The organism is Streptantibioticus rubrisoli, assembly GCF_024436055.1.
In the GTDB taxonomy this organism is placed as follows: domain Bacteria; phylum Actinomycetota; class Actinomycetes; order Streptomycetales; family Streptomycetaceae; genus Streptantibioticus_A; species Streptantibioticus_A rubrisoli.
The window spans coordinates 55,999-170,105 of the sequence record NZ_JANFNH010000005.1 but is presented as its reverse complement, the minus strand read 5'-3'; the positions used below and the strand labels follow the sequence as shown (position 1 = coordinate 170,105).

General features: G+C 70.6%; 104 protein-coding genes and 1 pseudogene (2 of these 105 only partly in view). 53 read left to right on the top strand and 52 right to left on the bottom strand.

Features of this window, described 5'->3' with window-relative positions; translation table 11 throughout:
- The 3 genes from NON19_RS08825 to NON19_RS08815 all read right to left on the bottom strand — a co-directional run.
- Positions 1-938 carry the 5' portion of an alanine racemase gene (locus NON19_RS08825; protein ID WP_255926122.1) on the bottom strand. Its footprint begins 97 nt before the window's first position, so only the first 938 of its 1,035 coding nucleotides appear in the window; the start codon lies at positions 936-938; its stop codon lies beyond the left edge, outside the window.
- 41 nt (positions 939-979) lie between these two features.
- Complete coding sequence (locus tag NON19_RS08820) at positions 980-2,098, bottom strand: lipid II:glycine glycyltransferase FemX (RefSeq protein WP_255926121.1); 1,119 nt, start codon at positions 2,096-2,098, stop codon at positions 980-982.
- Between the two features lie 98 nt (positions 2,099-2,196).
- Positions 2,197-2,505 carry a hypothetical protein gene (locus NON19_RS08815; RefSeq protein WP_255926120.1) on the bottom strand — a complete coding sequence of 103 codons (309 nt, stop codon included), beginning with the start codon at positions 2,503-2,505 and terminating at the stop codon, positions 2,197-2,199.
- Positions 2,506-2,763: 258 nt separating this feature from the next.
- Here NON19_RS08815 and rpsF point away from each other — a divergent pair, with 258 nt between their 5' ends.
- From rpsF to rplI, 4 genes are all read left to right on the top strand, one after another.
- Entirely contained in the window at positions 2,764-3,054 is a 291-nt protein-coding gene (gene rpsF / locus NON19_RS08810; RefSeq protein WP_255926119.1) for a 30S ribosomal protein S6, read from the top strand.
- A gap of 75 nt (positions 3,055-3,129) precedes the next feature.
- Positions 3,130-3,690: a single-stranded DNA-binding protein gene (locus NON19_RS08805; RefSeq protein ID WP_255926118.1), complete on the top strand. Its 561-nt coding sequence runs from the start codon at positions 3,130-3,132 to the stop codon at positions 3,688-3,690.
- A gap of 58 nt (positions 3,691-3,748) precedes the next feature.
- A complete protein-coding gene (gene rpsR, locus NON19_RS08800) occupies positions 3,749-3,985 on the top strand; it encodes a 30S ribosomal protein S18 (protein WP_165240785.1) in 237 nt (78 codons plus the stop codon).
- Positions 3,986-4,002: 17 nt separating this feature from the next.
- The gene (gene rplI / locus NON19_RS08795; protein ID WP_255926117.1) at positions 4,003-4,449 is read left to right on the top strand and encodes a 50S ribosomal protein L9; all 447 of its coding nucleotides are present in this window, start codon (positions 4,003-4,005) and stop codon (positions 4,447-4,449) included.
- Between the two features lie 136 nt (positions 4,450-4,585).
- On the opposite strand, the gene NON19_RS08790 is transcribed toward rplI, so the two are convergent.
- Positions 4,586-5,983, bottom strand: coding sequence for an MATE family efflux transporter (locus NON19_RS08790; protein WP_372514044.1), 1,398 nt, complete (start codon positions 5,981-5,983; stop codon positions 4,586-4,588).
- Between the two features lie 445 nt (positions 5,984-6,428).
- Between NON19_RS08790 and dnaB the strand changes: the two genes are divergently transcribed.
- The 4 genes from dnaB (at position 6,429) to NON19_RS33350 (ending at position 11,513) form a co-directional block, all read left to right on the top strand.
- Positions 6,429-7,955, top strand: coding sequence for a replicative DNA helicase (gene dnaB / locus NON19_RS08785; RefSeq protein WP_255926116.1), 1,527 nt, complete (start codon positions 6,429-6,431; stop codon positions 7,953-7,955).
- 339 nt (positions 7,956-8,294) lie between these two features.
- Positions 8,295-9,755: an amidase gene (locus tag NON19_RS08780; protein ID WP_255926115.1), complete on the top strand. Its 1,461-nt coding sequence runs from the start codon at positions 8,295-8,297 to the stop codon at positions 9,753-9,755.
- Positions 9,756-9,899: 144 nt separating this feature from the next.
- Positions 9,900-10,247 carry a cyclic-phosphate processing receiver domain-containing protein gene (locus tag NON19_RS08775; protein ID WP_255926114.1) on the top strand — a complete coding sequence of 116 codons (348 nt, stop codon included), beginning with the start codon at positions 9,900-9,902 and terminating at the stop codon, positions 10,245-10,247.
- Between the two features lie 63 nt (positions 10,248-10,310).
- Positions 10,311-11,513 carry an alpha/beta fold hydrolase gene (locus tag NON19_RS33350; RefSeq protein WP_308213665.1) on the top strand — a complete coding sequence of 401 codons (1,203 nt, stop codon included), beginning with the start codon at positions 10,311-10,313 and terminating at the stop codon, positions 11,511-11,513.
- Here the strand turns inward: NON19_RS33350 and NON19_RS08760 are convergent.
- The 4 genes from NON19_RS08760 to NON19_RS08745 form a co-directional block, all read right to left on the bottom strand.
- Positions 11,500-12,600, bottom strand: coding sequence for an alpha/beta hydrolase family protein (locus tag NON19_RS08760; protein ID WP_255926113.1), 1,101 nt, complete (start codon positions 12,598-12,600; stop codon positions 11,500-11,502). The genes NON19_RS33350 and NON19_RS08760 overlap by 14 nt on opposite strands.
- Positions 12,601-12,664: 64 nt before the next feature.
- On the bottom strand, positions 12,665-13,756 hold the full coding sequence (locus NON19_RS08755) for a DUF1648 domain-containing protein (protein WP_255926112.1): 1,092 nt from the start codon (positions 13,754-13,756) through the stop codon (positions 12,665-12,667).
- Complete coding sequence (locus NON19_RS08750; RefSeq protein ID WP_255926111.1) at positions 13,753-14,193, bottom strand: GntR family transcriptional regulator; 441 nt, start codon at positions 14,191-14,193, stop codon at positions 13,753-13,755. The genes NON19_RS08755 and NON19_RS08750 overlap by 4 nt, the downstream gene beginning before the upstream one ends.
- A 73-nt stretch (positions 14,194-14,266) precedes the next feature.
- Complete coding sequence (locus NON19_RS08745) at positions 14,267-14,767, bottom strand: DUF2269 domain-containing protein (protein ID WP_255926110.1); 501 nt, start codon at positions 14,765-14,767, stop codon at positions 14,267-14,269.
- Between the two features lie 127 nt (positions 14,768-14,894).
- On the opposite strand from NON19_RS08745, the gene NON19_RS08740 reads away from it, so the two are divergent.
- From NON19_RS08740 to NON19_RS08730, 3 genes are all read left to right on the top strand, one after another.
- Entirely contained in the window at positions 14,895-15,527 is a 633-nt protein-coding gene (locus NON19_RS08740; RefSeq protein ID WP_255926109.1) for an HAD family hydrolase, read from the top strand.
- A gap of 1,690 nt (positions 15,528-17,217) precedes the next feature.
- On the top strand, positions 17,218-18,315 hold the full coding sequence (locus NON19_RS08735; protein WP_372514043.1) for a globin domain-containing protein: 1,098 nt from the start codon (positions 17,218-17,220) through the stop codon (positions 18,313-18,315).
- A 62-nt stretch (positions 18,316-18,377) separates the two neighbouring features.
- Complete coding sequence (locus NON19_RS08730; RefSeq protein WP_255926108.1) at positions 18,378-19,097, top strand: pyridoxamine 5'-phosphate oxidase family protein; 720 nt, start codon at positions 18,378-18,380, stop codon at positions 19,095-19,097.
- A gap of 7 nt (positions 19,098-19,104) precedes the next feature.
- On the opposite strand, the gene NON19_RS08725 is transcribed toward NON19_RS08730, so the two are convergent.
- Together NON19_RS08725 and NON19_RS08720 are read right to left on the bottom strand one after the other, a co-directional pair.
- Positions 19,105-19,605, bottom strand: coding sequence for an NUDIX hydrolase (locus NON19_RS08725; protein ID WP_255926107.1), 501 nt, complete (start codon positions 19,603-19,605; stop codon positions 19,105-19,107).
- Between the two features lie 144 nt (positions 19,606-19,749).
- On the bottom strand, positions 19,750-20,685 hold the full coding sequence (locus NON19_RS08720) for a LysR family transcriptional regulator (RefSeq protein ID WP_255926106.1): 936 nt from the start codon (positions 20,683-20,685) through the stop codon (positions 19,750-19,752).
- Between the two features lie 349 nt (positions 20,686-21,034).
- On the opposite strand from NON19_RS08720, the gene NON19_RS08715 reads away from it, so the two are divergent.
- On the top strand, positions 21,035-21,436 hold the full coding sequence (locus NON19_RS08715; RefSeq protein WP_255926105.1) for an SSI family serine proteinase inhibitor: 402 nt from the start codon (positions 21,035-21,037) through the stop codon (positions 21,434-21,436).
- 18 nt (positions 21,437-21,454) lie between these two features.
- Here NON19_RS08715 and NON19_RS08710 read toward each other — a convergent pair whose 3' ends face one another.
- On the bottom strand, positions 21,455-22,588 hold the full coding sequence (locus NON19_RS08710; protein WP_255926104.1) for a cystathionine gamma-lyase: 1,134 nt from the start codon (positions 22,586-22,588) through the stop codon (positions 21,455-21,457).
- An 80-nt stretch (positions 22,589-22,668) separates the two neighbouring features.
- Here NON19_RS08710 and NON19_RS08705 point away from each other — a divergent pair, with 80 nt between their 5' ends.
- Genes NON19_RS08705 through NON19_RS08685 form a run of 5 tightly spaced genes read left to right on the top strand, consistent with a single transcriptional unit; the run spans position 22,669 to position 25,895 of the window.
- Positions 22,669-23,073, top strand: coding sequence for a DoxX-like family protein (locus NON19_RS08705; RefSeq protein ID WP_255926103.1), 405 nt, complete (start codon positions 22,669-22,671; stop codon positions 23,071-23,073).
- Positions 23,070-23,951, top strand: coding sequence for a DUF3419 family protein (locus NON19_RS08700; RefSeq protein ID WP_255926102.1), 882 nt, complete (start codon positions 23,070-23,072; stop codon positions 23,949-23,951). The genes NON19_RS08705 and NON19_RS08700 overlap by 4 nt, the downstream gene beginning before the upstream one ends.
- A complete protein-coding gene (locus NON19_RS08695) occupies positions 23,948-24,721 on the top strand; it encodes a DUF2071 domain-containing protein (protein WP_255926101.1) in 774 nt (257 codons plus the stop codon). The genes NON19_RS08700 and NON19_RS08695 overlap by 4 nt, the downstream gene beginning before the upstream one ends.
- Entirely contained in the window at positions 24,718-25,476 is a 759-nt protein-coding gene (locus NON19_RS08690) for a class I SAM-dependent methyltransferase (protein ID WP_255926100.1), read from the top strand. Before NON19_RS08695 ends, NON19_RS08690 begins: the two co-directional genes overlap by 4 nt.
- Positions 25,473-25,895: a hypothetical protein gene (locus tag NON19_RS08685; protein WP_255926099.1), complete on the top strand. Its 423-nt coding sequence runs from the start codon at positions 25,473-25,475 to the stop codon at positions 25,893-25,895. The genes NON19_RS08690 and NON19_RS08685 overlap by 4 nt, the downstream gene beginning before the upstream one ends.
- A 37-nt stretch (positions 25,896-25,932) precedes the next feature.
- On the opposite strand, the gene NON19_RS08680 is transcribed toward NON19_RS08685, so the two are convergent.
- Positions 25,933-26,319 carry a phage holin family protein gene (locus tag NON19_RS08680; protein WP_255926098.1) on the bottom strand — a complete coding sequence of 129 codons (387 nt, stop codon included), beginning with the start codon at positions 26,317-26,319 and terminating at the stop codon, positions 25,933-25,935.
- Between the two features lie 72 nt (positions 26,320-26,391).
- On the opposite strand from NON19_RS08680, the gene NON19_RS08675 reads away from it, so the two are divergent.
- Positions 26,392-26,709 (top strand): cupin domain-containing protein, encoded by a 318-nt coding sequence (locus tag NON19_RS08675; RefSeq protein WP_255926097.1) that lies wholly within the window; start codon positions 26,392-26,394, stop codon positions 26,707-26,709.
- A 124-nt stretch (positions 26,710-26,833) separates the two neighbouring features.
- Positions 26,834-27,052 carry a DUF5326 family protein gene (locus NON19_RS08670; protein WP_255926096.1) on the top strand — a complete coding sequence of 73 codons (219 nt, stop codon included), beginning with the start codon at positions 26,834-26,836 and terminating at the stop codon, positions 27,050-27,052.
- A gap of 102 nt (positions 27,053-27,154) precedes the next feature.
- Here NON19_RS08670 and NON19_RS08665 read toward each other — a convergent pair whose 3' ends face one another.
- The 3 genes from NON19_RS08665 to NON19_RS08655 all read right to left on the bottom strand — a co-directional run bounded on the left by NON19_RS08665 (position 27,155) and on the right by NON19_RS08655 (position 30,310).
- Positions 27,155-28,639, bottom strand: coding sequence for a flotillin family protein (locus NON19_RS08665; protein WP_255926095.1), 1,485 nt, complete (start codon positions 28,637-28,639; stop codon positions 27,155-27,157).
- A 169-nt stretch (positions 28,640-28,808) separates the two neighbouring features.
- The gene (locus NON19_RS08660; protein ID WP_255926094.1) at positions 28,809-29,006 is read right to left on the bottom strand and encodes an NfeD C-terminal domain-containing protein; all 198 of its coding nucleotides are present in this window, start codon (positions 29,004-29,006) and stop codon (positions 28,809-28,811) included.
- A gap of 14 nt (positions 29,007-29,020) precedes the next feature.
- A complete protein-coding gene (locus NON19_RS08655) occupies positions 29,021-30,310 on the bottom strand; it encodes a YibE/F family protein (protein WP_372514042.1) in 1,290 nt (429 codons plus the stop codon).
- A 192-nt stretch (positions 30,311-30,502) separates the two neighbouring features.
- On the opposite strand from NON19_RS08655, the gene thiC reads away from it, so the two are divergent.
- Complete coding sequence (gene thiC / locus NON19_RS08650; protein ID WP_255926093.1) at positions 30,503-32,260, top strand: phosphomethylpyrimidine synthase ThiC; 1,758 nt, start codon at positions 30,503-30,505, stop codon at positions 32,258-32,260.
- A 471-nt stretch (positions 32,261-32,731) separates the two neighbouring features.
- On the opposite strand, the gene NON19_RS08645 is transcribed toward thiC, so the two are convergent.
- The 6 genes from NON19_RS08645 to NON19_RS08620 form a co-directional block, all read right to left on the bottom strand.
- Positions 32,732-33,493 carry an SDR family oxidoreductase gene (locus NON19_RS08645; protein WP_255926092.1) on the bottom strand — a complete coding sequence of 254 codons (762 nt, stop codon included), beginning with the start codon at positions 33,491-33,493 and terminating at the stop codon, positions 32,732-32,734.
- Between the two features lie 37 nt (positions 33,494-33,530).
- Positions 33,531-34,382 (bottom strand): LLM class flavin-dependent oxidoreductase, encoded by an 852-nt coding sequence (locus NON19_RS08640; RefSeq protein ID WP_255926218.1) that lies wholly within the window; start codon positions 34,380-34,382, stop codon positions 33,531-33,533.
- A gap of 220 nt (positions 34,383-34,602) precedes the next feature.
- Positions 34,603-35,232 (bottom strand): hypothetical protein, encoded by a 630-nt coding sequence (locus tag NON19_RS08635; RefSeq protein WP_255926091.1) that lies wholly within the window; start codon positions 35,230-35,232, stop codon positions 34,603-34,605.
- A gap of 252 nt (positions 35,233-35,484) precedes the next feature.
- Positions 35,485-36,351 (bottom strand): hypothetical protein, encoded by an 867-nt coding sequence (locus tag NON19_RS08630; RefSeq protein ID WP_255926090.1) that lies wholly within the window; start codon positions 36,349-36,351, stop codon positions 35,485-35,487.
- Between the two features lie 247 nt (positions 36,352-36,598).
- Positions 36,599-37,840 (bottom strand): metallophosphoesterase, encoded by a 1,242-nt coding sequence (locus NON19_RS08625; protein ID WP_255926217.1) that lies wholly within the window; start codon positions 37,838-37,840, stop codon positions 36,599-36,601.
- Between the two features lie 219 nt (positions 37,841-38,059).
- Positions 38,060-39,157: a LacI family DNA-binding transcriptional regulator gene (locus NON19_RS08620; RefSeq protein ID WP_255926089.1), complete on the bottom strand. Its 1,098-nt coding sequence runs from the start codon at positions 39,155-39,157 to the stop codon at positions 38,060-38,062.
- A gap of 386 nt (positions 39,158-39,543) precedes the next feature.
- Here NON19_RS08620 and hisC point away from each other — a divergent pair, with 386 nt between their 5' ends.
- From hisC to NON19_RS08595, 5 genes are all read left to right on the top strand, one after another.
- Positions 39,544-40,626: a histidinol-phosphate transaminase gene (hisC, locus tag NON19_RS08615; protein WP_255926088.1), complete on the top strand. Its 1,083-nt coding sequence runs from the start codon at positions 39,544-39,546 to the stop codon at positions 40,624-40,626.
- A gap of 214 nt (positions 40,627-40,840) precedes the next feature.
- A complete protein-coding gene (locus tag NON19_RS08610; protein WP_255926087.1) occupies positions 40,841-42,433 on the top strand; it encodes a cytochrome ubiquinol oxidase subunit I in 1,593 nt (530 codons plus the stop codon).
- A gap of 33 nt (positions 42,434-42,466) precedes the next feature.
- Positions 42,467-43,474 carry a cytochrome d ubiquinol oxidase subunit II gene (gene cydB, locus NON19_RS08605; protein ID WP_255926086.1) on the top strand — a complete coding sequence of 336 codons (1,008 nt, stop codon included), beginning with the start codon at positions 42,467-42,469 and terminating at the stop codon, positions 43,472-43,474.
- Positions 43,475-43,481: 7 nt separating this feature from the next.
- A complete protein-coding gene (gene cydD / locus NON19_RS08600; RefSeq protein ID WP_255926085.1) occupies positions 43,482-47,069 on the top strand; it encodes a thiol reductant ABC exporter subunit CydD in 3,588 nt (1,195 codons plus the stop codon).
- 103 nt (positions 47,070-47,172) lie between these two features.
- Positions 47,173-48,783 (top strand): GAF domain-containing sensor histidine kinase, encoded by a 1,611-nt coding sequence (locus NON19_RS08595; protein ID WP_255926084.1) that lies wholly within the window; start codon positions 47,173-47,175, stop codon positions 48,781-48,783.
- A gap of 245 nt (positions 48,784-49,028) precedes the next feature.
- Here the strand turns inward: NON19_RS08595 and NON19_RS08590 are convergent, their stop codons facing one another.
- Both NON19_RS08590 and NON19_RS08585 read right to left on the bottom strand, forming a co-directional pair.
- The gene (locus tag NON19_RS08590; protein WP_372514041.1) at positions 49,029-49,937 is read right to left on the bottom strand and encodes a Cof-type HAD-IIB family hydrolase; all 909 of its coding nucleotides are present in this window, start codon (positions 49,935-49,937) and stop codon (positions 49,029-49,031) included.
- Between the two features lie 108 nt (positions 49,938-50,045).
- Positions 50,046-50,285, bottom strand: coding sequence for a DUF1059 domain-containing protein (locus NON19_RS08585; RefSeq protein WP_255926083.1), 240 nt, complete (start codon positions 50,283-50,285; stop codon positions 50,046-50,048).
- Positions 50,286-50,460: 175 nt separating this feature from the next.
- On the opposite strand from NON19_RS08585, the gene NON19_RS08580 reads away from it, so the two are divergent.
- Positions 50,461-51,345: an LLM class flavin-dependent oxidoreductase gene (locus NON19_RS08580; RefSeq protein WP_255926082.1), complete on the top strand. Its 885-nt coding sequence runs from the start codon at positions 50,461-50,463 to the stop codon at positions 51,343-51,345.
- A 134-nt stretch (positions 51,346-51,479) separates the two neighbouring features.
- Here NON19_RS08580 and NON19_RS08575 read toward each other — a convergent pair whose 3' ends face one another.
- The 4 genes from NON19_RS08575 to NON19_RS08560 are packed head-to-tail and all read right to left on the bottom strand — an operon-like array spanning position 51,480 to position 56,143.
- Positions 51,480-52,457: a MerR family transcriptional regulator gene (locus NON19_RS08575; RefSeq protein WP_372514040.1), complete on the bottom strand. Its 978-nt coding sequence runs from the start codon at positions 52,455-52,457 to the stop codon at positions 51,480-51,482.
- 27 nt (positions 52,458-52,484) lie between these two features.
- Positions 52,485-53,432 carry a metal-dependent hydrolase gene (locus NON19_RS08570; RefSeq protein ID WP_255926081.1) on the bottom strand — a complete coding sequence of 316 codons (948 nt, stop codon included), beginning with the start codon at positions 53,430-53,432 and terminating at the stop codon, positions 52,485-52,487.
- Positions 53,433-53,468: 36 nt separating this feature from the next.
- Positions 53,469-55,289, bottom strand: coding sequence for an SDR family oxidoreductase (locus NON19_RS08565; protein ID WP_255926080.1), 1,821 nt, complete (start codon positions 55,287-55,289; stop codon positions 53,469-53,471).
- Positions 55,286-56,143, bottom strand: coding sequence for a M24 family metallopeptidase (locus NON19_RS08560; protein ID WP_255926079.1), 858 nt, complete (start codon positions 56,141-56,143; stop codon positions 55,286-55,288). Before NON19_RS08560 ends, NON19_RS08565 begins: the two co-directional genes overlap by 4 nt.
- A 315-nt stretch (positions 56,144-56,458) precedes the next feature.
- Here NON19_RS08560 and NON19_RS08555 point away from each other — a divergent pair, with 315 nt between their 5' ends.
- The 6 genes from NON19_RS08555 (at position 56,459) to NON19_RS08530 (ending at position 61,634) form a co-directional block, all read left to right on the top strand.
- Positions 56,459-57,406 (top strand): ABC transporter ATP-binding protein, encoded by a 948-nt coding sequence (locus NON19_RS08555; protein WP_255926078.1) that lies wholly within the window; start codon positions 56,459-56,461, stop codon positions 57,404-57,406.
- Positions 57,396-58,322, top strand: coding sequence for an ABC transporter permease subunit (locus tag NON19_RS08550; protein ID WP_255926077.1), 927 nt, complete (start codon positions 57,396-57,398; stop codon positions 58,320-58,322). Before NON19_RS08555 ends, NON19_RS08550 begins: the two co-directional genes overlap by 11 nt.
- The gene (locus NON19_RS08545; protein ID WP_255926076.1) at positions 58,319-59,242 is read left to right on the top strand and encodes an ABC transporter ATP-binding protein; all 924 of its coding nucleotides are present in this window, start codon (positions 58,319-58,321) and stop codon (positions 59,240-59,242) included. The genes NON19_RS08550 and NON19_RS08545 overlap by 4 nt, the downstream gene beginning before the upstream one ends.
- A gap of 21 nt (positions 59,243-59,263) precedes the next feature.
- On the top strand, positions 59,264-59,983 hold the full coding sequence (locus NON19_RS08540) for an ABC transporter permease subunit (protein ID WP_255926214.1): 720 nt from the start codon (positions 59,264-59,266) through the stop codon (positions 59,981-59,983).
- A 16-nt stretch (positions 59,984-59,999) separates the two neighbouring features.
- A complete protein-coding gene (locus tag NON19_RS08535; protein WP_255926075.1) occupies positions 60,000-60,791 on the top strand; it encodes an aminotransferase class IV in 792 nt (263 codons plus the stop codon).
- Between the two features lie 114 nt (positions 60,792-60,905).
- Positions 60,906-61,634 carry a Mut7-C RNAse domain-containing protein gene (locus NON19_RS08530; RefSeq protein ID WP_255926074.1) on the top strand — a complete coding sequence of 243 codons (729 nt, stop codon included), beginning with the start codon at positions 60,906-60,908 and terminating at the stop codon, positions 61,632-61,634.
- Between the two features lie 208 nt (positions 61,635-61,842).
- Here the strand turns inward: NON19_RS08530 and NON19_RS08525 are convergent, their stop codons facing one another.
- The 3 genes from NON19_RS08525 to NON19_RS08515 are packed head-to-tail and all read right to left on the bottom strand — an operon-like array spanning position 61,843 to position 63,749.
- Entirely contained in the window at positions 61,843-62,658 is an 816-nt protein-coding gene (locus NON19_RS08525; protein ID WP_255926073.1) for a DUF72 domain-containing protein, read from the bottom strand.
- Positions 62,659-62,691: 33 nt separating this feature from the next.
- On the bottom strand, positions 62,692-62,937 hold the full coding sequence (locus NON19_RS08520; RefSeq protein ID WP_255926072.1) for a DUF397 domain-containing protein: 246 nt from the start codon (positions 62,935-62,937) through the stop codon (positions 62,692-62,694).
- Positions 62,934-63,749 carry a helix-turn-helix domain-containing protein gene (locus tag NON19_RS08515; RefSeq protein WP_255926071.1) on the bottom strand — a complete coding sequence of 272 codons (816 nt, stop codon included), beginning with the start codon at positions 63,747-63,749 and terminating at the stop codon, positions 62,934-62,936. Before NON19_RS08515 ends, NON19_RS08520 begins: the two co-directional genes overlap by 4 nt.
- Before the next feature lie 116 nt (positions 63,750-63,865).
- Between NON19_RS08515 and NON19_RS08510 the strand changes: the two genes are divergently transcribed.
- Together NON19_RS08510 and NON19_RS08505 are read left to right on the top strand one after the other, a co-directional pair.
- Entirely contained in the window at positions 63,866-64,282 is a 417-nt protein-coding gene (locus NON19_RS08510; RefSeq protein WP_255926070.1) for an ATP-binding protein, read from the top strand.
- A complete protein-coding gene (locus tag NON19_RS08505) occupies positions 64,282-64,710 on the top strand; it encodes a hypothetical protein (protein WP_255926069.1) in 429 nt (142 codons plus the stop codon). The genes NON19_RS08510 and NON19_RS08505 overlap by 1 nt, the downstream gene beginning before the upstream one ends.
- A 103-nt stretch (positions 64,711-64,813) precedes the next feature.
- Here the strand turns inward: NON19_RS08505 and NON19_RS08500 are convergent, their stop codons facing one another.
- Together NON19_RS08500 and NON19_RS08495 are read right to left on the bottom strand one after the other, a co-directional pair.
- The gene (locus NON19_RS08500) at positions 64,814-66,076 is read right to left on the bottom strand and encodes an MFS transporter (RefSeq protein WP_255926068.1); all 1,263 of its coding nucleotides are present in this window, start codon (positions 66,074-66,076) and stop codon (positions 64,814-64,816) included.
- A 35-nt stretch (positions 66,077-66,111) separates the two neighbouring features.
- Positions 66,112-66,825 (bottom strand): FadR/GntR family transcriptional regulator, encoded by a 714-nt coding sequence (locus NON19_RS08495; protein ID WP_255926067.1) that lies wholly within the window; start codon positions 66,823-66,825, stop codon positions 66,112-66,114.
- Positions 66,826-66,929: 104 nt separating this feature from the next.
- On the opposite strand from NON19_RS08495, the gene NON19_RS08490 reads away from it, so the two are divergent.
- The gene (locus NON19_RS08490; RefSeq protein WP_255926066.1) at positions 66,930-67,709 is read left to right on the top strand and encodes a rhomboid-like protein; all 780 of its coding nucleotides are present in this window, start codon (positions 66,930-66,932) and stop codon (positions 67,707-67,709) included.
- Here the strand turns inward: NON19_RS08490 and NON19_RS08485 are convergent.
- From NON19_RS08485 to NON19_RS08475, 3 genes are all read right to left on the bottom strand, one after another.
- Positions 67,700-68,509 (bottom strand): putative RNA methyltransferase, encoded by an 810-nt coding sequence (locus NON19_RS08485; protein ID WP_255926065.1) that lies wholly within the window; start codon positions 68,507-68,509, stop codon positions 67,700-67,702. The two genes, NON19_RS08490 and NON19_RS08485, sit on opposite strands and share 10 nt — an antisense overlap.
- A gap of 221 nt (positions 68,510-68,730) precedes the next feature.
- Positions 68,731-70,641: an ABC transporter ATP-binding protein gene (locus NON19_RS08480; RefSeq protein WP_255926213.1), complete on the bottom strand. Its 1,911-nt coding sequence runs from the start codon at positions 70,639-70,641 to the stop codon at positions 68,731-68,733.
- A gap of 53 nt (positions 70,642-70,694) precedes the next feature.
- The gene (locus NON19_RS08475; RefSeq protein ID WP_255926064.1) at positions 70,695-72,428 is read right to left on the bottom strand and encodes an ABC transporter ATP-binding protein; all 1,734 of its coding nucleotides are present in this window, start codon (positions 72,426-72,428) and stop codon (positions 70,695-70,697) included.
- Between the two features lie 152 nt (positions 72,429-72,580).
- On the opposite strand from NON19_RS08475, the gene tatA reads away from it, so the two are divergent.
- From tatA to soxR, 3 genes are all read left to right on the top strand, one after another.
- Complete coding sequence (gene tatA / locus NON19_RS08470; RefSeq protein WP_255926063.1) at positions 72,581-72,883, top strand: Sec-independent protein translocase subunit TatA; 303 nt, start codon at positions 72,581-72,583, stop codon at positions 72,881-72,883.
- A gap of 118 nt (positions 72,884-73,001) precedes the next feature.
- Entirely contained in the window at positions 73,002-74,399 is a 1,398-nt protein-coding gene (locus NON19_RS08465) for a hypothetical protein (protein ID WP_372514039.1), read from the top strand.
- 70 nt (positions 74,400-74,469) lie between these two features.
- Positions 74,470-74,925, top strand: a complete 456-nt coding sequence (gene soxR, locus NON19_RS08460) for a redox-sensitive transcriptional activator SoxR (protein ID WP_255926062.1) — start codon at positions 74,470-74,472, stop codon at positions 74,923-74,925.
- 68 nt (positions 74,926-74,993) lie between these two features.
- On the opposite strand, the gene NON19_RS08455 is transcribed toward soxR, so the two are convergent.
- From NON19_RS08455 to NON19_RS08445, 3 genes are all read right to left on the bottom strand, one after another.
- A complete protein-coding gene (locus tag NON19_RS08455; protein WP_255926061.1) occupies positions 74,994-75,902 on the bottom strand; it encodes an alpha/beta hydrolase in 909 nt (302 codons plus the stop codon).
- Between the two features lie 156 nt (positions 75,903-76,058).
- On the bottom strand, positions 76,059-76,643 hold the full coding sequence (locus tag NON19_RS08450; RefSeq protein ID WP_255926060.1) for an NADPH-dependent FMN reductase: 585 nt from the start codon (positions 76,641-76,643) through the stop codon (positions 76,059-76,061).
- 312 nt (positions 76,644-76,955) lie between these two features.
- The gene (locus NON19_RS08445; protein ID WP_255926059.1) at positions 76,956-78,716 is read right to left on the bottom strand and encodes a SpoIIE family protein phosphatase; all 1,761 of its coding nucleotides are present in this window, start codon (positions 78,714-78,716) and stop codon (positions 76,956-76,958) included.
- Between the two features lie 214 nt (positions 78,717-78,930).
- Here NON19_RS08445 and NON19_RS08440 point away from each other — a divergent pair, with 214 nt between their 5' ends.
- Positions 78,931-80,256, top strand: a complete 1,326-nt coding sequence (locus tag NON19_RS08440) for a HAMP domain-containing sensor histidine kinase (RefSeq protein ID WP_255926057.1) — start codon at positions 78,931-78,933, stop codon at positions 80,254-80,256.
- 49 nt (positions 80,257-80,305) lie between these two features.
- Here NON19_RS08440 and NON19_RS08435 read toward each other — a convergent pair whose 3' ends face one another.
- A complete protein-coding gene (locus NON19_RS08435) occupies positions 80,306-80,998 on the bottom strand; it encodes a response regulator transcription factor (protein ID WP_255926056.1) in 693 nt (230 codons plus the stop codon).
- 224 nt (positions 80,999-81,222) lie between these two features.
- On the opposite strand from NON19_RS08435, the gene NON19_RS08430 reads away from it, so the two are divergent.
- The gene (locus NON19_RS08430) at positions 81,223-82,056 is read left to right on the top strand and encodes an isocitrate lyase/PEP mutase family protein (protein ID WP_255926055.1); all 834 of its coding nucleotides are present in this window, start codon (positions 81,223-81,225) and stop codon (positions 82,054-82,056) included.
- Between the two features lie 98 nt (positions 82,057-82,154).
- Here NON19_RS08430 and NON19_RS08425 read toward each other — a convergent pair whose 3' ends face one another.
- Entirely contained in the window at positions 82,155-83,564 is a 1,410-nt protein-coding gene (locus NON19_RS08425; RefSeq protein ID WP_255926054.1) for an MFS transporter, read from the bottom strand.
- A gap of 161 nt (positions 83,565-83,725) precedes the next feature.
- Between NON19_RS08425 and NON19_RS08420 the strand changes: the two genes are divergently transcribed.
- Positions 83,726-84,601 carry a helix-turn-helix transcriptional regulator gene (locus NON19_RS08420; RefSeq protein ID WP_255926053.1) on the top strand — a complete coding sequence of 292 codons (876 nt, stop codon included), beginning with the start codon at positions 83,726-83,728 and terminating at the stop codon, positions 84,599-84,601.
- 123 nt (positions 84,602-84,724) lie between these two features.
- On the opposite strand, the gene NON19_RS08415 is transcribed toward NON19_RS08420, so the two are convergent.
- From NON19_RS08415 to NON19_RS08405, 3 genes are all read right to left on the bottom strand, one after another.
- Complete coding sequence (locus NON19_RS08415) at positions 84,725-85,486, bottom strand: SCO2400 family protein (RefSeq protein ID WP_443729334.1); 762 nt, start codon at positions 85,484-85,486, stop codon at positions 84,725-84,727.
- Positions 85,487-85,594: 108 nt separating this feature from the next.
- Positions 85,595-86,260 (bottom strand): transglycosylase SLT domain-containing protein, encoded by a 666-nt coding sequence (locus tag NON19_RS08410; protein ID WP_255926051.1) that lies wholly within the window; start codon positions 86,258-86,260, stop codon positions 85,595-85,597.
- Between the two features lie 72 nt (positions 86,261-86,332).
- A complete protein-coding gene (locus tag NON19_RS08405) occupies positions 86,333-87,196 on the bottom strand; it encodes an SDR family oxidoreductase (protein WP_255926050.1) in 864 nt (287 codons plus the stop codon).
- Positions 87,197-87,288: 92 nt separating this feature from the next.
- On the opposite strand from NON19_RS08405, the gene NON19_RS08400 reads away from it, so the two are divergent.
- Both NON19_RS08400 and NON19_RS08395 read left to right on the top strand, forming a co-directional pair.
- Positions 87,289-87,750, top strand: coding sequence for a MarR family winged helix-turn-helix transcriptional regulator (locus NON19_RS08400; protein ID WP_255926049.1), 462 nt, complete (start codon positions 87,289-87,291; stop codon positions 87,748-87,750).
- A 303-nt stretch (positions 87,751-88,053) separates the two neighbouring features.
- Positions 88,054-89,064 (top strand): hypothetical protein, encoded by a 1,011-nt coding sequence (locus NON19_RS08395; protein WP_255926048.1) that lies wholly within the window; start codon positions 88,054-88,056, stop codon positions 89,062-89,064.
- A 5-nt stretch (positions 89,065-89,069) separates the two neighbouring features.
- Here the strand turns inward: NON19_RS08395 and NON19_RS08390 are convergent, their stop codons facing one another.
- On the bottom strand, positions 89,070-92,105 hold the full coding sequence (locus NON19_RS08390; protein WP_255926211.1) for a CHAT domain-containing protein: 3,036 nt from the start codon (positions 92,103-92,105) through the stop codon (positions 89,070-89,072).
- Positions 92,106-92,191: 86 nt separating this feature from the next.
- On the opposite strand from NON19_RS08390, the gene NON19_RS08385 reads away from it, so the two are divergent.
- From NON19_RS08385 to NON19_RS08370, 4 genes are all read left to right on the top strand, one after another.
- Positions 92,192-92,542, top strand: a complete 351-nt coding sequence (locus tag NON19_RS08385; protein ID WP_255926047.1) for a hypothetical protein — start codon at positions 92,192-92,194, stop codon at positions 92,540-92,542.
- A complete protein-coding gene (locus tag NON19_RS08380) occupies positions 92,539-93,396 on the top strand; it encodes a hypothetical protein (RefSeq protein WP_255926046.1) in 858 nt (285 codons plus the stop codon). The genes NON19_RS08385 and NON19_RS08380 overlap by 4 nt, the downstream gene beginning before the upstream one ends.
- Positions 93,397-93,496: 100 nt before the next feature.
- Positions 93,497-94,357 carry a hypothetical protein gene (locus tag NON19_RS08375; RefSeq protein WP_255926045.1) on the top strand — a complete coding sequence of 287 codons (861 nt, stop codon included), beginning with the start codon at positions 93,497-93,499 and terminating at the stop codon, positions 94,355-94,357.
- Positions 94,354-95,862 (top strand): NADH-quinone oxidoreductase subunit NuoF family protein, encoded by a 1,509-nt coding sequence (locus NON19_RS08370; RefSeq protein ID WP_255926044.1) that lies wholly within the window; start codon positions 94,354-94,356, stop codon positions 95,860-95,862. Before NON19_RS08375 ends, NON19_RS08370 begins: the two co-directional genes overlap by 4 nt.
- A gap of 111 nt (positions 95,863-95,973) precedes the next feature.
- Here the strand turns inward: NON19_RS08370 and NON19_RS08365 are convergent, their stop codons facing one another.
- The 5 genes from NON19_RS08365 to NON19_RS08345 form a co-directional block, all read right to left on the bottom strand.
- Positions 95,974-96,546 (bottom strand): YbhB/YbcL family Raf kinase inhibitor-like protein, encoded by a 573-nt coding sequence (locus NON19_RS08365; RefSeq protein WP_255926043.1) that lies wholly within the window; start codon positions 96,544-96,546, stop codon positions 95,974-95,976.
- 55 nt (positions 96,547-96,601) lie between these two features.
- Complete coding sequence (locus NON19_RS08360; protein ID WP_255926042.1) at positions 96,602-97,135, bottom strand: hypothetical protein; 534 nt, start codon at positions 97,133-97,135, stop codon at positions 96,602-96,604.
- Positions 97,136-97,308: 173 nt separating this feature from the next.
- Entirely contained in the window at positions 97,309-98,292 is a 984-nt protein-coding gene (locus NON19_RS08355; RefSeq protein WP_255926041.1) for a L,D-transpeptidase, read from the bottom strand.
- A gap of 197 nt (positions 98,293-98,489) precedes the next feature.
- A complete protein-coding gene (locus NON19_RS08350) occupies positions 98,490-99,461 on the bottom strand; it encodes a L,D-transpeptidase (RefSeq protein WP_255926040.1) in 972 nt (323 codons plus the stop codon).
- 180 nt (positions 99,462-99,641) lie between these two features.
- Complete coding sequence (locus NON19_RS08345; RefSeq protein WP_255926039.1) at positions 99,642-100,358, bottom strand: CAP domain-containing protein; 717 nt, start codon at positions 100,356-100,358, stop codon at positions 99,642-99,644.
- Positions 100,359-100,832: 474 nt separating this feature from the next.
- On the opposite strand from NON19_RS08345, the gene NON19_RS08340 reads away from it, so the two are divergent.
- Positions 100,833-103,472, top strand: coding sequence for an amino acid permease (locus NON19_RS08340; RefSeq protein WP_255926038.1), 2,640 nt, complete (start codon positions 100,833-100,835; stop codon positions 103,470-103,472).
- Between the two features lie 34 nt (positions 103,473-103,506).
- Here NON19_RS08340 and NON19_RS08335 read toward each other — a convergent pair.
- Positions 103,507-103,743, bottom strand: a pseudogene (locus NON19_RS08335) (PhzF family phenazine biosynthesis protein); the annotation flags it as partial.
- A gap of 64 nt (positions 103,744-103,807) precedes the next feature.
- Between NON19_RS08335 and NON19_RS08330 the strand changes: the two are divergent.
- Positions 103,808-104,275 (top strand): substrate-binding domain-containing protein, encoded by a 468-nt coding sequence (locus tag NON19_RS08330; RefSeq protein WP_255926037.1) that lies wholly within the window; start codon positions 103,808-103,810, stop codon positions 104,273-104,275.
- Between the two features lie 519 nt (positions 104,276-104,794).
- On the top strand, positions 104,795-106,723 hold the full coding sequence (locus NON19_RS08325; protein WP_255926210.1) for a hypothetical protein: 1,929 nt from the start codon (positions 104,795-104,797) through the stop codon (positions 106,721-106,723).
- A 105-nt stretch (positions 106,724-106,828) separates the two neighbouring features.
- On the opposite strand, the gene NON19_RS08320 is transcribed toward NON19_RS08325, so the two are convergent.
- Positions 106,829-107,323 (bottom strand): MarR family winged helix-turn-helix transcriptional regulator, encoded by a 495-nt coding sequence (locus tag NON19_RS08320; protein ID WP_255926209.1) that lies wholly within the window; start codon positions 107,321-107,323, stop codon positions 106,829-106,831.
- A 291-nt stretch (positions 107,324-107,614) separates the two neighbouring features.
- Between NON19_RS08320 and NON19_RS08315 the strand changes: the two genes are divergently transcribed.
- Positions 107,615-109,528: an MFS transporter gene (locus NON19_RS08315; protein WP_372514051.1), complete on the top strand. Its 1,914-nt coding sequence runs from the start codon at positions 107,615-107,617 to the stop codon at positions 109,526-109,528.
- A gap of 129 nt (positions 109,529-109,657) precedes the next feature.
- Complete coding sequence (locus NON19_RS08310) at positions 109,658-110,785, top strand: NADH:flavin oxidoreductase (protein WP_255926035.1); 1,128 nt, start codon at positions 109,658-109,660, stop codon at positions 110,783-110,785.
- Positions 110,786-110,934: 149 nt separating this feature from the next.
- On the opposite strand, the gene NON19_RS08305 is transcribed toward NON19_RS08310, so the two are convergent.
- Positions 110,935-112,590 (bottom strand): sigma-70 family RNA polymerase sigma factor, encoded by a 1,656-nt coding sequence (locus NON19_RS08305; RefSeq protein ID WP_255926034.1) that lies wholly within the window; start codon positions 112,588-112,590, stop codon positions 110,935-110,937.
- A gap of 705 nt (positions 112,591-113,295) precedes the next feature.
- On the opposite strand from NON19_RS08305, the gene NON19_RS08300 reads away from it, so the two are divergent.
- Positions 113,296-114,107: the 5' portion of a C1 family peptidase gene (locus NON19_RS08300; RefSeq protein WP_255926033.1), read on the top strand. 169 nt of this gene lie beyond the right edge of the window; 812 of the gene's 981 nt are visible here — the first part of the coding sequence; the start codon lies at positions 113,296-113,298; its stop codon lies beyond the right edge, outside the window.

The following is a 114,107-nucleotide window of genomic DNA, read 5'->3' as shown; positions in this document are numbered from 1 at the left end:
AACAGCAGCGAGACCTGCATGTGCGGGGGCTCGGCGAACCAGCGCTGCTTGCCCGCCCAGATGAACGGCGAGAGGTTCCGGTTGACGGTCGCCAACCCGGCCCGCGCCACGCCCTTGGCCCGCGGCATCACGCCGTGCACCGCCTTGGGCGCCTCCAGGCCCACACCGTGCGACGTACCACCGGCCACCACCACCAGATGACCGTCTCCAGCGGCCTTCTGCTGCCGGTAACCGAAGCGCTCGCCCCGGGATACCCGGGTGACGTCCAGTACCGCGCCGCGGTACTCCAGCGCCGCCGCGTCGCCCAGCCACAGCCGGGTGCCGATCCGGGCGCGGAACCGGGTCTGCGGGAACTGCTGTTGCAACTGGGCTAGTTGGGTGGGGCTGATGTGGCTGACGAACATGGTGCTCAGCGGCAGCCGGGCGGTGCGCAGCCGCTCCATCCAGCCGAACACCTCCTCCACCGGGTCGATGGCGCGCTCGACGCCGTCCAGCGGCAGATGGATGGAGAAGCCCTCCAGCCGTACGTCCTCTATGGCGCCGTGCAGCTTGGCGAGGTCGTCCGGCGAGACGCCGTGCCGCCGCATGGTGCTCATCACCTCGATCACCACGCGCGCGCCGACCAGCGCGCGCACGCCCTCGACGGAGGAGACGGAGCGCACCACACGGTCCGGCAGCGGCACCGGCTCCTCGCCCATCCGGTACGGGGTCAGCACCAGCAGGTCACCGCCGAACCAGTCCTTCATCTGGGCGGCCTCATAGGTGGTCCCCACGGCCAGCAGATCGGCGCCCAGTCGGCTCGTCTCGTCCGCCAGGCGCTCGTGGCCGAAGCCGTAGCCGTTGCCCTTGCAGACCGGCACTATTCCGGGGAACTGGTCCACCACGGTCTTCTGGTGAGCACGCCAGCGCGCGGTGTCGACGTACAGGGTGAGCGCCATGGCTGGGTCGGGACCTTTCCTTGAGTGCGACGGGACGGGGATCAGCGGCGCGACATGTAGATGTCAAGCGCCTTGTGGAGCAGCTTGTTGAGCGGGAAGTCCCATTCGCCCAAGTACTCGGCGGCCTGGCCGCCCGTTCCCACCTTGAACTGGATCAGGCCGAAGAGGTGGTCGTTCTCGTCCAGCGAGTCGCTGATGCCACGCAGGTCGTAGACGCTGGCGCCGAGCGCGTAGGCGTCCCGCAGCATCCGCCACTGCATGGCGTTGGACGGCCGCACCTCGCGCTTGTGGTTGGCGGAGGCGCCGTAGGAGTACCAGACGTGGCCGCCGACGATGAGCATCGTGGCGGCGGCGACCGCCTCGCCCTCGTGCATGGCGAAGTACAGCCGCATCCGGTTGGGGTCCTCGGTGTTGAGGGCGGTCCACATGCGCTGGAAGTACGACAGCGGGCGCGGCCGGAAGTGGTCGCGCTCGGCCGTGATCTCGTACAGCTGCTGCCAGATGGGCAATTGGTCGTAGCCGCCCTGGACCACCTCGACGCCGGCCTTCTCGGCCTTCTTGATGTTGCGGCGCCACAGCTGGTTGAAGCCCTTGTGGACGTCCTCCAGGCTGCGGCCCTCAAGGGGGACCTGGAAGACGTAGCGCGGCTGTACGTCGCCGAATCCGGCGCCGCCGTCCTCGCCCTGCTGCCAGCCCATGCGGCGCAGCCGGTCGGCGACCTCGAAGGCGCGCGGCTCGATGAAGGTGGCCTCGACGTCACGCAGCCGCTTGACGTCCGGGTCGGAGATGCCGTTCTTGATCGCTCCGGCGTCCCAGCGGCGGATGACCACCGGCGGGCCCATCTTCACCGAGAACGCGCCCTGCTGCTTGAGGTGGGCGAGCATCGGCTGCAGCCACTCTTCGAGGTTCGGCGCGTACCAGTTGATGACCGGGCCCTCGGGGAGATAGGCCAAGTAGCGCTTGATCTTGGGGAGTTGGCGGTAGAGCACCAGGCCGACGCCGACCAGCTCGCCGCTCTTGTCGAACCAGCCCAGGTTCTCGGACCGCCATTCGGCCTTCACGTCCGCCCAGGCCGGAACCTGCATGTGGCTCGCCGCCGGCAGGCTCTGGATGTAGGCCAGATGCTGCTCTCGGCTGATCGTCCTCAGGGTCAGGCTCATTCGGGGCGCTCCCCATCGCTGCAGGTTCTACCGGGCTTTCCCGGCGAAGCCTACTGCGCGAGGGCAAGAGCCCGTCCTGTGACCGGGGTGGAACGGCGCTAGATGCCGCCCCAGAGCCCGCCGTGTGCCACACCCAGGAAGAATCCGATGGCAGACGCCCCGAGGGCGATCACCAGGACGAAGCGCTCGCCCGTGGTCGCCGAGATGAACTGACCGTAGGCGCCCGTGAAGATTCCCGCCAGGCCGGTCCATGAGCTGAGCAGGTGCAGGTTGGTGGACAGGGAGGTGATGATCGCGATCGCGCCGAGCACCGCGGTGACGGCGACGAGGGAGTTCTCTTTTGGATGGGCCTTGCCGTCGGTGTTGAGGATGGCGAGGACACCGTGCGGCCGGTAGGTCTGTGCCATGGAGCACCTCCGTGAGCGGATGGCGGCGCGTTCGTGGCGCCGTGCAAACCGTCGTGTACAGATTGTCCCGGTTCCCCGCGCGATTTCAAGCGGGCGGCGTTGTGCGGGTACTGTGTACGGTCTGCACCGGTGTCTGTGTGGTCCCGCCCGGCACTCCCAGCCGGATCCCGGGGTCCGCGTCACCGATGCGACGCAAACGCAAACCCTCCTGCCACGGAAACGCCGTGGCCGTTGAGTCCAAAGGAGGTGGGTTCCACCATGCGTCACTACGAGGTGATGGTCATCCTCGACCCCGATCTGGAGGAGCGCGCTGTCGCCCCCCTGATCGAGAACTTCCTTGGCGTCGTCCGCGATGGCGGCGGCAAGGTCGAGAAGGTCGACACCTGGGGCCGTCGTCGTCTCGCCTACGAGATCAAGAAGAAGCCCGAGGGTATCTACTCCGTCCTCGACATCAACGCTGAGCCGTCGGTCGTCAAGGAGCTCGACCGTCAGCTCAACCTGAACGAGTCGGTCCTTCGGACCAAGGTCCTCCGCCCGGAAATGCACTGAGCGCCTAAGCGCCAGAGCTGAGTACGGCTACCGAGCAGCCAGCAGCACAGCACACCCGCCGAGAGGTCACCCACCATGGCAGGCGAGACCGTCATCACGGTCGTCGGCAACCTTGTCGACGATCCCGAGCTGCGCTTCACCCCCTCCGGTGCGGCGGTCGCGAAATTCCGTGTCGCGTCCACTCCCCGCACCTTCGACCGGCAGACCAACGAGTGGAAGGACGGCGAGAGCCTCTTCCTCACCTGCTCGGTCTGGCGTCAGGCGGCGGAGAACGTGGCCGAGTCGCTCCAGCGCGGCATGCGCGTCATCGTGCAGGGCCGTCTGAAGCAGCGGTCCTACGAGGACCGCGAGGGCGTCAAGCGGACGGTCTACGAGCTGGAGGTCGACGAGGTCGGCGCCTCCCTGCGCAACGCGACCGCCAAGGTCACCAAGACCGCAGGTCGCGGCGGCCAGGGCGGCTACGGCGGCGGCGGTCAGGGTGGCGGCGGCTGGGGCGGCCCACAGGGCGGTCCCAGCGGCGCACCGGCCGACGACCCGTGGGCGACCAGCGCCCCGGCCGGCGGCCAGAGCCAGGGCGGCGGTGGCAACTGGGGCGGAAGCTCCGGTGGCGGCTACTCGGACGAGCCGCCCTTCTAGGCCCGACGAGGGCCAAGGGCGACGAGTTACTACTTCTTGATCACAGTGGAGAAAAACAATGGCTAAGCCGCCCCCGCGCAAGCCGAAGAAGAAGGTCTGCGCGTTCTGCAAGGACAAGGTCGCCTACGTCGACTACAAGGACACGAACCTGCTGCGGAAGTTCATCTCCGACCGCGGCAAGATCCGTGCCCGCCGGGTCACCGGCAACTGCACCCAGCACCAGCGCGACGTTGCCACGGCTGTGAAGAACAGCCGTGAGATGGCGCTGCTGCCCTACACCTCGACTGCTCGCTGAGAGAGGGTGACCGAAGCATGAAGATCATCCTCACCAACGAGGTCAGCGGCCTCGGCGCCGCTGGCGATGTCGTCGAGGTCAAGGACGGCTACGCCCGCAACTACCTGGTTCCGCGTGGTTTCGCGATCCGCTGGACCAAGGGTGGCGAGAAGGACGTCGAGCAGATCCGCCGTGCGCGCCGGATCCGCGAGATCGCCACGCTGGAGCAGGCCAACGAGGTCAAGAACCAGCTCGAGGCCGTCAAGGTCAAGCTGGCGACCCGTGCCGGTGACACCGGCCGGCTGTTCGGCTCCGTCACCCCGGCCGACATCGCCGGTGCGATCAAGGCCGCTGGTGGCCCGGACGTCGACAAGCGCCGTGTCGCGCTGGTCGCGCCGATCAAGACCGTCGGTTCGCACCAGGTGACCGTCAGCCTCCACCCGGAGGTCTCGGTCAAGCTCGACCTCGAGGTCGTCGCTGCCTGACGCATTCCGCGTGAGTCACTTCGAAGGGTCGGTACCCCACCGGGTGCCGATCCTTCGGCTTTGGTCTTCGGTGTTTCACGTGAAACCGTGCCGCCCAGCGTCGCGCTGTTTCACGTGAAACACCGCCCGTAGGGCGTCAGGCGCGTACCGCTCCGGTCACCACCCAGCGCCCGGACCGCGCCCGAAGCCACAGGAACACCAGGCGGGTCAGCAGGAACAGCGACATGGCCCACCACAGCGCGGTCAGACCGCCGCCGAGGGCGGGCACCGCCAGCGCGGCGGGCGCGAAGACGGCGAGCGTCCCCAACATCGCCCAGGCAAGATACGGGCCGTCGCCCGCGCCCATCAGCACACCGTCGAGCACGAAGACGATGCCCGACACCGGCTGGGTCACCGCGACCACCAGTAGCGCGGGCAGTAGTTGGCCCCGCACCACGGAGTCGCTGGTGAACAACGGGATGAACAGCGGCCGTGAGGCGGCCACCAGCACCCCGAGCAGGATGCCGGAGGCCATTCCCCACTGCACCATGCGGCGACAGGCGGCCCTGGCGGCCAGCGCGTCATCGGCGCCCAGATAGCGCCCGATGATGGCCTGACCCGCGATGGCGATGGCGTCCAGCGCGAACGCCAGCAGGCTCCACAAGGTGAGCAGGATCTGGTGCGCGGCGATCTCGGCGTCGCCAAGACGGGCGGCGACCGCGGTGGCGATCATGAGGATGGCCCGCAGGCTCAGGGTGCGGACCAGCAGCGGTACCCCGGCGCTCGCGCAGGCGCGGATTCCGGCGGCGTCCGGCCCAAGTGGCGCGCCGTGCCGCTTCGCGGCGCGCACCACGACGGTCAGGTAGGTGGCGGCCATGCCGCACTGGGCGATCACGGTGCCCCAGGCGGATCCGGCGATGCCCAGCCCGGCGCCGTAGACCAGTCCGGCGTTGAGCCCGGCGTTGGCGGCGAAGCCCGCGATGGCCACCACGAGGGGGGTGCGGGTGTCGTGCAGTCCGCGCAGTACGCCGGTGGCGGCGAGCACCACGAGCATCGCGGGAATCCCCAGCGAGCTGATCCGCAGATAGGTGACGGCGTACGAGGTCGCGTCGCCGGAGGCGCCGAACAGGCCCGCCAGCGTCGGTGCGGTGGGGACGACGACCGCGATCACGGCCGCCCCCAGCAGTAGCGCCAGCCAGATGCCGTCGACGCCCTGGCGGATCGCGGCCCGCAGATCCGCGGCGCCGACCCGGCGTGCGACGGCCGCCGTGGTGGCGTAGGCCAGGAACACGAAGACGTTGACCGCGGTGTTCAGCATGGCGGCCGCCACGCCGAGACCGGCCAGCTGCGGGGTCCCGAGATGGCCGACGATGGCGCTGTCCGCCATGACGAAGAGCGGCTCGGCGACCAGTGCTCCGAAGGCGGGCAGGGCGAGGGCGACGATCTCTCGATCGTGGTGTCGTCTGACCTCTCTGGGGAGCCGGGCCGGGTGCTTCGCGGGGGCGCCGGGATACTCCCGCGAGGCGGTCGTGGATCTCTGGGAGGCCGATTTCACAGGCTTAGGATAATCTTCCACAGGTAATAGGCGCAATGGCAGTGTGGTCATTACTGCCGGTGGCGCTGAGTGATCAGGTCCGCGCCGTTTGTCGTGATCTTGCGCCAACCGGGAAAGTTTTTCTCCTGCACAGCCGGTGGATGATGAAAGTGCAGGTCAGAGCCGGTGCGGCCAAGTCGTCCGAGTCTTGTCCACAGCGCTTTCCCCCGGCCTGTACACAGGTTTGGCGGGCTTCTCCACAGGCTCTCGCCGTTCATCCACATGGCCTGTGGATAACCATCTTGGCTGACGGGGGCTGTGGCCCTACCGTAGTCCGGCGCCCGCCTTCGTCCGGTCCTCGCACTCGACGCGCCGCAAGCGGAGCCGCGTGTCTGTTTGTCGGAGCCGTGCCGTAAGAAAGAGGGGCACGGATCGGGGTCCGAAGGACCGGGAGGAGGTGGCGGGGGTGAGCCAGCCCGAACCCGCGGACAACCACTGGGGGGACGCGCCGCCGATCGATCCACCGTTCTCCGACGGCCCCGGCGACCGACTCCCGGCAGCCCGCTACCGCCGATCCGACCGCGACGGCGGTGGCCGTGACGGTGGTGGCCGCGACGGCGGGGCGAGGGAACACGGACGGGACGGCGGCGGCTGGTCGGAGGGCGGATTCGAGCGGGTCCCCCCGCAGGACCTCGACGCCGAGCAGTCAGTGCTCGGCGGCATGCTGCTCTCCAAGGACGCCATCGCCGACGTGGTCGAGGTGCTCAAGGCGGGGGACTTCTACCGCCCGGCGCACGAGACGATCTACACGGCGATCCTCGACCTCTACGCCAAGGGCGAGCCCGCCGACCCGATCACCCTGGCCGCCGAGCTGACCAGGCGTGGTGAGATCACCAGGGTCGGCGGCGCCGCGTACCTGCACACGTTGGTCAACGCGGTGCCCACCGCCGCCAACGCCGAGTACTACGCCGAGATCGTCCACGAACGCGCCGTGCTGCGCCGCCTGGTGGAGGCCGGAACCCGCATCACCCAGATGGGATACGCGGCCGACGGCGATGTCGACGAGATCGTCAACCGAGCGCAGGCCGAGATCTACGCGGTCACCGAGCAGCGCACCTCGGAGGACTACCTTCCGCTCAGCGAGATCATGGAGGGCGCCCTCGACGAGATCGAGGCGATCGGCTCCCGCAGCGGCCAGATGACCGGTGTCCCCACCGGCTTCACCGATCTCGACGCGTTGACCAACGGCCTGCACCCGGGCCAGATGATCGTCATCGCCGCGCGCCCCGCGATGGGCAAGAGCACCCTGGCGCTGGACTTCGCCCGCTCCTGCTCCATCCAGTACGGGCTGCCCAGCGTCTTCTTCTCCCTCGAAATGGGCCGCAACGAGATCGCGATGCGGCTGCTGTCCGCCGAGGCGCGGGTCGCGCTGCACCACATGCGCTCCGGCAACATGACCGACGACGACTGGACCCGGCTGGCCCGCCGCATGCCGGAGGTCTCGGCCGGACCGCTGTACATCGACGACTCGCCCAACCTGTCGATGATGGAGATCCGCGCCAAGTGCCGCCGCCTCAAACAGCGCAACGACCTGCGGCTGGTCGTCATCGACTACCTCCAACTGATGCAGTCCGGCGGCTCCCGCCGCCCGGAAAGCCGCCAACAGGAGGTCTCGGAGATGTCCCGTAACCTCAAGTTGCTCGCCAAGGAGCTGGAGGTCCCGGTCATCGCCCTCTCCCAGCTCAACCGTGGCCCCGAGCAGCGCACCGACAAGAAGCCGATGGTCTCGGACCTGCGTGAGTCGGGCTCCATCGAGCAGGACGCGGACATGGTCATCCTGCTGCACCGCGAGGACGCCTACGAGAAGGAGTCCCCCCGCGCGGGCGAGGCCGACCTCATCGTCGCCAAGCACCGCAACGGCCCCACCGCCACCATCACCGTCGCCTTCCAGGGCCACTACTCCCGCTTCGTGGACATGGCGGGGAACGTCTGACGGGTTGTAGGTGCTCAACTCCCGCTGGACGGCCCCAGGTCCGGCCGCACCGCGGCTGCGGGTGTGAAGCGCTAACGGGACTCACTGGCGGCCCTGCCGTAGCGCGGGACAGCTTCGCTCTGGTCAACCACGCCTGGTCCAGATGGAGATGAGGCCGCCGCCGCGCCGCCACCGCCAGCGGTCGGACGAATTGTCGGTGGCCGGAGAGGAACATCATCGGTATCCGGAGAGGAACATCATCGGTATCCGGAGAGGAACATCATGAGTACGGGGACCATCAAATCCGTTGCGTGAAAAGGCATTTCGTGACCTCTTCCAGAGGCCGATACGGTCAGATTCATGGAGTGGAATTTTGCGACGGCCGAAGAACTCGCGGCTGCCTTGCGCGCCGGTGAAGTGACGTCGACGGAACTGACCGAAGAGGCGATCGCCCGTATCGAGCGGGACGACAAGGCGGTCAACGCGATCTGCGTGCCGGACTTCGACCGTGCGCGAGCCGCCGCGCGCGGTGCCGACCAGGCGCGCGCCCGCGGTGAGGACCGGCCACTGCTCGGCATTCCGGTGACGGTCAAGGAGTCCTACAACATCGCCGGGCTGCCCACGACCTGGGGCATACCGCAACACCGGAACTACATACCGGCCGAGGACGCGGTGCAGGTGTCGCGGCTCAAGGCCGCGGGCGCGGTGGTGCTCGGTAAGACCAATGTGCCCTTGGGGCTGCAGGACATTCAGAGCTACAACGAGATCTACGGCAGCACCAATAACCCGTGGGATCACGGTCGCACGCCGGGTGGATCCTCCGGCGGATCGGCGGCGGCCCTGGCGTGCGGATTCGGCGCGTTGTCCATAGGTTCCGACATCGGCGGTTCGTTGCGCACCCCCGCGCACTTCTGCGGTGTCTACGCGCACAAGCCGACGCTCGGGCTGGCGGCGAGCCGCGGTATGGTCCCGCCGCCCGCCCCCGCACTGCCGGTCGACCTCGACCTCGCCGTCGTCGGCCCGATGGCGCGCACCGCCCGCGACCTCACGCTCCTGCTCGAGGTCATGGCCGGACCGGACCCGCTGACGCTCGGTGTTGCGCACGAGTTGACGCTGCCGCCCGCGCGCCACGATCGGCTCCGCGACTTCCGGGTCCTGGTCCTCGACGAGCATCCGCTCATTCCGACCGGGTCCGCTGTGCGGGCGGGCGTGAGGCGGGTGGCCGACGCGCTTGTCGACGGTGGCGCCCGCGTCGAACGGCACAGTCCGCTGCTGCCCGATCTGACCGAAGCCGCGATGCTCTACATGCGGTTGCTGTTTTCGGGCTTCAGCGCGCGTTTTCCCGTCGAAGCGTACGAGCAGCTGCGGACCCGCGCTGCTGGACTGAGCGCGGACGACCGGAGCCTCGATGCGGCGCGGCTGCGCGGCATAGTGCTCAGCCACCGCGACTGGATCGAGGCGAACAGCCGCCGCGAGTTCCACCGCCACGGCTGGCGGCAGCTCTTCGCCGAGTTCGACGCCGTGGTGTGTCCCATCACACCCACTCCCGCGTTCCCGCACGACCACAACCCCGATCTGTTGGAACGCCGGATCGACATCGACGGCGTCGAGTACCCGTACCTCGACCAGCTCGTCTGGGCCGGTCTGGCCACCATGCCCGGTCTACCCGCTACCGCCATACCAGCGGGCCGGTCCCCTGGGGGTCTGCCGGTGGGAGTGCAGCTCATCGGCCCGATGTTCGAGGACCGCACCCCGCTGCGGCTGGCCGAACTGCTTGAGCAGAAGATCGGCGGCTTCCAGGCGCCGACGGCCCACCGGTGAAGCAGCCGGAGGCAACCCGAGGCAGCGCGGAAGGCGAAGGTCACGAAGCCGCCCTAGGAAGCCGAGCGCGAGACCCTACAGACGTTGTGAGGTCTCCGGTTTCATGGCGGAAGCTCAAGGCCGCTCTACTGTGATGATGGCCAGGTGAAAGAGGACCCAGCCGCGCCGACGCCCGTCATCCTCGGCATCGACGACATCCGACCGCTCCCCAGAGCCACGCGGGTCGCCCGCACCAGCCGCGAAGGCATCGAGCTTCTGCGAGAGCACCGTGACAGCTTCATCGACGAACTCTGGCTCGACCATGATCTCGGTGGCGACGACAGCATCATGCCCGTGGTGACCCTCATGGAAGAAGCCGCCTTCAGCGGACGGCCGTTCCACATCGGAACGATCTTCGTCCACAGCGCCAACCCCATCGGCGCCGAAACCGTCGTCCGGGCGCTCACCCGCTGGAACTACCAAGTCCGGCGGGCAACGGCTCACGGAACCTGATGCCGGTTGGGGGCATCGCTGCGAGCCCCGGTCGTTGTCAGTGGGGCCTGGCAGGCTGGTCGCATGAAGCCGTCGACTCCGTGGACGCTCGTCCACATTCAGCGTGCGCTGCAAGCCAGTTGGGCCGCGGACACCTGTTCAGCGGACGATCTCGCGCGTGCTCCCTGGCAGCCGGACAATCCAGCGTGGGGCCACTGCGACATCACCGCGCTGGTGGTCAACGACCTCTTCGGCGGCGACCTGGTGCTCGGGCAGGTGCGCCTCGGCGACGAGGGCCGCGGCCACCACTGGTGGAACCGACTGCCCAGTGGTCTGGAGGTCGACCTTACGCGCGAGCAGTTCCGGCTGGGGGAGGCCGTGGACGGCGGACGGATCGTGCCGCGTCCACCCGGAACGCCGGTGCGCAGAAGGACGGAGTACCTGTTGCTGCGCAGCCGCTTGGAGCGGCAGTTGGGAGCGGAGTTCCCGCCCTACCAGCCCGAACCAGCACGTGGGTGCCTGGAGCTCGACGGGAGGCGGCTGTCGTACCTGGACTTCGGGGGTCCGGGTCGGCCACTGCTCGCGCTGCACGGGCACTTCTGCGAGGGCCGTACGTTCACCCGCCTCGCCCGCCAACTCGCCCCCGAGTGGCGGGTTATCGCGCCCGACCAGCGCGGTCACGGCCACTCGGACCGGCCCATATCAGGGGAGGGTGAGCAGCCGGACTACTCCCGCTCCGGTTACCTCCAGGACGCGGCGGCCCTGCTCGACCGGCTCGACCTCGGCCCCGCGGTGGTGCTGGGCCACTCGCTCGGCGGGGTCAACGCCTACCAACTGGCCGCTGCCTACCCACACTTGGTCAGCGCCCTTGTGATCGAGGACATCGGTGCGGTGGTCGACGACGACCTGTCCTTCTGCCTGGTGTGGCCCAGCCGGGCGCCGAGCAGGGACGCATTGGTCGAGCGGCTGGGAGACGCGGCACGCTATCTCACGGACTCCATACGTGAGTTCCCCGATGGCTGGGGTCTGGCCTTCCGCCCGACGGACATGGTCGCCTCGCACCAGCAGGTCATCGGTGACCACTGGGCGGACTGGCTGGCCACGGACTGCCCCGCGCTGCTCGTCCACGGCACGTCCAGCGACACGCTGGACGCCGAGCACGCCAAGGAGATGGCGGCTCGGCGTCCCAACACACGGCTCGTGCGGTTGCCCACCGGACACACGGTCCACCAGAGCGATCCCACTGGATTCGCCCTGGCCGTGGGCGAGTTCCTCAACTCGCTGTGAGCTGCCGCCAGGGGCGGACAAAGTCGTAGAGGGCGCGCCGCGCGGCGGGGGCGAGTGACCGGTCGTTGGCCGGGGTACCCGCCGGGTGCAACAGGTGGTCGATGCCGGGCAGTACCCGTAGCCCGGGACCGGTGGTACGGGTGCTGGCCAGGGCGGCGAGCAGCGGCGGAGTGGTGCGGCACGGCACGTTGGTGTCCGCGGTGCCACAGGTGACCAGGGCGCGGGTGCGATGGGCGATGCTCCGGGCGATGTCCGGCGGATAGTCGGCGTCGTCGCTGCGGACGAAGACGGCGTTGTGCGGACCGAACAGGGCGCCCAGGAAGGAGGCGATGGATGGCAGCAGCCCCGAGGTGTCCACCGGACGGTGGGCGCGGAAGTCCGCGATGGCCCGGCGCACACCCGCCTTGTTCAACGCCGCCTGTTCGACGCTGAGTTGGCCGACGGCCACGGCCTGGTCGAGCTGACCGGCGAGCTGGTAGTCGATCGCGTCCAGCAGTCTGGTGTCCTGCGGGGCGATGAGTGCCAGCCCGGCGGGCTTGGCCGGTACGGCGCGGTCCACCAGCAGGGCCTGGAGGCCTCCCTCGCTGTGCCCGACGATCAGCATCGCGCTCGGGTCGGCCTCGGGCTGGGCGCGCAGCGCGTCGTAGGCGGCCACGGCCTGGCCAGTGAAGGCGGCCAGGTCGATGTGGTCGGAGTTCCGGTAGCGGCCCCATCCGGTCCGCCCGGTGCCGTACTTGTCGAAGCGCAGGCTCATCACACCGTCATCGCCGAGGGTGTCGGCGAACAGGGCGAGGGTGTGCGGGGTGAACGCGGGCGGTTCGTCACCGTCGCGGTCGGTCAGCCCGCTGCCCGGGAGCAGCAGCGCGGCGGCGAGCCGGTGGCCCGCGCGGTGGGCGGGGATGTGCACGGTGCCGTACGCCGTGCTGCCGTCAGCGGTGAACCGTATCTCGCGGTCGGCGGCCGGTACCAGGGGCACGGGCCGAGGGGCCGCGGTCGCCTGGGCCACCGGCGCGACCGTGGTGGCGGCCACCGCGGCCAGTAAGGCGGCCAGAACACGGTGCCGCCAGGAGCTGTTGCGCCAACGCATGCTTCCTCCGGGGAGGTTGAGAGGTCACAAGAGGGTGGTGATGGTGATGTGACGGAACGGGAGGTCAGTGGACGATCAGCGGCAGCAGAAGCGGAACGCCGATGATGAGCAGGAACACCAGCAGTGCGCGCGGGTTGCCGAAGTTGAAGGTCCAGCCGAAACCGGACCGTTTCTGCACCATCAGCGAGGGATCCGCGCGGTTGACGTAGACCGATCCGGCTGCGTGCCAGTACCGGTCGTCGTCGCGCTGGACCATGCCGGTGTCCGGCTCCCGTTCCGCGTCCGGCGCCTCGGGCAGTCGGCTGCCCGCCTGCCCGGTGCGCAGCGCGATGCCGACCACGACGGCCAGACCGATCAGCAGCGGCAGCAGGACCAGCACCGGCGACAGGCTTCCGGCATGCCACATCGACCAGGCCGCGACCAACATCGAGAGGTTGGCGCACGCGGCGAGCAGCAGCACGGAGACCACCGCGCGTACCGAGAAGCGCCGGTGCCTGCGCGCGGAGTCGACCGGCCGGGCCGGGTCCAGCTCGGGCCGGGCGCGGAACGCGAGCCAGGACACCACCAGGAGCAACGCGGTCACACCGAGCTGTGCGAAGACCGGGCCGAACACGCTGCCGACCGACTTGGTGGCGTAGCGGTCCGCGTGACCGGCCGCGTCGAAGTGCACCGGAAGGCGCCCGGGCAGCGACGGGTAGACGACCACGCCGGTCACCGCCGTGCCCACGACGATCAGCAGTGCGGGGATCGACCAGAGCCAGGGGAAGCGTCCCGGCTCGGTGCGCAGCGAGGTGTCGGTCACCACGCCCTGGCGCAGGCCGCGGTACCAGTCCTCGTCCCGTTTGGCGGAGACGATCGCCGTGCGGGCCCGGACGAAGGCGGCCAGGCACATGGCCAGGACCAGCAAGGGCAGCACACCGGGAAAGGGGAAGCCGATGGTGGCCGCCAGCGCGGTCCACACGGTGGTCAGTCCCAGGCCGCCGACGGCCACCAACCACCGGTAGCGCGCGCGTTGTTCGCCGATCACTGCGGCGTCGGCCCGCTCGGCGGGGACCCGTACCCCGAAGGGCAGCGTGGTATTGGTCAGCGAGGGCGTGAGCCACGCCAGTGCCGTGATCACCACTGCCAGGACCGCGTCCAGTGCCGCGCTGTTCATGACGCCGAATCTCCTTGCTCTGCCCCGTGGTCCGCGCCCTGTGCGGTGGGCGCGGTCGGTGTGAACGAGGTCAGTACGGCGGCGCAGCTGCCCAGTACCGCCGGGTGGTCGACGCCATGGGCGACCGCTTCGGCGAGCAGCGTCCGCAGCCGTGTCTCCCACTCGTCGGTGAAGCCGGGCTCCGGTGGGCCGGTGCGGGCGTCACGCTGCACCAGGGCACCGCTCTTGCGGTTGATCCGCAGCAGCCCTTCCTGTCGCAGCAGGTCGTAGGCCTTGTTCACGGTGTGGAAATTGATGCCGAGATCGACCGCGAGCTGCCGGGTGGATGGCAGCGAACTGCCTTCTGCCAGCTCGCCGGACGCGATGGCCTCCACGATCCGGTCCCGGATCTGCAGATATATCGGCACCTCGCTGTCCAGGTCGAGGCTGAGGATCACGTCCGGACTCCCACTGTCGGTCTGTTCTAGCTTTTATAGAACAGACCGACCAACAGCGGCATCCCCAGGGGCGTTAGGGATGCGTCAACGATCGGCTGGCGCGCCGGGTGCGCCCCCGGGGCTTGATCACCGAGATCGCGGTGATGAACACATACAGCGCCAGCGCCACGCTGGGTGCGATGACCAGGTCCCGGCCCCCGGCAGGTACCGGAAGTCCGGCCACCGCCGCGTCGGCTGCCTGCCCGATGATGGTGCGCAACGCCAGTATCGAGGCCCCGGTGGCGGCGAGCGTCAGCCAGAACTTCGTGTGGACCCAGCGGTGCCGGACCAGGCCCCAGTGCGTTCCGAGCGCCAGCACCAGGCCGCTGACCAGCGAGAGAAGGCTGACCGGGGTGATCAGCCAGTCGGCGAGGATGCGCATGGCGCGGTAGGCGGCGGCAGCGGTACCGGGACCACGGCTCGTGGCACCGGCGATGCCCAGCGCGAGCAGCGCGGCGGTGAGACCGAGCCAGCCGACGGAGACGGCGACGTGGAGCACGAGGACGGCGCGACGCGTCCGGCGGGTGAGGTTCATGGCTCCAACCGTGGCCCCGACCACGCGCCGGGGCGTCGCACGGCGGGAGTATTCACGGCGTCTTCCCTGGCAGCAGGCCCATCGCGGCCCGCCGATATCGTGCCGTGACACACACAAGGGGGTCTCGGTGGGGAAGCTGCACCTTTTCGACATGGACGGAACGCTTCTGTATGGCTCGTCCGCGAATGTGGAACTCGCCCGGGAACTGGGGCTTATCGAGGAGTTCCGGGCGCTGGACGCCGAGTTCATGGCCGGGCTGATCGATTCGCCAGGTTATGCGCGACGGGCCTACGAGTTGTGGCAGGGCCTTACCGTCGAGCAGGTCGCGGCGGCCTTCGAAGGGGCGCCCTGGTTGGATGGCATACGCGAGGTCTGGGCCGACATCCGGGCACGCGGTGAGTTCTGCGCGGTGATCTCGCTTTCCCCGGACTTCTTCGTGCGGCGGCTTACGGAGTGGGGCGCGCACGCGGCGTTCGGCGGCAGGTTTCCGGAACTGCCTTTCCGGGGAGCACCGTTGGATGTGTCGGGTGTTCTGGTGCCGGAGTCGAAGGTGCGGATCGCGGACCGGCTGTGCGCGGAGTACGGGCTCACACGTGCGCAGTGCGTGGCGTACGGGGACTCCATGTCGGACGCCGCGTTGTTCTCGGTGGTGTCCACCTCGGTGGCGGTGAACGGCGACCACCATGTGAGCGAGCTCGCCACGTTCTCCTACGCCGGTCAGGACCTGTGCGCCGCCTACGAGTTGGTACTGGGCGGATGACCTGCGCGAAGGCAGCGCCTCACCCGTTATTACCGCCCAGTAAAGCGGGGAGTTCAACTCGACCGTCCCGCCAAAGCGGTTGATGGTGGGCGGCGACGCTGCGTAAGTGAATTCCGGGCGTCTGTGGGCAGAGTCACGGAAATTGGCGGAACTTGGATGCGCCGGGGGTATCGGGGCTTGTGGATTCACGACCGCCCGGTATGGTCGACTGCGATCGTTCGCGGCCTGCCGCCGCGAAGCCGGAGAGTCTGTCGGGTGGAATCGATGTGCAGCAAGGGCAGGGTCGAAGCGATGAGCCAACCCACCTTAACCTGAACAGCCTTCCGTTACCCGGACTTCCGGCTATTTGTCCTATGCCGTTGCGAGACGTGGCACGCTCTCCCCGTTGCGACCGGCCGTCGACGGCCACGCCTGGGGGCCGGTGCGGCGCGTCCGCGCCATCGGTACTGGGTGCGGCCCAGCGGGTAAGCGCCGGTACGGGCGGAACGCGGACATTGAATGGGGGAAACAGCCGGAACGCCGCTTGATGCGTTTCGATCGTGACGTATGGAATCCGACCGGGAGATGTTCGAGGCAGACCATGGACGCTCTGACCAGCAGTTCGGCCGATCGGGGGCCCGGACCCAATAGGGGATACGGCAACGGCCGATCTGGCGAGGCGAACGCCGCTTCCGCCGCATCCGCGTCGGAAAACCAGGGCGATTGGGACTGGTTCAGCCCGGCGAAGCCGCACTCCACGGCCGATCCGGCCAATGACGATCCCGCCACCGGCGACTTTTCCGACTCCGGGCAGCGGGAAACAGCCGCGCACCAGCGGTCGGCCGATGGCGGCAGCGCCGGAATACCGAGCCGCACCCCGACGGCGATACGGCCGGTGGGCAGCACCGCCCGGCGGCCGGAGCCCGGTGGTCAGGAGCCACCCTCCGAGGCGCCGTGGGCCACGGAGCGGGACGTTCCTCCTCCAGCGGAGGCCACTCGTCCACTGCTGCCGACCCGGCAAGGGCGGTCCGCGAGGTCCGCCGCAGAGGCGGCGGCCGCCATGCTGGGTGATCGTTCGGAGACGGCGCCTCAGCAGCGCGGACCGCAACCCGAGGCTGGGGACCGGGAGGTGGGGGCGTCCGCGCCGCAGGCAGCACGCCCTGAGACGCCGACCGGTTCCGAAGGCTCCTGGTTCTACCCCTCCCCGGCCCATCCCGCCGAGCACCAGCACTCCAAGCACGGCGAGGGCGCGCCGCGACCGGCCGCCGATGCCCGGCCGCCGGAGCCGACCGCCACCTGGGGGCAGACCCCGCCGGTGCCGGGTGTCCACACCCCGCCGGGGCCCGGTGCCACATCGCCCGAACGTTCCGGCACGGCAGAGCAGTTCACGGCGGCGGCACGGCCGCCCGCCGCGGGGGACCACACCCCGCGGGAGCACGGCGGCATGCCCGAGCGCCAACCCACCACGCCCGCAAGGCCGTCCATGTCCCCCGAGCCCCAACTCACCGCTCGACCGGGGCAGTCCGCGGCACCAAGGACGGCAGCACCAAGGACGGCTGCGGCGGCACGGCCGCCCGCCGCGCCGGAACGCAGCGGCGCACCAGAACCTCCCACTCGGCGGGAGGAACCCAGGCGGACCCCTGCCGCCACGCTCCGAGCGACGGCCAGCCAGGCCGCTCCGTCCGCCGACGCCATACTCATCCGTCGCACGATGGAGGCCATCGAGCCCATCGCGGACAAGACCACGTCGTACTTCTACGCGTCGCTGTTCCTGCGCAACCCCGAGCTGCGCGACCTGTTCCCCGCGGCGATGGACGTACAGCGCGACCGGCTGTTCAAGGCACTGCTGACCGCCGCCAAGCACGTGGACGACGTCGACACGCTCACCGAGTACCTGTCCAACCTCGGCCGCGGACACCGCAAGTACGGCACCCGGCCTGAGCACTACCCCGCGGTCGGCGAGTGCCTGATCGGCGCGCTCACCCGCTATGCCTCCGACGTCTGGAACGAGGAGGTCGAAGCCGCGTGGGTGCGCGCGTACACCACCATCTCGCAGATCATGATCGACGCCGCGGCCGCCGCCGCGCTGACCTCACCGGCGTGGTGGCAGGCGGAGATCGTCTCCCACGAGCGGCGTACCCAGGACATCGCCGTCATCACCGTTCGTCCCGACCAGCCGTACCCCTTTCTCGCCGGGCAGTACACCAGCGTGGAAACCCCGTGGTGGCCGCGGGTGTGGCGGCACTACTCGTTCGCGTCCGCCCCGCGTCCGGATGGACTTCTGTCGTTCCACATCAAGGCGGTACCGGCCGGATGGGTCAGCTCGGCTCTCGTCAACCGTGCCCGCCCCGGTGACGTGATCCGGCTCGGTCCTCCCGCCGGTTCCATGATTGTGGACCACGGCACTGACAACGGGCTGTTGTGCCTGGGCGGTGGAACCGGAATCGCGCCGATCAAGGCGCTGATCGAGGACGTGGCGGAGCACGGCCGCAGACGCGCGGTCGAGGTCTTCTACGGTGCCCGCAGCGGCCATGACCTCTACGACCTGGACACCATGCTCCGGCTGGAGCAGGAGTACGGCTGGCTGTCGGTGCGCCCCGTGGTCTCCGAAGGACCGTCCGACGGGCTGGTCGGGCCGCTGTCCGAGGTGGTGTCGCGGTGCGGTCCATGGCACTCGTATGACGCGTATCTGTCCGGCCCGGCCGGGATGATCCGCAGCAGTGTCGACGCACTGGTTGGCACCGGCATGCCCGCGCACCGCATACGCCATGACTCGGTGGCCGAGTTGGTCGGCGTGGCCGACCACTGAACACAGAAAGGTGCTCAACCAACCGTGTCCGAAAGGCCGTTCAACACATCTCGGGAGAAACGTTGACCCAAGATCCTCTTGACGAGGCGTTCGGCGCCCGGCGGCCCGGTAGCGATGGTGAGCACCAGATCCAGCAGGAGCTCGGCACGGTAGACCGTGCCACCCGCTTCTACGACGGGCAGGTCCGCGACCGACTCAACGAGCGGATGCGGGAGTTCACGGCGCGCCAGGAGATGATGTTCCTGTCGACGGCGGACCGCAACGGCGAGTGTGACAGCTCGTTCCGGGCGGGACCTCCGGGGTTCATCCAGGTACTGGACGACCGGACGCTGACGTACCCCGAGTACCGGGGCAACGGTGTGATGGCCTCGCTGGGCAACATCCGGGAGAACCCGCACATCGGGATACTGATGATCGACTTCGCCCGGGACCGCATAGGCCTGCACGTCAACGGCCGCGCCCGGCTGGTCCCCGACGAGCTGATGCGCGCCGTCCACCCGCGGCTTCCGGTCGACCCGGTGCCCGGGCGGCGTCCGCAGGTGTGGGTGGAGGTGGCGGTCATGGAGGCGTACATGCACTGCTCGAAGCACATTCCCCGACTGGTCAAGGCACCGCGAACCGGGGCCAATGGTGACGGCGAACAGGTTTGGGGCACGGACGACGCCAAACGCAAGGGTGGTGACTACTTCGGCGTTGCCGCCGAGACCCGGCAACCGGTGGCCGCCGAGCCGTGCGGGATGGGCAGCGCCGACCAGCAGGGCGGATTCGAGTGGTTCGCTTGAGGTCCGCTCATCCGAGGTCGGTGGCGAGCAGCGCCCGAACGCCTTCGATGTTCGCGTCGAGGTAGCGGCGCAGCGACGTGGGGACGACGTCGACGGATGTCACGCCCGCGCGGGTGAACGGGACGCGGACGAACTCGTAGGTGCCACACGGCTCGTCGACCTCGGGGCCGTGCCGTCGGGACAGGTCCATCGAAGCCAGTCTGCAGACGAAGAAGTGCTGCACCTTCACTCCGCGCGCGCCGTCCTCACGGACATGTTCGACGGTGTCCACGAAGGCCGGAACCACGTCCGCCACCTTGGCGCCGAGCTCCTCGTCGAGCTCGCGGTGCAGAGCGTCGACCACCGTGGCGTCCTCGGGCTCCACACCGCCACCCGGGGTGATCCAGTACGGCGGCTCGCCCGGCTTGGTGCGCTTGATCAACAGAAGATGGTCACCGTCGAGGAGGATCGCCCGTGCGGTGCGTTTGACCACCGGCCGGGCGGCGGGATCTGGGCTGTCCGCTGCCATGCAGGGAAAATGCCGCGCCGCAGCGGCGGTGAAACGCCTTGACCGGAGCGAATCGGAACGCGTGATTCCCAAGGAACGCCTGATTGCAGGCAGTGCCTGATTCCAAGAAGCGCCGGGGTGCCAAGGAGTGCCCGGTTCCGGTGGCTACCACTCGGCGGCCGCGGTCAGCAGCCGCTCGTGCGCGCGGGCCAGATGCGGCAGGGCGAGGGTGCCCGCGCGGACCACGATGTAGTAGGTGCGCAGCGGTGGGACCGGCGGTTCGAGCACCGGGACCACCTCACCGGCGGCGATCGCCGCGGCACACAGATAGCGCGGCAGCACGGCCATCCCGGCGCCCGACCGTACGCACTCCAGCACCGCTCTCAGGTCCGGTGCCACCACGGTGGCGTCGGCCACCGGCTTGCCGCCGAACACCTCCGCCCAGTAGCCGACCAGCAGCGGCAGGTCCTCCTCGTAGCCGACCAGCGGAACGCTGTCGAGCGCGTCGACCAGTTCCGCGGCGGGCCCGGGGCCCGGGGCCTGGAACGGTCTTGGCGGGTCCGCCGTGAAGAGCGCGCCGATACGTTCTGCCCAGCGCCGGGAGGCGACCAGGACCTGCTCCTCGTCCCACAGCGGTGTGGCGTGCAGCAGCCGGGCCCGGGGCCGGGTGGTGCCGATGACCAGGTCGTGCCGCCCCTCCGCGAGGCCGGTGAGCACCTCGTCCCCGGAGCCGAGCGCGACGCGCAGGGCGAGGCTTTCCCCGGCGAGCGGCGCCAGCGCGGGCAGCACCCGTAGCGCGGTGAACTCCGCGGGACCGGCGAGGTGCAGGGTACGGTCCTGGGCCGCGCCGTCAAGCTCGCTTTCGGTGATCTCACGGAGCGCGTCCAGATGCGGGGCCACCTTGTGGGCGAGTTCGTCCCCCACCGTGGTGGCGGCGACGCCGCGCGGCAGCCGGAGGAACAACTGGCGGCCCAGCTGGCGTTCAAGGCTGCGGATCTGGCCGGTAACCGCCGGCTGGGAGAGCCCCAGGAGCTGCGCGGCCCTGGTGAACGACCCGGCCCGGTGCACAGCGACGAAGGTGCGCAGCAGGGCCAGATCCATAGGTGCTCCTCGTTCCATGCGTATGCAGAAGGCGCTTGCCTGGTGAATCGGCAACGATAAATATGTCGATGGGCACGCTCTATAACTGTGATTGGACACTGACGCAGAGTCAACTAGCCTTGTGGAGGCGTTACTTCGCGCCGAGGGGCAGGGCGGTCAGAGCCACGAGGGGGGAGGCTCTGACCGCCCGCTCCCGTTACGCGCCGCTACCGGTCCGGGCAGCGATGTGGAGGCGTGGCCGCTGCTGCGGGCTCTGGCCGACTCGCCGCCATCGAGTGACGATCACGGAGTGTGGTCCGTTGACTCGCTATTGCTTCGGTGAGCTGTCCCCCGAAGCAGAGGAGACCCCATGGGCATCATCGCCCGCCGAACCGTTCCGCTGGCGCTCGCCCTGTCCGCGCTGCTGGCTCCGGCGACCTCGGCCGCCGCCGAACCAGCCGCCCGTGCGGTGCTGAAGCTCACCGTCGAGCACCGGCACCACCATGGCCGCACCGCGCCCGTCAGCGTCCTGCTGCTGTGTGGGCCCGCTGGTGGTACGCATCCGCATCCGCAGGCGGCCTGCGCAGCTCTGGAGGACGCGCGCGGCCGCTTCAGAAGGCTGCGGCGGGTGGCGCGGCGGTGTCCGAGGGTCGTGGACCCGGTGACCGTCAAGGCGCGCGGCCACTGGTGGGGCAGGCGGGTGTGGTTCCGGCGGACATATGTGAACCGTTGCGTGGCCGCCCGACGGACCGGAGGCGTCTTCGCGTTCTGAGCCCGCCGCGCCGCGGGCTCAACGCGCGGCGTCCAGCGCCTGGAGCACGTCCGCGAGGATGTCCTGTGCCTCCTCGACGCCCACGGAGAACCGGATGAACCCTTCGGGAACCGTGTCCCCGCCCCACCGGGCCCGGCGTTCGGCCGTGCTGAGTACCGAGCCGAAGCTGGTCGCCTCCCCGGTCAGCCGCAGCGCGGCGAGGAACCGCTCGGCATGCCCGCGGTCCGGCAGCACGAAGGACACCACCGGCCCGAAGTTTCGCATCTGGCCCGCCGCCACCTGGTGTGCCGGATCGGTCGGCAGTCCGGGATAGCGCAGCCCGGTCACCTCCTCGCGCTGGCCGAGGGCGGCGGCCAACGCGAGCGCGTTCCGCTGTTGCTGGCCGATCCGCAGATGGAGCGTCGCCAGGGAACGGTGGGCCAGCCAGGCCTCCATCGGACCGGGGATCGCGCCCACGGTCTTGCGCCACAGCCGCACTGATGACGCCAACCGCGCGTCCCGTGCGGTCACATAGCCCAGCAGGAGATCACCATGGCCGGTCAGCGCCTTGGTGCCGCTGGCCACCGCGAAGTCCGCGCCCAGTTCCAGGGGCCGTTGGCCCAGCGGTGTGGACAGCGTGTTGTCGACCGCGACCAGGGCACCGGCCGAATGCGCGGCCTGCGCCAGCCGCCTGATGTCGCAGACGTCCAAGCCCGGATTGGAGGGCGTCTCGATCCACAGCAGCCGCGCGCCGTCCAAGGCGCCGAGTTGGGCATCGCCCGCTGTGGGGGCCAGCCGCACCTGGACGCCATATGACTCAAGCCGCTCTTGGAGTACGCGAGTTGTCTGGTAGCAGTCGGAGGGAAGCACGACCGTGTCCCCGCACCGCACCTGGGAGAGGAGCACCGCCGAGACCGCGGCCATGCCGGAGGCGAAGGCGATCGTCTCCGCGGGAATCTCCGGTGACTCCAGTTGGGAGATGGCCTCTTCCAGACGGCTCCAGGTCGGGTTGCCGTCGCGGCCGTAGGTGTACGGGCCCGCCGCCTCGCCGGGCAGGTGGTAGTGCGCCACGAAGGTCGGCCCCGGCAGCGATGGGGCGTACGGCTCGGCGGGCGGCCTACCGGCATGGACGCTTCGGGTGCCGTCTGCTGTCCCGGTGGGGCGTTCGGACATCGCTGCCTCCTGCTGCACGGTCGATGTTTCACGTGAAACCACGGGCCGCCGATGGGCGGGCCTCTGCGCGCTGGTTGTATATGGCCGTGATCCTAGAAGGCCGGGCGCTGCCGAGATGGCGCGCTGTGGCGCCTCGCGCCGCTGTCGCACTGGTGTGGTTCTACGAGGGTCTGTGGTGCAAGGTCGTCCCCGGGCGGGCTGACCAGCGCGCGATCATCGCGCAGATCCCGCTGCTGCCGCACTGGGCGGCGATACCGCTGATGGTGTCAATCGGCCTGGCGGAGGGGGCGGTTGGGGTGTGGGTGCTCAGCGGAGCGCGGCCGTATCTGGCGGCGGGCGTCCAGACCTGGCTGATCGGTTCGTTCAATCTGGGTGGGCTGGTGTTCGCGCCGGACCGAATAGCCGAGCCGGGGCGGCTGATCGTGATGAACCTCGCGCTGATCTGCCTGATCTGGCTGGTCGCCGAGCGGGGAGCGTCCCGATGAAGGAGACACCCTGGTCGGCCGGTCGGATCCTCACCGCGCAGACCACCGGCCCGCGGCTGCTGTTCGGCCGGATGTACGAGGACCCTCGGGTAGAGCTGAACGCCTTCCCCGCCGCCCCCGCCCGAGTGCTGTGCATCGCCTCGGCGGGCGACATGGCGGCCGCCCTCGCCCACGCTGGACACGATGTCACCGCCGTCGACATCAACCCGTGCCAACTCGCCTATGCCGCAGACCGCGTGACCCATGGCGCCCAGGCCCGCACCGGTACCGCCGAGCGCCTGACGGCCGTCGGACGACGTGCCGCCACCGCCCTCCCCGGCTGGCGCCCCGCCGCCCTCGCTGCGTTCCTCGAACTGGACGATCCCGCACGCCAGTTGACCTGGTGGCGGCAGCGACTGGACGGTCCCGGGCTGCGACTGCTGATGGGTCCCGCGCTGCGGCCAGCGGGTCCGCTCGCGGGGCTGCTGCGTCCCGGATTCCGCGGGGTGGTCCCCGCGCGCTTCGACGCGGTGCTACGGGAGCGCATCGCCGACACCGTCGCCCGGCACCCGAACGCCGACAACCATCTGCTGCGGCTGCTGCTGCTCGGCCAGGCCCCGGATCTGGCGCCCGTGCCGGACGTGCGGTTCGTGCACGCCGAGGTCGCCGAGCATCTGGAGTCAGTGGCGCCCGGCAGCTATGACGCCGTGACGCTCTCCAACGTCCTGGACGGCCCCGGCGGTTCGTACGCCCGGCGGTTGCGCGCTGCCGTGGAGCGCGCAGTACGGCCGGGCGGCATCGCCGTACTGCGCAGCCTGCGCGGTACGGGACGGTCCACCGACGACCGCTGCCCGCTGTGGGGCACGGTGCGTCTGATCCGTACTGGAGGCACCCGGTGAAGCATCTGCTGCGCCGCCATCCGATCCCGCTGCGCACGCACTTCGCGCACTCACTGGTACTGACCTACGCCTTTCCCGCCGACGTGCTGCGTCCACTGCTCACTCCCGGCCTGGAACTCGACACCTATACCGCGGGTGGGCAGGAGTACGGCTTCGCGGCCGTCGCGCTGGTCGATCTGCGGGCGTTACGGCCGCCGTTCGCGCCACGGGTACTCGGCACCGACCAGCTGATGACCGGATACCGGGTCTTCACCCGCTTGCGCACCCCGGGCGGCCGGACCATGCGGGGCCTGCGCATCCTGCGCAGTGACACCTCCAGCCGGGTGCTTGCCCTCGGCGGCAACGTGCTGACCCGCTACCACTACCAACTGGCCCGGCTCGGCTGCCGGTTGACCGACGACCGGCTGGAGTTCGCGGTCCGCACCCGGGACGCGTCGGCCGATCTGCTGGTCGCCGCGGACCTCAGGGGCGCCGCCGCCCTGCCCGAGGGCAGCCCCTTCGCCACCGAGCGGGACGCCCGGCGCTTCGCGGGGCCTCTTCCGTACACGTTCGAGTACGAACCGCGCGATGACAGCGTCACGGTGGTGAAGGCCTACCGCACCCATTGGGCACCCCGGCAAGTCGCCGTCGACGTACGGCGGTTGACCTTCTTCGAGCACGGTGCCTTCGCGGGTACCCGGCCGCTGCTGGCCAACGCCTTCCATGTGGCGGGCGTCGACTACGGGTGGCACGCCGGAGTACGGCACAGAACGGACGGGAGCCGGATATGACCACCGAGTCCGCGGACCGGGCACCCGCCCCATCCGGCGCCCTGCGGGTCGTCACCTACAACTGGCCGCTGTACTTGACGGGTGCGGCGGCGGTCGGCGTTGGCGCGGTGGTCGGACGCCGCCACCGGGCGGCCTGGGCGGGTGGTGCGCTGGCCGCGTGGTGGCTGTCGGCCAGTGTGCTGGCCAGCCACCGCGTCTACGACCGCTCACCGCTGCACACTTGGCGCTGGCTGGACGGTGTGCTGCCCGACGGGCCCGGAGACCATCTGGTGGTCTCGGCCGGGCTGGACGAGGCGAGCGCCGTACTACGCGCCCGCTATCCGGGTGCCGCGCAGACGGTGGCCGATCTGTATGACGCGCTACCGGTGACGGAGCCCTCACTGCGCCGGGCACGCCGCCGGGTGCCACCGCGGCCCGGCTCGCTACCGGCACGGCCGCAGCGGCTGCCGGGCGCTGACGCCTCCTACGACACGGTGATCGCGCCCTTCGCGGCGCATGAACTGCGGCGGGCCGTGGACCGGGAGGCGCTGCTGGAGGAGTGCGCCCGGGTGCTGCGGCCGGGCGGTGCCGTCGTGCTGGTCGAGCACTGCCGGGACGCGGCCAACGCGGTGGTCTACGGGCCGGGCGCCTGGCACTTCATGCCACGGCGTGAGTGGTTTCGGTTGGCTGCACGCTCGGGCCTCACGGTCGCCCATGAAGGGCGGATCGCGGGCTACGTCACCGTACTGGTGCTGCGGAAGTGGAGAGCGGTGTGACGGCACTGCTCACCCTTGAGGGGCAGCTACGGCTGGTCGGTCTGGCGCTGGTGATCATGGGGGCGGTGCATGCCGTGCTTCCCCGGGCGATGGGCTGGCCCGCCGATCTCGCGGGCAGCACCCTGCTGACCCGGCAGGTGTCCTATGCGCACTTGTTCTTCATCGGCTTGGTCTGTGTGCTGTTCGGGCTGCTGCCGTTGGCGCTCGCACCGGAACTGCTCGCCGGGACGCGGCTTGGCACCGCGCTGCTCGCGGGGGAGACGGTTTTCTGGGGGGTGCGCTGGGTGTTCCAGTTCACGGTGTTCCCGGCGCGGTTGTGGCGCGGGAACCGGATGCGTACCGCTGCGCACATCGCGCTGGCGGTGTTGTGGACTTGGGTGGCGGCCGTGTTCGGCTATGCGCTGGCCGCCACCCCGTGATGCCGTGTTTCACGTGAAACATCAGCCGTCGTGGACATCAGCGGCGGTCGTCCTCGTCCGGCAGGACCAGATGCATCGCCCAGGCGACGATGCTCACCACCAGGCCACCGACGAATGCGGCCCAGAAGCCCGACACATGGAAGTTCAGGCTCAGCTTGTTCGACAGGTACGAGGTGAGCATCAGCATCAGCGCGTTCACGACCAGCGTGAACAAGCCGAGGGTGAGGATGAACAACGGCAGGGACAGCAGCTTCACGACCGGCTTGACGAGCCAGTTCACCACGCCGAAGACGAGCGCGACCAGGACCAGGGTCAGGGCCTTGTGCGCGGTGCTGGAGCCGGTGAGCGTTATGCCCTTGATCAGCCAGACGGCGACGCCGAGCGCCACCGCGTTGGCCAGTGTCTTGACTAGGAATTTCTTCATGGAGCGATCGTCGCAGAGACTGCGGTGGGGGACGAGACAGAAGCAGTGGAGAGAAGGCGAGGGACCGGGCACATGAAGGTGTTCCGGCTGGACGACCTGGATGCCGAGCGCGCGGCGAACGACGGCGCGTACCTGCGCTTCCTGCGGGAACGGAACATGTCCGCCGGGCTGTACGCGCTTCCGGCGGGCGGCACCGACACGCAGTCGCCGCATCCGCAGGACGAGATCTACCTGGTGGTGAGCGGTCGGGCGTCGATCACGGTGGGGGAGGAGACGACCCATGTCGCCCGGGGCAGCGTCGTCTACGTACCGGCCCGCACGCCGCACCGCTTCCACCACATCACCGAGGATCTGCGGGTGCTGGTGGTCTTCTCCCCGCCCGAAGAATGACCGGCGGCTTCAGGGTCCCGTAAGGGTCCGTTCAGGGGTGGACGGGGGCCGTTGACCCTCGGATCCGGGTGCTCGTGACCGTAAGCTCGAATCACAAGCCAAGTTGGGGCGGAGGGAGTCGGAAATGAGCGACAACGGGTTCTTGAGCGGACTGCCCTGGTGGGTCAAGTGGATCGCCGTGCCGGTGATCGCAGTGGTGGTCTTCGGCGGGCTGATCGCCAGCATCATCGGGTTCGTCGCCTGGCTGCTGTTCAAGGTCGTGCTGTTCGCCGCGCTGGTCGGCGGGCTGGTCTACCTGGTGAAGAAGTTCACCTCGTCGTCCACCTCGCGCAGCGACTGGTAGGCGCCGATGGCGCGGATTCGGCGAGAACAGCGAACGCTCGCGGCGGAGGAGACTCCGCACCGCGAGCGTCGCTGTTTTTTCCGGTCAACTACCGAGGAGTGATTACGAGTTGTGCCCGTCGTCCTGAAGCGGTACCCGCTCAGTACGCGGCGCGGAACCGCTGGGTGCCACCGCGGTGGCGTCCTTGGCGGCCTCGTTGTTCATGGAGGCGAGGAGCTGACGGGCGAGACCCAGCCCGGTGCCGCCCATGGTCAGCGCCTTGGCGAACATGTCGGACATGCCGTCGGCGCCGTTGAGCAGCACCATGTGGTCGACGTTGCCGAAGGCGGCAGAGCCCGCCTTGACGATCTCCGGCCAGTTCTCGGCGAGTTGCTGGGCGACGACCGCCTCCTGGTTCTCGGCCAGCGCCGCTGCCCGCGCCTGGATGGCCTCCGCCTCGGCCAGACCCTTGGCCCGGGCCGCCTCGGCCTCGGCCAGACCACGCGCCTGAGCGGCGGCCGCCTCCGCCTCACCAGTGGCCTTGGTAGCCGCTGCCGCGGCCAGACCGCGGGCCTTGGTCGCCTCCGCCTCGGCGGCCGCGGCGGTCTTCACCCGGGTCGCCTCGGCCGCGGCGGCCAACTCGGTCTCCTTCGCCTTGGCCTGCGCGGCCGAGATGCGGGCGTCCCGCTCGGCTTCCGCCAGTGTGCGCTTCTCGTACGCCTTGGCGTCCGCGGGCTTGCGGATGTCCGCCTGGAGCTGCTGCTCGCGGCGGTGCGCCTCGAGTTCCGCGACGCGGGTCTCCTGGACCACGACCTCCTGGCGCGCCGCGGCCTCCGACAGCGGACCCGCCTGACGTGCGGCGGCCGCCGCCTTGTCGCGTTCGGCCTGGTAACCGGCCTGCAGGATCTCGCTGTCCCGGGTCGCCTCGGACATCCGGGCCTTGGCCTTCTGCTCGGCCTCGGTGGCCAGCCGGTCCGCCTCCGCCTGCGCGATACGGGCGTCCCGCTGGACGGCCGCGGCGTGCGGCGCGGCCAGGTTCTTGATGTAGCCGGTGGGGTCCTCGATCTCGTGGATCTGCAACGAGTCGACGATCAGACCCAGCTTCTCCATCTCCGTACCCGAAGCGGAACGGGTCTGCGCGGTGAGCTTCTCCCGGTCGCGGATCATCTCCTCGACCGTCAACCCGCCGACGATGGACCGCAGATGGCCGGCGAACACGTTGTGCACCCGGTCCCCCATGTACCTCTGCTGGTCCAGGAAGCGGCGGGCGGCGTTGGCGATCGACACGAAGTCGTCGCCGACCTTGAAGATGACCACGCCGCGGACCTTCAGCGGAATGCCCTGCTTGGTCACGCAGTCCACCGACAGCTCGGCCTGGTTGAGGTCGAGCGAGAGCTTGCGGACCGCCTGCATACCGGGGAGTACCAGCGTTCCGCGTCCGGTGACGATGCGGAAGCCCATCCCCTCCTCCAGGCCCTCGGTACGGTGCTTGGAACCGGAGATGACCAGTGCCTCGTTGGGCTCGGCCACGCGCCACATCAGCTTGAACAGCGTGACCAGGATGATGATTGCGACGAGTACCGCACCCGCCACGACGCCGATGACCATCGGCACATGCCCCCTCTTACCACGGCTCCCCTGATGGAGCCGACGCACGCGAGTCTGCTCCCGCCTACGGCGGGCGCCAAGACGTGGACCCGCGTCCGACACGCTTGTCGAACGCTTGGTTCACACCCGCGTCCAGACCGTTATCGATCTTCGGGTTTAGCCGAGGCGTCTAGGTGAGGGGCGCCACGTAGACCGTGCGCGGCGGCTGGTGCTCGACGACCACGACGAGCGTGCCGGTCTCGATGCGCTGACCAGCCTCCATCGGGTAGGCCAGGAAGTGCTCGGCACCACCCCGTATCCGCACGATCACTTCGCCCACCAGACCCGGGCCGATCGTCCCCGTCACGCGTCCTTCAAGCCCCACCATGTCCGGAGGGTAACTCAGACCCTGCGCCGACGACCCCTGCGATGAGTCCGCTGCGGGCGGTCGGCGCAGACCACCAGGGCCGCCAGCACGGTGGTCAGCGGTACGGACGCGACCAGCCCGATGCTGCCCACCAGCGTGCGCACGATCTCCTCGGCGACGACCTCGCTGTTCGCCACCGTCACCACTCCGCTGCGCGCGATGGTGAACAACAGCAGCAGCGGCAGGGAGGCGCCCGCGTACGCCATCACCAAGGTGTTCACCACGGAGGCGATGTGGTCGCGGCCGATGCGCATCCCCGCGCCGTACAGCCGCCGCCAACTCGCCGCGGGATCCGCCTCCTTGAGCTCCCAGACCGCCGCGACCTGGGTTACCGTCACATCGTCGAGCACGCCGAGCGAGCCGATGATGACGCCCGCGAGCAGCAGGCCGCGGATCTCGATGCCCGGATAGAGGGTGTGCACCAGACCGGTCTCGTCCGAGGTGTCGCCGGTCAGCAGCGCCCAGTCGGTGAACACCGAGCCCAACAGCCCGATCAGCAGCAGCGAGCACAGGGTGCCGAGCACCGCCACCGAGGTACGCGCCCCCACGCCATGGCACAGGTAGAGCGCCACCAGCATGATCGCGCTGGCCCCGACCACCGCCACCAGCAGCGGATTCTCGCCCTGAAGGATCGCCGGAAGCATGAACAGGGTCAGCACGGCGAAGCTGATCACCAACGCCACCAGCGCGGTCACCCCGCGCAGCCGTCCCACCGCCACGACGGTGAGGGCGAACACCGCGGCGAGCGCGGCCATCGGAACCGTACGCTCCACGTCGATGACCGAGTACCGCAGGTTCGCCGGGGCACCCGGCGCATAGGCGACCACCACCCGCTGTCCGGCGGTGTAGCGGCGCGGTTGGCCCGGCTGGACGATCTCGGTGAACGTATGCCCGGCGTCCTTGCCGGAGGCCAACTGGACGACGGCGTGCTGGCAGACGCCCGAAGTCGCGGTCGATATCGGCCCGTTGGAACACCGGGCGTCATTCACCCGGAGCACCTGGGCACTTCGCGTCTGCTGGTCGAAGCCGACTCCGGGGTGCGGGTGCGCCGGTGTGCCGTTCGGCCACAGCGCGAGCAGGCCCATGGCGACGGCCGCGGCGAACGGGACCAGGATCGCGGCGATCACCTTGCGCAGGTGTGCCGAGACCGGATGGGCGGGACCGTGCGCATGGCCATGGCAGTGCCCCGGAGGACGGGCGGCGGCCGGTGCCGCGCCCGTTCGGTGCGCGATGCCCGCCGTTTCCGATGTGTCCGTCGTGTCCACCGGCAGATCATGGCAAGGGCCCCTGGCGCCGCGCCCGGGTGACCCGCTAGCGTTGTGCGTACCTTTGCAATCGCGGGAGCTCGGAGCACCGGGCTGAGAGGGCGCTGACCTCCGTACCACGGGACGTACGGAAGCCGCTGCGTCGACCGCTGAACCTGTTACCGGGTAATGCCGGCGTAGGGAGTGGGTCTCATGACCATGCAGGATGCACGCACGCCTGAAACCTCTTCGGAGATCGGGTGGCACAAGGGCTACCTCGAAGGATCCCGCCCGGACCTTCGGGTGCCCGTGCGCCGGGTGCACCTCACCAACGGCCGCCACGTGACGCTGTACGACACCTCCGGCCCGTACACCGACCCCAACATCGAGACCGACGTACGGCGTGGCCTCGCCCCGCTGCGGGAGAACTGGATCATCGCCCGGGGTGACACCGAGGAGTACCCCGGCCGTGAGCTGCGCCCCGAGGACGACGGACTGAAGCACACCTCCCCGCGCGGCGGACTGCGCAACCTTGACGCGGTGTTCCCCGGGCGGCCGCGGCTGCCCCGCCGTGGCCGCGGCGGCCAGGCGGTGACCCAACTCGCGTACGCCAGGCGCGGGGAGGTCACCGCGGAGATGGAGTACGTCGCGCTGCGCGAGGGCGTCTCCCCCGAGGTGGTGCGCGAGGAGATCGCGGCCGGGCGTGCGGTGCTGCCCGCCAACGTCAACCACCCGGAGATCGAGCCGATGATCATCGGCAAGCGGTTCCTGGTGAAGGTCAACGCCAACATCGGCAATTCGGCGGTCACTTCCTCCATCGAGGAGGAGGTGGAGAAGATGACCTGGGCGACGCGGTGGGGCGCCGACACGGTCATGGACCTGTCCACCGGCCGCAACATCCACACCACCCGCGAGTGGGTGCTGCGCAACTCGCCGGTCCCGATCGGCACCGTGCCGCTCTACCAGGCGCTGGAGAAGGTGGACGGCAAGGCCGAGGAACTCACCTGGGAGATCTACAAGGACACCGTCATCGAGCAGGCCGAGCAGGGCGTCGACTACATGACGGTGCACGCCGGTGTGCTGCTGCGTTACGTCCCGCTGACGGCCCGGCGCAAGACCGGCATCGTCTCGCGCGGTGGCTCGATCATGGCCGCGTGGTGCCTGGCGCACCACAAGGAGAGCTTCCTGTACGAGAACTTCGAGGAGCTCTGCGAGATCCTGCGGGCGTACGACATCACGTTCTCGCTGGGCGACGGTCTGCGTCCGGGCTCCATCGCGGACGCCAACGACGAGGCGCAGTTCGCGGAGTTGCGCACGCTCGGCGAGCTGAACCAGATCGCCAAGTCGCATGACGTGCAGACGATGATCGAGGGCCCGGGCCATGTCCCGATGCACAAGATCAAGGAGAACATCGACCTCCAGCAGGAGATCTGCGAGGAGGCCCCGTTCTACACCCTCGGCCCGCTGACCACCGATGTCGCACCGGGGTACGACCACATCACCTCCGGCATCGGCGCGGCGATGATCGGCTGGTGGGGCACGGCCATGCTCTGCTACGTAACTCCCAAGGAGCACCTGGGCCTTCCGGACCGCGACGACGTGAAGACCGGCGTCATCACGTACAAGATCGCGGCCCATGCGGCGGACCTGGCCAAGGGCCACCCCGGTGCCCAGGAGTGGGACGACGCGCTGTCCGACGCGCGCTTCGAGTTCCGCTGGGAGGACCAGTTCAACCTGGCCCTGGACCCCGACACGGCCCGCGCGTTCCACGACGAGACCCTCCCCGCGGAGCCCGCCAAGACGGCCCACTTCTGCTCGATGTGCGGGCCGAAGTTCTGCTCGATGAAGATCTCGCAGGACATCCGCCGGGAGCACGGCGGCACGGCCGAGGAGATCGAGGCCGGAATGGCCGAGAAGTCCAAGGAGTTCGCGGCGGCGGGGAACCGGGTGTACCTGCCGCTGGCGGACTGACGTTCGCCGCGACGTGTGGGCGTCGTTCGGGGACCGTATGCCGTTCCCGAACGGCGCCCAGCGTTTGCGTCAGCACGGGATGTGCCGCCGTGCCTTCGCCAGCTCTGCGCGGCGACGATCTCGCGGCGGAGTGGCTGGCTGCCGTCGGCCGTTGCTGGTTATTCGTCCCTGACGGTGAACGACGTGCCAGTTGAGACGTCCGAACCGTCGGCTGACCGCTGGGTGACGGTGACATTGTGGGTGCCAGGATCCATTGGCGCCTGGAACGTCGCACCCAGCGGCCCTGAGGGTCCGCATTAGGCGCTCTCCCCCTCGGGTGCCGCCGGGCATCGGCTGTGCACCGGTTCGACGGCTAGCTTCCGACTGCCTTCCCGGCGAGATGCAGGGCACCGGTCAGACCTTGAGGGGATCGGCTCTCACCTTTTCTTTGGCTTTGTATGAGAACCGCGACATGCGCAGGACTGAGTACCGTCACAGCGACCGCAGCGCGCCCCCCTCGATGTGGATCATCGTGCCGGTGGTGTAGGAGGCGACCGGGGAGAGGATGACGGCGGCCAGGCGGCCGAATTCTTCCGGGGTGCCGTAGCGGCGTAGGGGGATTTCGGCTGTTCGCTGCGTGCGGGTCCGCTCGGGATCGCCCGTGGCCTGTTCGAGTTGGGTCAGGCGGTCGGTGGCTATGGAGCCGACGACGAAGCCGTTGACCCTGATGCCGCGTGGGCCGAGTTCGTCGGCCAGCGTCTTCGCCGCCATGGCGAGCCCGGGGCGAAGGCCGTTGGAGACGCTCATGTTGGGCCACGCGGCCTTGACGGACAGGGACAGGACGAAGCCGATGGACCCTCCGGCGGGCAGTAGCGGCGCGGCGGTGCGGGCGACGCGTAGGGCGCCGAGGAAGACGGACTCGAAGGAGTCCCGCCACTGGGCGTCGGTGATGGTGGTGATGGGCCCGGTCGGCGGGCCGCCCGCGCTGATCAGGGCGCCGTCCAGGCGGCCGTACTGCCGCAGGGCGGCCGCCGTCAGGCGGTCGGCCGCCTCGGGGTCGGCGTTGTCGACGGCCAGCCCGATGGCGTGCTCGGGGCCGCCCAACTCCGCGACGGCCTTGTCCACGGACTCCTGGGTGCGCGAGGACACGACCACCCGGGCGCCTTCCGCGGTGAGGGCCTGGGCCGCGGCCAGCCCAAGCCCCTTCGTTCCGCCGGTGACCAGGAACACCTTGCCGTCGATCATCAGGTCCATGGATGACCGAACGCCGGGGACGCGTGTCTCATTCCTCTCAACCGACCAGCTCGGCAAGGCGGTTGACCTGGTCGGGGTCCGCAGCCCAGCAGTAGAGCATCACCTCGTCGGCGCCGATGTCGGCGAAGCCGGTCAGAGCTTCGCGGATCTGGGTGGGGGTGGTGAGCATGGAGTCGACGGGGCGGTAGTCGCTCCCGGCGAACCCGTAGTACGCGGTGATGGATTCACGGGCCTCGGCCACCACCGCGTCCGGTCCCAGGGCGGCGTTGACCTGGGCGACGAGCCGGGGGCGGCCGGTGCGACCGGCCGTCTGCCAGCACTGTTCGACGCGGCGGAACAAGCCGTCCATGTGCTGCGGCGGAAGCGCCGCGCCCAGGAAGCCGTCGCCCCAGCGTGCCACGCGTTCCATCACGACCGGGGCGAAGCCGCCGAAGAGGATCTCCGGGCCACCGGGCCGGGCGGGCGCGGGGCCGATGGGGCCTACGTCCGTCGAGTGCGGTTCGCCGGACCACAGTCGGCGGAGCTCGGTCAACTGCTCGTCCAGGCGGCGGCCACGGCCGCGTATGTCGACATCGGCGGCGAGGTAGTCGTCCGCGCGGGCACCGACGCCGATGCCTAGGGTGAAGCGGCCACCGCACACCCGGTCGAGCGTGGCGCACTGCTTGGCGAGCAGCGCGGCGGGGCGCAACGGTGCCAGCAGCACCTCGGTCTGCACCCGAACGCGCGAGGTGGCACCGGCGAGCGCGGCCAGGGTGACCATGGGCTCGGGGTTGTCGTAGACGAGCCGGTCCAGCAGCGCGATGGTGCGGTACGGGCCCTCGTCGGCGCGCCGCGCCCAGGTCAGCAGCGCCGCCGGGTCGCTGATGGGCAGGCCGAGGCCGACATCGATGCGAGGCATGGGATCGTTCCTCCGGAAGGGATCGGGGCATGGCTGGTCAACTGCCGCCCCTTCGTTGCCCGTTGCCGGGTTCGCTCCCGCACTGCGGCGTACTTCTGGAGAGCGTGATTCCGCTGAAGTGCGTTCACCTTAACCGCGGTTCCGGGCGCGCGCGACAGGGTTTCCGGATGGCGCGTCCGGAAACCCTGTCGGAGCGGAGGTCACGTGGACGTCAGCGGTGGCGGTAGGCGCACCAGCGCACGGTGCGGCCGAGGGTGCGGACGTAGTGGGCGGACGACCACGTGCCGTCGGTCAGCAGGTACCAGCGCTGGTTGCCGTAGATGGACTCGCCCCTGACCGCGCAACGGATGCTCAGGATCGAGCCGTTGGCGTGCCAGCCGAGGACGCGGCTGTGCGTGGTCGGGCGCTGGCGGACGTTGAGACCGCGCCGGGCGATGACCCGGCCCCGGTAGCTGTGGTGGCGCCCGCTGTGCAGGCGGTGGTCGTCGTGCCGCCCGTGGGCGTCGCGACCGTGGCCGTACCCGCCTTCGCCTCTGTGGTCGCCTCTGGGGTAGCGGCCGTGGTCGCGGTCACCGTCGCCACGGTGGTCACGCCCATGCTGGTCGCGCCCGTGATCCCCTCCGTTGTCGCGGTCGCGGTCGCGGTCGCGGTCGTGGTCGTGGTCGCGGTCGTGGTCGCGGTCGCGGTCGTGGCGGCCGTCGTGGTGGTGCGGGTCGTCGGTGGGGCTGGAGACGGAGGCCGGGCGTACGTCGGCGAGCGCGGGGACGGCGGCGCCCGCGGTGAGGATCGCGCTGGCGGCGACGGCGACAAGTGCCCTGTTGAGCTTTGACTGCGGAACCATCTGCTCACTCCTGGGAACGGAAGACCGGCCCGTCCGTGAGCCGTGCAGAAGGGCAGGCGGACTAGGCAGGTGTGCGGGGTGGGGGAAGCCCTGACGCACACCGAAGCTAGTTCGCGGTGCACCCGATGCCCCCCAACGCCCGGTGCGATAGGCCGATTAACCACCCATCTGCGGAGTTCGCGCAGGTCAGGCGGGCAGGGCTGGGCCACGTCCGGCGGCGCTGGCATGTCGGTGCCGCCGCGCGCCAACCGCTCAGCCGCGCCCGGCGTCCGACTCGCCGAAGTCGGGGCTGCCGAAGTCCGGGCTGGAGTACCGCGGGCTGTTGAACCGTGGCGCCCCGGACTCCGGCTCCTCGCCGCCCGGGCTGGAGAAGCCGGGGCGCGAGTACCCCAGACCGTGCGGCATATGGGGCCGGTCGTCCGTGGACGTGTCCTCGGCGCGTGAACCGGGCAGCCCGGCAGCGGAGTTGGCGCGTCCGCTGCTCTCCTGGGCCTCGCGCAGGAACGGCAGCATGCCGCGCTCCAGGAGCGCCGTGAGCCAGGCGTCCTTGGCCGCCATCACCTCGGCCGGGTCATCGTTCCCGGTCGCCCGGATCGCCGATGAGCCGTCCCGCAGCGCGGTCAGCACCAAGCCGACCATGCCCGCCAGCACCCCGGCCCCGGCGACCGCCAGGAACAGCCAGCCCGCCGTGCGCAGCGGCGCCGCTATCGCGGGCTCCGGGTCCATCGCCTCCAGTACGTAGCCCACCAGCAGGAAGATCAGCGCGGCGGTACCGGCCAGGATCGGGGTCAGCACCGCCACGATCGCGAACAGTCCCGCGCCCCCCGAGGTATCTCCCGCGCCGCCGCCCGCCGTGGCGTGCCCGTTGTCAGCGCGCGACGGCTCGGGAGCGGCGGCGCGCCGCGCCTGGCGCACCCGCAGGTAGTGGTCGTACTCGGCGGCGGCGCACGCCGAGATCGCGGCGGCGGCACTGAGCGCCATGGTGCGCAGCTGCGCGGAGCTGAGCCGGGTGCCGTTGGCGGCGGGTGCGTCCGCCACCGCTCGCAGTGCCTCGTCGAGGACCCGCTCGAAGTCCGGGCGGTCTTCGGTCAGCAGGTGCGGAGCGCTGTTCATGTACATCCCCCGATGCTCCGTTCCCCTCCCACCTGCCACGTCCCGGTCCGGTGCCGGGGCGGCTGGTCGAAAGCGGAAGGCGAGCGTATGACGGATAAACCGATGGTAGAGCGCGGCACTGACACGGTGACAGAGTGTTTACCGAATTCGGCTGCTCAGGCGGGTACTTACGGTCCTTCCGGATCGGGACGCCGTCGTCCGTCTCGCGTGGATCGCCCGTTACCAGGGCGCTCTGCGGCGAGTGGGCCAAAACCTATACGGTGAGCGGGAGTTGGGCCACAAGTAGCTTCCCCTCCATCGTCACTCCGCCGTCCATCGCGACCGCGAGGTCGTCCGCGTAGACGTGCGGCCCGGACACCGCGGGCGCGCTGGCCTCGCCGCCGTCCTCGCTGCCCACCTCGCCCGTCAGGTAGGGGATGGGGCTGTGGCCGTGGACGACGCGCTGTCCGCCGTAGGCGTCGAGGAGTTCGCGCGCCGCCGTGGTGCCCGTGTCGCCGCGGAAGGCGAACCGCTTGGTGAACTTGCGGAACAGCTCCCAGCACTCGTCCGCGTCGGCGCGCTGCAGCACACCGGTCACCGCGTCGTTGACCGCGTCGATGGTCGTGCCGTACTCCAGGTACGCGGTGGTGTCCGAGTGCAGCAGCAGATGGTCGTCCTCCAGTGCCACCGCGTCCAGCCGGGACATCCAGGCGACATGGTGGTCCTGGAGGCGCTCCATGTCACTGGGCTGACCGCCGTTGAGCCGCCAGGCGGCGAGGAAGGAGGCGGTTCCGGCGGTGGAGTTGACGGGGGTGTCGTCGAACTTCTTGGCGCCGATCAGCAGCAGTTCGTGGTTGCCCATCAACGCCTTCGCGTAGCCGCCCGCGGCGGCGGCCTCGGCGGACAACTGCATCACCAGGTCGATGACGCCGATGCCGTCAGGGCCGCGGTCGGTGAAGTCGCCGAGGAACCACAGCCGGGCGCGGCCCGCCGACCAGTGGCCTTCGGCGTCGATGAGGCCCTCGGCGTGCAGCGCGGCGCGCAACTCGTCGAGGTAGCCGTGCACATCACCGACGACGTACAGCGGACCCGGCGGTGCCTCGTCCGGTTCGGCCACGGCCTCGAGCTGGACGGTCGGGGTGTACTCGGCACGCCGCACCACGGGAAGGTCATGGGCGGTCGGCGTGTACTCGACCACGGGCGGCGCGGGCACCGCCGCCCCCGCGGGCGGGAAGCCGGGCGCGACCGGGGCGCCGGGGAGGCCCGGCGTCAGCGGTGGCGCGGGCGGAAGGCCCTGGCCGGTCACGGCGGACGGGGCCGTGGGGAAGCCGGATGCGGGCGGGACCGCGGCGATCACCGGCAAGGCGGTCGCCTCCTCGAACACGGTCGGGCCGTTCGGAACCGCCACCGCGGGCGATACCTCCATGCCCGGCGGCACGACAGGCTCGGCCGGGCGCCAGCTCCCCGACGCACTCGCCCCGCGCGTTACGGGTTCCTGACCGGCCCCCTGAGTCATCGACCCCTCCACCTTCGCGCCGCCGTGCACCGCCGCCGCGCCCTGCGCGGCCTGCGCCGACGCGTCCTCCGGTGTCATCCGCCCATCATAGGAACGCCGCTCTCGGGTTGCGACGCACCTGCCGCCTGCCAATTGGGGCGGAGCGGACAATCTCCGTGAAACTTCCGCCGGCTGTCGTCAATACACCCTGAAGACGATCGTTGGACCGCCGGATTCCGTTCAATCGTTCTCCGGGGAGCGCGGTGGGCTCACTGTGGTTCGGGTGGAGCGCCGCTGCGAGGAGGCCCGCACGATCAGATCGGTCGGCATCACCTGCGCGACCGGACGACCGGCGCCCACTCCCTCGATCGCGTCGATCAGCAGTTGGACGACCGCGGTGCCGATCCGGCCGGGCTTGAGGGAGAGCGTGCTGATCGGCGGCTCGGTGGTGGCGTAGGCCGCGCGTTCGCTGCAACAGACCAGCAGCAGGTCCTCCGGGACGCGCAGCCCGTACCGCCTGGCCGCGGCCAGCAGGTCGGTGCCGTTCGGGTCGAACAGGCCGTAGACCGCGTCGGGTCGGTCGGGCCTGGCCAGCAGCCGGTCGGCGGCGACCGCGCCCGCGCAGGGGTCGTGCGCCGGGTACGCCTCGTACACCGGCTCCTGGCCCACGCGCTCGCACCAGTTGAGGTAGGCGGTGGTCGACAGCCGGGTGTAGGTGTCCGTGCTGGTGCCGGTGAGCAGGCCGATGCGGCGGGCGCCGGAGTCCGCGAGGTGGTCGAGGATGCCGAGCACCGCCTGTTCGTGATCGTTGTCCACCCAGGCGTGCACCGGCAGATTTCCCGCCGGGCGACCGTCGCTGACCACCGGGATGCCCTGGCGGACCAGGTCGGCCACCACCGGATCGTGGTCGGAGGGGTCGATGACCACCGTGCCGTCCAGCGCCACGTTGCTCCACACGTCGTGGCGGGAGGACGCCGGCAGGATCACCAGGGCGTAACCGCGGGCCAGGGCGGCGGAGGTCGCGGCACGGGCCATCTCGGCGAAGTAGGCGAACTCGGTAAAGGTGAAAGGTTCTTCCCCATATGTGGTGACCGTCAAGCCGATCAGCCCCGATCTACCCGTGCGCAGGGTTCGCGCTGCGGCAGATGGGCGATAGCCCAGCCGGTTCGCGACCTCGCGGACGTGTCGACGGGTAGCGTCGGGCAGACGGCCTTTGCCGTTGAGTGCGTCGGAGACAGTGGTGATCGAGACCCCGGCCGCGGCTGCCACGTCCCGGATCCCCGCTCGCTCCAGCCGGCGCCCGGACCGGCTCGCCTGGTGGTTACCTGCTGCTGTCATGGCAGGCCGATAGTAGGGCTCGGGTGGTCCGGTGGCGGGGGTTGGCGAACGCCGGGATGCAGTGACGTTTCTGCATATGCGTGGGGCGGGTGTTCCCTTGAAATGCCAGGCAGAACAAGGGATTTGGACTCTCTGGTTGGCTGTACGGTCCGCTTGACTCGCTGTGTGGTCCAGTTTTCGGAGACCTTCCACCTCACCTGTACGAGTGATGCGCGCCAGGGCGCACGCCACCGGCGTACGCCCGGGGCAAATCACCTCTCCCGCTCGACACGCGCCCCTCTTAGGGTGTGTGCAGCGGGTGTGAGCAGCCGCTGAGTACGGCGTGGCAGTACGGGCGGCCGCCATCGGTCGCCCCGTACCCCGGGATGGTCGAGGAGGACCTTACGGTGACAGAAGCACAACCCAGGCTCCGTGCCGCCTTGCGTGGCATCCCTGCCTACAAGCCGGGCAAGCCCGCGGTCTCCGGGACCGGCGTGCCCGCCTACAAGCTGTCCTCCAACGAGAACCCCTACCCCCCGCTGCCTGGTGTGATGGAGTCGGTGACCAACGCCGCGCGCTCCTTCAACCGCTACCCGGATATGGCGTGCGCCGGGCTCACCGCCGAGCTGGCCAAGCGCTTCGACGTACCGGAGACGCACATCGCGACCGGCACCGGCTCGGTGGGCGTGGCCCAGCAGCTGCTGCAGGCCACCTCCGAGCCGGGCGACGAGGTGATCTACGCCTGGCGGTCGTTCGAGGCGTACCCGATCATCACCCAGATCTCCGGCGCCACCTCGATACCGGTGCCGCTGACCGAGGGCGAGGTGCACGACCTCGACGCGATGGCCGCCGCGATCACCGACCGCACCCGGCTGATCTTCGTGTGCAACCCCAACAACCCGACCGGCACCGTGGTGCGCCGCGCCGAACTGGAGCGGTTCTTGGACCGGGTGCCGTCCGACGTGCTGGTGGTGCTGGACGAGGCGTACCGGGAGTTCATCCGCGACCCCCAGGTGCCGGACGGCACCGAGCTGTACCGGGACCGGCCCAACGTCTGTGTGCTGCGCACCTTCTCCAAGGCGTACGGGCTGGCCGGGCTGCGGGTCGGCTTCGCCGTCGCGCACGAGCCGGTGGCGGCGGCGCTGCGGCAGACCGCGGTGCCGTTCGGGGTGAGCCAGCTCGCGCAGGACGCGGCGGTGGCGTCGCTGCGCTCTGAGGAGGCGCTGCTGGAGCGGGTGGAGGCGCTGGTCGGCGAGCGCACCCGGGTCTCCCAGGCGCTGACCGAGCAGGGTTGGACGGTGCCGGAGTCCCAGGCGAACTTCGTCTGGCTGCGGCTGGGCGAGCGCACGCTGGACTTCGCCGCGGCGTGTGAGCGCGCGGGGGTGGTGGTGCGGCCGTTCGCGGGCGAGGGCGTCCGGGCGACGATCGGGGAGCGGGAGGCCAACGACCTGTTTCTGCGGGCGGCCGCGGAGTTCCGCAAGGAGCTGTAGCCCGCCAAGGAAATCGTGCGGGGGCGTGCCGTGGTGGGCGCGCCCCCGCCCGCGTTTCCGTCCCTTTGCGGCGGGCGCTCCACCAAACACCGAAGCCGTGTGAAGAGGGTCACCCCACCCCCTGTCAAGAGCGAGAACTGGCCTGGGTAATAATTGCTTGTGAATGTGAACGCGTTCACAAGCTCACCCGCGCGCCAAGGTAAGGAGACGCGACGTGGACCTGGCTCTCGCCCCGGAGACACTGGCCCGGTGGCAGTTCGGCATCACGACCGTCTACCACTTCCTCTTCGTCCCGCTCACCATCAGCCTCTCCGCGATCACCGCCGGGTTCGAGACGGCGTGGGTGCGGACCGGAAAGCTGAAGTACTTCCACGCCACCAAGTTCTGGGGAAAGCTCTTCCTCATCAACATCGCGATGGGCGTGGTCACCGGCATCGTGCAGGAGTTCCAGTTCGGCATGAACTGGTCGGACTACTCGCGGTTCGTCGGTGATGTCTTCGGCGCCCCGCTGGCGATGGAAGCGCTGATCGCCTTCTTCTTCGAGTCCACCTTCATCGGACTGTGGATATTCGGCTGGGACAAGCTGCCCAAGAAGCTGCACTGCGCGTGCATCTGGATCGTGTCGATCGGCACCCTGCTGTCGGCGTACTTCATCCTGGCCGCCAACTCCTGGATGCAGCACCCCAACGGCTACCGGATCAGCCCGCACACCGGACGCGCCCAACTCACCAGCATCTGGACCGTGCTCACCCAGAACACCACGCTCGTCCAGGCCTTCCACACGCTCACCGCCTCCTTCCTCACCGGCGCCGCGTTCGTCGTGGGCATCGCCTCGTACCACCTGTGGAAGGCCAAGCGGCGGCAGAACGCGGGCGGGACCGCCACCGACAAGGACCGCAAGAAGATCGGCGCGATGCGCAGTTCGCTGCGTACCGGTCTGGTGCTCGCGGTGATCGCCGGACTCGGCACCGCCGTCAGCGGCGACACCCTGGGCAAGGTGATGTTCGAGCAGCAGCCGATGAAGATGGCGGCGGCCGAAGCGCTCTGGGACACCCAGGCGCCCGCGCCCTTCTCGGTGTTCGCGGTCGGTGATGTCAACAAGGGCCACAACACCGTGGAACTGTCCGTCCCCGGCGTCCTGTCCTTCCTGGCGCACAGCAACTTCCACGAGGCCGTCCCCGGGATCAACGATGTCGCCAAGCAGGAGGCGGCCCGGTACGGCGGCAAGCCGGAGGACTACATCCCCAACATCTTCGTCACCTTCTGGGGCTTCCGGTTGATGATCGGGTTCGGGATGACCTCCTTCGTCGCCGGACTGATCGGACTGTGGACCACCCGCGGGAAGCGCTGGCTGGCACCGGAGTTCCGCACCGGCGAGGACGACGTGCCGCGGCTGATGCTCACGCCCAGGCGGGAGATGAGCACCCTCCTCACCAGGTGGTCCTGGCGCATCGGCATCCTGACCATGGGCTTCCCACTGATCGCCAACTCCTTCGGCTGGGTCTTCACCGAGATGGGCCGGCAGCCATGGGTGGTCTACGGGCTGATGAAGACCCGCAACGCGGTCTCCCCCGGCGTCAGCCAGACCGAGGTCATCGTCTCGGTGTCCGCCTTCACACTGCTGTACGCGATCCTCGCGGTCATCGAGGTGCGGCTGATGGTCCGCTACGCCAAGGCCGGACCGGTCACCGACGAACTGCCACCGGCCAACGACCCACGGCTGCGCGGCTCGTCGGGCGGCACCGGCACCGAGTCGGACAGCGGCGAGCACGCCGAGTCCGACAAGCCCATGGCCTTCGCCTACTGACCGGCGTACGGCAGAGATCGGGAGAGAACGACCATGCACCTTCACGACGTCTGGTTCGTGCTGATCGCCGTTTTGTGGACCGGCTACTTCTTCCTGGAGGGCTTCGACTTCGGCATCGGTGTGCTCACCAAGCTGCTGGCGCGGGACGAGAAGGAGCGCCGGGTGCTGATCAACACGATCGGCCCGGTCTGGGACGGCAACGAGGTCTGGCTGCTCACCGCGGGCGGTGCCACCTTCGCGGCCTTCCCCGACTGGTACGCCACGCTGTTCAGCGGCTTCTACCTACCGCTGCTGATCATCCTGGTCTGCCTGATCGTGCGCGGTGTCGCCTTCGAGTACCGCGCCAAGCGCGATGACGCACGCTGGAAGCGCAACTGGGAACACGCGATCTTCTTCACCTCCTTGCTGCCCGCCTTCCTGTGGGGCGTGGCGTTCGCCAACATCGTGCGAGGCGTGCCGATCAACGCGGACAAGGACTTCACCGGCACGGTGCTGGACCTGCTGAGCCCCTATGCGCTGCTCGGCGGAGTGGTGACGCTGACGCTGTTCACCTTCCACGGTGCGGTGTTCGCGGCGCTGAAGACGCTCGGCGAGGTTCGGACCAGGGCGCGCGCGATGGCCGGGGTCCTCGGCCTGGTGGCCGCGGCCGCCGCGTCGGCCTTCCTGGTCTGGACGCAGGCGCACAGCGGCAACGCGCGCAGCCTGGCCGCGCTGCTGGTCGCCGTGGTGGCGCTGGCCATTGCGCTGGCCTGCAATCGGCTCGGCCGGGAGGGCTGGTCGTTCGCGCTGTCCGGAGTGACCATCGCGGCCGTGGTGGCCATGTTGTTCCTGGCGCTGTTCCCGAACGTGATGCCGTCCACCACCAACCCGGCATGGAGCCTGACCGTCTCCAACGCGTCGTCCAGCCCATACACGTTGAAGATCATGACGTGGGTCGCGGGCATCATGACGCCGCTCGTGCTCGGCTACCAGGCGTGGACCTACTGGGTCTTCCGCAAGCGCATCGGAACCCAGCACATACCCGACCCGATCACCCACTGAGGCCACCGTGCGACCTGTCGACCCGCGCCTGCTCCGGTGCGCCAGCACCACCCGCGTCTTCCTCGCCGCGACGGTGGCACTCGGGCTCGCCGGGGCGGGACTGGTCGTCGCCCAGGCGATGCTCATCGCCGAGATCGTGGTCGGCGCCTTCCAGCACCACTACGGAACATCCCAACTCACCTCTGCCATAACCCTCCTGATCGCCGTCGCCATCGGTCGCGCCACCGTGGGCTGGCTCACCGAACTCGCCGCCCACCGCACCAGCGCCTCCGTCAAATCCGAACTGCGCCGCCGACTGCTCGCCCACGCCACCCGGCTCGGCCCCACGCCGCCCGACCCGGGACGCGGCGGGCCGCAGCGCATCGGTGAACTCAGCACCCTCGCATTGCGCGGAGTCGACGCGCTGGACGACTACTTCGCGCGCTACCTTCCCCAACTCGGCCTGGCCGTCGTGGTACCGGCCGCCGTACTGGCCAGGATCGCCACCGCCGACTGGGAGTCGGCGCTGGTGATCGTGGTGACCCTGCCGCTGATCCCGATGTTCATGGCCCTGATCGGCTGGTACACCGACGTGCGGATGAAGCGGCAGTGGCGGCTGCTGTCCCGGCTGTCGGGTCACTTTCTCGACGTGGTCTGCGGGCTGCCCACGTTGAAGGTCTTCGGCCGGGCCAAGGCCCAGGCGGCCTCGATCCGAAAGATCACCGACGACTACCGGCGGGCGACGCTCAAGACACTGCGCATAGCGTTCCTCTCCTCCTTCGCACTGGAACTGCTCTCCACAATCTCGGTGGCACTGGTCGCGGTCGGCATCGGCTTCCGGCTGGTCGACGGCGGGCTCGACCTCTACACCGGTCTGCTGGTGCTCGTCCTGGCACCCGAGGCGTACCTACCGCTGCGCCAGGTCGGCGCCCAGTATCACGCGGCGGCGGAGGGGCTCGCCGCCGCGGACGAGGTGTTCGCGCTGCTGGAGACCCCGGCACCGGCCGAGGGCACTGCCGTGGCCCCCGATGCCCGGACCGCCACGATCACCGTGGAACGGCTGACCGTGACCCATCAGGGGCGGGGCGAACCCTCGCTTCCGGAGACCAGCTTCACGATCCGGCCGGGCGAGACGGTGGCGATCACCGGCCCGTCCGGCGCGGGCAAGACCACGCTGCTGGGCGCCCTACTGGGCTTCGTACGGCCAACGTGCGGCCGTATTCGCGTCAACTCCACGGATCTCACCTCCCTTTGTCCCGACAGTTGGCGGAGCCAGATCGCCTGGGTTCCGCAACGTCCGTACCTGTTCGCCGGATCGATCGCCGACAACGTCCGGCTGGCGCGCCCTGAAGCGAGCGACGCGGAGGTCACCGAAGCGCTTCGGAGTGCCAACGCCCTCGACTTCACTGAAAGCTTGCCACGGGGGTCTGACACTCGGCTCGGCGAGGACGGCACGGGCCTGTCGGCCGGGCAGCGGCAACGCCTCGCGCTGGCCCGGGCGTTTCTGGCCGACCGTCCGGTGCTGCTGCTGGACGAGCCGACGGCGAACTTGGACGGGGAGACCGAGGCGGCCGTGGTGGACGCGGTGCGGCGGCTCGCCGAGGGGCGCACGGTGATTCTGGTCGTGCACCGTCCGGCGTTGCTGGCGGTCGCGGACCGGGTGGTACGAGTGGGCGACGGCGACCAACGGGCGTACGGTGACGTGGAGTTGCGGGGGCCGGGCGCCGGGGTGGCGGGCGCTCCCGGAGAGGGCGCCGTCACCGTAGCGGACGCCGCTGCGACGGGCGCCGTCGCCGGGCCCACGGGCGTAGCGAGCCCCGCGGCCGTAACGAGCCCCGTAACCGGTGATCCTCCAAGCGCGCCCGGTGCGTTGGCCCGCGTGCGGCGGATGGCGCGCCCCCTGCGGGCGCGGTTCGCGCTCGCCGTGCTCCTGGGAGCCCTCACGCTGGGCAGTGCGATCGGGCTGATGGCCATCTCGGGGTGGCTGATATCCCGCGCCTCCCAACACCCGCCGGTGCTCTACCTACTTGTGGCCACCACCGCGACCCGCGCCTTCGGCATCGGCCGCGCGGTCTTCCGCTACGCCGAGCGCCTGGTCTCCCATGACGCGGTCTTCCGCGCGCTCGCCGACCTGCGGGCCGCCGTCTACCGGCGGCTGGAGCGGCTGGCGCCCGCCGGACTGCGCCACACCCGGCGCGGCGACCTGCTCTCCCGGCTGGTCGCCGACGTCGACTCGCTGCAGGACTACTTCCTGCGCTGGCTGCTTCCGGCGGTCACCGCGGTGGTGGTCAGCGCGGCCTGCGTCGGGTTCGTCGGCTGGCTGCTGCCGGTGGCGGGCGCGGTGCTCGCCGGAGGTCTGCTCGCCGCCGGAGCCGGTGTTCCGGCGCTGGCCGCCGTGGTGTCCCGGCGTACCGAGGTCAAACTGGCGCCAGCGCGTGGCGAGTTGTCCACCCAGGTGGTGGACCTGCTCTCCGGCACCGCCGAGTTGACGGTCGCGGGCGCCTTGCCCGTCCGGCTGGACGGGACCGTCCGGGCGGACCGGCTGCTGACCCGTATCGCCGCCCGCTCGGCGTCGGCCACCGCGCTCGGTGCCGGGCTCTCCGCGCTGATCACCGGTGTGACCGTCGCGGCCAGCGCCTACGTGGGCGTGCGGGCGGTGGCCGACGGTCGGCTGGCCGGGGTGGAGCTGGCCGTTGTCGTCCTCACCCCGCTCGCCGCGTTCGAGGCGGTGGCCGGGATGCCGCTGGCGGCGCTGCATCGGCGCCGTAGCCGCAGGGCCGCCGAGCGCGTTCATGAGGTGCTGGACGCGCCCGTTCCGGTGCGCGAACCGGCGGAGCCAGCCGCTCCGCCCGCGTCCCCGTTCCCGCTCGCCGTACGGGGACTGACGGTACGTCACCCAGGCCAGGCGGGCCTGGCGCTGGACGGGCTTGACTTGGAGCTCGTCGCCGGGCGTCGGATCGCCGTCATCGGGCCGTCGGGGGCCGGGAAGACGACACTTGCTCAGGCGCTGCTGCGGTTCGTGGACCGGGAGGCCGGGACCTACACGCTGGGCGGCGTTGACGCGGCGGCGCTGGACGGGGACGAGGTGCGCCGCATGATCGGGCTGTGCGCACAGGACGCCCATGTCTTCGACAGTTCGGTGCGGGAGAACCTGCGCCTGGCGCGTCCCACGGCGGACGAGGCGCAGTTGCGCGGCGCACTCGCCGCCGCGCGCCTACTCGACTGGGTGGATTCGCTGCCCGACGGTTTGGACACCCTCGTCGGTGAACACGGCGCGCGGATGTCCGGTGGGCAACGACAGCGGCTGGCGCTGGCCCGCGCGCTGCTCGCCGACTTCCCGGTCCTGGTGCTGGACGAGCCCGCCGAGCACCTTGACCTGCCGACCGCGGACGCGCTCACCGCCGATCTGCTGCGGGCGACCGAGGGCCGTACCACCGTGCTGATCACCCATCGGCTCGCCGGGCTCGCGGCATCCGGCGCGGTGGACGAGATCATCGTCCTCGATCGCGGCCAGGCGGTACAGCGCGGTACGTACCAGGAGCTGGCCGCCGTCGAGGGGCCGTTCCGCCGCCTGCTGGAACGTGAGCGGGCCAGCGAGGCCGTACCGGTGGGTTAATGCGCCGCCCGGCGCTCCGCCGCCTGGTTGGCGTCAGCGAATGCCAACTTATGTATTCTTTAGCCACTTCTCATAGCAAAGCGGTCCATTTACCCTCGTCTGCATGGCAGACCGCGCAGATGACCTCGCGGAGCTGAGCGAGCTGGGCGAGCTGGGCCGGCTTCCTCAGCTGCTGTCCGCCGTGGTCCCCGTGGGCTCCGGCCGTGATCTCCGTGAGACGCTGCGCCGGATCGTCGCGACCGGCGCCGAACTGGTCGGTGCCCGCTGTGCCGCGCTCGGGGTGGCCGACCCGGGCGGCGACGGGCTGCGCGATGTCGTCACCCACGGCATCGACCAGATCGACCAGAACGTGGCCGACCGCGTCGGTGCGCTGCCGGACGGAGACCAGGGGCTGCTGGACGCGCTGCTGCACGATCCGGCGTCGCGCCCCGTCCTGGGCGTTCCCGTGCGGGTGGACGGGGAGGTTCTCGGGGACCTCTACCTGACCGGGAAACGCGACGGCGGCCAGTTCTCCGAAGCCGACCTGCACACCGCGCGGATACTCGCCGCCCAGGCGGGCGTGGCGATCGGCAACGCCCGGCTGTACGAGGCGACGCGGCAGCGCGACCGGTGGATCGAAGGCGTCCACGCCGTCACCACGGCACTGGTCAGCGGAAGCGACCCGGACGAGGCGCTGCAGGTGGTCGCCGAGCAGGCACGGCGGCTGGCCGACTCGGTGGCCGGGGTGGTGCTGCTGCCCACACAGGAGCGCGGAATGGAGATCGTCGCGGCCTCCACCGAGGAACCGCTGCCGCTGCTCGGCACGGTGGTCGCGCCCACCAGCCCGGTCGTCTCCCAACTCCTCGCGGGCGAGCCGGTGTTCGTCGACGACTCGGCCACCGACCCGCGGATGACCACTGATGTCTCCCGCTTCTTCGGCCCGAGCATGATGCTGCCGCTGAGCAGCGGCGGACAGGTGATCGGCACGCTGGCGGTGCCGCGTAGGCGAGGGGACAGGCCGTTCTCGGACACGGAGCGGCGGCTGGCCGAACAGTTCGCGCACCAGGCCGCGGTGGTGCTGGTGCTCGCCGACGCGCAGCGGGACCGCGAGCGGCTCGCGGTCTTCGAGGACCGGGACCGGATCGCGCGGGACCTGCACGACCTGGTGGTCCAGCGGCTGTTCGCCACCGGGATGCTGCTGGAGAGCGCGCAGCACCGGGCGGAGGTCCCCGAGGTGCGGGAACGCATCGGCGACGCGGCGGACGAGCTGGACGCCACGATCCAGGAGGTGCGCACCGCGATCTTCGCGCTGCAGCAGGGTCCCGCCGACGCACCGGCCGGACTGCGCACCCGCGTGCTGCGCGAGCTTGGGCAGGCCTCGGTGCCGCTCGGGTTCGCGCCGTCGGTGCGGTTCACCGGCGCGGTGGACGCCCTGGTGAGCGACACGACCGCGAAGAACCTCATCGCGGCACTGCGGGAGACGTTGTCGAACGCGTTCCGGCACGCCAGGGCCTCGCGCATCGACATCCACGTGGATGCGACGGTCACCCTGCCGAGTGGGCGGAGCGGGGTGCGCTTGACGGTGGTCGATGACGGGATCGGCATTCCGGAGGGCGGCCGCCGCAGCGGCCTGCGGAACCTCTCCCGCCGCGCGGAGGCCTTGGGCGGCTCCAGCAGCTACGGCGAGGGGCCGGACGGTGTGGGGGCTCAGGTGGTCTGGGAGGCGCCGCTTTAGCCGGTCCGGCGGAACCACGGGGGGTGCGACGGGGCCTGCGGTGCGAGGGGGCCTGCAGAGGGGCGCGGTGCGGTGGGGTGCGGTGCGTCGCGGTGGGGTTCGGCGGGAGCCGGGCTGGTTGGGGGGCTGCTGGCCGTTGCGGCGGCACCCGGCTGGTTCGGGGCTGTCTGCTTGCCGTCGCGGCGGGACGGTTCCGGGGGCCAGGCGCCAGCATCTGCGCGGAGGCGAGCCCCGGGGGCCCTCGGCTACGCGTAGTCGCTCAGGATGGCTTCGATGACGTGGGCCACGCCGTCGTCCTCGTTGGCGGAGGTGCGGTGGGTGGTCGCGGCGAGGACATCGGGGTGGGCGTTGGCCACCGCGTACGACGTACCGGCCCAGCTGAGCATCGCCAGGTCGTTCGGCATGTCGCCGAAGGCGATCACCTCGTCGGCGGTGATGCCGCGCTCCGCGCAGCAGCGGGCCAGGGTGCTGGCCTTACTGACACCAACCCCGCTGATCTCCAGCAACGCCGAGGGGCTGGACCTGGTGAACTCCGCGTGCTGCCCGGCCACGCCGCGTGCCGCTGCCAGGAACGCATCCGGGTCCGCCGAGTCGTGCCTTGCCAGCAGCTTGAGCACCGGCTGGTCCGCGTCGGAGGCCAGCAGTTCCTCGATGGGGCCGACGAGGGAGTCGGCCTCCGCCCAGGCAGCGGCGTACTCCGGCTCGTAGTGGAATCCACCGGTCCGCTCGATCGCGAAGGTGGTGCCGGGCACGGCATCCCGTACCGCCGCCACCACCGCGCGGGCGTCCGGCTCGGCCAGCGGGAACGCCTCGAGCAGCAGGTCGCGGTGGAGGTCGTAGACGGCGGCGCCGTTGGCGCAGATCGCGATGCCGTTGGTGAGGAACGACCGGCGGGCGGGGTCGCCGTCCAGCGGAGCGGTGGCCACCACATGCATCCAGCGGGCCGGGCGGCCGGTGACGAAGAAGACCTCGATGCCCGCCGCCTCCGCGGCGGCCAGCGCCGCGATGGTCCGGGCGGAGACCGTGCGGTCGTCGCGCAGCAGGGTGCCGTCCAGGTCGGTGGCGATCAGCCGGGGTGCCTTGAGGTGACCCGGGAGCTGCTGCTGGGACCGGGAAGGGTGCGGGGGCCGGGAGAGCGAGGTCACGGGGTCCATAGTGGCGCACCGCGGTGCGCGGGTGCGCGGGAGGGGCGGTAGACGCGGGTGGCCGGTCCTGGGGACCGGCCACTGTGTTCGCAGCGTGCAGGGGGCACGCCGGCGGGATCAGAGATCGAATATCTCGCCTTCGGGAGGCGGCGGCCCCGACTTCGGGATGGGGGGGATGCGCTCGTCCTCCAGCATCCCGCGGATTTGCTGGCGCAGCTCCGGACTGTCCTTGTGGTGGTGGTCGGCGACCGCGTGCTCGACGGCTACCCGGACCACTTCCTCTTCTTCCCCGGCGATGGCGATCGTGCAGTGCGACTCACTGGGGAACTTGCTGCAGTCGGCGATTTTCCTTGTCATCACGGCCTCCTGGGGCGAACCTCGCTATTCAGGTTAAACCCGTGTGAAATGGACGTCTCGCGCAGCAGAGGGCGCCTTACGTGGTGATCTGTCGCCCACTTGTCGTCGGCTCGTGCGGGGAGGGCGTTTCGGGCGGCTTCTTGGTTCGCGCGGCGGGCCGCTTACAGTCGACGGCATGCGACTGAGCACTGTGATTCTCCCGGTACACCGCTGGTCTGAGGGGCGCGAGCTGTGGTGGCGCGCCGAGCAGCTCGGCTTTCACGCCGCGTACACCTACGACCACCTTTCCTGGCGCAGCTTCCGTGATCTGCCGTGGTTCGGGGCGGTGCCGACGCTGACGGCGGCGGCCGGGGTGACATCGCGGATGCGCCTGGGCACGCTGGTAACCTCGCCGAACTTCCGGCACCCGGTGACCCTGGCGAAGGAACTGATCACGCTGGACGATGTCAGCGGTGGCCGGGTGACGCTCGGGATCGGCGCGGGCGGCACCGGGTTCGACGCGACCGCGCTGGGCAACGAGGCGTGGTCGCCGCGCGAACGCGCCGACCGCTTCGGGGAGTTCGTCGGGCTGCTCGACGAGCTGCTGACCAACGATGTGGTGTCGCGGGAGGGCCAGTTCTACTCGGCGCATGAGGTCCGCAACATCCCCGGTTGTGTACAGCGCCCGCGGCTGCCGTTCGCGGTTGCCGCGACCGGTCCGCGCGGTCTGCGGCTCGCCGCCCGGTACGGGCAGGCGTGGGTGACGTACGGCGACCCGCGCGGGCCGAAGGACGTGCCGGTGGCGGACTGCCCGGGTGTGGTGCGGGCGCAGATCGAGAAGCTGCAGGCGGCTTGCGCCGAGACCGGCCGTGATCCGCGTGAGCTGGACCGGATCCTGCTTCAGGGGTCCACGAGTGAGCGCCCGCTGGACTCGGTGGACGCCTTCGTCGACTACGCGGGCCGGTACGCGGAGCTGGGCATCACCGAGATCGTTCTGCACTGGCCGATTCCGGATTCGATCTTCGAGGCGGACCTGGCGACCTTCGAGAAGATCGCCACGGACGGGCTGGCGCAGCTCTAGCCTTCGGCGCTGCTGGGGTCGGGTGCGGCTTGTCCGGCACCGCCGGGCTCCGGCGTTGGGGTGGGCGCGCCGGTGCTGCTCGCCGGTGCGTTGTTCGCGGTGCGGTTGCTCGTGGGGCTGCGGGTGTTTCCGGCCTATGGCATCAGCCTGTCCATCGTGCGGGCCTGGACCTCGCGTTCGGCGGCGGCGGCGATGAACGCCGCTGTGTTGCGGGGGCCGACCAGTGCCCGCACCGACCGCACCGTGGACGCGGGCAGGGTGACGGTGCTGTACCGCGGCTGTGCCGGTGGCTCCTGTGCTGCCGGTGCCTGGCGTGGTTCCGGCCGCTGGTGGTGCGGGCCGAGGTGGCGCTGTACCAGCTGGATCGCCAACTGCCGCATCGCGCGGGCGAGTTCTGCGTCCACGGTCTGCTGGGCGAGCGGGCGCAGCCGACGCACCAGCGCGGCGGCCTCGGTGGCCTCCGCGTCGGTCGGCGGGTGGTCGAGGTAGGGCTGGAACACGTACTCGGTGGTGAACGCCATGAACCGCTCGGCCATGTGCTCGACCTGGCCGCGTAGCTCCCTGAGGTGACCGGTGATCGCGGACAACGGCACGCCCACCGCGTGGAGTTCGGCGGCGACCGCCAACTCCTGCGGGCTGGGCACCACGAACTCGTCGTCCGTGCCCGGCACCGGTTCCAGCACACCGAGTTCGACGGCCTCGGCGATGGCCTCATCGTCCGCGATGCCGCCGAACGCCTCGCTGAGCTGGGTCCGCCCCATCCGCGCCGGGCGCTCGTCGGACCACGGCCGATCCACCTCGCTGACCAGTCCCAGGACTCCGCCGAGCCCGGTACCGGCGTCCCAGGCCTCCAACAGCTCCTTGATGCTGGCGAGGGTGTATCCGCGCTCCAGCAGTTCGGCGATCTGCCGCAGCCGGGCCAGATGCGCATCCCCGTACAGGTTGGCTCGGCCGCGTCGCTCGGGCTTGGGCAGCAGGCCTCGGTCCAGATAGGCGCGAATGGTCCGGACCGTGGTGCCGCTCTCGTGGGCCAGGTCCTCGATGCGGTACGCCGGATCGTCGACCGTGCCGGTCGGTGGTTCCGGGGTGGTGCCCGGCGACTTTCCCGTCACTTCCTCGTGCTCCTTACGGGGCTTCGGCTACGACACCGCCGCCCGGCCGATCGCGCCCGCCGCCGCCCTGGCCGCCGGGGACGTGGCCAGGTACTCGACGGCCGCACGCAGCGACCCTTCCTGAGAGGGATGGTACGACCGTCGCAGGTAGCGTGGGATGGCCGCGCCGAGCTCGCGCCAGGAGGGCAGCAGGCCCTTGCGCACCGCCGTGTTGTGCTCGTGCAGCGTGTACCGCAGTCGGCCGCGAAGCTGAGGGTCGTGGCGTATGAGGTAAGCGGCCCCGAACGCCCACAGCCACACCAGTATCGGGGCGGTGAACGCCATGCCCCCGATCCGCCGAGCGTACCGGGGCAGCCCGCTGCCACCGGTGTGCTGGTACATGTCGAAGGCGACCGCGCGGTGCTCGACCTCCTCCGCACCGTGCCAGCGCAGCAGATCCAGCATCACCTCGTCCGACTGTGCCCGCTCCAGCCCCTCGGCGCGCAGCACCCAGTCGCCGAGCACAGCGGTGAACTGCTCTATCGCGGCGATCAGCGACAGCCGGAAGCGCAGCCACTCGCGTGCTGAGACCGGCAGTCCGCCGGGCGGACGTTCGCCGAGCATGACGTCGAACATCCAGTCCACGTGCTTGGTGTAGGGACGGGTATCCAGTCCCTGCTCCGCCAAGTGGTCCAGTACGTAGGAGTGTTGGATGCTGTGGGTGGCCTCCTGGCCCATGAAGCCCTTGACGTCCTTGAGTAGTTCGGGATCGGTGACCAGCGGCAGCGCCTCCTTGAAGACCTTGACGAACCAGCGCTCTCCGGCCGGGAGCAGCAGGTGCAGCACGTTGATGACATGGGTGGCGGTGGGTTCGTCCGGTATCCAGTGCAGTGGGGTGCGCTGCCAGTCGAAGGAGACGCGGCGCGGCCTTATGGGGTGAGTGGCGGCGGACGGCGTTGTCGAGGTGGGGCTCGGGGCCGGGTCCGTGGTGTCCATGGCGGTGCTTCCTTCTGACGGTGGCTGGTGCGGTGCCTACAGGGGCGGGTCGATCCGGGCCATCGCCCGCAGGGCCTTGGGCGACAGCCGGGCGAGCAGATGGGCGCCGCGTGCCTCGGGCGTCACCGGCACCACCGCGGCGTTGCGCAGGACGCCGTTCAGTACGGCGTCGGCGACTTTCTCCGGCGGGTAGTTGCGTATTCGGTACAGCCGCGAGGACTTGGCGCGCAGGCGTTCCTGCTCGCTCTCCGAGGCGCCGGTGAAGTGCGCCGTGGCGGTGATGTTGGTGTTGACAATGCCGGGGCATATCGCGGTCACCCCGATGCCGTGTGCGGACAACTCGGCGCGCAGGCACTCGCTGAGCATGAGGACGGCGGCTTTGGAGGTGCTGTACGCGGGCAGCGCGCGGGAGGGCTGGTAGGCCGCGGCGGAGGCTGTGTTGACGATGTGGCCGCCCTGGCCGCGTTCCACCATCTGCTGGGCAAAGGCCCGGCAGCCGTGGATGACGCCCCACAGGTTGACATCCAGCACCTTGCGCCAGTCGTCGGTGGAGGTGGTCAGGAACGAGCCGGACATACCGATCCCGGCGTTGTTCACCAGGATGTCCACCACGCCGTGTTCGGTGGCGGTCCGGGCGGCGAGCTTCTCCATCGCCTGCTCGTCCGAGACGTCCACCGTCTCCGCCCACGCGGCCCCGGCGCCCAACAGCCGTGAGAGCTCGGCCGTTCTGCTCGCGGCCTGCGCGTCCCGGTCGACGGCGATCACCCGCGCCCCCGCCTCGGCGAACGCGAAGGACGTGGCGCGGCCTATGCCGCTTCCCGCACCGGTCACCAGCACCAGCTGTCCGGCGAATCGCTGTGCGTATGCCGCCTGGACCCGGGCGGACCTGCTGGGCGGCCTGCCGCTGCGTGCTCTGTGAGCCGGGCGGTTCGCGGCCGTGCCGAGCGGTTGGCCGACATCGGCGTGCTGGTGAGCCAGGACGAACTGGCCGATCCACTCGGCCAGTTGGTCCGGCCTGGTGCGTGGCACCCAGTGCTTGGTGGGCAGGGTCCTGCGCCGTAGATCGGGCGCCCAGCGCTCCAGATCGTCGTAGAGCCGTGGGGACAGGAACGGATCGTCGAGCGGGGTGATCAGCTGCACCGGCACATGGGCGTAGGCGTCGTCGCGCGGATTGCGCAGCCGGGCGCGGACGTTGTCCCGGTACAGCCAGGCGCCGTGAGCCGCGTCGTCCGGGAGCGACCGAGTGGGGTAGCTGTCCGGTACAAGCCGTTCGGCGCGGGCCAGGAGCTTTGGCCACTGCCTGCCGAGCGGGCCGCGCCAGGCCAACTCCGGTAGCAGCGGCGTATGGAGGGCGTAGACGTACCACGACTTGGCGCACTGGCCGAGGAGTTGCGCGGCTCGCCGTGGAGTGGGGCGTTTCAGGCGCTGGTTGATCCAGTGGCCGAAGTGGTCCAGGGACGGACCGGAGATGGAGGTGAAGGAGGCGATCCGGCCCTCCGTGCGGCCAACGGTGGCGAACTCCCAGCCCTGTACCGAACCCCAGTCGTGGCCGACGAGATGGACCGGGCGCTCCGGGCTGACCGCGTTCGCCACCGCCAGGAAGTCATCGGTCAGCCTCTCCAGCCGGAATCCGCCGCGCAGCGGCGCCGGAGCAGATGACCGGCCGTGCCCCCGCACGTCGTACAGCACCACATGGAAGCGGTCGGCCAGCCGCTCGGCGACCGGAGTCCACACTTCCTTGCTGTCCGGATAGCCGTGCACCAAGACGACGGTCGGGTGCGCGGTGTCCCCGTACTCGACGGCGCACAGCTCGACTTCGCCCGAGCGCACCATGCGCTCGCGAACCTCGGACATCATGCTCCCCCCTTCGCGTCTGTGAGTGACGCTGCTTGCTTCCACCGCTTCACATGCGGCAGTTCGTCATCGAGCCAGAAGGCGCTCTGTTCCGGATCGGCCGAGTCGGTGACGACGAGGATCTCCTCGAACTTCGCGCCGGTGCCGCGGAATCCCAGGTGCGGCTCAACCGCCCACAGACCCGGGTGCGGTGGATGATCCGAGATCCGATACGGGCTCCACAGCGGTGACCAGCCCTCGCGGTGGCCGTGCACCGCGTCCTTGACCAGACCGCGCAGACCCTGGGTGCCGAACCCGGCGACCCGCGGTGACCAGCGGCGCTCCTTGACCTGGTCGACCTTGTGCGCGATCACCCCGAACGGGTAGGCGCGGTGCCGGTTCTGGTAGCCCTGCCTGACCATCAGCCGGTCGACGTCCTCATATATCTGCCGCAGCGAACGCCGCTTTCTGACCTCGCGCAGGATGAGCTCGCGGTGCTCGCGCAGATCGGTCATCAGCCGGTCCTGCAGGGGGTTGGGGCCGAGGCTGCCGGAGTAGCCGATGTCGGCGGTGAACCCGCCGTGTATTGGGGCGAGATCGAGGATGAACGGCATGCCCGGCTCCAACGGGCGGTTGGTGGGGAAGAACTGCGTCGGCACCTTGAACCCGGTGAACGCCGTGCGGTCTCCGAACCACGCGAACGGCAGATGGAACCAGTCCCGTACGCCGCGCGCGTCGGCTTCCGCACGCAGCGCGCGTGCCGCCTCCCGCTCGGTCGTGCCTGGTCTGAGCTGGGCCGCCACCACCTCCGCGCACTCGTACGCGAGCCGCTGCACCGCCTGGAAGCCGCGCAGCTCCGCGGAAAGCACCGCTGACATGGCCGCCCTCCCATCCCCCTCAGCTGCCGCGCGGTCCGGTCCACACCGTCCGCGCGCGAGCGCTTGCGAATATGACATCAACGAATGTGACAACACCCGATGGCTGAGTCAAGAGTCGCGCACCGGCCTGTGGAGAACTCGGCCGGTGTGGACAACCCCGTCACCCGCAGGACGGAAACCGCGCGGCACCGCCGACCCCGATACCCGGTAATCCCCAGGTCGCGGGTCCCCTACGGGGGGTCAGCCTGGAGGACTACGAGAACCCGACCCGCGGGAGTGACGACGGATGTCGGTAGCTACCCCTACCGTCGAAGCGTGACTGTGATCGAGACCGAAAGCCTGACCAAGCGGTACCCGCGGGTGACCGCTTTGGACCGGCTGACCGTGGGCATCGAGCCGGGTGTGACCGGGTTGGTGGGCGCCAACGGGGCCGGGAAGTCCACGCTGATCAAAATCCTGCTCGGCCTGTCCCCGGCGACCGAGGGCACCGCCGCGGTGCTCGGTCTCGACGTCGCCACCGAGGGACCGCGGATCAGGTCGCTGGTCGGCTATATGCCGGAGCACGACTGCCTGCCGCCCGACGTGTCGGCCACCGAGTTCGTGGTGCACATGGCCCGGATGTCCGGGCTCCCGCCGACGGCCGCGCGCGAACGCACCGCTGACACTCTGCGTCACGTCGGTCTGTACGAGGAGCGGTACCGGCCGATCGGCGGCTACTCCACGGGTATGAAGCAGCGGGTGAAGCTGGCGCAGGCGCTGGTGCACGACCCGAAGCTGGTGCTGCTGGACGAGCCGACCAACGGTCTCGACCCGGTCGGCCGGGACGAGATGCTCGGCCTGATCCGCCGGGTGCACAGCGACTTCGGCATCTCGGTCCTGGTCACCTCCCATCTACTGGGCGAGCTGGAGCGCACCAGTGACCAGATCGTCGTCATCGACGGTGGAAAGCTGCTGCGTGCCTCTTCCACAAGGGACTTCACACAGGCCACCGCCTCGCTGGCGGTGGAGGTGACGGACACCGAACGCCATCCCGACGGCACCCGCGCCGCGCTGGATGCGTTCACCGCCGCGGGGCTGACGGCGCGCGCCGACGGTCATCTGCTGCTGGTCGACATAGCCGACGAGTCGACGTACGACACCGTCCGTGACGCGGTCGTCGCGCTCGGTTTGGGCCTGGTCCGTATGGAACAGCGCCGCCACCGCATCGCCGAGGTCTTCAAGAGCAAGCAGGAAAAGGAAGGAGGCAGCCGAGATGCCGCCTGAGCCCGCAGCAGCAGTGACGGCGGCGAACACGCCCGCCGACAACTCCCGCATCCACGACATTGGTTACCGGCACTACGACGGCGTCAGGCTGGACCGCTCGTACATCCGGCGCTCGCTGTTCGTCCAGAGCCTGCGCGGTGCGTACGGGCTCGGCAGGTCAGCGAAGTCCAAGGTCCTGCCGATGATCCTGTTCGCCGTGATGTGCCTGCCCGCGGGCATCATCGACGCGGTCGCGATCTACACCCACATGACCAAACTCCCGCTGGAGTACACGGAGTACGCGCTCCTCCTCCAGGCGGTCATCGGGCTGTACCTCGCCGCCCAGGCGCCCCAGTCCGTCTCCCGTGACCTGCGGTTCAAGACGGTTCCGCTCTACTTCTCCCGTCCCATGGAACGCATCGACTACGTCATAGCGAAGTTCGGGGCGATGGCCGCGGCCCTGTTCATACTCATCGGCACGCCGCTGGTGATCCTCTACCTCGGCGCGCTGCTGGCGAAGCTCGACTTCGCCGCGCAGACCGCGGGCTTCGGCAAGGGGCTGCTGGCCGCCGCGCTGATGTCGCTGCTGTTCGGCGGCATAGGGCTGGTACTGGCCGCGCTCACCCCGCGCCGCGGGTTCGGGGTGGCGGCGGTGATCGCGTTGTTCACCATCTCGTTCGGAGCGGTGACCAGTGTGCAGGCCGTGGCCTTCCACCAGGGTGCCCAGACGGCGATCGGTTGGCTCGGACTGTTCTCGCCGGTCACGTTGATCGACGGGCTGCAGACCTGGTGGCTGGGCGCGCACTCGCACTTCGTAGGGGGCTACGGGCCGCCCAACGCCGCGGCCGGAGCCTGCTACCTGATCGTCGTGCTCGGCCTGATCGCAGGCTCGTTCGCGCTACTGATGCGCCGCTACCGGAAGGTCGGGCTGGGATGACCACCGTAACGATCGACAATGTCTCTCGCTGGTTCGGCAACGTCGTCGCCGTCAACGACGTCAGCATGACCATCGGGCCCGGCGTGACCGGACTGCTGGGTCCCAACGGGGCCGGAAAGTCCACCCTGATCAACATGATGGGCGGCTTCCTGGCGCCCTCCACGGGCAGCGTCACGCTCGACGGCCAGACCATCTGGCGCAACGAGCGGGCGTACCGGCACATCGGCATCGTGCCCGAGCGCGAGTCGATGTACGACTTCCTCACCGGAGCCGAATTCGTACTGGCCAACGCGGAGTTGCACGGTCTGCCGAACCCTGAGGCGGCGGCGCGCAAGGCGCTGGCCACGGTGGAGATGGAGTACGCGCAGGGCCGCCGCATCGACACCTACAGCAAGGGCATGCGGCAGCGGGTCAAGATGGCCTCCGCCCTGGTCCACGATCCGTCGGTGCTACTGCTCGACGAGCCGTTCAACGGGATGGACCCGCGTCAGCGGCTCCAACTGATGGATCTGCTACGGCAGATGGGTGCCGAGGGCCGGACCGTCCTGTTCTCCTCGCACATCCTGGAGGAGGTCGAGCAGCTCGCCCACCACATCGAGGTGATCGTCGCCGGGCGGCATGCGGCGTCGGGTGACTTCCGCAAGATCCGCAGGTTGATGACCGACCGCCCGCACCGCTACCTGGTGCGGTCCAGCGACGACCGCGCGCTGGCCGCGGCGCTGATCGCCGACGACAGTACGACAGGTCTGGAACTCGGCATAGAGGCGGGGCGCGGCGCGCTGCGCATCCAGGCCGTCGACTTCGCGCGCTTCACCGAACTGCTGCCGCGTGTCGCCCGCGAGCACGGCATCCGGCTCTACGAGGTGTCGCCCTCCGACGAGTCGCTGGAAAGCGTCTTCTCCTACCTGGTCGCGGCATAGGGAGTGAACGACATGTCCACGGTGTACCACCCGACCGTCGCCAGGCTGACCTACCGGGCGCTGCTCGGCAGGCGCCGCGCGGCGATCCTGTTCGCGCTGCCGCTGCTGCTGCTCGTCATCTCCGCCGCGGTGCGGGCGCTGACCGGCGCCGATGACTCCACGGCACGCGAGGTGCTGTCCGGGTTCGCGCTGGCCACCATGGTTCCGCTGATCGGGGTGATCGCCGGTACCGGCGCGATCGCCCCGGAGATCGATGACGGCTCGATCGCCTATCTGCTTTCCAAGCCGGTGAAGCGGCCGACGATCATCCTCACCAAACTGCTGGTCGCCATGCTGGTCTCGGTGGGCTTCGCCGCCATACCGACGTTCCTGGCGGGCCTGATACTCGACGGCAACAGCCAGCACCTCGCGGTGGCCTTCGGGGTCGCGGCGGCGGTGGCCTCGCTCACGTACAGCGCGGTGTTCCTGCTGCTGGGCGTTGTCACGCGGCACGCGGTGGTCGCGGGGTTGGTGTACGCGCTGGTATGGGAGTCGCTGATAGGCAATCTGGTGCCGGGAGCGCGGACGTTGAGCGTTCAGCAGTGGGCGTTGGCGCTGGCCGCCAAGGTGGCGGATGGCGGTGCGGTCTCCTCCGACGTGGCGCTGCCGACGGCGGTGGTCCTGCTGGTGGGCGTGACGCTGGTGGCGACCTGGTTCGCGGGACGCAGGCTGCGGGCGCTGACGCTGGCGGGCGAGGAGTAGGAATACCCTGGCCCGCGTGGAGACCTCGGCGATCACCTCACGGATCGAGATTGACGGACACCCGGCCACCGCTGAGCAGTTGGGGTTCCTGGCCACGTTCCCGTACGGCCACTTCACGGCCATGCAGGTGCGCGGCGGGAAGACCCGGGGCCTGGAGCTGCATCTGCGGAGGCTGGACGCGGCCTCGCGGGAGCTGTTCGGGGTCGGGTTGGACGCCGACCGGGTCCGGGAGCTGGTGCGGCACGCCCTTGGGACGGATGTCGTGGACGCGTCGGTGCGGGTCTACGCGTTCCAGCCTGAGGTGGGTCTGCCGCCGTCGGTCCTGGTCACGGTCAAGCCGCCTGCGGATGATCCGGATCATCCGCAGCGGTTGCGGGCGGTGCGGTACCTGCGGCCGGTGGCGCACATCAAGCACCTCGGAGGGTTCGGGCAACAGCATCATGAGCGGCAGGCGCAGCGGGAGGGGTTCGACCATGCGTTGCTCGTCGGTCCCGATGCGGTGGTGGCGGAAGGAGCGATCGCCAACATCGGGTTCTTCGCCGGTCCGACCATCGTCTGGCCGGAGGCGCCGATGCTGCATGGGATCACCATGCAGTTGATCGAGGGTGCGCTGGCTGAACGGGGTACGCCTTCGCGGCGGGCGGTTGTGCGGTTGGTGGAAGTCGCCTCCTACGACGGGGCGTTCGTCTGCAACGCCAGGGGGATCGTGGCGGTGGGGCGGATCGACGGGGTGGAGCTTCCGGTCGACGTGGAGCGCATGCGGGGGTTGGTGGAGCTGTACGACTCCGTCGGGTGGCAGGAGATCTAGCCCCCGGCTGGGGCGCGGTGGGTTCGGCGCCGCCGGACCGCGTCGTTGGCTGCTCGTCGCGGCGGCGGGAACGCGCTGCCGTCGCGGCGGCGGGCACCGTGGCAGGCTGGAAGGGTGAGTGGTGCTGAGCTGCGGGTCTTTGTAGCGGATGACCTGCGGTTTTTCCTTGCGGCGCGGAACCGGGGGGCGTCGGGGGTGCGGGTGGTGGTGGACGGGACGTCGTCGCTCGGGCATGTGGTGCAGTCGATCGGGGTGCCGCTGACGGAGGTCGGCGCGCTGGAGGTCGACGGGCGGGCGGTGGCGGACACGTACCGGCCGCGGGGTGGGGAGCGGGTGCGGGTGCGTGAGGTGACGCGGCCGCAGCGGACCGAGGACGCGCGGTTCGTGCTGGACGTCCATCTGGGCGCGCTGGCAAGGCGGTTGCGGCTGGTGGGACTGGACACGGCGTACCGCAACGACATGGACGACGATGCGTTGGTCGCGCAGGCCAACGCGGAACGCAGGGTTCTGCTCACACAGGACCGGGGGCTGCTGTTCCGTCGGAGTCTGTGGCGCGGGGCGTTCGTACGGGGAGCGCGGCCGGACGCTCAACTCGCCGATGTACTCGACCGGTTCGCACCGACGCTGGCGCCGTGGACGCGGTGCATGGGGTGCAACGGTGGGCTGGAGCCGGTCAGCAAGGAGGCGGTGGTGCATCTGCTCAAGCCGGGGACGCGGCGCACGTATGACGCGTTCGTCCGGTGTCGGGAGTGCGGGCAGGTGTACTGGCACGGTGCGCACCACGGGCGGCTGGACGCGATTGTGGCGTTCGCCACGCAAGCTGGCGCGTCCTGGATGTGTTAGCCGCCGGAAACCGGGCAGGTGCTCCGCTCCAGAACTGATCACGGACGGAGTGAGCGGCATGCACGGCGGCGGCGGATTCAGTGGGGGCGGCCACCACGGTGGGGGGTTCGGCGGGCACCACCACAGCGGGATCAGCCACCACCATCACCACACGGGAGACGGTTCGCCGGGCTTCGTCTGGGCCGCTATTGGCCGCCGTCGCCCCGCGTCAAGCCCGTACACGGCCAACGGCCGCTTCGGCGTGATCCTGGCTGCGCTGCTGGCCATGGCGGCGCTGACCTGTCTGCTGGGTGCGCGATAGGGCGCGGAGGAAGGTTTCCGCGTCCAGTACGGCCGCGCCGCCCGGGTCGTTGTTGAAGTACGCGTACACGTCGGACGCGTCCGGCCAGGTCTCCGTGATGCGTCGCACCCAGGTGGTCAGGGCCTGGCGGCCGTAGCGCGGCCAGGGGTGGGCGATGCCCACGTGGAAGCGGACGTAGCCCCAGTCGGCGGTACGCCACAGCGGTCCGGTGGGCCGAGCCCGCCAGTCCGCCCAGCACAGGGCGGCGCGGTGGCGCTCCAGCAAAGCGCGGAGGGTGGGGGTCCACCACGACTCGTGGCGTGGTTCGACGGCCACGCGGGTGCCCTTCGGGAACGCGGTCAGGCAGGCGTCCAGCGACCCCAGGGTCTCCGCGTCCGCGCGGAGCGTCGGGGGTAGCTGAAGCAGTACGGGGCCGAGGCGCGGTCCCAGCGCCTCGGCGCGGGACATCAGACGCTCCACCGGTTCCTCCGGTTCCCGCAAGCGCTTGATGTGGGTCAGGTAGCGGCTGGCCTTCACGGCCATGACAAACCCGTCGGGCGTACGGTCGCGCCACTCGGCGAAGGTTTCGGCCGTCGGCAGCCGGTAAAAGGCGCCGTTGTTCTCGACGGTGAGGAAGCGCTTCGCGTACTCCTCCAGCCACAGGCGTTGCGGGCACCCTGCCGGGTAGAGGACCTCGCGCCAATCCCGGTACATCCATCCCGAGGTACCTACGTGCACGGGCACGTAGGTATGGATACCCGGCCTGGGTGCCGGGAATCAGCCTATTTGCGGCGCCGCCGCCAGGAAGGACGTCCACGCGTCAGGCGTGAAGGTGAGGGTGGGGCCTTGGGGGTCCTTGGAGTCCCGGACGTGGATGGCCTTGGGGCAGGTTGCGACCTCGACACATTGACCGCCCTGGCTGCCGCTGTGGCTGGACTTCCGCCAGTCCAGGGCCACCTCTATGCACGCGCCGCCCTCGTCGCCGCTGTAGCTGCTCTTAAACCATGTGAGTTCGGCGCTCATAGCTCCCCTAGCAGCTTCTCGATCAACTTCACGGAGTCACCCGGTGCGAGGGCTTGGCTCCGGATCATCGCATATCGCTGGTACAACTCGCTTACCTGATCTGGATCATCGATCATCACGCCTACCTTCTGGCCTTCCACGTACACGAGCCACTGGTGCGCTGGTGTCTCCAGCAGGTGCATGGGGCCGTTGAATCCGGCGTGTGACTCGCATACCGTCGGCATGATCTGGATGGAGACGTTCCGCCGCTCCGATAGCTCCAACAAATGTTCCAACTGCCCCCTATGGGCGTCCAGTCCGCCGATGCGGCGGTAAAGCAGCCACTCCTCCATGACGAACGACATCATGCACGGCGGCTTCTTGCGGGTTAGCAGACTCTGGCGCTCCAGCCGCGCTTGAACGCGGGCTTCGATGTCCTCTTCCTCTAGAGCCGGGCACCTAGCGCTGAAGACTGCTCGCGCGTACTCCTCGGTCTGGAGCAGGCCGTTGATCACCTGCGTGTCGTAAACCCACAGGCTGAGGGCGGTCTTCTCCGCCTCCAAGTAATCGATGAACCACGACGGGAACCGCTCCCGCGACAGATGCGCCGCAGCGGCCAGCAGCGTCCCGTTGGCATCTAGGAACGGATCCGCCAGCTCCACATACCGCTGGCTCGGCATTCTCGTGCCGCTCTCCACGCCCTGAACAAGGGACTTGGAGTAGCCGACGTGCTCCCCCAGCGCCTCCTGGCTGATTCCGGCCGCCGTGCGCAGCGCCTTGCTGATCGCGCCGAACATGCGCATGCTGTCGGAGCCTTCGTCCTTGGCCGCCACCTCACGCCTCCCCGGTGTCACGCTCTCACCACAGCACATGATTACGGAACGCACACTTTGGTGTGCGATCCGTTCCTGCCTGGTCAGGCTAGCTTCGGGCCGGGAACGTGGAAGGTATGACGCTGGAATCTCCACCCATCGTGACGACGTCGGGCCTGTGCCGACTTCAACTCCGCGCGGAACCCGCCCAGTTCGGCGCCGTACGGCGGATTGTCAGCGCCTATCTGCGGCTGTGGGGACGAACTGGGCTGATCGACTCGGCCGTGGTCTGTGTGACGGAAATACTGGCCAACGTGCACCGCCATGTGAACCCGTCGGAGTGCGAGCTCGTTCTGGAGAACATGCCGGAGGGGGTACGGGCGGCCGTGCGCGATCAGTCGAGCGTGCTGCCGGTGGTGGTGGAGGGGGAGAACTGGCTCGGGGAAAGTGGCCGGGGGATGTTTATCGTCGCGAACACCGCGGACCTGTGGGGGACTTCGCCGGTCGAGGGCGGCGGCAAGCAGGTGTGGGTGCTGTTGCGGGAGGGCGCGTGATGGCGACGCCCACGCCCGGGTTCGTCAACTCGCTGGCGTCCTGGGCGTGGTTGGAGCGCACCAGTGCGGGGCCGGTCGCGTTCCTGCTGCTGGCGCATCCTGACGCGAGGGCGGTGGAGCGGGAGTTGACCGGGCTCGCGAAGGCGTTGGGGCTGGTGCCGCCGTGTACCCGGGTGCCGGACACGGGGGCGCGGGTGACGTTGGTGGGGCCGGGGCGGGCGGTGGTCCAACTGGACGGTTGCGCGCACCGGGTGCAGGTGGAGGTGGGGGAGCGGTGGTCGGCGTTCGTGGGAGGCGGGGGGCCGGTGCTTTTGCTTGTGGGGCTGGATCCTTTGGCGCGGTGCTCGCCTCGGGAGCGGGTTGAGGAGTATCTGGGGGTGAGCACGCTTGGGGGCCGTCTGCGGTTGGGGGCGGCCCGGGTGCGGTGATGGAGCCGGTGCGGGCCGGTTGTGCCCACCCCTCCCCCAGCTACCGCTGGGAGGTGCCCCTCCGCCCTGCGGAGCGACTGTCCACAACCTTTAGTCGTGCGGCTTAGATCGTGCGGCGCCGTGCGGCTGCCAGGCCGACCAGTAGAGCCGTCAGGCAGACGCCGAGCATGACGACCAGTGGTGCCGTCCAGTTGCCCGTCGCCTGGTACAGGGCGCCCGCCGCGAAGGGGCCCGCCGCGGCCACCAGGTAGCCGACCGTCTGGGACATGCCCGAGAGGCGTGCGGCGGTGTGGGCGTCGCCCGCGCGCAGCACGATCAGGGCGAGCGCCAGGCCGATGCCGCCGCCCTGGCCGACGCCGAGCAGTGCGGCCCACAGCCAGGCGTACGCGGCGGGCGCGGCCAGCAGGCCCGCGTACCCGGCGCCGACCAGGCCGGTGACCAGGACGACCAGCAGGCGCTGGCTGCTCATCCGGCCCGCGAGCAGCGGTACCCCGAAGGCGCCCGCGAGTTGGACGAGGGTGTTGAAGGCGAAGACGGCACCGGCCGTGGAACGGCTCATTCCGTGGTCGGTGAGGATCGTCGGAAGCCAGGCGATCAGTACGTACGTCCACAGCGACTGCAGCGCCATGAACCCGGTGACCTGCCAGGCGAGCGCGTTGCGCCACACGCTGCTGCCGGACCCAGGTGCCGCAACGGCCCTGGACTCACGGCCGGTTCGGCCGCGCGCGATGATCACCTGCGGCAGCCAGGCGAGGGCGGCGACGCCCGCGAGCAGCGACCAGGTGGCCAACGACGCCTGCCAACTGCCGCCGAACGCCTTCTCCAGCGGCACGGAGGTCGCGGCGGCGAGCGTGGCACCGGTGATCATCGCGCCGGTGTAGACGGAGGTCATCGAGGCGGCGCGGTCCGGGAAGTCGCGCTTGATCAGGCCCGGCATAAGGACGTTGAGCAGGGCTATCGCGGTACCGGCGAGCAGGCCGCCGCCATAGAGCGCCCCGGCGGAGGGCAGGACGCGCACCAGGATGCCGATGCCGAGCAGCACCAGGGCGCAGAACAGCACCAGTTCGGTGCCGAAGCGTCGGGCGAGGCCGGGAGCGATGAGGCCGCCGAGGCCGAGGAAGAGCACGGGCACCGAGGTGACCAGGCTGCTCGCCGTCGAGGAGAGCCCGAAGTGCGCGCTGACCTCACTCACCAGCGGGGACATGCTGGCGAGCGCGGCGCGCATGTTCAAGGAGGCGAGTACGACGCCGACCAGGAGCACGACCGGGTGCGCGAGGAGCGCGCGGCGTGCGGCGACACCGGCTGGGGTGGGGCGCAGGTCGATCTCGGCGTCGACGAGTAGGTGGTCGGTGTCGGGGCGGGTCAAGCGTTGCTCCTTTCGTCTCCTCGCGGGAGGTGTTGCTAGGGCCGGGTGTCCGTGTCGTGTGGAATGAGCGCTTCCACGGCGCGCAACGGGGACATCAACAGGTTCCTGGCCGCGGTCTCGGCGGCCTGCGGGTCACCGGACTCGATGGCGTCGACCAGCGCGGTGTGGGTTTCCAGGTCGAGGCGCGGCATGCCGTCCTGGCCGAGCGAGGCGACCAGCGCCTCGCGCACGGACGAGCTGAAGTAGCCGTAGACCTCGGTGAGTGCGGTGTTGTGCGCGGCGGCGACGACCGCCAGGTGGAAGTCGATGTCGTCGTCGGCCTGGACGGCGCCCTCGGGTTGGGGGCCGTGCTGGTGGAGTGCGCGCAGCCCGGCGCGCAGTCGGCGCAGGTCGTCGCGGGTGCGGCGGGTGGCGGCGAGGCGGGCGGCCTCGGTCTCCAGGGCGATGCGCAGTTCCAGTACGTCCCGGACGTTCGCCTGTTTCATCCCGCGCAGGACCGCCGAGGGGTCGGCGGTGGACCGGACGAAGGTGCCCTGGCCCTGGCGGGACTCCAGCAGTCCGGCGTGCACCAGGACGCGGACCGCCTCGCGCACGGTGTTGCGGCCGACGCCCAGGCGGTCGGCCAACTCGTGTTCGGTGGGGATGCGGTCGCCGACCCGCCAGGCGCGTTCGGCGAGCTGGTTCCTGAGCTGTTCCACGACGGTGTCCACGAGGGAACGGCGATCGGCGGCGCGCAGCTCTGGGGTCACGGCGTCCTCCGGCGGAGTTGAGGGGTCACCCGGTCATCCTACAAATTGCGGAGGGCGAGTCCGTTCGGTGCCTGTGCTCAGGGAAAGCCGTCATGATGTGGAAGGTGACCGCAACCGACCATGAGCCCCGTAAGGGCCGCCGCGTCACACCACGCGAGGTGGCCAGGATCGGTGTGCGCGCCGCCGGGGAGTGGGTGGGGCATTCGCCGGGCACACACATCTGGCTGCTGATGCTGGCGGTGACCAGTGGGGTGATCGCGGTGGTCTCACCGGGGGTGCGCAACTTCCTGCTGCACCACAACAGCACCAATCTGGTGCAGTTGCGGGATCACCCCCTTCGGGTGCTGTTCGTCAGCGCGCTGTGGATCGAGTCGCCCTCGGGCTTCCTGATCTACGGGGTGTTCTTCGAGCTGATCCACGCGCCCGCGGAGCGCTGGCTGGGCACATGGCGGTGGTTGACGACAGTGGCGATCGCCCATGTGGGCGCGACGCTGGTGAGTCAGCAGGCGGTGCGGCTCGGCATCCAGTACGAACGGCTGCCGAAGTCCATGGCGCACACGGTGGACATCGGGGTGAGCTACGGGCTCGCGGGCGTGATCGGGATCCTGGCGTATGTGGTGCCCAGACCGTGGCGGTGGGGGTACGTGGTGCTGGTGACCGGGTTCTTCGGCTGGTCGGTGGTCAACGGGCGCACGTTCACCGATCTCGGGCACTTCACGGCGCTGCTGTTGGGGTTCGCGTGCTACGCGTTGACGCCCGCGGCGCGGCCGGGGAGGCGTCGGCCGCCCGGCGGCACCGGGGGGCCGCCGTCTGGCGGTGGGTCGCGGACGTGGCTGCGGGTCGGGCCCGGGGGCGGGCCGTTGGCCGTGCGGTCTCAGGGTTGAGGTGCTGGGCGGTACAGAGAGAGGCGGAACGAGGCGGTCACCTGTTGGTCGCCTTCCAGGGCGCGGGGGGCGTGGTGGGCTGAGGGGCCCATCGCCACGGCGTTGGTCGCCTCGGCGGCGCTGAGGGTGAGCGGGTACTCCAGCAGTTCGGTGTGGGCCAGCTCGAAGTGGCCGGACAGGGTGCGGTCCAGCCGCTCCTCCTTTGCGGCGTCGACCTCCAAGGTGCCTGCTTTCGCGCGGAGTTCGCGGAGGTGCGCGGGGGTCGGGGTGACGACCAGCAGTGCGCCGTCCGGTCGCAGTACGCGGGCGAACTCGGGGGCGTTGCGTGGGGCGAACACGTTCAGCACGAGGTCGACGGCCGCCGAGCGGACGGGGAGCGGCTGCCATACGTCCCATACCGCCGCGGCGGCCCGCTCGTGGGCGCGGGCGGCGCGGCGCAGGGCGTACTTGGACAGGTCCAGGCCCAGGCCGATGGCGGTGGGGAGTGCGTCGAGGACGGCGGCCAGGTAGTAGCCGGTGCCGGTTCCGGCGTCCAGGATCGCCTGTGGGGAGAGTCGCGCGGCGGTGCGCGCGATCGCTTCGGCCAGCGGTGCGTAGTGGCCCGCGGCCAGGAAGTCGGCTCGGGCGCGGACCATTTCGGCGGTGTCGGCGGTTCCGGTCTGGGCTCCGCCCGACAGGAGGTTGACGTAACCCTGGCGGGCCACGTCGTAGGTGTGCGCTTCGGGGCACCTGAGGGCGCCCTCGCGCGAAGTGAGGTTTTGCCCGCAGAGGGGGCAGGTCAGGAGGGCGAAGCCGGGCATGCGGGTCACGCTAGCGCGTGGGCTGGTTGGGGTGCGTTTGGGCCGCCGGGATCCTTCGTGGGAGGTGCTAAGCGCTCCGCTGGGAGGGGGCGATGTGTTGTCGATCGTCTGCGACGCCGTTGTGGCTGGTCGCGCGGTTCCCCGCGCCCCTTTGGGGCGCTATCTCGCTGTCTGCCGGGGGCGGGGGGTTCGGGGGTCGCGCCCCCGAACCCCCCGCCTGCTCAGACGGGCTCTGCTGCTTCCGTGATCGGTTCCGCGAACTGGGCGGCGTACAGGCGGGCGTACGCGCCGCCGGATGCCAGGAGTTCCTCGTGGGTGCCCTGTTCAACGATGTGGCCGGACTCCATCACCAGGATCACGTCGGCGTCGCGGATGGTGGAGAGGCGGTGGGCGATGACGAAACTCGTGCGGCCGGAGCGGAGTTGGGCCATCGCGTGCTGTATCAGCACCTCGGTGCGGGTGTCGACCGAGCTGGTCGCCTCGTCCAGTACCAGGATCGCCGGTTCGGCGAGGAACGCCCGGGCGATGGTGATCAGCTGCTTCTCGCCCGCGGAGACGTTGGAGCCCTCGTCGTCCAGGACCGTGTCGTAACCGTCGGGCAGGGTGCGGACGAAGCGGTCGACGTGGGTCGCCTTGGCCGCCTCGATGATCTGCTCGCGGGTGGCGCCCTCACATCCGTACGCGATGTTGTCGGCGATCGTTCCGCCGAACAGCCAGGTGTCCTGGAGAACCATGCCGATGTTGGCGCGCAGTTCCTCGCGGGACATACCGGCGATGTCCACCCCGTCCAGGGTGATCCGGCCGCCGGTCACCTCGTAGAACCGCATCAGCAGGTTGACCAGCGTGGTCTTGCCCGCGCCCGTCGGCCCGACGATGGCCACCGTCTGGCCGGGGCTGACGGACAGCGACAGGTCCTCGATGAGCGGCTTCTCCGGGTCGTACTGGAAGCGCACGCCCTCGAACTCCACCTTGCCGGTCACCTGTTCAGGACGCAGCGGCTGGGCCGGGTCCGCCTCCTGCTCGTCGGCGTCGAGGAGGTCGAAGACCCGCTCGGCGGAGGCGACACCGGACTGCACCAGGTTGGCCATGCTGGCCACCTGGGTCAGCGGCTGGCTGAACTGGCGCGAGTACTGGACGAACGCCTGCACGTCACCGATGGACAGGGTGCCGGAGGCGACCCGCAGACCGCCGATGACGGCGATCAGCACGTACTGCAGGTTGCCGATGAACATCATCGCGGGCTGGATGGTCCCGGAGATGAACTGGGCCTTGAAACCCGCCTGGAACAGCGCCTCGTTGTGCTCCTCGAAGATCTCGGCGGACTCCTTCTGACGGCCGAAGACCTTCACCAGGGAGTGGCCGGTGTACATCTCCTCGATGTGCGCGTTCAGCTTGCCCGTCGACTTCCACTGGGCGACGAACTGCGGCTGGGCGCGCTTGCCGACCCGGGTGGCGACGAACACCGACAACGGCACGGTGAGCAGCGCGACCAGGGCGAGCAGCCACGAGATCCAGAACATCATGACCAGCACGCCGACGATGGTCAGCACGGACGCCACGATCTGGCTGAGCGTCTGCTGGAGCGTCTGCGCGATGTTGTCGATGTCGTTGGTGGCGCGGGAGAGCACCTCACCGCGCTGCTGCTTGTCGAAGTAGCTGAGCGGCAGTCGGCTGAGCTTGTCCTCCACCTGCTGGCGCAGCCGGTAGACGGACCGCTGCACCACATAGGTGGCGATCCGGGCCTGGCCGAAGCCGCACAGCGCGGCGGCCACGTAGATCAGCAGCACCCACAGCAAAACGACGCCGACCGCGCCGAAGTCGATGCCGTGGCCCGGGTGCACGTTGTGCATCGAGGCGACGATATCGGCGATCTTGCCCTGGCCGTGGGCGCGCATGGCGGCCACGGCCTGCGCCTGGGTGGTGCCGGGCGGCAGTTGGCGGCCGATGACGCCCGCGAAGATCAGGTCGGTGGCCTGGCCGAGGATCCTGGGACCGAGCACGGACAGCCCGACGCTGAAGACGCCGAGCGCCAGGGCGAGCATGATGATGCCGCGCTCGGGGCGCAGCATGCCGAGGAGCCGTTTGCTCGATCCCTTGAAGTCCATGGACTTCTCGGTGGGTTGGGCGCCCATCCAACGCGCCGGTCCGGCCGCGGGGGCCGGACCTCTGCGGGCGGGGGGAGTACTCACGCCGCCTCCTGCTCGGTGAGCTGGGAGAGCACGATCTCCCGGTAGGTCTCGTTGCCGTCCATCAGTTCCGTGTGGGTGCCGGTGCCGACGATGCGGCCCTCGTCCAGGACCACGATGCGGTCGGCGTCGCGGATGGTGCTGACCCGCTGCGCGACGATGACCACGGTGGCATCCCGGGTCTCGCGAGCGAGCGCGGCGCGCAGCCGGGCGTCGGTCGCGTAGTCCAGGGCGGAGAAGGAGTCGTCGAAGAGGTAGATCTCGGGGCGCCGGACCAACGCCCGGGCGATCGCGAGGCGTTGCCGCTGGCCGCCGGAGACGTTGCCGCCGCCCTGTGCGATAGGCGCGTCAAGGCCTTCGGGCATGCGCTCGACGAAGTCGCGGGCCTGCGCGATCTCCAGCGCGCGCCACAGCTCCTCGTCGGTCGCATCGGGCTTGCCGTAGCGCAGGTTGGAGGCGACCGTGCCGCTGAACAGGTACGGCTTCTGCGGCACCAGGCTGATCAGTTCGGCCATCGTGGCCGGATCCAGCTCCCGTACGTCCTCCCCGTCCACCAGTACCGAACCGGCGGTCGCGTCGAACAGCCGGGGCACCAGGCCGAGCAGGGTGGACTTGCCGCTTCCGGTGGAACCGATGATGGCGGTGGTCTCACCGGGCAGCGCGATCAGATCGATGTCCTTGAGCACCGGCTCCTCGGCGCCGGGGTAGCGGAACTCCACGCCGCGCAGCTCCAGTTGGCCGTGCCGGGTGACCGACGAGATGGGCGTCACCGGCGGCACCACGCTGGTCTCGGTGTCGAGCACTTCCTGGATGCGCTCCGCGCACACCTCGGCGCGCGGGATCATCATGAACATGAACGTGGCCATCATGACGCTCATCAGGATCTGCATCAGATAGCTGAGGAACGCGGTCAGCGCGCCCACCTGCATGCCGCCGCTGTCGATGCGGTGGCCGCCGAACCACAGCACGGCCACGCTGGAGGCGTTCACCACGAACATGACCGCCGGGAACATCATCGACATCAGGCGACCGGTGCGCAGCGAGACGGCCATCAGGTCGTCGTTGGCCGTCTCGAACCGCTGGCGCTCGTGGGTGTCGCGGACGAAGGCGCGGATCACCCGGATGCCGGTGATCTGCTCGCGCAGAATGCGGTTGACGGTGTCGATGCGCTCTTGCATGCCGCGGAACAGCGGCCGCAGCCTGCGCACCAGCAGGGAGACGATGATGCCCAGCACGGGCACGATGACCAGGAGCAACCCGGACAGCGGTACGTCCTGGTTGAGCGCCATCAGGATGCCGCCGACGCACATGATGGGTGCTGAGACCATCAGGGTGAACGTCATCAGGGTCAGCATCTGGACCTGCTGGACGTCGTTGGTCGTGCGGGTGATCAGCGAGGGCGCGCCGAACCGCCCGACCTCGCGGGCCGAGAAGGACTGCACCCGGTCGAACACCGCGCCCCGCACGTCCCGGCCGAGGGCCATGGAGGTGCGTGCGCCGAAGTAGACAGCTCCGATCGCGCAAATGATCTGGAGCAGGGTTACGGCGATCATGAAACCGCCGGTGCGGAAAATGTAACCGGTATCACCTTTGACGACGCCCTTGTCGATGATGTCGGCGTTGAGCGTCGGCAGGTACAGCGTCGCCAGCGTTTGGACCAGCTGGAGAAGCACGATCAGCGCTATGGGTTTGGTGTAGGGCTTGAGGTAAGCCCGCATAAGTCGGACCAGCACATCGCGCAGAGTACGTGAACCGGGCGTCCGGATGCGCACGTATTTCCGGGAGCCCGGACCATGTCGCGCACGGGTTTCGGGAATACTGCAATGAGGGGCGTGCGGGCCCGGACCAGCCAAGAGAAACAAGAGGAAGAAGAGGTGGGGCGCCGATGCTGCGCAACGGTTTGGAACCCTGGCACCTGGTCGTTGTCGTACTCGTGGTGTTCCTGCTGTTCGGAGCGAAGCGGCTGCCCGACACGGCCCGGGCGCTCGGAAAGTCGCTGCGGATCCTCAAGAGCGAGACCAAGGCGCTGAAGGACGACTTCAAGGAGGGCGCCACCGGCGAGCCGGCCGCGCCCAGGGCGCAGGACAAGCCGCAGGACGAGCCCGTGCGGCGCACCATCCAGTCGGCGCCCGGAGACACGGCCAGCGCCCGGCCCGTGGAGGAGCCCCGTCAGGCGCGTAACGATTAGGTTCCGGCTGTCAACCTCCGTGCGCGCCGCCGCGTCCTGTCTTTACGTACTCTTTGGTGACTGATTGATCGCTGAGGATCGATCACAGGAACGTCAGCAGGAACTACGGAGGCTTTTCGTGGGCACGTCCCTGAACAGAGCACGCCGGGGGCTGCTCGCGCTGCTCCCGGCCATGCTGCTCGCCGTACTGGCACTGGCGGCCCCGCCAGCGCACGCCGCCGGAGGATTGGACGCGGTGGCCGACGGGCTGAAGAAGAGCCCGGTCTATGTGGACCCGGGGGCGGCTTCGCAGTTGTCGTCGGCCGACGCCGCGGCGCTGGCGAAGAAGATCAAGGACGCGAACAAGCCGGTGTTCGTCGCCGTGCTGCCCAACTCGCCTGAGTACCCGAAGGCCACGCTGCTGCGGCTGCTGCGCACCAAGGTCGGCATCACCGGCGTGTACGCGGTCCACCTGGGTGACAAGGGCTTCAACGCCGCGGCGGACCGCCAGGTGATGTCCCGCAGCACGATCAGTAACGCCTTGCTGGACGCCAGGTCCTCCGCGAGTGACGTCAAGACCGAGCTGAACACGTTCGTGGACCAGGCGGACCAGGTGGCCAAGGGCCACGCGCCCGACTCCTGGGGTGACTCCGGCGGTTCTGGTGGATCCGGCGCGGCGGCCGGTGCGATCGCCGCGGGCGTGATCGTGCTGGGCGCGGGCGGCGGCGGGTACGTGCTGTACCGGCGGGCCAAGAAGAAGAAGGCCGAGCGCGAGCGGGCCGCCCTGGACCAGCTGCGCACCGTGGTGGACGAGGACATCACCGCCTTCGGTGAGGAGCTGGAGCGGCTGGACTTCAGCCCCACCGATCCGTCCGCCACGGACGCGATGCGGACGGACTACACGCACGCGCTGGACGCGTACGACCGCGCCAAGTCGCTGATGGCGGCCGCGACCAGGCCGGATGACGTGCGGCCGGTCACCGAGGCGCTGGAGGACGGCCGGTTCTCGCTGGCCACCCTGGCGGCCCGACGCAGCGGTGCGCCGCTGCCGGAGCGCCGGGTGCCGTGCTTCTTCGACCCGCGGCACGGGCCTTCGGTGCGGGACGTGGAGTGGGCGCCCGCCGGTGGCGCGGTGCGCAGCGTTCCGGCGTGTGCGGCGGACGCCGCCCGGATCGCCGACGGCAACGAGCCGATGACCCGCCATGTGCAGACCGCGTACGGCCCGCAGCCCTACTGGGACGCCGGACCGGCCTACGCGCCGTGGGCGGGCGGCTACTTCGGCGGCGGGATGCTGCCGGGGCTGCTGATCGGCACCATGCTCGGCAGCGCGCTGAGCACGCCCGCGTACGCCTATGACGGCGTCGGGTTCGACGGTGGCGACATGGGCGGCGGTTTCGACGCCGGTCCGCAGGGCGGCGACTTCTCCGGTGCCGACTTCAACCCCGCTGACTTCTCCGGTGGGTTCGGGGACACCGGCGGCGGATTCGGCGACTTCGGCGGCGGCGACTCCGGTGGATTCGGCGGCGGCGACTGGTAGTCGGCGCCTCAGCCGCTGAACACCCTGGCCGGGCCTGGGCCAACACCCCAGGCCCGGCTAGGGTGATCTTGTGAGCAGCGTGTCCTGGCAGGCCAAGGAACTGACCGTCGGCGAGTTGTCGCGACGCAGCGGAGTTCCTGCCTCCGCCCTGCGGTTCTACGAGCGGCAAGGGCTGATAGACAGCCGTCGCACCAGCGGCAACCAGCGCCGCTACGCACGGGACACCCTGCGCCGGGTCGCCTTCATCCGGGTCTCCCAGCGGGTCGGCATCCCGCTGGCCACCATTCGCGACGCGCTTGCCCTGCTGCCGGAGGGGCGTACGCCGAGCAAGGAGGACTGGGCGTGCGTCTCCGAGCACTGGCGGAAGGATCTGACGGAGCGGATCGAGCAGTTGACGATGCTGCTCGACAAACTCACCGACTGCATCGGGTGCGGGTGCTTGACGCTGGAACGCTGTGCGCTGGCGAACCCGCATGATGTGCTGGGTGAACAAGGCACCGGCGCACGGCGGTTACAGATCTCTTGACGGCGCCGGGGTTCGACCGGCACCGCCGGACCGTGCCGTGAGGTGGGCGCGCCGTCGCGGTGGAACCCCTATCGGGGGCCTTGCCCCCAAGCCCCCAGCTGGCGGGTGAGCAGGCACTCCTCCGCGAAGGCCAGGGCCTTCAGGTGGTAGGAGCGGGCGGCCCAGCCCAGGCTGATGTTGTGGCCCGCGTGGGGGTGTTGGGCGAAGAGGACCTTGGGGGCGGCCAGCAGGTCCCGCATGGCGGACAGGGTTTCCTCGTCGTGCCGCCACCAGCGTTCGTGCTCCGCGAAGGTGAAGCGCACCGGGACCCGCAACCGGGCCGCCACCGAGGGGAAGACCTCCGGCCAGCGCCAGATCTCCTTGGCCTCGCGCACCGGCATCGGGGACACCAGCGGTTCGGCGAGCCGGAACGTGTCCGGCGGATACAGCCGCAGCGGCCCCCAGTTGAGCGCGCCGTGCCGCACCCCGTTCAACGGGCCCTCCCCGTCCAGCAGTTGTGACACGTCCACCGCGTAGCGATGGCTGACCCCGGAGATGTCCATTCCGATCAGCTCGGCGCCGCGGTTGTCCGCCGCGGCGGTCAGCGCGAGCTTGCCGCCGTAGGAGTGGGCGACGAGGAAGAAACCGGCGCCGATCTGGTGGCGCAGCGCGAAGTCGCCCAGCGCGGCGTGCAGCGTCGCCGACTGCTCGGCCAGGCCCATTCCCTCGGGGAGTTGGCTGGCAGACAGCCCGTAGCCGGGACGGTCGACCGCGAGCACCGTGAAGCCCAGCCGGGCCCCGAGGGCCAGCAGCGAGAGGCTGGGGTGCGCCGGACCGTGGAAGTAGCCACCCTTCATGCCGCCGCCGGGCACGGCGACCACCACGGCCCGCGGCGGCAGGTGCTCGGGTTCGGCGAGCAGCGCGGAGAGCTGGACGCCGTCCGCGTCCAGGACGATGTCCCGTGCTTTGGGTACGGCGGAATTGATCGGCTCAGTCATGTCGGTCCGTATCCAGGAGGCGTGAAAGGCGAATCGCGGGGTGCGCCCGAAAGAATTCGAACGCACCCCGCGCATCAGATCACGACGCGGGCCGCTGGTCCCAGGAAGAAACAGTAGGTCCGTCAGATCCCGCCCGTCCGGGCGGCCGGGAACGGATCAGCCGCCGTACGGGTGCTTGGCGCGGGCGTCGCGCAGCGCGTTGCCCCACCAGGAGAGCTGGTCGAGAAGGACCTTGGCGGCGGCCTCCGGGCCCGACGGGTCCTTCGGCGCGCCGTCCGCGTCGAACTGCCCCCAGGGGTTGTGGAAGCTGACCACGTCCCGGACCGTCACGGCGTGCAGCTCGGCGAAGATCGGCCGGAGCTGCTCCACCGAGCGCAGACCGCCGGACAGACCGCCGTAGGAGACGAAGCCGACCGGCTTGGCCCGCCACTGCGTGTAGTGCCAGTCGATCAGGGACTTCAGCGAGGCCGGGAAGCTGTGGTTGTACTCCGGGGTCACCACGACGAAGGCGTCGGCCTGCTCCAGTCGCGGCGAGACCCTGGCCAACTCGGCGGCCACCTCGGGCGACGGGTCCTTCGACAGCGCCATCGGCAACTGGTGGTCGACCAGGTCGATCACCTCGACGGCCAGGTCCTCACGCTGCTCGGCGACGCCGGTGAACCAGTTGGCAACCGTGGGGCCGAAGCGGCCTTCGCGAACGCTGGCGACCACGATCGCGAGGCGCAGGGGTGTGGTGGACATGGGGTGCTCCTAACGGGATTGCTTGGCAAGGCAGTTGAAAGGACGGAAAAACGACAGGAAAACGACAGGAAAACGACAGGAAAAGGGCAGGAAAGCTGACAGGAAATCGAAAGGACCGGCTGTCGGCCCGGCGTCCGCCGAGGTCGGCATGGGGGCGCTCGGAGGCGAGCACGGCCTGACGCTAGAAGTTGAACTTAGGTTCAAGTCAACTGCTCGATGCCACGGGCGGATCCTGGGTGGAGCGCTGCGCCGCGCGGTTCCCCGCGCCCCTTGGAGGCGCTACCGGACAGCGGCGGACTTCGCCTGACCTGCTCAGGTCGGCTCGACGACGTCCGGCCCCGGCCGCGGTCGCAGCCGGGCGGCGAGCACGGCGATGTCGTCCTCGGCGGCCTGCGGTACCAGGCCGCGCAGCACCTCGTCGAGCAGGTCGTCCAGATCGCCTGCCACCGGCAGTTTGAGGTCGGCCAGCCGGGCCAGTGAGACGTCGATGTCCTCACCGCGCCGCTCCACCAGCCCGTCGGTGTACAGCAGCAGCACCTGACCGGGCCGGAAGGGACTGGTCACCAGCTCATACCCGCCGAAGCAGGTGCCCAGCGGCGGACCGCCCGGCACGTTGATCAGCTCGGTGCCGCCGTCCTCGCCGAGCAGTGCGGGTGGCAGGTGCCCGGCGCTGGCGTAGGCGCAGCGCTCGCGGGCGGGGTCGGTCAGCGCGAGCAGACAGGTGGCGGGGCGGCTCGCCTCGCTCTCCTCGCAGATCAGGGTGTCCAGCTGGCGCAGGATCCGGTGCGGTGGCAGGTCGGTGGCGGCCACATAACGCAGTATCGAGCGGTAGTTGCTCATGTCGACGGCGGCCTCGATGCCGTGCCCCATCACATCGCCCATGGCCAGCAGCGTCCGCCCGTACGGCAGCCGGATGGTCTCGTACCAGTCGCCGCCGACCACCGCGCTGGTGCCGGACGGAAGGTAGCGCGAGGCCATCTCCAGGTTGGGGTGCGGGCTGCCCGGCTCGGCGAGCAGGGCGCGCTGGAGTTCCAGGGCGATGCCCTGGGAGCGGGCGTACCGGCTCGCGTTGTCGACGCTGATCGCTGCCCGGCCCGCCAGGTCCTGGGCGAGCACGGTGTCCTCCTCACCGAACGGCGGCGTCAGCCCGGCCCTGGCCAGGGTCATCGCGCCGATGGTGTGGCCGCGGGCGGTGAGCGGTACGACCAGCAGCGAGTGGACGCCCATCGCCCGGTACTCGGCGACGTGCTCCGCCTCCGGCCGCTCGTCGTCCCCCGGCCGCCACAGCACCGGTGAGCCGTTGGCCACGCAGCGCTGCACGGCGGAACCGGCCGGATGCCGCACGTACTCCCCGGTCACCCCCACCGCGTGGGCCCGGGCGGTCAGCGTGGGGATGGTGGCGAGCGCGGTCCTGCGCAGCCGTAGCGCGCCCGGCCTGGTCGCGGTGCCGTGCGGGGCGTCGGACGGGACGACCTCGACGGTGGCCAGGTCGGCCAGCCGGGGCACGATGAAGTCGGCCAGTTCGGCACAGGTCATGTCCACGTCGAGCGTGGTGCCGATCCGGGTGGCGGCGGTGTCCAGCAACGACAGCCGGTGGCGGGCCTGCTCAAGGTCGTGCTGCTGCTGACGGAACTCGGTGATCTCCAGCATGATCCCGACCAGACCGACCCGTCCGCCCTCGGCCGTCAGCCGGTGGTACGCGCAGTGCCACCAGCGGCGGTCCTCGGGCGCGTCGGCGTGGGTACGGCCGCTGATCACCACTTCCCTCGGCTGGCCGTCGTCCAGCACCTGCCGCTGCACGTCCGGCCGGTCGGCCACCTCGGGCAGCGCCTCGGCCAGGGTCCGGCCGAGCAGGTCGGCGGCGGGTACGCCGGTCATCCGGGTGAAGGCGGGGTTGGCGTACAGGTGGCGCAGCCGCGGATCGAGGATGACGATGCCGGCGGAGGTGCCGTTCAGCACGCCGCGCAGCACCTGGTCGGTGCTGTGCGCCGCGAGCGCGGCGGCGGCCGCGTCGAAGAGGGCGTCGGCGTGCAGCGCGTCGGCGTCGTCCCGGCCGGAAGCATCGGGGCACACCCGGCTACCTCCTCCTGTCCCGTGTCCGAACCGCCTCGTCTTCATCGTCGGACCCCGCTGGGTGATCCGCATCCGCGTCGCACCGGCCCGGCCGTCGGAAAAAGGCGGATTCGGCGGGCGTGCCATATCGTCTGGGCGTGACCGCCTCCACTGCTGCTCCGCCGGAACGGTTACCGGGGCGCGCCGTGCGCCGCCCGTCGAGGAGGGCCGCGCCATGATGCGCGGGCGTCGGCGCCCTCGCGGCGCCCCGGTGCGGGCGGGCTCGCTGCGCAGGCGGGTGCTGGTGTCCATCGTGGCGGTCACCGCGTGCGCGGTGCTGGTCTTCACCCTGCCGCTGGCGCTGACGGTGCATCGGATCTACCGCAGCAACGCGGTGGTCACCGTGGAACGCAACGCGGTGTGGGCGGCGCTCTCGCTGCCGGTACCGGCGAGCACCCGGCACGGACGTGCGCTGCTGCCCAGCAGCCGTACCCCGGACACCCATGTGGCGATCTACACCACCTCAGGGCATCGGATGGACGGCCGGGGCCCGGACTTCTCCGAGGTGGTGCTCCAGGCCCGCGACGGGCGACTGCACGAGGCGGTGGAGGACGACCAACTCGCCGTGGCGGCACCGGTGTCCAGGAACGGCAAGGTGGTCGCGGTGGTACGGGCCTGGCTGCCGTGGGACTTCGTCACCGACCGCACCCTGGGCGTCTGGCTGCTGCTCGCCGCGCTCGGCGCGGTGGTGGTGGCGCTGTCCGCGGTGCTGGCCCGGCATCTGGCCCGCCGCATCGCGATACCCCTGGAGCGGCTGACGGCCACCGCGCGGGCGCTGGGCGACGGGGACTTCAGCATCCAGCCCGCGCGCAGCGGCATCCGGGAGGCGGACGCGGTCGGCCAGGCGCTGAGCGCCACCGCCGAGCGGCTGGGGCAACTGCTGGAGCGGGAACGGCGGTTCAGCACCGCGGTGTCGCACCAGCTGCGCACCCCGCTCACCGCGCTGATCCTCGGCCTGGAGCGGGCACTGGAACAGCAGGGACCGGTGCCGCGCGAGTCGCTGACCACGGCGTTGCGGCGGGCCGACCAACTGGGCCGGACCGTCGAGGAGTTGCTCCACCTGTCCCGGGACACCCACCGCTGCGCCGGGTCGGTCGACGTCGGCCGGTTGCTTGAGCAGGCGGCGGCACGCCACCGGGACGCGATCAACGACGCCGGGCGCTCGCTGGCCCTACGGTGCGAACCCGATCTGCCCCCGGTACGGGCGTCCGAGGTGGCCATCTTGCAGATCGTGGACGTGCTGCTGGACAACGCGCTGGCGCACGGCCGCGGTGAGATCAGCCTGGTGGCGGCGGACGTCGGTGCCGGGGTGGCGCTGGAGGTCGGCGACGAGGGGCCGGGACCGGCCGGTGGCGGTGACGCGGCTTTCGCGGTGCCACGGCAGCGTGGCCACGGCATCGGGCTCGCCCTGGCCCGCTCGCTCGCGGAGGCGGAGGGCGGCCGCCTGGTCCTCAGACGGCCCGGTCCCGGCCCGGTGTTCGCCCTGCTGCTGCCCGCGTAGGGGGACGGCGGGACGGGGGGCCGGTGAGCGTGCGGCCGGGAAGGACCACCTAGAGATCCTGCTCCAGCCGGTACCCGGTGCCGCGCAGCGTGGTGATGCGTTCCGGCGCCTCCCCGGCGTCGATCAACTTGCGCCGTAGGGCGGAGATGTGGACGTCGAGCGTCTTGGTGGAACCGAACCAGTTGTCGTCCCACACCTCCGCCATCAGTTGCTCGCGCCGCACCACCGTGCCCGCCGAAGCGGCCAGCGTTGCCAGCAGGTCGAACTCCTTCGGCCGCAAAGGAACTTCCCGCGGCCCCACGTACACCCGCCGTGCGTGCCGGTCGATGCGGGTGGCACCGACCTGTAACACCTGCGGTCCACCGGCCACCGCACGACGCCGTAGATGCGCGCGCAGCCGGGCCAGCAACTCGGTGATGCGGAACGGCTTGGTGAGGTAATCATCCGCACCGGCGTCCAGCGTGACGATGACCTCGAATTCCTGGGTACGGGCGGTGAGCACGACGATGACCGTCTCCACCGGCAGACACGACCGCAGCCGACGGCACAGCGTCACCCCGTCGATATCCGGCAGCCCGAGGTCGAGCAGGACCAGGTCCCAACTGCCGCGCAGCGCTTCCTCGGAGGCCTTCGCACCACTGTGTGCGTGCTGCACGTTGTAGCCGTGCCCGGTGAGCGCCTGGCCGAGTTCAGACGCGATCTCGGGGTCGTCCTCCACCACCAGGAGTTCCGCGAGAGCCATGCCGCCCATTAGATCAGCGGAATGTTTCCGGAACCGCATCCGTCGCGGTTTTCGGCCACCTTCGAGTGTTACCCGCTGGCGCATTGCCGACTTGCCGCAAGGTGGTTGGTAAACGGATTGTTTGCACTCCTCGGAGGAGGATCTCACCCCCAGGCGCATACGTTCGTCGAGCGCGGTTCCGAAACCGTACGGGACCGGCTATCCGAGCGTGAGGAGAATCCGGCATGACGCAGTACGGAACTCTTTTGCGGCAGGCAGTGAACGAGCCCGGGACCACGCCGTTGATCGGTGTGCACGACATGCACTCCGCGGCCGTGGCGACGCAGTTCTACGACGGCCTGTTCCTGTCGGGGTTCGGACTGGCCGCCTCGCACTACGGACTTCCCGACATCGGATACATCGCCTGGCCGGACGTCCTCTCCTTCGCCCAGCGCGTCAGGGGCGCCTTCCCCGACGTGCACCTGCTGGTAGACATCGACGACGGCTATGTCGACACCCATGTGGCGACGCACGTGGTACGGCAGTTGGAGGCGGTGGGGGCCTCCGGGGTGATCCTGGAGGACCAGGCGCGGCCGCGGCGCTGCGGGCATGTGGACGGCAAGAAGGTGCTGCCGCTTGAGGAGTACCTGGACAAGCTCCAGGCGGTGCTGGAGGCCCGGCGCGATCTGCTCGTCGTGGCCAGGACCGATGCCACCGAGGAGCAGGAGATCCTGCGCCGGGCCAAGGCGCTGGCCGCCACCGAAGCCGACGTGGTGCTGGTCGACGGGGTCCGCAGTGTCGAGGCGATCCGGGCCATCCGGGAGACCATCGGCGACAAACCGCTGCTGTTCAACCAGATCGGCGGCGGCAAGTCGCCCCGGCTGTCCCTCGGCGAGCTCGGCGAGCTGGGCGTCAACGTGGCGATCTACAGCACCCCGTGCCTGTTCGCCGCGCAGGACGCCATGCGGCGCGCGATGTCCGAGCTGAAGGCGGCCGACGGCAGGCTTCCCGAGCCGAGGCCGGACGCCACCACCGTGGCCAGCTGCCTGGCGCTGCTGGAGCGCACCACCGCGGCCTGACCACCGCGGCCCCGACCCCGTCACCCCGGGTCGGGGCCGCGGCGCGTCCACGGTGACGAGGGGGGCGTCGGCTCGGGGCTCGCCGTCGTGTGCCCGACTCACCGCGCTCCCGCCGCACCCCGCCCGGGCAGCGCCAACGCCCCGGCCGCGGTGGCGAGCAGCAGGAGTGCGGAGGCCAGCAGGCTGATGTGCATCCCGGAGACGAACCGCGTACCGTGCGCCACCAGCGCGCCAAAGACCGCCACCGCCAGCGCGCCGCCAGTCTGGCGGCCCGCGTTGAGCACGCCCCCAGCCATCCCGGCCCGGTCCGCCGGGATGTCACTCAGCATCGCGGCGGTCAGCGACGGCACCGCGAACCCCAGCCCGATCCCCATCGGCACCAACAGCACCGCGGTCAGCAGCCGGTCGGTGTGCGTGTCCACCCCCAGCAGGCCGAACAGCCCGAGCGCGCAGACCAGTTGGCCGATCGTGATCGGCACCCGCGGCCCGAACCGCGCCGCGGCCCGCGCGGAGGCCACGTTCGCCCCGGCGACCAGCGCGGTCATCGGCAAGAACATCAGCCCCGCCGTCACCGCGGACAGCCCCAGCACCTGCTGGAAGAACAGCCCGAGCACGAACACCGTCCCGTAGAACGCGGCGTTCACCGCGAACCCGATCGCCAGGCACAGCGTCGCGGTACGCGACCGGAACAGGCCGAGCGGCACCATCGGCTCGCCGACCCGCGCCTCCGCCACCACGAACGCGGCCAGCGCCACCCCGGCGACCACCAGGCTGACCACGGCCGTCGGTGTACCGAAGCCCGACGCACCGCCCTCGATCACCCCGTACGTCAGCGCGCCCAGCGCGATCACCGCGGTCAACTGCCCCAGCGGGTCGAGCGGAGCGGCCCGGCGCGGCGAACGCGGCACCCTGACCAGTACCGCCAGCGTGAGCAGCCCCACCGGGAGGTTGAGGAAGAAGATCGACCGCCAGCCCAGCGAACTGGTCAGCGCGCCACCCACCACCGGCCCCGCCGCGGTCGACACCGCGCCGCCGACCGTCCACAGGGCGATCGCCCGCGCCCGCTCGGCGGTGTGCGGGAACGCCTGCCGCACCAGCGCCAGCGACGACGGCAGCATCACCGCCGCCGCGCTGCCCTGGACCACCCGCGCGCCGATCAACGCGCCCAGCGCGGGCGCCAGTCCGCACAGCGCCGACGCCGCGGTGAACACCGCGAGGCCCGCGCCGAACACCCGGTTGGCGCCGAGCCGGTCCGACAACGCGCCCGCGGACAGCAGCAGCGCCGCGAACATCAGCGTGTAGGCGTCAACGATCCACTGCAGACCGGCGGTTGTACCGCCCAGCGTCCGGCCGATGGCGGGCAGCGCCACGTTCACCGCCGAGGCGTCCAACCCGATCACGAAGAACCCCAGCAGGGCCGCGCCCAGCACCAAAGTGGGGGACACCCGCCGCGGCTCGGCGGCCGGTGGCGCTTCGGTGCGTATGGGTTCGCGCACGGTCGTGTGCATCGGTTCTTCCTCCCCGTGGTCCGGTACGACTCGCGTTACAGACTCCTCGGGCCGTGCGGGCAGAGGCAGACCGCGATGCTCCGGGGTGTTGCCAGCCAGGGAGTGATACGGCCCCCCAGACGCGTTGCGCTGCGGTGATGACGCGCTGGCAGACTGTGGCCATGACCGAGCAGACCGAGCTGGGACGGTTCCTGCGGGCCCGCCGCGAAGGCGTGCGGCCCACCGACGTGGGGTTGCCCATCGGCGCCGGAGTACGCCGTACCCCGGGACTGCGGCGCGAGGAACTGGCCACGCTGGCCGGGGTGAGCATCGACTACTACACCCGCCTTGAGCGCGGCAAGGAGACCCGGCCCAGCCCGGCGGTGGTCGAGGCACTGGCCAACGCGCTGCGGCTGAACGACGAGGAGCGGCAGTACCTGCGCGACCTCGCGGCCCAGGCGGCCCGGCGCGCCCCCGAGCCACGGCCACGGGCGAGCCGCACGGTGCGGCCCAGCGTCAAGCAGCTGCTGGAGACGGTGCGGCCCAGCCCGGCGTACGTCGTCAGCCGCACCAACGATCTGCTGGCCGCCAATCCCGGCGGGATGCGGCTGATGCCCGGCATGGCGGAATGGCCCGCCCGCCAGCGCAACACCATCAGGTACACCTTCTTGCACCCGGTCGCCCGCGACCTGTGGCCGGACTGGGAGCAGAAGGCGAAGAACTGCGTCGCGCAACTGCGCGCGGTCGCCGGAAGCGACCCCGACGCGCCGGACCTGGCCGCGCTGGTCGGCGAACTCATCGTCAAGAGCGCGGAGTTCAACCGGCTGTGGGAGCGCTACGAGGTCCGGTCGATCGGCGACGGTGCGAAGACCTTCCGGCACCCGCTGGTCGGCACGCTGACCCTGGTACACGAGGTGGTGAGCCTGAACAAGACCGACGGCCAGCGGATGGTGGTCTACATGGCCACACCGGGCACCCCGGACCATGACGCGATGACGCTGCTGGACCTGGGGGTTCCGGAGACCGCCTCGGCCGAGCCGACGGCCCTGAACCGCTAGGCGCTCCGCTGGGAGTTTGCGCTGGGAGTGCGGGTCAGGGGCCGTCGATCGTCTGCGGCACCACTGTGGCTGGTCGCGCGGTTCCCAGCGCCCTTCGGGGCGCTGCCGAGCCGATGCGGAGAACTAGCTGCACCAGAGCAGGAAGCACGTTGGCTGGTGGGTCGGCCGCGGCCGAGGACTCGGCGTGGGTGTCGTCGCGGGGGCGGGTGGCGCGGGGCTGCCCTGGGCCTGTGACGGTACCGGGGCCGAAACCGGAACCGCCGTGTGCGCGGTGGCTCCAGCAGGGCCCGCGGAAAGGGACGGCTGCGCGGAGTGCGAGGCGCGGTGCGGTACCGACTTCCTGACGGGGACCGACTGGGCGGTCGTCGGCACCGCGCTCGCCGTCGCCGCCGGTTCCGGCGCGGTGGAGGATGCCGTCGCCTGGGTGTTGTCCGCCTGCGACGAGCCGGTCGGCAGCAGCTCTCCGGGCAGTACGGTCGCGGCGGCACCGATCAGGACGAGTCCTCCGGTAACGCCCAGCACCAGCTTGGCGGTTCTGCCTCTGCGGCGTGGCGCTCTGCGGGAGCGGGGGGCGGTACGGCGGTGCGCTGGGGCAGGGGGCGCGGGCGACTCCTCCGCCTCGGGCGACTCCTCCGCTTCGGGCGATTGCTCGGCCTCGGGCGAATGCTCGGCCTCGGGCGGTTCCTCGTCCGGCGGCTCCGGGGCCTCGTAGGGCTGCGGCTCCGGCATCGGGGGGATGAGGCTGTGGTACAGGGGGTGCCTGGCGGGCGGCCGTTCGGCCGTCGGCTGTGCGATCCACCGTGGCGGCGTGCTGGCGGGTGTGCCGCACGCCGGGCAGGCGTATACCTCCGCGAGGTGGCTTCCGCACCGTTCGCAGTAGCGCATGCGCTGAGTCCGTCCTTTTGGAACAGCCCCCCGTCCCCCTCGACGCGCACACCATACTGACGCGCTCATGCGAACGCCATGCCGGGCCTCGCACGAACCGCCGGTTGTTCACCCTGCGTTACGCAGCGCCTGTGCGGCCGACGTCCAGTTCGTGTGGAGTTGGTGGAGATAGGACTGGGCCGCCACGCCGGGTTTCGCGCCCCGGGCGAACGCCAGCATGTTGCCCGGGCCGGTGTTGTAGCCCAGGGCCAGCAACTCGTCCTCGGTGTAGCGGCCGTGCTCCGCGGGGAGTTGCCGGGCCAGGTCGTGCAGGTACCAGGCGGCGGCCTCGACCGCGAGCGACGGGTCGTCGGGCAGTTGCCGCCAGTCCCGGTCGGCGAAGTCCCGGCCCTGCTTGGTCTCGTCGAACGCCGCCTTGTGCATGTTGGCGACACCGAACGCGGCGTCCGGCTTGATGCGCTGCCAGGCCCGCTCCCAGGCGGGGTCATGCGGTTTGTACGACTCGTTGTAGAGAATCGCCATCAGCAACCGCGGGTCGATATCCGCCTGTTTGGCGTACTTGATGACCTGCGGCGCATAACGGGCAGGGTCCTGGCCGTCCGCTGTGGGCCGCTCACTCGGCGTGCTGGTGGCGCTGGGCGCCGTGGACTTCCCGGGCTCGTGCGGCGCGGCCGACCCCGTACCGTGCCCGCCGCGGCTGGCGGCCCACCCCGCCACGATCAGCACGGCGACCGCCAGGCCGACACCCCACCGAGACCTGCGTGGCTCAGCCACGTCGTGCCCTCCCTGCGCCGCCCGGACTCCCGCGTACCGAAAGATACGCCGCGCGGCCGGGTGCGGCCCGGGTCAGGCGACCCAGCCGTTGGTGACGGCGAGCGTGGCGGAGCCGTCCAGGTCCTTGAGCTTGGTGGCGACGAATCCGCCCGCGGCATCGGAGGTCTGCATGCGCAGCGCTGGCCGGACCGCCCGCAGCGCCTCGGTGATCGTCGCGGCGGCCTCCGCGGGGCTCTGCGCGTCGGCGAAGGCCCCTGCCGTACGGTCCAGGTAGTTGCGCAGCGCCGGTGCGTACGGGCCCGCCGCCTCCAGCGCGGCCGGGATGTCGACGTTGACGTTCGCCACGAACTCGCTCGCCACCGCGCCGGGTTCGACCAGGGTGACGGTGACGCCGGTGGTCGCGGCGAGGGGGGCGAGCGACTCCATGAAGCCCTCGACCGCGAACTTGGCGGCGCAGTACGCCTCGTTGAACGGCTGGCCGACCACGCCGCCGACGCTGGTGACGGTGATCAGACGGCCGCGCGAGGCACGCAGATGGGGGAGGGCGGCCCGGGTCACCTCCACCACGCCGAAGAAGTTGACCTCCATCACGGCACGTACATCGGCGACGGTTTCCTGCTCGACGGTGCCGAGGTGGCCGGCGCCCGCGTTGTTGACCACCGCGTCCAGCCGTCCGTGCTCGGTGATCACGGCGTCGACGCAGGCGGCCACCGAGGCCGGGTCGGTGACGTCCAGGCGGCGCACCTCGACCCGGTCGGCGACCCCGGCTTCGCTGGCCGCCTTGCGCAGGGCGTCGGCGCGGGAGGTGTCGCGCATGGTGGCCACGGCGTGCCAGCCCTCCCGCGCGGCGGCTACGGCGGTGGCGAGGCCGATTCCGGAGGAGGTTCCGGTGATCAGGACGGTCTTGGGTCGGGCGTTGGTGCTGGTGGAGGGCATGAGGCCTCGTCTCAGGGGGCTGAGCTTGATTGTGTGTGCGTACACACACTAATAGATGCGTGTGTGTACACGCAAGACGTACGATGAGTGTCATGAGCCGTCCCGAGCTGACCATTGGAGCCCTGTCCGACGAGGACCATGCCTTCTACGGTCTGGTCTGGGCGGGCACCACGCTCGCCGCACGGGTGGACCGCGCGTTGTCGCGGGCCCATGAACTGCCGCTGTCCTGGTTCGAGGTGCTGCTGTGGCTCAACGGCCAGAGCGAGCCGGTGGCCTCCTCCGACCTGGGCGCCAAGACGATGCTCAGCCGCAGCCAGGTCTCCCGCGTACTGGACTCGCTGGCGGCCCGGGGGCTGGTGGAGCGTACGCCGTCGCCGACGGACGCCCGGTCGGTGCAGGTCGAGCTGACCGCCGAAGGCCGCGCGGCCTTCCGCGCGGCCGACGAGACACGGCGGGCGGTGCTCGCGCCGGTCTTCACGGAGTTGCTCGGTCCGGAGGACATCGAGGCGCTGGAGACGGTCTGGCGCAAGCTCAAGCAGTCGCCCCAGCGCTGAGCGCTCCGCTGGGAGTGCGGCGATGGGCCGTCGATCGCCTGCGGCACCGTTGTGGCTGGTCGCGCCCGCGCGGCGGAGCCGCACATGAACACAGCCCCGCGCCCCTTCAGGGCGCGACCGAAGGCTTTCCTGGCGGCAAGCCCCCGCCGCAGGCGCGGGGGCTGTCAGTTGATTTCCCTGACAAATGTCATGGCGAAGTATGGACGCCAGACCCTGCCGGACCGGGCGCCAACTCCCCGATCCTGAAGGAGCGTTATTGATCTGCGGGTACTGAGGAGTTCCAAGGAGTAAGGAGTTGCAGTCATGCGTCGTCACGGCATCAACTACGACACCGGGTTCGACCCGTTCGGTGATGGCAGCAGCCGTCCGGACTTCGATCCTGACGCCGTTCGCCGGGACATGGCGGTCATCGTCAACGAACTGCACTGCGACGCGGTCCGCGTCTCCGGTGGCGAGCCGGAGCGGCTCTCGATCGCCGCCGAGGCGGCAGCGGCGGCCGGGCTTGAGGTGTGGTTCGCGCCGTTCCCCTGCGACATGGCGCGGGATCCGCTGGTCGAGTACTTCGCGGACTGCGCCCAGCGCGCCGAGCGTATCCGGGCCACTGGTGCCCAGGTCATCCTTGTCACCGGCTGCGAGGTGAGCCTGTTCAACCCGGGCTTCATCCCCGGGGACGACCTGAACGCCCGGCTGCACACCATGATGCGCTCGCCGCGGGAGTGGTACACGACCGAGTTACCAGCGGTCATCGCCCGGTTGAGCACCTTCCTCGCCGATGTCGTGGCCGAGGCCCGCAAGCACTTCGGCGGACCGGTCAGTTACGCGGCGGGCCCCTGGGAGCACATCGACTGGACGCCGTTCGACATCGTCGGAGTGGACGCCTACCGCGCCGACCACAACGAGGCCACCTTCCGCGACGAGATACGCGGCCACCTGCGGCACGGCAAGCCGGTGGCCGCCACCGAGTTCGGCTGCTGTACGTACCGGGGCGCGGGACAGCGTGGTGGCGTCGGATGGATGGTGCTGGAGAAGGGCGACGACGGGGAGCGGCACTTCAAGGAGCCGTTGGAGCGGGACGAGCGGGAGCAGTCCCGGTACTTCACCGAACTTCTCGGCGTGTTCGAGGAGGAGGGCCTCGACGCGGCCTTCTGGTTCACCTACGCGGCCTGGCAGCTGATACACCACGACGCCGACCCCGCCCGCGACACCGACATGGCCGGTTACGGTGTGCAGGCGGTACTGCCGGACGGCACGCTGCGACCGAAGGACGTCTTCCACACCATCGCCGCCGCCTATGCCGAGGCGAAGGCTGGCTGAAGCCGTTATGGCCCGATGTGCACATACGGGGCCCAGGTCAGCGGCGCGCGGGGGTAGCGGGACCGTGTTCGGCGTATCGCGTCGTGCAGTGCGGCAGCGGTGAAGTCGGTGCCGCGACGGGCGAGTTCGTCGTAGACGAGGGCGGCGACCTCGGGTGCCAGGGCGTCGTTGATCGGCCACAGGGTGCCGATGACATGACGGAAACCCGCGACATGGAGTGCGGCGGCGAAGCTGATCGCCTCGTTGGCCAGTCGCAGTCCGCCACGAGAGGAGTCACAGGCGGAGAGGAACGCGAGGGACGCCCGGTCCAGGCGTAGCTCCATGATCTCGCGCAGCAACAGCGGACGGTCGTACAGGAACAGGGCACCGAGCGAGGGCTGTTCCAGGGCCTGCGCGCCATGGCAGGCGAAGTGTGCCCAAGAGCAGCGGGCAAGCGCGTCGAGCACGGCCGTGGACTCGGCGGCCCGCCCGGTGAGCGACTCGGCGTCCGGATAGCGGGCGAGCAGGTCCGCGGCCTCACGCTCGGCGTTCGGCAGGTCGGGCCAGCCCGGTGTGCAGGGCAACGAGACCACCAGTCGTCGTGGTGGTGCGCCGGACGCGTCCTGGGCGTGCTCTCTGGCGTGGAGCAGCGCGCGCAGGGTTGGTGTGTAGGAGGAGACCACCCGGTCCAGTACGGCTTCCCCGCCTGGGGCGTGGTGTCCGGCGGCATGCAGCGGAAGGAGGGTGAACAGGCTGGTGGGGCACCACCACAGACGCGGGCAACCACCGTCGTCCAGACGGCCGTTGGCGGGTAGCTCGGCCAGCAGCGGACCGGCCACGGTGTCCCACAACCAGCCGAGGACGTCCGTCACGGTGTTGCGGGCCTCGAAGCGGGTCAGTTCGCCGTCCTCGTCCCCGGGCTCGGGATCTCGGGCGGCGACCAGAGCCTGGGTGAACGCCGTGGCACGGTCGAGCAGTTCCTCGACCGAACAGCGCAACGGCAGCACCCGTACGCCGTCCCGCGTGAGCAGAAGCGCGTCGCAGCCGTGGCGGCTGGCGTTCAGCAGCACCACCGGACCGTTGGCGGCGGCCGCGCGCAGGGTGGCGAAGCGCGGCGGGCGCAGGAAGTCGCCGAATCCCGGCAGCGACCGCACCTCGGCCAGTAGGGCGTCGCGGCGCCGGGCCAGGTCGGCGCGGTGGTCGTTGGCGGTGCGGGCGGCCTGGTCGGGCGCTGGCGTCCGGGTGTCGGGCATGCGGTGCAACGCGTCCAGTACCTCGGCCAGTTGGTCGGCGAGGGCCGGGGCGTGGTCGCGTAACGCACCGTGGTCGGTGCGGGCCTCCAGGACCCGGGCGAGCAGCACGCCGCGCCCCTGCTCCAGCAGTTCCACCGCCCGTTCCGGCTGACCGGCCCGTATGGCGCACGCCGCCGCTTCGTTGGACAGCGGGTTGAACTGCGACAGGACGCGTTCTTGGTCGCCGCGCTCCGCGCCGCGCCATGCGGCGAGGTCCAACTGCTCCAGCGCGGTGGCGTACAGCTCGGTCGCGGCGGTGAAGTCGTGTGCCGCGGCGGCGAGACCGGCGCCGTCCACGGCTGCCTTGACCCGCCACACGGCGGGTGCCGACGCGCACTGCGACGCCTCGCGCAGCGCCTGTAGGGCGAGTTCGCGATCGGCCGGGCGGCCTTCGGCGGTGAACCGGTCGCGCAGTGCGCCACCGAGCTCGGTGAGGAGCTGGGCGCGCTCCGGATGATCGCGAGGCAGCGCACCGGCCGCGACGCGCAGTACCTTCACCGCCTCATCCAGTGCCCGGCGTTGGCCGAAGTGCCGGAAGCGGATCTGAAGACCCTGCGCCAGGCCGCTCAGCGCCTTCGGGTAGAGGTAGCCGGTCGTCGGCATGGTGCGGCACACCCGTCGGCACAGGTCGATCGCCATGCGCAGGTCGTCCGGGTCACCCGCGCTCTCGAACCGGGTGTGCAGCGCCGAGGCCAGCCCCAGCATGCACGCCGGCCGGTCCGGATGGCCGTCCGTCGTGATCGACAGGGCCCGCCGGAAGAGCGTGATGATGGTGGCCGTGCTGTCCTCGTCGGCGGAGGACGCCTCGTCCCGCAGGTCGAGCAACTGGGCGAGGCTGCCCAGTCGGCTCGGCAGGTCGGGGTGGTCCTCGGCGGTGTCCCGCACCGCCTCGGTCAGCGCCTCGACCGCTTCGTCGAGGGCGGCCGCCTGGCCGGTGTGGCGGTACCAAAGGGTCAGCGCGGCGGCCAGATTGGTGCGGTAGGCGGCACCGTTGACATCATCGGGCGCGGCGAGGGCCACGGCCCGCCGCAGCCCGTCGATGGCGGCCCGGAGCGGTTCCAGTTCACCGTCGCGTTCGAACCGCCGGATCGTGGTGTGCCCGAGGTTGGACAGGACGACCGGGTAGTAGGGGTCGTTCCGCGAAAGCAGGCCCAGCGCCCGGAGGTTGACGTTCAACGCCCGGGCGAGCGCGTCGGTGTCGCCGGTGTACTCGTACTTGCGGGTCAGCACATTGCCCAGTTCGGCGAACGCGGCGCCGCCCAGCCGGTGGCCGACCGGGGCGAGCCATATGACCCACCGCAGGACCGCGGTGGCGTCGTCCAACGGCTCCACCGCACCGGTGCGTTCGGCCTGCCGGAGCAGGGACACGGCGTGGCCGACAAAGCCCTCCAACTCCGCTGCGGTAAAGGCGTGATGGTGGTGACCCCGCTTCTCGTGGGCGGAGCGGATGGGTTCCGGAACGAGGTGGGTGGCGAACCCATAGACCACCAGATACAGGAAGGCGGACCGGCTCAGGTCCTGCTCCGCCCCGGTGTGGGTATACCGGTGCCAGTGGAAGGTGGCGACCAGCACCGCGAGGTTGAAGGCCCGCGCCGTCGGCACCGCACCCTCGATCGGCGCGAACCAGTCCACCGCCAGGTACAGGCGTTCCGCCAGCGCGACGGCGTCGGGGTCGGTCAGTACCGCCACACCGCCGCCCTGGACCGCGGCGAGCCGGTCCTCAAGAGCGAACGCCAGATCCTCGATGCCCACTTCGGCCCCCCAGGACACATCCCCCAAAGCGGTGTCCTTGACCTTATGCGCCGGTACCCGGGATGCATAGGATTTCCGCGATTCTGGCGTTGATGGGGGGCCGGATGGACATCACCGCGACCGATGCCCGGGAGTTGGCGCGGTTCTGCGCGCTGCTGCCCGCACTGCGGGAACGCGCCGCCGCGGAGGGCTGGCCGCACGAGTTGCGGACCACGCTGCGGCAACTGCGCGACGGCACAGGGCCGGTGGCCGATGTGCTGCGGGAGTTCTGGCTGGGTCTGGGACTGCCGGGGCAGCAGCGCAGCTACCAGGCGGTGCCCGGACAGGAGGCCGCGCCGCCGCCGTCCGGCCGCTACGGCTGCCCACGGCAACTGTGCAGCAGGACGGAGCGCCGCGAACCCGGCGGTCCGCGCCCGGAGTGCGCGCTGTTCGACGAGCCGCTGGCCTTCGGATGAACGCCTTCCTGGCCGAGTTGGGCAAGCGGTTCGCCGAGCGCTGGATGGCGTTGCTGGTGTTGCCGGGCGCCCTTTACGCCGCGCTCGTCATGGCGGCGTCCCGGCTCGGGCAGCGGCACGCGCTGGGCCTGCGGCGGTTGGCCGATACGGTCAGCGGCTGGGCGAACGCCTACGACCACCGCCCGGTACCGGCGGCGCTGCTGGCCGCGGCCGTGGTGCTGGCCGCACTGGCGGTCGGGCTGTTGGCGCGGGGGGCCGGGATGCTGGTCGAGGCGGTGTGGTCGGCGGCCGGACCGTCCTGGCTGGCCGACCCGCTGGTGCGGCGCCGCCGTGCCCGCTGGGAACGGGCCGACCAGGCCCTGCGACGGGCGGCCGACCGGGACGTGGCCGCCCTGGCCGCGGCGCGCAACGCGATCGCGCTCACCCGCCCGGCGCGCCCCACCTGGATCGGTGACCGGCTGCGCGGCGCGGGCGTCCGGGTGCGCCACCAGTACGGGCTCGACCTGGAGTTCGGCTGGCCGAGGCTGTGGGGGCTGCTGCCGGAGCAGTGCAGGGCGGATCTGCTCGCCGCGCGCGGCGCTCTGACACAGGCGGCCACCCAGACCGGCTGGGGCGCGCTCTACGTCGGCCTGGGCGCCCGCTGGTGGCCCGCGGTGCTCGCCGGTCTGGTCACCGGGGCCGTCGGCTGGCGGCGCGGGCGGGTGGCCGCCGCCACCCTGGCCGACCTGACGGAGTCGGCCGTTGACCTGCATGTCCGTGACCTCGCCCAGGCCCTCGGCGTCGACCTTCCGGCCGACCGGGTCACGCCCGCGATCGGCCGTCGGCTGACCGAGGAGTTCCGCAAAGGGGCGTGAACTGCCCGCCCCGGCAGGCGAGTTCCGGATTGAACCGCCAACGTCTCGATTCCGTAACCAAGGCCAAACGGAACGGCATCGGTAGGGGGATCGGAGCGTGATGAGGCGAGCGGTGGATTCGGGGCGCGGCCAGGCACGTGGGCGCTTCAACGGTTCGGCGGACGCTCCGCCGACGATCGCCGTCGAACTCAGCCCGTCCACACGGATATTGATGGGCACCGTGCTGGCCGTGGTGGCCTCCGCGGTGGGGCTCGGGCTGATGCTGAGCGCCGGGGCCGGGGTGCGCGGATTCCTTGACTACTTCGCCGGAGTCATCTCGCTGGTGGCCCTGACCGGCGCCGTGCTGTGGGGCGTCATCACCACCGACACCGCGTTCCTCGGACCGCGCAGCCGACTGTGGGCACAGGGCATGCACCGAGGGCTCGGCGTGGTGTCGCTGGGATTCCTGATGCTGCACGTGGGCATCAAGATCTCCGAGCAGCACATCTCGCTCATCGATGCGTTCCTGCCGATCGGGTTCTCCGCCCGCGGCGTGCTGATCGCGGCCGGTGTGGTCGCGGCCTATCTGCTGGTGCTCGCGGTGGGCACCGGGGTGGCCCGCCGGGCGTTCGCCGCGCGGCGGCACCCGGTGCGCTGGCGGATCCTGCACGCGGGCTCGTACGTGTCGTGGCTGGCGGCGCTGGTGCACGGCCTCAAGGCCGGGCGGCCCGCCGCGTGGTGGGTCACCGCCTCGTACATCGCCTGCATGATCGCCGTGACGGCCGTGGTGGCGGTGCGGATGAGCGGTCCGGCTCGCCAGGAGCGCGCCCCGTCGATTCGCCGACCCCCCCTCGGGCCCACCGGCCGCCGCCGGGCGGGCGGTCGGCGCAGAAGGGCTGACCGGAGGATGCGCGTCATGGCCGACGTACCGTACCTGTCCGCCCCCGAGGCGCCCGGAGCATGGAGCGAGGGCCGCCGATGAACAACCTGCCGGTCCGCAGTATGGCCAGTGACCTGCCCGAGGTGCGCCCGTTCGGGCTGCCGCGGCTGACCGCCGGGATGGACATGGCGGCGCGGCTCGACTGGACGACCCACCTGTCCGTACACGGTTCGCTACCGGACCTCACGCTGTCCCAACTCACCGCCCTGGCAACCGACATCGACCTGCGCGGCCGGGGCGGCGCGGGCTTCCCGTTCGCCCGCAAACTACGCGCCGTCGCCGACTCGGCCCGCAAGCGGCGCACCCGTACCGCCGTCGTGGTCAACGGCTGCGAGGGCGAACCGGCCTGCCGCAAGGACACCGTGCTGCTGGCCCGCGCCCCGCATCTGGTGCTGGACGGCGCGCTGTTGGCCGCCGAGGCGCTCGGCGCTGAGCAACTGGTGGTGGGCGTCACCCAGGGGGCGCTGGAGGAGTCGGTGCGCGGGGCGCTGGCGGAGCGGGGACTGTCCGACCGGCGCGGCCGACGGCTGCGGGCCCGGGTGTTCCGGATGCCCGAGCGCTTCGTCTCCGGCGAGGCCACGGCGTTGCTGCGGGCGGCGGACGGCGGTCCGCCGCTGCCGCCGGGGCGGCGGGTGCGGTCCGCGGAGCGCGGGCTGTCCGGGCTGCCCACACTGGTGTCCAACACCGAGACGTTCGCGCAGATCGCGGTGGCCGCGCGGTTGGGCGCGGAGTACTACGCGGCGACGGGTGCGCCGGAGGAGCCGGGCACCGTGCTGCTCACCCTTGGCGGCTCCGTGCCGCGGCGCATGGTGGTGGAGACCCCGACCGGGGTGCCGTTGGCGCACGTGCTGGAGAGTTGCGGCACCGGCATCGGCCAGGGCGTGCTGGTCGGCGGTTACCACGGCGCCTGGCTGGACCCGAGTGCCGCCTCAATGGCCTCGATCTCCCGGACCAGCATGGCCGCGCACCGCGCGACGCTCGGCGCGGGGGCGGTGCTGCCGCTGTCGTACGACGTGTGCCCGCTGGGTGAGACGCTGCTGGTCGCGCGGTGGCTGGCGGCCGAGACCGCGGGCCAGTGCGGGCCGTGCCGCCTGGGCCTGCCCGCGCTCGCCGGTGCGCTGGCCGACGTGCTGGCTGGCGGCGGGCAGCCCGCGCTGGAGACGCTGCGGCAGTACGCGGGGCTGGTGCGGGGCCGGGGCGCGTGCAAACATCCGGACGGTTCGGCCCGGTTCGTGCTGTCGGCGGTGAACACCTTCACCGATGACCTGGCCGCCCATGTGCTGGGCGGCGGTTGCGGGCGGCCGGTCGCCGGGCTGCTGCCGCTGCCGACGGAGGACGGGCCGAGCGTCGGCGAACGGCTCTCCGTGGACTGGACGTTGTGCGTGGGGCACGGGCTGTGCGCGGATTTGCTGCCGGAGGCGATGCGGCTGGACCGCGACGGCTACCCGGTCTTCGACGACGCACCGCTCCCTGAGTACCTACTGCCGCGCGCCCGCAGAGCGGTGGCCCGCTGCCCGGCACTGGCGCTGCGGCTGGAACGGCGGTAAGGCGGCCTGCCCGGCGGGCCTCCGCACGCGGGAATCCCGGCCCGCCCCGGCGTAAGTGGCGGACGGGGCGGCGGGGTTGGCGGCTACCCCGGAAGGTGCGATGGTCCCGGGTCAGTGGCGGGTGTAGGGGGCGACCAGCGTCGCGGTGGCGGATGCGCGGCGCTGGAGCTCCCGCAGGGTCTGCGCGGGCGGAGTCCTGGCGTTCAGGGAAGCGGGGGTCGGCTGGCGCAGTGCGTACAGGGTGAGTTGGTAGTGATGGGTGGTGCCGGACGGTGGGCACGGGCCGTCATAGGCGGCCTCGCCGAAGTCGTTGAGCGCCTCGCGAGCGCCGGGCGCTAGGTGGTGGGCGGTCAGGCCACGGGAGTCGGCGGGGATGCCGAGTTGCAGCCAGTGGATCTTGTGAACGTCCAAGTCGACCATGGAGACGGCCAGTTCGGCCGTTCCGGCGGGGACATGGGCGAAGTCCAGGCCCGGTGAGTAGTCCCGCGGGTCGTCACAGGTCATCTGGGTGATGAAGGCGCCCGACCGGTCGAAGCCCTGCCCTGGGCTCAGAGTGAGGGCGGTGGACGGCGTGGCGGAGGGCTGGGCGCCGGGCGCGGCCTTCGGCCCGGCACCGGAGCAGGCGGCACACACCAGCAGTGCCGTCGCGGTCACCATGAACGCCTGGACTCGGTGTCCTCGCATGGTGCCTACTGTACGGACGCGGACGTGTTCTCAGCGTCACCGGCGCCCGGTGGCGTCAGTTCGAGGCGTCCTCGAAGTAGGCGTCCAGTACCGCGTCCAGTTCCGCCGCCCACTGCTTGGGCAGGCCGCGATTCGGCGCCTCGATGTCGGCGTCGTAGCTGCGGCGGTCGGTGGTGTAGACGGTGACGGTGAGGCGACGGCCGAACCGGGGGGTGTCCAGTTCCACCGCGCCGATCTCCGGCCAGCCGAACTCGGCCGTCTCGTCGTCCAGCCGGAAGGTGACACCGGTGCCGTCGACGGTGACCGAACCACGCCGGTCGGACGCCTCGAAGGCCGGGCCGTCGGCCACCGGGCGCGGCTCCTCGGCGGCGGCTTCCGCCGCGGCGTCCGGTTGCGGTTCCGGTTTGGGCTCCAGTTTCGGCTCCGGTTCCCGTTCGGTGCGTGAGGCGCCCGCCACGGGGGCGTCCGCCACCACCGGCGGCTGCTTCTCCGCCTCGGCAGGGCGCGGCGGGGTCAGGCCGGGGACGTACGCCGGGTCGGTTCCGGCGGCGTGCACGGGCGGGCTGTTCTGACCTATGCGGTGCTCCACGGCGGGCAAGTATGGCCGATCCACCTGTGCGGGCGGTAGCCGGGCCGTGCCCGGCCACCGGGGGTGTGCGATCGGGGCGCGGGGGATGCGGACGCCGCCGGTCCACGCCGTGGGGCTGTTCGCCGCCACGGCGGGACTTAAGGTCGGGCGCGGGCCCCCGACGCCCCCTGCGGCTACGCGCCGGTGGTCTGCTGGCCGGTGGCGCTGTCGGCCAGCCACTGGGTCCAGGAGACGTTGTAGTCCGCGTAGCCGTTGTCCCCGGCGGCGCCCCCGCGCGGCGATCCGGAGATGGTCACCGGGTCGCCCGTCTCGACGTTGTCGTAGAACCACTTCGCGTCGTCCATCGACAGGTGCACACAGCCGTGCGAGCCATAGCTGTTGCCCGGGTACGGGTCGCCGGTGGAGTAGTGGACGTACGTACCGGACGTGGTGAGCTGTACGTCCCAAGGCAGCGTCAGGTCGTAGAAGTTCGGGTTCTTCTTGTCGCAGGTGATGCCGACGCTGCACGAGGTCATCCGTACCTTGGCCTGCTTGTCCATCACGGCCATGGTGCCGTCCCACGACGGGAAGTCCGGGCTGCCCGCGTCGATCGGCATGGTGCGGACCACCTTGCCGTCGCGGGTGACCTTCATGGTGTGCCCGGTCACCGAGACGCTGGCCTCGAAGTCGCCGCCGATGGTGAAGGTGTGCTGGTAACTACGGGTGCCGTAGCGGCCGTTGCCGTCACTGACGCCGTTCAGGTCGGCGTTGAGGGTGACCTTGGTGCCGGACGGCCAGTAGTCCTTGGGCCGGAAGTCGACCCGGGTCTCGCTGAACCAGTGCCACGCACCGGTGACCGGGGTCGAGGTGGTCACCTTCAGGTGCTTTTCGACATCGGCCCGGGCCGACTTCGCCACCGGGTTGCTGTACTCGACGGAGATCGGCATGGCCACGCCCACGGTGCTGCCGTCCTGCGGCGCGATGGTGTCCAGCAGCATCGGCGGCCCGGCGGGCCGGGTCGGCGACGGGTGGGCGCTCGGCCTGGCCTTCGCGCTGGGCTGCGCGGACGCCTTCGCGTCGGTGGTCGAGGCCACCGCATGCCCACCGCACGCGGTGGCGCTTGCCAGCACCGCACCAGCCAGTAGCGCCATCCCGATGCCGTGCTTGATCCGCCCCACGCCTTGCTCCACTCCCGTTACTTCACTGGATGTTCGACATCCCCAGAGACACCGACTGTAGGCAACGGGTTCCAGGGAGGTTGCAAAGCAAAGGCCAAAAGTCGGACTCGGTGGGCGGATTCACAGGAACGACCCGCGAAAAGGGCCAGGCCCAGGTCGCTGACCTGGGCCTGTGACGCGTTGTGGGTGTCGGACGGTCAGACCGTGATGGCGCCGGTGGCGCTGCCCGCCAGCCATTGCGACCAACTGAGGTCGTAGTCCGCGTAGCCGTTGTCCCCGGCGGCCTTGCCGCGCGGCGATCCGGTGATGGTCACCGGGTCGCCTTGCTTCGAGTAGTTGTAGAACCACTCCGAGTCATTCCACGACAGGTGGACGCAGCCGTGCGAGCCGTTGGCGTGCCCCGGGTGCGGGTCGGCGGTGGAGTAGTGGACGTAGGTGCCCGAGAAGGTCAGGTGGACGTCCCAAGGCAGCGTGATGTCGTAGTAGTTGGGGTTGTGCGGGTCGCAGGTGATGCCGACGCTGCACGAGGTCATTCGCACCTTGGCCTGCTTGTCGATCACCGCCATGGTGCCGTCCCAGGAGGGGAACTGCGGGCTGCCCGCGTCGATCGGCATCGTGCGGACCACCTTGCCGTCGCGGTACACCTTCATGGTGTGGCCCGGCACGGAGATGGTGGATTCCACGTCGGCGCCGATGGTGAAGGTGTGCGTGTAGCCGTGGGTGCCGTAACGGCCATAACCGTCGCCCACACCGGTCAGGTTGGCGTTGAGGGTGACCTTGGTGCCGGACGGCCAGTAGTGCTTGGGGCGGAAGTCGACCCGCCGGTCGCCGAACCAGTGCCAGGCGCCGGTGACCGGAACCGAGGTGGTCAGCTTCAGATGCCGCTCGATGTTGGCCCGCGCCGAGGGCGCCACGGGGTCGGAGAACACCACCGAGACCGGCATGGCCACACCGACGGTGCTGCCGCTGCTGGGTGTGATCGAGTCCAGCAGCATCGCCGCGCGCGACGAACTGGCCGCCGCCGGACGCGCACTCGCCTTCGCCGGAGCCTTCGTCGCCGCCTTGGCGCCCGGCGTCGCCGCCACCGCGTTACCGCCGAACACACCCGTACTGGCCAGTACCGCACCGGCCAGCAGTGCTATCCCAGCGCTGCGCTTTCTCCGCCCCACGCTCCTGCTCCGTTCATGTCAGTCAGACGTCACCGCCGTCTGAGACACGCGACCCACGCGAACGGTTGCGGGCGGGGGGCAAAACATCGGCCAAGAACGCCCGCTGGTCGCCCGGACTCCGGCCTCTTCCGGGCGCCAGCGTTCCGGTCCGCGGCGCGACTCGGTTGGTGACGTCGGGTGCTACCGGGAGAAGTCCTGGGTCAGCCAGACGGTGCCCGCCGGGTCGCGGTAGGTGGCTATGCCGACGTGGGTGTAGGTCGCGCTGAGGATGTTCTGGCGGTGGCCGTCGTTCGGTGGCCTCTCGTCGAGCATGCCCCGCGTCAGCTGGACGGCCATCGACGCCACCGCCTGCCGCGTGTCGCCCAACGGGCCGCCTTCGCCTATGTTCTCGCCGCCCGCCGAGGCCGGTACGCCCTGTGCCCGGTCGCGCTCGTAGAACGGTGGCTCGCCCTGGCACTGGTGGGACAGGCCGCAGCCGTCCGCCATCACCTGGTTGTGCGCGGCGGCGGCCCGGACGAGACCGTTCAGCAGGGTGTACGGAGCCAGGCCCTCGGCCGCGCGGGCCTTGTTGATCAACGCGAGCACCTGGTGGACCGGGTCGTCGGGGGCCGCTGGTGGCTTCGGCGGCCGCGGGGGACGGGGAGTGGGTATCTGCGGGGCCGCGGGGCGACTTGGCGGCGAGGGGGGCCAGGTGATGTCCGCCGCCGGTTCCTGAGGCGCTTGCCGGTACGCCCGGGTCGTGGCGGGCGGTTGGCCGGGGGTGCTCAGGCAGGCGAAGGCGGTGCCGCCGCCCAGGGCGGCGATCACGGCGCCGCCTGCCAGTGCCACCCGAAGCCGGGGCCTGCGGGGCAGGCGGTGCCTTCTCCTGCCGACCTCGGTGTGACGGTGCGCGCTCATCTGCCGTTACCTCTCGGTTTCGGGGGTGAGTGGTGCCCGGGCGGCAACGAACTTAGGCGGTTGCGGGGGCGCGGAGTGCGGTTTTGGGTTCCGTTAAGGCTGCGATCAGGCGGGGCTTGGGATCACGTGGTGGGCGCGCGTCAACTACACCGGTGCGTAAGGGCGTTGCGCTGGCTGACGGGGCGTCAGTGAGCCTGCGGTTGAGGTGGCTGGGGCGGGTGGGGTGGTGGCGCCCGCGCGTGCCCTGGCCCTGCGGTCCGGGGGGGGGGGGGCTGTGGGGGCTCTGAGGGTTCTGGGGCGCTGGGGGCGCTGGGGACGAAGCCGCCGAATGTTCCACCCGTACCGACCCACCTTTGCCCTCCACCGTCCCCGACCGGCCTCCGCCGTTGCCGACCGACGCACCGCCGTCCCCGACCGGCCCCCGCCGCCTCGGCCCGGCGTTGCGGGCCGAGGGGCACGGAGTTGGAATCAGGTGTGAAGCTCTACGGTGGTGCCTCCTACACCGCCCGGCTCGCGCCAGCCGCCGGTGCGGGTCGCAAGGGGCTCAGGAGCGGCGCCCTGGGGCTGTTCTCCTCGGTCGTCATCGGCCTGGCGTCCACCGCTCCGGCGTACAGCCTCGCCGCCACCCTGGGCCTCATCGTGGCGGGCGTCGGCCTGCAGGCCCCGATCATCACGATGCTGGCCTTCATACCGATGCTGCTGATCGCATACGCGTACCGGGAGCTGAACGCGGCCAACGCCGACTGCGGCACCACCTTCACCTGGGCCACCCGTGCCTTCGGGCCGCGCACCGGCTGGATGGGCGGCTGGGGCATCATCGTCGCCGACATCCTCGTGATGGCGAACCTCGCCGAGATCGCCGGTACCTACGGCTTCCGGCTGCTGGGGTACGACGCGCTCGCGGGCAACCGGCTGTGGACGACCGTCGTCGGCGTCGGCTGGATCATCGTGATGACCACGATCTGCTACGTGGGCATCGAGCTGTCGGCCGCGGTGCAGCGCTGGCTGCTGTGCGTCGAGGTGGCGGTGCTGGTGCTGTTCGCGGTGACCGCCCTGGTGCGGGTCTACACCAGCCCCGGGCCGACGTCGATCCATGTCTCCGCCTCCTGGTTCGACCCCTTCCAGGTCGCCTCCGCCCGGGCGGTCACCCAGGGCGTCCTGGCCGCGGTCTTCATCTACTGGGGCTGGGACACCGCGGTCTCGGTCAACGAGGAGACCGCCGACAGCGCGCACATCCCCGGGCGCGCCGCGGTCATCTCCACCGTGTCGCTGCTGGTCACCTATGGCCTGGTCGCCACCTCCGCGCAGGCGTTCGCCGGAGTGGGCCCGACCGGGATCGGCCTGGGCAACGCCGCCAACTCGGGCGATGTGCTCTCCGTCCTGGGCAACGCGGTCTTCGGCGGTCACGGCACGGGACTGCTGCTGTCCCGGCTGCTGGTCCTGATGGTGCTGACATCGGCGGTCTCCTCCACCCAGACCACCATCCTGCCGATGGCCAGGACCGTCTTCTCCATGGCCGCCCACAAGGCCGTGCCCTCCCGCTTCGCCCGGGTGCATCGCCGGTTCCTCACGCCGACCTGGTCGACGGTCGGCATGGGCCTGGCCTCCATCGGCTTCCTGGTGTTGCTGACCGCGTTCAGCCATGACGTACTGGCCGACTCGATCCAGTCGGTGGGACTGGCGATCGCGTTCTACTACGGCCTCACCGGCTTCGCCTGCGTCTGGTTCTACCGCGGGGTGCTCACCCGTAGCGCCAGGGACCTGCTGTTCAAGGGCCTGCTGCCGGGGCTCGGCGGGCTGATGATGCTGTTCCTGTTCTGCTACGCCGCCTTCGGTGTGTACGCGAACCCGAAGTACGGCGCGACCTCGGTGTCCGTACCGCTGGTGGGCCGGGTCGGCGGGGTGACCGTCGTGGGCCTGGGCGCGCTGCTGCTGGGCGTGGTACTGATGCTGGTCGTCACCCGTGGGCACGCCGCGGCGCTCCGGCTGCAGCGCAGCCTGTTGCCGCAGCGGCTGCCGCCGCAGACCGCCGTGGAGCTGGCCAGCCGGTACGTGCCCGCCGACAGCGGGTCAGGGGTGGGCGGCGACTGGTTCGACGTGATCCCGCTGTCCGGTACCAGGGTCGGCCTGGTCGTCGGCGATGTGCTCGGGCACGGCGTGCGCGCCGCAGCCACCATGGGACGGGTGCGTACCGGGGTACGGGTGCTGGCTCGGCTCGACCTCGCCCCGGACGAGGTGCTGGCCCGGCTGGACGACCTGGTGGAGCAGGGGTCCGGCGACCAGCTCGACGCCCGGCACGCGGACGCGGAGGTGCGCGGGGTGACCTGCCTGTACGCGGTGTACGACCCGGTCAACGGACGGTGCAGCCTGGCCCGGGCCGGGCACACACTGCCCGCCGTGGTCCTGCCGGACAGCGGCGGCGTCGCCAGCTACCCCGAGCTGCCGCCCGGGCCGCCGCTGGGCATCGGCGGCCCGCCGTACCAGAGCACGGAGCTCCAGCTTCCGCCAGGCAGCCTCATCGCCCTGTTCACCGACGGCCTGGTCCAGGCCGCCCACGGAACCGACGCCGGGCTCACCGAACTCGCCCGGACCCTCGCCCAGCACCGGCGCCCGCTGGAGGAGCTGTGCGACAGCGCCGTCGCGGCGCTGCTGCCGGGCCCGGTGGACGACGACGCCGCACTGCTCCTGGTACGCACCCGGATGCTCGGCGAGCACCAGACGGCGGTGTGGGAACTGCCCGCCGACCCGGAACTGGTCGGCCACGCCCGCACGGTGGTCGCCGCCCAGCTGGCCGAATGGCACCTGGACGAGCTGGCGTTCACCACCGAGCTGATCGTCAGCGAACTGGTCACCAACGCCATCCGGCACGCCGACGGCCCGATCCACGTCCGCCTGATCCGCGACCGCACCCTGATCTGCGAGGTCTCCGACACCGGCCACACCTCGCCCCACCTGCGCCACGCCGCCACCGACGAGGAGGGCGGCCGCGGCCTGTTCATCATCGCCCAGATGGCCCACCTGTGGGGTACGCGCTACACGCCGACCGGTAAGACCATCTGGGCCGAACAGGAACTGCCACCGGGGCAGGCGGCTGACCGGCGCCAACTCCCCTGAACACGGCGGGTGGTGGGCGGTCGGCACCGTGCGTTCACGGCTGCGGGAGCCGGACGGCCTGGCCGGTGACGCGGACGCGCGGGTCGTCGGGGGCCACGTCCACGAGGAGGCGGCTGGGACGGCCCATGTCCTCGCCCTGGCGGATGCGGACCCGGGTCGGCTGGTCGACCAGGCCCAGGCAGCGCAGGTAACCGCCGAAGGCGGCGGCCGCGGCGCCGGTGGCCGGGTCCTCCACGACGCCGCCGACCGGGAACGGGTCGCGAGCGTGGAAGTCGAAGTCGGCGGGATATCGAGTCCAACGATTCTTTTCGCTCGGCCCGATCGAAATGCTCGACATGGCGCTGCTCCTGGAGCCCGAGGTGGACTTCGCCGACCTGGTCGCCCGCCCCATCGCGAGCGAACCGCTGGTGTACGTGGCGTCCGCCGACCATCCGCTCGCCGGGCGCGAGGTCGGGTGGGACGAACTGGCCGCGCAGAGCTTCTTCGTGCACGAGGAGGGCTGCTCGTACAGCGACCGCCTCGTGCGCACTCTGCTGGCCCTCCCCGATGCCCGGCCCCGCCTGACCCGCTTCGGCAGCATCGAGGCCGCCCGCTCCTGCGTGGCCGCGGGACTCGGGCTGACGCTGCTGCCCCGGGCGACGGTCGAACGCCAGTTGCGTAACGGGGAGTTGGCGGTGGTCGGCGGGCCGGAGGTGCCGCCGGTACCGGTGCAGCTGACCCGGCACCGGCGGCGTTGGGTCGCCCCGGCGGCGCGGGTCGTGGCGGACCAGCTCGCTCGGCTTGCTCGGCTTGTGGCCGGTTGAGACGCGGCGGCGACAACCCGCGGTACCGCAGGGGAACGCTCCGGTTGGGCAGCGGCCGGGCACGGTCGGAGTGTGTCTTCCTCCCCAGATGAACATGCGCTACCCTCCAGCGCATCGCACGGGGTGGGGTGGTCGGGGCCTCGCACGTGACTGGCCGGATGGCGTGGACCGTCGTCCCAGCCGGGTCCGTCCATGCTCCATCGCCCCGCACGGGAGGAAACGGTGGCTCAACGAGCCCTGGTACGCGGCCGCTTAGCCGTACCCGCAACGCCTTGTCCGTGTGCGCCGGAGCCGAACGCCATCGACATCGCGCGCTGTTCGGTGCTCGCCACTGAGCACTGACTGGCATCTTCTTCCTCGCTCATCCCGCATCCACCGGTTCGTCCTGTCATGGGCAGGGCAGGCACCGGCGCGCGGCATCCCACACAGAAGGGCGGTTCCTTGCGCTCAAGGACTGAACCCCGCAACACCGAGCCGGACAACAGACGCGGGAGGCGTGCGGGCCATGCCGCGGCCACCGTGCTGTCGGCCGCCGCCCTGGTGTCCGGCGGACTGCTCGCGGCGACCCCGTCCGTCGCCGCCGGGCACCCGGCGGCCACCGCGACGGCACACGTCAGGCACCTGTGCGACCAGGCCGCCAAGCCCGGCCAGATGGCCTGCTTCGCCGAGGCGCGCACCGACATCGTCCAGCACATGAGCGTCAGCGCGGCCGCCACACCGTCCGGCTACGGCCCCTCGGACCTGCAGAGCGCCTACAACCTGCCGTCCGCCACCGCCGGTTCCGGCCAGACCGTGGCCATCGTCGACGCCCAGGACGACCCCAGCGCCGAGTCGGACCTCGCCACCTACCGCTCCCAGTACGGCCTGCCCGCCTGCACCACGGCGAACGGCTGCTTCCGCAAGGTCGACCAGAACGGCGGCACCAACTACCCGGCGGCCGACTCCAGTTGGGCCGGTGAGATCTCCCTCGACCTCGACATGGTCAGCGCCGTCTGCCCGCAGTGCCACATCCTGCTGGTCGAGGCCGCCTCGCCGAGCCTGACCGACCTCGGCACGGCCGAGAACAAGGCCGTCTCGCTCGGCGCGAAGTACATATCCAACTCCTACGGCGGCGCCGAGAACCCGGCCGAAACCACCGTGGACAGCCAGTACTTCAACCACCCAGGCGTCGCCATCACCGTCAGCGCGGGCGACGGCGGCTACGGTGCCACGTACCCGGCCTCCTCCCAGTTCGTCACCGCCGTCGGCGGCACCGCGCTCAGCCGCGCGGCCAACTCCCGTGGCTGGACCGAGTCGGTGTGGAGCACCGACAGCACCCACGGCACCGGGTCCGGCTGCTCGGCGGACGAACCCAAGCCCTCCTGGCAGACCACCGACACCGGCTGCTCGCACCGCACCGTCGCGGACGTCTCGGCCGTCGCCGACCCGGCCACCGGCGTCGCCGTCTACGACAGCTACGGGGCCTCCGGCTGGAACGTCTTCGGCGGCACCAGCGCCTCGTCCCCGATCATCGCGGCCACCTACGCCCTCGCGGGGACCCCGGCCGCGGGCACCTATCCGGCCTCGTACCCGTACGGCCGGACATCGGCGCTCAACGACGTCACGACCGGTTCCAACGGCACCTGCTCCCCGGGCTACCTGTGCACCGCGGGCTCCGGCTACGACGGTCCGACGGGCCTTGGGACCCCCAACGGCACCGCCGCCTTCACCAGCGGGCCGCTCACCGGGACCACGCTCCAGCCGGGCCAGCGGCTGATACCCGGGCACAGCCTGAGCAGCGCCAGCGCGACGGTGGTGATGCAGCCCGACGGCAACCTGGTGGCCTACCTCAAGACCGGCGGCAGCGGCACCGGTCCGGCGGTGTGGGCCAGCCGCACCTCGGGGCACCCCGGCGCGTACGCGTACATGCAGAGCGACGGCAACCTGGTGGTCTACCCGAGCGGTGGCGGACCGGGCGGTGGCGGTGCGCTGTGGGCGAGCGGCACCTGGGGCAACTCCGGTGCCTACGCCGTGCTGCAGGACGACGGGAACCTCGTGGTCTACAAGAGCACCGGCGGCACGGGCATGGGCGGTGGGCTGTGGGCCGACGGCACCTACACGCGGTCCCAGACCATCGGCTCGGGCCACAAGCTCCAGGCCGGTTGGTGGACCCAGGCCCAGTACACCCGGCTGGTGGTGCAGTTGGACGGCAACTTCGTGATGTACCGCAACAGTGACGGCAAGGCCATCTGGTCCAGCCGCACTTCGGGCCACTCGGGTGCCTATGTGGACATGCAGGGCGACGGCAACCTGGTGGTCTACCCGAGCAGCGGCAGCGCCCTGTGGGCCAGCGGCACCTGGGGCCACTCGGGCGCCTACGCGTCCATGCAGGACGACGGGAACCTGGTCGTCCACACGAGCACCAGCGGTGCGCTGTGGTCCAGCAACTCCGGGCAGTACGTGCCCTGACCGGCCGGGGCCACCGGGCCAGCCGACCGCTGGCGTCCGCCCAGCCCACACAACGCAGCACGAAGCCCCGGGCCAGCGGCCCGGGGCTTCGTGCTGCGCGGCGGGCTACCGCGCCTGGCCCGCGTCGTCCTCCGCGCGCGGCCAGTGCCGTCCCTCCAGCGCCTCGGCGCTGCGGTTGAGCCGGACCAGTACGTCCTCCAGCTCCCGTAGCTCCTCCGGCGACCAGTCGGCGACCACCCGGGCCAGGCAGGAGCAGTTGACCTCGCGGTCGGCGGCGAGCCTTCGCCCGCCCTCGTCGGTGATGCGCAGCTTGCGGGCCATGCCGCCTTCCGGGTCCGCGACGCGTTCGGCCAGACCGCAGCGGAGCAGTGCGGCCGTCTGCCGGTTCACGGTCGAGGTGTCCAGCCCGAAGGCCTCCGCCAACTGCCCGATGGACATGGGTCCTTGGGCGTCGATCCGGCTGAGCAGCAGGTAGGCCGAACGGTCCAGGCGCTGGGAGTCGCGCTCCCGGCGAGCCATCACCTGGTGCCGCGAGAGCAGCATCAGCTCCCGCTCCAGTCTCTCCAGCACCGCGCCTCCTACTCCTTCCCGGCACCGCATTCTTCCCGATCCCAGCCCGCGCGGGACCGTGCGGGTCTCCTGCGCCCGTCCCGTGATGTGCATCATACACATCGCAGGCGTGTGATGTGTATGATGCACACCCTGTGTATCGTGCACTCCCCCTGTCGGCCCCAGGCCGTTCCCCTCGGCCCCGGGCCTGAAGCGAGCCCGAGCCTGAACCTCTAGGCGGTAAGCGTGTCCTCCCCCATAACCGAGCCCTCCGCCGCGCGCTCGCGCACCGGAGGCCCGATCGTCGCGGTGCTCGCGTTCGCTGGCATCGTCGTCGCCGTGATGCAGACCCTTGTGGTGCCGCTCATCGCCGAGTTGCCGCGGCTGCTGCACACCACGACCTCCAACGCCTCCTGGGTGATCACCGCCACCCTGCTCGCCGGAGCCGTCGCCACCCCCGTCATGGGCAGGCTCGGGGACATGTTCGGCAAGCGGCGGATCCTGTTCTGCAGCCTCGGCCTGCTCCTGATCGGCTCGCTGGTCTGCGCGTTCACCTCGGATCTGCTGCCGATGGTGGTCGGCCGCACCCTGCAGGGCGGCGCGATGGGCGTGATCCCGCTCGGCATCAGCATCATGCGCGACGAGGTGCCCGCCGAGCGGATGGGCTCGGCCATGGCACTGATGAGCTCCTCGCTGGGCGTCGGCAGCGCGCTCGGCATGCCGGCCGCCGCCTTCGTGGCCGAACACGCCAACTGGCACGTGCTGTTCATGGGGTCGGCCGGACTGGCCGCGGTCGCGCTCCTGCTCGCCGCGCTGTTCGTACCGGAGTCCCCGGTCCGCACCCCCGGGCGCTTCGACATCATCGGAGCGGTCGGGCTCTCCGCGGGACTGGTCTGTCTGCTGCTCGGTATCTCCAAGGGCAGTGACTGGGGCTGGGGGAGCGGCACCACGCTCGGACTGTTCGCCGCCTCGGTGGTGATCCTCATCGTCTGGGGCGCGGTCGAACTGCGCGTACGGCAGCCGCTGGTCGACCTGCGGACCACCGCGCGCCGCCAGGTGCTGCTGACCAACCTGGCCGCGATCACCATCGGTTTCGCGATGTACGCCATGTCCTTGGTGCTGCCGCAGCTACTGCAGTTGCCGAAGGCCACCGGCTACGGGCTGGGGCAGTCCATGGTGGTCGCGGGGCTGTGCGTGGTGCCCGGCGGAGTGGTGATGATTCTCCTCAGCCCGGTCTCCGCCAAGATCTCGGCGGCCCGCGGCCCCAAGGTCTCCCTGATGCTCGGCAGCGTGGTGATCGCCGCCGGTTACGCGTCGGCGCTCGGCCTGACGCACACGGTCTGGCAGACGCTGATCGTCTCCGCCATCATCGGCGGCGGCATCGCACTGGCCTACGCGGCCATGCCCGCCCTGATCATGGGTGCGGTGCCGACCTCGGAGACGGCCGCCGCCAACGGCCTCAACACCCTGATGCGGTCCATCGGCACCTCAACGGCCAGCGCCGTCCTCGGAGTTGTGCTCACCCACATGACCAAGCCGCTGGGCGGGGTGCCGCTGCCGTCCATGAACGGCTTCCGCACCTCGTTCGTCATCGCCTGCGCGGCGTGTGCGGCGGCGCTGCTGATCGCCGCGTTCCTGCCGGGCCGGAGTGCGCGGGCGCGTGTCCCCGCAACGCCGGTGCAGCAGGCGGCAGTTGATGAGCCGGGTACGCAGCCCGCGGTCCCGGGCGGGGCCGGGTTCCACGGCCTGGTACGGGACGCCGACGGCGAGCCGCTGGGCGGTGCCGCCCTCACCCTCGTCTCACCGGACGGACGGCAGGTGGGCCGCACGGTCTCCCACCCCGACGGCCGGTACGGGCTGGACGCCCCGGCCCCCGGCCCGTACGTGCTGATCGCGGCCGCGGGCGGGCACCAGCCGCAGGCCGCCTCGGTCATGGCGGCGGCGACCCCGGTCGCCCACGGCATCAGGTTCCCCCGCGCCGCGGAACCGGTCGCCGCGCGGGTGCGCGGCACCGTACGCGCCGCGGCGGGCGGCCGTCCGCTGCCGGATGCCCGGCTGACGCTGGTGGACGCCGCCGGGACCGTGGTGCGCACCACCATCACGGACGCCGACGGTACGTACGCCTTCACCGACCTGGCACCGGGCGAGTACTCGCTCATCGCCAGCGGTTATCCGCCCGTGGCCTCGGCGCTGGCCGTCGAGGGGCGCGGCGTGGACGGGGCCGACATGGAGTTGGCGCATCCCCCGGCGCTGTGAGGCGACGGTGTCCGGGACCACGGGCGGCCCGCCGCGTGGGCGGAATGCCGGGGTCACCGCGACGGTTGCCCGCTAACAAGTTCAAGCCGCGTTTGCACATACCGACTGGTCTCTACAAAGGAGCTTTCCGTGACCGTCACCGAGTCCTCCGCCTCCCGTGCGGCCGAGATACTGTCCCGGCCCGTCACGCTGAACGGCCTGACCGTCCCGAACCGCATCGTGATGGCGCCGATGACGCGCATGTTCTCCCCGGGCGGCGTCCCCGGTGAGGACGTGCGGTCCTACTACGCCCGTCGCGCTGCCGCGGGTGTCGGTCTGATCGTCACCGAGGGGACCTACGTGGGCCACGAGTCGGCCGGGCAGAGCGACCGGGTGCCGCGGTTCCACGGTGCGGAGCAACTGGCGGGCTGGGCGAAGGTCGCCGAGGACGTGCACGCCGCGGGCGGCACCATCGTGCCGCAGCTGTGGCACATCGGCATGGTGCGCAAGCAGGGCGACGCGCCCTACGCCGACGCACCCGCCGTCGGCCCCTCCGGCATCCGCGTCGACGGCACCGAGGGCACCGGCAAGGCGATGACCCAGCGCGACCTGGACGATGTCATCGGCGCCTTCGCCGAGGCCGCCGCGGCCGCCGAGCGCATCGGCTTCGACGGCGTCGAACTGCACGGCGCCCACGGCTACCTGCTCGACCAGTTCCTGTGGGAGCGGACGAACCGCCGTACCGACGCCTACGGCGGCGACCCCGTGGCCCGTACCAGGTTCGCGGCCGAGATCGTGGCCGCGGTCCGCGAGAGCGTCTCGCCGGAGTTCCCGGTGATCTTCCGCTACTCCCAGTGGAAGCAGGAGGCCTACGACGCCAGGCTCGCCGAGACCCCGCAGGAGCTGGAGGCGATCCTGGCCCCGCTCGCCGCCGCCGGGGTCGACGCCTTCCACGCCTCCACCCGCCGCTACTGGCTCCCGGAGTTCGAGGGCTCGGACCTGAACCTGGCGGGCTGGACCAAGAAGCTCACCGGCAAGCCCACCATCACCGTCGGCTCGGTCGGCCTCGACGGCGACTTCATCCGCGCGTTCGCGGGCGAGGGCGCGGCGGTCGGCAGCCTCGACAACCTCCTCGACCGCCTGGAGCGCGACGAGTTCGACCTGGTCGCCGTCGGCCGCGCACTGCTCCAGGACCCGCAGTGGGCGGCGAAGGTGCTGGGCGGCCGGTTCGAGCAGCTCACGCCGTACGACGCGGCGGCGCTCAAGACGCTGAGCTAGGCGCTCGGTTGGGGGTGCGGCGAGGTGCGGTCGGTTTGGCTGCGGCGCCGTCGTGGTTGGTCGCGCCCACGTGGCGGAGCCGCACATGACCACAGCCCCGCGCCCCTTTGGGCCCCAGGGCACCGGTTCCAACCGGTGCCCTGCGGCGCTCAGTCGGAGAAGTCCTGGGTGAGCCAGACGGTGCCGTTCGGGTCCCGGTAGACGGCGATGCCGATGTGGGTGAACGTGCTGCTGAGGATGTTCTGGCGGTGGCCGTCGTTCGGTGGTTGCTCGTTCAGCATGGACTGCGTGAGGCTGACGGCGGCCGTGGCGACCTGCTGGGCGTCCGGTCCCGCGGAGGCCTGCCCGATGTTCTCCCCCGCGGCGCCCCAGTGGACGCCCGCGGCCGTCTCCCTGTCGCCCAACTGGGCTTCGCCCGGGCACTGGTGGGACAGGCCGCATCCGTTGTCCATGGCGGTGTTGTGTCCGGTCGCGCTGTGGGTGAGGCCGGTGGTGATGGTGTAGGGCGCCAGGCCGTGGGCGGCGCGTGCCTGGTTGATCAGCGCGAGGACCTGCTGGACCGCGCCGGGTTCGGCTGGCGGGGGCGTGGGCGGTGTGCTGACCGGGGCCGCTGCCGGGTGGGTCGGGGACGGCTGGGCTGGGCGCGGCGCGGCGGTCGGGGTCCGGCTCGGGGAGGCCGTGGGCGGGTGGGGGGTCGGGGGCGCGGAAGTGTGCGGGGGCGGGCTGGCTATCGGCGCCGTCTTCACCAGCACCGGCTGGGCGGCGGAGGTGGGTTTCGCCGCGTGGGTGTCGTTCGGTGAGCCGAGGGCCACGGATATCACGGTGGCCGCGGCCGTCACCGCGGCGCCTCCGGCGAGCAGGTGCGTGCCCCGGGGCCGCAACCGCGGACGGCGGTGGCCGCCGAGCCGTCCGCCGGGCCGCCCGTTCGCCCGGTGTGCCGCGTGCCGCGCCGCCGTGGTCGGCGGCGTGCTGGCCGAAGCGCTCAACTGGGCCGTCAGGCTGGCGGCCGGTGCGTGCACCACCTGGGCCGCGGACCAGGCCAAAGCGGCGGTCGGCGGCACCAGGGCGATGCCGACGAGCAGGCTCTGCGCGGGTATCAGCCCGCTGCGCCGACCCGAACAGGCCCCGCAGTCGCGGACGTGCCGGGATATTCGCTTGCGCCACAGAGCGGACGGAACACCGTCCCACCGCGACACGACGGAATCCAACCGCGGACAACGCGAGGGCGCCGACAGCGCGCGCACCACCAACCGGGCGCCCTCCAACTGCGCCTTCATCCGCTGCACCCGCACCGCGACGAAACCCGAGGGCAGTTGCAGGGCGGCGGCCACCTCCGAACGGGTCAGCTCACCCGCCGCCTCCAGCCACCACAGCGACAGCAGCGCGCGGTCGTCCTCGTCAAGCCACCGGGTCGCCTCGGCGACCTCCCGGCGCTGCCCGGACAGACCGAGGCGGATGATGGTCAGGTCCACGAAGTCGGCGCCCGGATCGGCCAGTTCGGCCACCTCGTCGACCCTGGTGTCACCGGCCGACGCCTGTTTGCGGTGCCAGTGCCGACGTATCTCGTTCATCGTCACGGCCACCAGCCAGGCGCGGAACCGGTGGGGTTTGCGCAGCCCGGCCATACCGTCCAGGGCGCGCAGCATCGTCTCCTGCACCACGTCGTCCACATCCGCGTGACCGCGCAGAGCGCGGCCGACGATGTTGTAGACCAACGGCAGGTACTCGGCTACCAGTTCGTCCCGTGTGCGCTCGCCTCCTGCCCGCGTGGTCGCGATGACCGTGGCCTCACGTTCTGGCGTCATGTCCGTCCTCGCTCCCTGCCGCAACGTGTCTGCATGCCTTCGACACCTGGGAGACCCTGCCAGGGCGGGTCGGATAACAGAAACCTGGGAAATTTCTTGCTGACTTCTCTCGGGTCGGCCGATAAGGGCCGTCAAGTGCCGTTATTCCGGCACATCCCGGTCACATAGCCGCTGCCGCGCGGAAATCGGGACCGACCGTCGGCCGAAACTGTGACGAGCGCCACTTGGGCTTGATCGGATCCTCGTCGACCGGCTAACTTCCACTGCCCATTGGACTTGCCTTCGACAGCGTCCAGTTCACGAGAGCCTCGGCAGCCGTGAATCCCTCGGGGATCGCTGCCGTATTCCCCCCACGTTCCGGGATCGCACGCGAAGCATGCGCCCTTGTCAAAGGCGTTGGTCGCGAGCCGTTCCCACCATCTCAGGCAGGTAGGGCCGTTGTTGACTTCGTCTCGATCGCGCGGAAGACCCGTACGGGGTCGTGGAACTCGAACACCTCTGAGGGCGTAGCCGTCCTCGCCGACTGACCGCGAGCCCGCGTCACACACATCACCCGCCAGCCGCGCGCAACGCGCCGCCAGACGGCGGGGCGTGACGGCACATACCACCGGCTCACCGTTCCGGTCGGCTCACGCGGGCGCTCCGCAAGCGCCTTCCCACCAACACCTTCCTGTCAGGCCCCTGACAGCCATAAGGAGATCAACCATGTCTCGTGCTGCCCACAAGTGGAAGACCATCAGCGGCAGGACACGCGCTGGCATCGCGCTTGCCTCGGCCGGGGCGATCGCGGCCGTGACCGTCGGGGTCTCCTCGGCGAGCACCGTCGCGCCCCGTCACGACCAGGCCGCCAGCCAGGCACCGCGCACCGCGAGCGCGACGCGGCACCCGTTCGGTCTGGGTGCTGTGCCGTCGAAGTCGGCGTGGCGCCAGTCCATGCTGCGCCAGTCCGTCGAACAGCGACTGGAGGCCACCGCTCCGAGCCCGACGGCCGAGGCCACCAAGCCGACGAAGAAGCGCCGGGCCCTTCCCGCCAGCGTCGATCTGACCAAGTACGCCGCCGCGCCGGGCAATCAGGGCCAGGTCGGCTCCTGCGTGGCCTGGTCCATCGACTACTCGGCCTACAGCATCCTGGAACACGAACAGGGCATCTCCGGCGGCCCCCAGGCGCCCATGTTCACCTACTCCCAGATCGTCCACGGGCAGAACGTGGGCACCTCGCCGGAGCAGCACTTCCAGATCGCCACCTCGCAAGGCGTCGACACCAAGTCCGACTACTGGCAAGGCGACTTCGACTACACCACCCAACCGACCGCGAACGAGATAGCCAACGCGGCCAAGTGGAAGCTGTCCGGCTACACCCCGCTGCACACCGGCAAACAGATCAAGAACGATGTGGAATCGGCCCTCGGCCGCGGTGAGCCGGTCGTCATCGCGATCCCGGTGTACGACAGCTTCTTCTACCTCAACCAGCGGCAGGCCGCCTCCTACACGTACTCCCCGGCCGCGGGCGAACAGTA

Bases quoted from the DNA above. Each gene is read 5' to 3' on its own strand.
- NON19_RS08820 (WP_255926121.1), bottom strand. From the start codon at position 2,098: ATGAGCCTGACCCTGAGGACGATCAGCCGAGAGCAGCATCTGGCCTAC.
- NON19_RS08815 (WP_255926120.1), bottom strand. From the start codon at position 2,505: ATGGCACAGACCTACCGGCCGCACGGTGTCCTCGCCATCCTCAACACC.
- rpsF (WP_255926119.1), top strand. From the start codon at position 2,764: ATGCGTCACTACGAGGTGATGGTCATCCTCGACCCCGATCTGGAGGAG.
- NON19_RS08805 (WP_255926118.1), top strand. From the start codon at position 3,130: ATGGCAGGCGAGACCGTCATCACGGTCGTCGGCAACCTTGTCGACGAT.
- rpsR (WP_165240785.1), top strand. From the start codon at position 3,749: ATGGCTAAGCCGCCCCCGCGCAAGCCGAAGAAGAAGGTCTGCGCGTTC.
- rplI (WP_255926117.1), top strand. From the start codon at position 4,003: ATGAAGATCATCCTCACCAACGAGGTCAGCGGCCTCGGCGCCGCTGGC.
- NON19_RS08780 (WP_255926115.1), top strand. From the start codon at position 8,295: ATGGAGTGGAATTTTGCGACGGCCGAAGAACTCGCGGCTGCCTTGCGC.
- NON19_RS33350 (WP_308213665.1), top strand. From the start codon at position 10,311: ATGAAGCCGTCGACTCCGTGGACGCTCGTCCACATTCAGCGTGCGCTG.
- NON19_RS08760 (WP_255926113.1), bottom strand. From the start codon at position 12,600: ATGCGTTGGCGCAACAGCTCCTGGCGGCACCGTGTTCTGGCCGCCTTA.
- NON19_RS08755 (WP_255926112.1), bottom strand. From the start codon at position 13,756: ATGAACAGCGCGGCACTGGACGCGGTCCTGGCAGTGGTGATCACGGCA.
- NON19_RS08745 (WP_255926110.1), bottom strand. From the start codon at position 14,767: ATGAACCTCACCCGCCGGACGCGTCGCGCCGTCCTCGTGCTCCACGTC.
- NON19_RS08735 (WP_372514043.1), top strand. From the start codon at position 17,218: ATGGAGGCCATCGAGCCCATCGCGGACAAGACCACGTCGTACTTCTAC.
- NON19_RS08725 (WP_255926107.1), bottom strand. From the start codon at position 19,605: ATGGCAGCGGACAGCCCAGATCCCGCCGCCCGGCCGGTGGTCAAACGC.
- NON19_RS08720 (WP_255926106.1), bottom strand. From the start codon at position 20,685: ATGGATCTGGCCCTGCTGCGCACCTTCGTCGCTGTGCACCGGGCCGGG.
- NON19_RS08715 (WP_255926105.1), top strand. From the start codon at position 21,035: ATGGGCATCATCGCCCGCCGAACCGTTCCGCTGGCGCTCGCCCTGTCC.
- NON19_RS08710 (WP_255926104.1), bottom strand. From the start codon at position 22,588: ATGTCCGAACGCCCCACCGGGACAGCAGACGGCACCCGAAGCGTCCAT.
- NON19_RS08705 (WP_255926103.1), top strand. From the start codon at position 22,669: ATGGCCGTGATCCTAGAAGGCCGGGCGCTGCCGAGATGGCGCGCTGTG.
- NON19_RS08700 (WP_255926102.1), top strand. From the start codon at position 23,070: ATGAAGGAGACACCCTGGTCGGCCGGTCGGATCCTCACCGCGCAGACC.
- NON19_RS08690 (WP_255926100.1), top strand. From the start codon at position 24,718: ATGACCACCGAGTCCGCGGACCGGGCACCCGCCCCATCCGGCGCCCTG.
- NON19_RS08680 (WP_255926098.1), bottom strand. From the start codon at position 26,319: ATGAAGAAATTCCTAGTCAAGACACTGGCCAACGCGGTGGCGCTCGGC.
- NON19_RS08675 (WP_255926097.1), top strand. From the start codon at position 26,392: ATGAAGGTGTTCCGGCTGGACGACCTGGATGCCGAGCGCGCGGCGAAC.
- NON19_RS08670 (WP_255926096.1), top strand. From the start codon at position 26,834: ATGAGCGACAACGGGTTCTTGAGCGGACTGCCCTGGTGGGTCAAGTGG.
- NON19_RS08665 (WP_255926095.1), bottom strand. From the start codon at position 28,639: ATGGTCATCGGCGTCGTGGCGGGTGCGGTACTCGTCGCAATCATCATC.
- NON19_RS08660 (WP_255926094.1), bottom strand. From the start codon at position 29,006: ATGGTGGGGCTTGAAGGACGCGTGACGGGGACGATCGGCCCGGGTCTG.
- thiC (WP_255926093.1), top strand. From the start codon at position 30,503: ATGACCATGCAGGATGCACGCACGCCTGAAACCTCTTCGGAGATCGGG.
- NON19_RS08645 (WP_255926092.1), bottom strand. From the start codon at position 33,493: ATGGACCTGATGATCGACGGCAAGGTGTTCCTGGTCACCGGCGGAACG.
- NON19_RS08635 (WP_255926091.1), bottom strand. From the start codon at position 35,232: ATGGTTCCGCAGTCAAAGCTCAACAGGGCACTTGTCGCCGTCGCCGCC.
- NON19_RS08630 (WP_255926090.1), bottom strand. From the start codon at position 36,351: ATGTACATGAACAGCGCTCCGCACCTGCTGACCGAAGACCGCCCGGAC.
- NON19_RS08625 (WP_255926217.1), bottom strand. From the start codon at position 37,840: ATGACTCAGGGGGCCGGTCAGGAACCCGTAACGCGCGGGGCGAGTGCG.
- NON19_RS08620 (WP_255926089.1), bottom strand. From the start codon at position 39,157: ATGACAGCAGCAGGTAACCACCAGGCGAGCCGGTCCGGGCGCCGGCTG.
- cydB (WP_255926086.1), top strand. From the start codon at position 42,467: ATGCACCTTCACGACGTCTGGTTCGTGCTGATCGCCGTTTTGTGGACC.
- NON19_RS08595 (WP_255926084.1), top strand. From the start codon at position 47,173: ATGGCAGACCGCGCAGATGACCTCGCGGAGCTGAGCGAGCTGGGCGAG.
- NON19_RS08590 (WP_372514041.1), bottom strand. From the start codon at position 49,937: ATGGACCCCGTGACCTCGCTCTCCCGGCCCCCGCACCCTTCCCGGTCC.
- NON19_RS08585 (WP_255926083.1), bottom strand. From the start codon at position 50,285: ATGACAAGGAAAATCGCCGACTGCAGCAAGTTCCCCAGTGAGTCGCAC.
- NON19_RS08580 (WP_255926082.1), top strand. From the start codon at position 50,461: ATGCGACTGAGCACTGTGATTCTCCCGGTACACCGCTGGTCTGAGGGG.
- NON19_RS08570 (WP_255926081.1), bottom strand. From the start codon at position 53,432: ATGGACACCACGGACCCGGCCCCGAGCCCCACCTCGACAACGCCGTCC.
- NON19_RS08565 (WP_255926080.1), bottom strand. From the start codon at position 55,289: ATGATGTCCGAGGTTCGCGAGCGCATGGTGCGCTCGGGCGAAGTCGAG.
- NON19_RS08560 (WP_255926079.1), bottom strand. From the start codon at position 56,143: ATGTCAGCGGTGCTTTCCGCGGAGCTGCGCGGCTTCCAGGCGGTGCAG.
- NON19_RS08550 (WP_255926077.1), top strand. From the start codon at position 57,396: ATGCCGCCTGAGCCCGCAGCAGCAGTGACGGCGGCGAACACGCCCGCC.
- NON19_RS08545 (WP_255926076.1), top strand. From the start codon at position 58,319: ATGACCACCGTAACGATCGACAATGTCTCTCGCTGGTTCGGCAACGTC.
- NON19_RS08520 (WP_255926072.1), bottom strand. From the start codon at position 62,937: ATGAGCGCCGAACTCACATGGTTTAAGAGCAGCTACAGCGGCGACGAG.
- NON19_RS08510 (WP_255926070.1), top strand. From the start codon at position 63,866: ATGACGCTGGAATCTCCACCCATCGTGACGACGTCGGGCCTGTGCCGA.
- NON19_RS08505 (WP_255926069.1), top strand. From the start codon at position 64,282: ATGGCGACGCCCACGCCCGGGTTCGTCAACTCGCTGGCGTCCTGGGCG.
- NON19_RS08485 (WP_255926065.1), bottom strand. From the start codon at position 68,509: ATGCCCGGCTTCGCCCTCCTGACCTGCCCCCTCTGCGGGCAAAACCTC.
- NON19_RS08480 (WP_255926213.1), bottom strand. From the start codon at position 70,641: ATGGGCGCCCAACCCACCGAGAAGTCCATGGACTTCAAGGGATCGAGC.
- tatA (WP_255926063.1), top strand. From the start codon at position 72,581: ATGCTGCGCAACGGTTTGGAACCCTGGCACCTGGTCGTTGTCGTACTC.
- NON19_RS08455 (WP_255926061.1), bottom strand. From the start codon at position 75,902: ATGACTGAGCCGATCAATTCCGCCGTACCCAAAGCACGGGACATCGTC.
- NON19_RS08450 (WP_255926060.1), bottom strand. From the start codon at position 76,643: ATGTCCACCACACCCCTGCGCCTCGCGATCGTGGTCGCCAGCGTTCGC.
- NON19_RS08440 (WP_255926057.1), top strand. From the start codon at position 78,931: ATGATGCGCGGGCGTCGGCGCCCTCGCGGCGCCCCGGTGCGGGCGGGC.
- NON19_RS08435 (WP_255926056.1), bottom strand. From the start codon at position 80,998: ATGGCTCTCGCGGAACTCCTGGTGGTGGAGGACGACCCCGAGATCGCG.
- NON19_RS08430 (WP_255926055.1), top strand. From the start codon at position 81,223: ATGACGCAGTACGGAACTCTTTTGCGGCAGGCAGTGAACGAGCCCGGG.
- NON19_RS08425 (WP_255926054.1), bottom strand. From the start codon at position 83,564: ATGCACACGACCGTGCGCGAACCCATACGCACCGAAGCGCCACCGGCC.
- NON19_RS08420 (WP_255926053.1), top strand. From the start codon at position 83,726: ATGACCGAGCAGACCGAGCTGGGACGGTTCCTGCGGGCCCGCCGCGAA.
- NON19_RS08415 (WP_443729334.1), bottom strand. From the start codon at position 85,486: ATGCGCTACTGCGAACGGTGCGGAAGCCACCTCGCGGAGGTATACGCC.
- NON19_RS08405 (WP_255926050.1), bottom strand. From the start codon at position 87,196: ATGCCCTCCACCAGCACCAACGCCCGACCCAAGACCGTCCTGATCACC.
- NON19_RS08400 (WP_255926049.1), top strand. From the start codon at position 87,289: ATGAGCCGTCCCGAGCTGACCATTGGAGCCCTGTCCGACGAGGACCAT.
- NON19_RS08395 (WP_255926048.1), top strand. From the start codon at position 88,054: ATGCGTCGTCACGGCATCAACTACGACACCGGGTTCGACCCGTTCGGT.
- NON19_RS08385 (WP_255926047.1), top strand. From the start codon at position 92,192: ATGGACATCACCGCGACCGATGCCCGGGAGTTGGCGCGGTTCTGCGCG.
- NON19_RS08380 (WP_255926046.1), top strand. From the start codon at position 92,539: ATGAACGCCTTCCTGGCCGAGTTGGGCAAGCGGTTCGCCGAGCGCTGG.
- NON19_RS08375 (WP_255926045.1), top strand. From the start codon at position 93,497: ATGAGGCGAGCGGTGGATTCGGGGCGCGGCCAGGCACGTGGGCGCTTC.
- NON19_RS08370 (WP_255926044.1), top strand. From the start codon at position 94,354: ATGAACAACCTGCCGGTCCGCAGTATGGCCAGTGACCTGCCCGAGGTG.
- NON19_RS08365 (WP_255926043.1), bottom strand. From the start codon at position 96,546: ATGCGAGGACACCGAGTCCAGGCGTTCATGGTGACCGCGACGGCACTG.
- NON19_RS08345 (WP_255926039.1), bottom strand. From the start codon at position 100,358: ATGAGCGCGCACCGTCACACCGAGGTCGGCAGGAGAAGGCACCGCCTG.
- NON19_RS08330 (WP_255926037.1), top strand. From the start codon at position 103,808: ATGGCGCTGCTCCTGGAGCCCGAGGTGGACTTCGCCGACCTGGTCGCC.
- NON19_RS08320 (WP_255926209.1), bottom strand. From the start codon at position 107,323: ATGCGGTGCCGGGAAGGAGTAGGAGGCGCGGTGCTGGAGAGACTGGAG.
- NON19_RS08315 (WP_372514051.1), top strand. From the start codon at position 107,615: ATGCAGACCCTTGTGGTGCCGCTCATCGCCGAGTTGCCGCGGCTGCTG.
- NON19_RS08305 (WP_255926034.1), bottom strand. From the start codon at position 112,590: ATGACGCCAGAACGTGAGGCCACGGTCATCGCGACCACGCGGGCAGGA.